This window comes from Stenotrophomonas sp. 22692, assembly GCF_052045015.1.
Classification (GTDB): Bacteria; Pseudomonadota; Gammaproteobacteria; order Xanthomonadales; family Xanthomonadaceae; genus Stenotrophomonas; species Stenotrophomonas geniculata.
The window spans coordinates 114,372-218,423 of the sequence record NZ_JBQEMR010000003.1 but is presented as its reverse complement, the minus strand read 5'-3'; the positions used below and the strand labels follow the sequence as shown (position 1 = coordinate 218,423).

The following is a 104,052-nucleotide window of genomic DNA, read 5'->3' as shown; positions in this document are numbered from 1 at the left end:
CTGAGGTCCTTCGGTGCACCGGCCTGCTGGGTGGTGCGGATCGACTTGTCGGCCAGGCGCACGGCCTCGTCGACGCTGACGCCCTGAGCCTGGGCCTGCTGATAGCGGCCCAGCCAGATGGCACGCTCGGCCAGCGGCACAGTCCAGCGGTGGACCTCCATGGCCATCTTCATGGCCGCCGCGCGGATGCCGCGCTTTCCCGACAGTTTGCCCAGCACGACCTGGTAGGACGAATCCAGCGAGTTGGCGCGCTCTTCCATAAAGGGCGACAGCGAGTGGATCATCTCCGTCATCTTGCCCGGGCTGCGGTAGTAGGCCGCATAGCCGGTGGCCAAGTATTTCGGGTCGACGCGCGCCGCCGCCTGGATCGGCGCCACCACGGTGTTGGCGAACACCAGCGGCAGGCGGAAGCCGAGGGCGGCCACGGCGGTGTTGGTCAGCACGGCGTCGCCGATCTTCTCGGCCATGCTGGATCCCGGCTCCGAAACCGACGCGCCGCGCACCGAGTTCTTCACGCTGCCGTAGAGCGAGTGGTACGCGCCTTCCGACAGCCGCTGCTGGATCAGGTTCTTCAGTTCCTGGTCCTCCAGCACCCGCAGAGCCTGCTTCACGTAGCCGCGGTGGGACACGTCGGTGATCACGTCGTTGAGGTGGCGGGACAGCACGCGGTGGTAGTCCAGCAGCATCGGCGCTGCGTACTCGGTGCGCTCTTTCGTGTGGCCCTTGCTGGTCATGGCGCGGCTGAAAGTGCCCCCCATGATCTGTTCCTCGGCCGCGCGCGCCTGCTTAACGCCGCCGGCACCCGCCCGGGGGTCGTACACCGCCGGGTAGTAGCCGCCGCGCAGGCTGACCATCGAGCCATCGGCCGCGGTGAAGATCAGCGGCATCGGCTCGACCTGCTCGGGTGCAACGCCTGACAGCCGGCGCTGCTGCTCCACGATATCCGGCCACAGGCTGTTCACCGCATCCCAGATGCCCTGCACCATCTGTGCGTCCGCCGGCGTGAGGTGGCTCAGCATTTCCGCGATGTTCTGCGGGGTGAACTGGACCACTTCGGCGTTGTTGCCAATGAAGCCGCCGCGCATCAGCTTGTCGCGGTTGCCGGCGTTGCCCATGTTCAGCGCCACCGCCACGATCGTGTTCTTCGACAGCGACCGGCCCAGGCTCGGCACGTACACCAGGCGGTTTAGGTCCGCCCGTTGCGCCGGCGTCAGCGCCATCATCGTCTGCTCCAGCATGCCGCCGACGCGGTTGCGCAACTCAATCCGCTGCTGCTGCGCTGCCTCGGCCTGGTTCCACAGGAAGTCGTGCCACGGGCCGGTCTCGCCACCGTCCAACCACTCGACCACCGTCTCCGGGCGCAGAACCCAGTCCATCAGGCCGGTGTAGGTCGCGCCCATCTTCTGCATCGCCGTCAGGTCCGCATCGGAGAGCGGCAGCGGCTTGCCTTCCGCGATCGCACCGCGGATTGCGCCGGCAAGCTCAGCCTGTGCGCTCTCCCAGTCCCGCTGGTCCTTGTTGCTTAGCAGCTTGTTCTTCAGCTTGGCCAGACGCGCGATGTTGGTCACCGCGTCGTGCAGGTCGCGGAACTCGGTAATCGGCAGGTCGGCGTAGTTCGTCACGCTTTCCGCTTCGACCCGGGCCAGCAGCGCATCGCTCACCGCGGTCAGGTCGTCGTCGGCCTGGCGGGCTTCCACCCACTGCCGCAGGCTCTGCCGACGCGCGACAGCCCGGCCGGACACGTCGCGGAACTCGTAGGTGTCGGCGATGGTGTCCATCGCTTCCAGGTAGTCGGCGCCGGCCTTGCCCAGGCGCTCGCGGGCCTGCGGGGTCATCTGTCGGCGGATGTAGCCGACCTTCGACTCGACCTCCTGCTGCACCGCGCGGGCCTCAGCGAACAGCACAGCGTTCAGGGCTTGCTGCCGCTTCGCCTGCAGTGCATCGGCGTACTTCCCTGCTGCCGCCGCCTGCGCCGCCGCGCGGGCTGCCTTGCGCTCTGCGACCAGGTACTCGTTCGGGCGAATCTGCCGCGCGGTCTTTTCGGCCAGCACGGCCTGCGCCACTGCCTTCAGCTCGCGTCGATTGGGGCGTGGCTCCTTGGCCAGGTCAGCCAGCACGCCCAGTTCGCGCTCCAGCAGCTGGATCTTCCGGCTGCCGTGGACCGCATCCAGTGCGCGCTGCGGCAGGGTGCCGTCGGTCAACGGCTCGCCGTGCCGGGCCTGCATGCGCGCATCGGCCTCCGCGCTCACGCCCGCCAGGGTATGCCGTACTGTCCACAGTCCCTGCACCAGCTCGTCGGCGGAACTGAAGCCCAGCAGGGTGGCCGCCTCTTCGGGATGGGTGCCACCCTTTCGGGCGTAGACCCGGCCCATCTTGTCGAGCAGGCCGTCGCCGTAGGTAGCCGCCAGCACGGCGCGGTCCAGCTTCAGGCCCTGCAGCTGCTCCGGCACGGGCTCGCCGGCGGCTTCCTTGCGCCCGGTCAGCACGCGGTAGGCGCGCACGATCGGCGTGGCCTCGACCTCCGCCTCTACCTCGCTGCGGATGTTGGCCAGCTCGTCCTTCCACCAGCGCTCCCGGGCGCGCGCATCGGCTTCCTGCAGCTGCGCCATCAGATCGGCCTCGGCCTGCTCCCGTGCCGCAGCAACCTGCGCCTGATATTCGGCGAACTGGCGCTCGGTCATGCCCAGCGCCTGCGCTTCAGCCAGGTCTCGCGCGATCGGCTCGAACCCCACCCGGGCCTGCGCAGCGTCGATTTCCTCCTGGCTGGTCAGCATGCGGTCGAACACACCGCGCACGTCGTCCGTCAGTTCCACATCCAGATTCCGCAGGCTGCGGTAGACGCCGAGGATCCACTGCTTGAACTGGCTGAACACCGACTGCAGCTCCGGCGTGGGCGCTTTGCCCTCGCCCAAGTAGGCCTCGAAACCGCGGGCGAACTGTTCGTGCTGATCGACGCCGATCTGGTCAGCAGACTCGACGCCGAACCACTTCAACAGCGCATCGAGGTCGGACCGCAACTGCGGCGCGGCATCCTCGGCGGTGGCCACGTCTCGGTACACCTCCAAGAAGAAGTGCCCGGATTCGTGCAGGAACGTGGACAGGTCGGCGCCCTTGAACAGGCTGATCTGCATGGCACGGTCGGGCCCGATCTGAATCTGACCACGCGGTGCGGCGCCGCCTTGGAACAGGATGTCGCCGGCCAGCACCTCGCGCGCAGCGGTATCCGGCAGCGCCACGCTCCAGGTCTGCCGCTGCCCCTCGATGGGATCGTCCCGCACGATCTCGCCGCCGGTGCGCTCTGCTTCCGTGCGCGCCTGGTCCAGGGTCAGGAAGTCGCGGGCCTGGCCCTGATCGTCGGCCAGCAGCCACTGGCCTCCGCGCTGCACATAGGCGCTGCCCTCACGCTCGATGGTCTGCTGCCCGCGGCCATCGGTGGTCACCTGCGGCCGGCCGAACAGGCTGCGCAGGGCATCAATTCCACGCTGCATCAGGGTGCGCGGCTGGGCCTCTGCGCCCTCTGGCGACGCCTCGGCTGCATCGATGCCGGCCGCGTAGCGCTCGTACAGCGCCACCGGATCCTGCCCGGTGACCTCGCCCAGCCGGCCGAACATGGCGCCCCACAGCTGCGCCTGGCTCTCGGCCTGCGCCGGCGTGTAGCGCTCGGTGCCAACCAGCTGCGCCATGACCGACTGCTGCACCTGCGCGCGCGCGTTCGCCGCGGCTTGGTCCGGTGCCGGCGCATCCAGCGGCACGCCCAGCTCGCGGGCCATCGCATCGATGTCGAGCGATTCCAGCTCCGCCGGCGACAGACCGTCAGCGGTCGTGCGGGCATTGCGCAGGATCTCGTCTCGGTTCGGCAGCCGCGGCACAGTGGCCATCCACTCGGCCATCGGAATCACGACCTGGCCGGTGGCCAGCTGCTCCGCCAGTGCCGACTCACCGCCGACCATGTCCTGCAGCACCTGCGGCGCGGACTGGAACAGCGTCTGCGCCTGATCAGCGTCCAGGTACACCCGCGCATCTTCGCCTGCAACCTGCGCCGTCAGCGCCTTCATGTCCTCCGGCGAGCGTTCGCCCAGCTTCAGCTCGCCGGCAAGCTCGGTCGCAGCGCGCAGCCGGTCGTTGCTCTGGCCCGACTGCATCACCTGGTCCAGGCGCTCGTTGATCCACCGCACCTGCCCGGACGCGCGCGCAGCACGGTAGTTGGCATGCACCTCGACCGCACCGGTGGGAACCTCGGCCAAGCCCTCCATGATGATGTCGCCCCACTTCAGGCGTTCCTCGGTCAGCAGCTGTGCCGTGGCCTCGCCGGCGGCGCCGCCACCCAACTGGACGCCGGCCTCGGCGCCGGTGCGCAGGATCGCCGAGGACGCGCTGCGTCGGGCGTTGTTGATGAAGTGGCCCGCGACGCCGGCAGTCAGCGCGTCGAACACGCCGATGGCCACCCCGCGCTTCGCTGCTTTCTCGCGTGCCGCTGCCATCTTCTGCGGGTCGCGCAGGAACTGACCCACTGCATAGGCGTCGGTGGGGTCGACCTTCGCGTCCTGCATGGCGTCGGCGATGCTGGCGCCGAACTCGGTCAGGCCCGACCCGGTACCGGCCGATGCGGCAGTCACCACGCGGCTACCACCACCGGTGGCTGCGGTCAGCGCCAGGCCAGGGGCGCCCATACCGATGGACTGGCCCAGGGTGACCGCGATGGCGCCCAGCGTGTCGGTGCCGCCGCCGGCCAGCTCCCGCACAGCACCGCTGAAGCTGCCCGCCTTGTTCGCCCGGTCGAAGGCCTGAAAACCGCGATCGGTGCTGGCGCTGGTCACATCCGCAGCCTGCGCACGGCGCTCCTGATCTGCGCGCAACGCGGCTTCTTCGGCCGAACGGTCGGTGGTCAGGCGCCCGGTCGCCGGATCCATCACCGCAGGGCCATCGGGCAGCAGCGACAGCGCATTGGCCTTGCCACGCTGCCAGCCGCTGACAATGCCGCCGATGACCTGCTCCAGGATGTTCGGCTCGGCAGTCGCACGGGCCTCGCCGGTCACCAGTGAGTTGGCATAAGTCGCCAGCTTCGGGGCTTCGTCGCTGGCCAGCGCCATGCGCCGCGGATCGCTCAGGAAATCGCCCACGTGCGGCGATGCGCGGCCCGCGTCGTCGATCTCCCGCCGCCGGGCGTCCTGCTCGTAGTCGCCCAGGTTCGCCGCCACCACGCCGAATGGCTGGCCAAGCTGGTCCGACAGCTGGTTCGCGCGCGCGGCTTCTTCCGGCTTCTGGCTGGTGCCGGTGTATGCGCTGCGCAGGGTCACCTGCCGGTTGCTTTCGATCTCGTCCGACAGTTCGTCGAAGCCTTCCAGCACGTTGTCGATCACTTCTTGGCTCCTTGGCTCTTGCGGGCGAGGTACTGGGTAACCCAGGCATCGGTAGGGGGACGGCCGTACTTCTCGGCGTATGCGCCCCGCACTGCGTCGCGGTCCGCCTGACTGACCTGCAGGTCAAACTGTGCGGCGCTGCTGTAGAGACCCACCTTCACCTTCGGGTTGTTCTTGAACTTGCCGTCCTTCTCTTGGATCGCGCTGAGACGGCCGGCCTGCAGGTTCTGGGCAAACTGCTTGGCCGTGGCCGACAGCAGCACGTCGGCCTGCTCAGGGGTCGGCTTCTTTCCGGTGGACTGGATGAACGCCGTTTGCGCGTTCTGATAGGCGATCGTGAACTCACCGCGCAGCGCCGCCCTCGGCTCGTTCTTCTTGCTGGCGCCGTCGCCCACAGCATCCCCTTCCGAACCGATGCCCAGCATCTGGAAGCCACGTTCGCGCCGGTCTTTCTCGTTCATCCAATCGGCCCGCTTGGCCGGGTCGGTCACCTTGGTCTGGTCTTCGGCGAAGGCCTTCAGCGTCTTGCCGCTGAGCTTGTCGGCGTACTGGCCCAGCGGCAGCTTGGCGAACTCGGTCGGACGCAGCGCCTGCATACGCTGCAGCTCGTCCACCGTGGCCGGGTCGTCCTGGATCACCGCCCCTTCTGCGGTCAGCTTGCGATAGCGGTTGATCGACTCGGCCAGGCTCGAATCCTGCCCCACCAGCGCCAGTTCGGCCGGAGCCAGCACCTGCGACAGCGGCACGCTCGCGCCGGCGGCGGCCACCTTGTCGTAGATCGACATGGCCGCGGCCTTCTTCGCCTGCTCTAGCCGGTCCTTACGCTGCGCGTAGATGTCGCGCAGGTACCCCTCGGCAGCAGCACGTTGATCCGGCGGCATCGTGCGCGGGATCGCCGCGATCGCATCGGCCAGCGTTGCTGGCGGCCCGCCATACATCCTGGCCTGATCGTTGTGCAGGGATTCGGCGTAGGCCGTAGCCTGCTCGGGGGTCTTGAAAACCCCCAGATGCTTGCCGGTCTTCTCGTACAACGCGATGGCGTCATCGTCAGAGAGCACGCGCCCGTCATCGCTGACCGTCGGGATCAGCACCTCCCCCTTGTCGGTGCCGAACGAGATGGATCGCACCGTGCTGATGCTTCCATCGGTATTGCGCACCACCGGTCGCTTAGCAAGATCGATGTTTCCCGCCTCAACCTGACCCGACGGCGCGGACGGACCATGCTCTGATGCCCACCGCGACGCCCGCCCCATGACCTGGCGCACGTACAGCGCCGTCTTCGGGTTCTGCGCCGAGCGGCCACGGTTCACCACGGCATCGGCGCCGCCCTCACCAGCGAAGTGCGCGGCGATGGCGAACGCTCGTCCGCCCTTGGCCAGGCGTTCCTTGTACTCGCGGGCAGCACGCCGGGCGGATGCCACAGCGTCCTTGCGGTCGATGCCGCCGGCACTGGTGACGCGGTACTGGAACAGGCCGGTGGCCTGGTCGCCATCGTCCAGAACCTCGCGATTCACTGCGTCGGCGCGGAACCCCGATTCCTGCTCGGCAAGCGCGTACAGGTCTGCGCGGCCGGCCGCATCCAGCCCCTCGGCCTTCGCTGCGTCATCGATCGCCTTGGCCACGGCGGCCGAAGGCACTCCCCGCGAGGCCGGCGCCGGAAGCGGCTCGATCGCACCACGGCCATCGGCCAGCGACTGGGCCAGCTCGTAGGCCGCGCGGTCCTTCACCACCGGGTACAGCGTGCGCTCAACGTGCGCGCGGTCCTCCGGCGTCATCTGGTCCGCGTAGCGGTGGTAGTAGTCCTCCGCCGCGAACGGGTCGCGGGTGGCCATCGCCGCAGCCGTCTGCTTGCGCACGGACGATACGATGCCGCGCTCGCTGGCCTTGATCGCCTCGGCACCCATGCCCTGCGTCTGGTAGGCGGCACTGGCGATGCCCACGGCTTCCTGCAGTCGCACGTCGGCCAAGCCGAAGTCGCCGGACATCCCGGCGCTGACCGCATCCTGGCCGATGTTGTCGATCGTGGCCTTGCGCTCAGTGGCCTCGTAGGCGCTGTACTCGCGGTCGGCGTAGCTGTTGAGCCGGCCCTGCACAGAGTCGCGGAACGAGAACGACACCTGATCGAACCGTTGCTGCTGTTCGGGCGACAGCCGGCTACGGATGGACGACACACGCTGGTCGAGATCACCCAGCAGCGCGTCGTGCGCCTGCAGCGCGTTCTTGCCTTGGTACTTGGCGATGCCGTCGGCGTTGGCCGGGTTGAAGGTGGCGCCCTCCCAGTCCGACAGCTCGCGCCGTGCCTCCATGACCGCCGTCAGGTCGGCGCGCTGCTTCTGCTGCTGGAACAGGTCGACGGCTGCCTGGCCGACGGCACCCGCGGTGCGGCTGAGCGGCGACAGGTCGACCTGGGCGGTATTGCGGACCTGGGGGCCAAGCTCGGCCTGCACCTGCGGCCCGCTGGTGCGTGGGATCAGGGTTGCCATGTCACAGCCCCCAGCCGCGCGAAATGCGCGCGTTGTTGCGCATGGTCATGCTGTTGGCCTGGGATGACAGGTTCCCACCGCCGCCAGCACCGCCCGCCCGGCTCATGCCTCCAATGCCCATGCTCGCGGCGCTGGCGAGCGAGCCCAGGATCGTGCCGGTCGCCTGAGCGTTACCGCTCCAGTGGGCCAGCTCGCCCTGCGTCCGCTGGTTCTGGGCCTGCGCGTTGAAGCCCCAGGCCTGCCGTGCGGCGTTCATGCGGATGGTCTGCTGATCGACCTCACCGAACATCGCGGTCTCGCCCAGGATCTCCGCAGGCGTGCCGAGCGTGGGGTCGATGTTGTTGGCGGCGATTGCGGCGCGCTGCTGGCCGAGCGCTATGCGCGTGCGCCAGGACTGCTGCTCCATCTCGCGGGTGGCCAGGGCGTTGCTGGCGTCGGCGTCCTGCTGCGCCAGCACCGCGTTGTTCTCGGCGATCTGCGCGTTGGCCTTGCCCTGCTTCTGCTGCTGGTCGGCCTGGTATGCACCAGTTACAACGGTGGCCGCCAGAAGGGCGATTGCGGGATTGCACACGTTATGCGCTCCAGTAGAACGGAAGAAAAGGGGCGCTGTCCGGTCCGACCGGCACCGGCGCGAGGAAGTGGAAGCCCAGCCAATGCAGCCAGCGCTGCGCGGCCTCGTTGCGCTGGTCGACGACGTTGAACAGCATCGAAGGGAATGCCTGCTGCATCCGGGCCAGGGCCGGGCGGGACAGGCGCAGCAGTTCCTTCTGGACCGACAGCGGGTTGAGCCCCGTCGAGCCGACCATCCAGGGCGTACCGATGCCGCCGAGGATCGAGTAAGGGGTCGCCCCGAACATGCACACCGGCACGCCGCGCACCATCGCCGTCCACGCCTCAGCGCTCCCGGCCAAGCCACGCTGCAGGGCCTCCGCCGGCGTGGTGCGGTCGCATGCCCACAGCTCGACCACGTCTGCGGGCCGTGCTGCGGCCGCGATCACTTCGATGTGTCCAGCCTCAGCCGGTACCAGTTCTGCGGTGATCTTCATTCGGACGCCACCACCTGGGGCATCAGAGACAGGATCTCCATCGGCAGCGGGTCGTCGCTGATGATGTGGAAATGACCGCTATCCATGCCCCACTGGCAGGACATGTTCTTGCGCAGGACGCCCGTGTATGGGGCCGTGGGCTCGTCGTAGTCCTCAAAATCGCGCTGTGCGATAGGGTCCAGCGTGTCCAGCGTGGTTCCAACGTAGACGCCGCGGGTGTTGCGCACCAGCAGCGCGACCTCGAAGGCGAGCTTCTTCATCGGGCGCAGCGGGTCGCCGCCGTTGGCATTGACCTCCAGCGTCTCAATGTGGGCGGTGTACGGCAGGCCGATGTGCACCACGCCGCCGGGACGCTGCAGCTGCACCTTGCCGTCGACCACCTGCAGGTCCTTCTGCACGTTACCGTCGACCAGGGCAACAACGGCCTTACCCTCCAGGTGGCCCATGCCGGCGATCGTCGAGCGCTGATAGGTCCAGTCCTGCACAGCGACGCCGCGCAGTGCCAGGGGCACCGACCCGATCGATTCCACCGTCGCCACCGTGGACGACACCACGGCCATGACCCGCGCGCGCACATGAATATCGCCAATGGCCAGCCGCAGGATGTTGCCCACGTCGCCTGCCCCGCTGAAGATCGCGGCACCGGTGGTAGCGGTGATAGCCGCGCCCTCGTTCCATCCATCGGTGCTGGTCAGCGTCATGGGCGAGCCGTTCGGGCGCCGGCCGTCGTAGGTCAGCAGGCTGTCGGCGTACTTCCAGTCGAGCGGATCGTCGTACAGGGTCGGGGCCATCTGCTCCACGTACTGGACCCATTGGCCGTTGATGAAGCGACGCACCAGCAGGTAGACCTCGGTCTCGATCTCGCCGGGCAGGCAACAGACGTCCAGCACCTCACCATCGGTTTCATGCGGGTGCCAGCCGGTGACCTCCTGCTCGGGCATGTACGTGCAGCCGATCAGCACACCGTCCGTGCGCGGCATCCACAGGATCGGCCAGGGCGCCGTGCTGTATTCGATGCCGCGGAACGTGTAGCCCTGCACCAGGTGGTCGGCCCAGATGCTGATCTCGTTGCCGCGGAAGCCGTCCTTCTCGAACTGGTAGGCCAGATCGCGCACGCGCTGGCCCTGCGCCTGCAGGAACACTGCCGACTCGCCCAGCACGCGGGCCTGCAGGTCGCCGGTGCCATAGGCGGACTGCGGCTTGATCCCGATCGTGCTGGGCGTCACCACAGCGTCCTGCCCGCCGGTGACCTTCCACTCGCCGCCAGTCGTCAGCACCAGCAGGCTGTCCAGCGGCACCAGGTCGCGGATCGCATTCACCTGGCGCGCATTGATCGTGAACGACACCGCGTCGCTGTCGACGATCGGCGAGCTGCGCCCGAAGTTGGGGTAATCGCCGATGTTCGACGCCCACACTGTCTGCGGATCGCCAGGGCTGCCAGCGAACCACAGCCGGTCGCCGAAGAACTCGACCTCACCGGGGTAGCCATAGCGATAGGACCAGGCGCCGACGGCCCAGACGTCGGTGCCGCCGACAGCGCCGGCCGCGTACTGGGTCACCACGATGTTGTTGGTGCCGGTCGGCGGCGCCTCGTAGAAATTGATCAGGTCCGCGCCGGGATCGATCGTCCAGCCCTGTGCCATCACTGCACCTCCTGCGCGACGTTGCCGCCGCGGCCGATGCCGCCACCGCTGGTGCCGCCAGTGCCGCTGCCGCCCGGGTAGTACGGATTGGATTGAACCGGCACGCCATCGATCTTGACCTGGTAGTCCAGGTAGCTGCTGCTGGTCGCGCCAGGGATGGAGAACTGTTTCGTGGTGCCGTCGCCGCTGAAGGTCCACGGACCTGCCACCGGCGGCGGTACGTTGCCCACGATGCTGTCGGGGATCCGCTCGATCACCGTCGCGGTGACCTCGAACGGGCTGGTAAAGGCGGTGATTTTCATGATCCCGAACCCGCCGTGCACGTATTCCCATTCGACCCCGACGGCGTAGTCGTTGACGTTGTCGAACTTCACGTCCTGCGGGCCGTCGAACGCTCGGCCGCTGTCGTGCACGGGGCGCACGCTGCCGCAGACGTAGTACGGCGTCCCGGCCAGGCCGGTCACCACAGGGACGCTCACGCAGCGGTAGACCTTCTGGTCGCTTCGGCGAAGTGCACCCAGCGGCACCTTCTTCTCCGCCGCCACCCAGGGCTTCACCGAGCGCAGTTCCTTTTCCTCGGCGTACAGCAGCGAGCCGACCATCTCCGCGGTAAAGGTCGGAACGTTGGTCGTCACCGTCACCACGCCCTGGGTGCCGGACACAGCCAGCAGCGCGGCCTCGTCGTTGTTGAACGGGCGGAATGGCCCGCGCCGGTACTCGAAGTCGCGCAACTCAAACTGGTCGACGGCCAAGCGGCGCAGCTCCTTCTGCGGGATCCACGGGTGCACCAGGAACAACACGTCAGCAGACTGCGTGTGCCGCACCTTGTAGATGTCCTCGCCGGTGTATGGCGTGGCCACCTCGACGATGTCCCCTGCCCCATTGCGCAGCAGCGCACCACCCACCCAGAAACGCATGTAGCCGTCGCCCAGCTCGATCGCGTACTTGACCGTTGTCGAGTAGATGAACGGGATGAAGCGGGTGGCGCGGTCGTTGTGCTTGGCACCGCCGCGGAACAGGTAGCCCGGCCGCTTCTCCCCGCCGCCGGTCGGCTTGGTGATGACGTTCAGACACCGCTTCAGGCTGATGGCGTACCGCACCATGTCGACGCGGCCCTGGAGCCCGGGCGAAAGCTCGCCGCCGGACATGCTCGGTTGCAGCAGACGTGCCATGGTCAGGCCCTCGCCATCTGGGCCATGGACGGCTGGCGCTCGTCCTCGTCGGCCTCGTTGAAGTCATGCGCCGCGGCCTGGCTGAGCGCGAGCTGGTAGAGCTGCTTCAGGCCGGATTTGTTGGAGAGCCCGTTGGCACCGATGATCGTCGGCGCTGCTTCCTCGGCCAGCTTGCTGGCCAGCGCATCGACGAAGTGCGCCGGGTAGCGCTGCGGGTCTTCCACGCGCGCGACGTAGATCAGATAGGCCTCGGCCCGATCGCACAGCAGCGACGTGCCGTCCGTGCCCATGGCCTGCTCGAACTGGATGCCGTGGCACTGGCGGAACTGCGGCTCACACCAGCGCGACAGGCGGCGGTCGGCGCGCATGCCCTGGTCGTCGGTGATGGCCAGCACGGTGATGCAGTCCGCCGGACGGGCGTAGCGGATCTCCCAACCTGGCATCGGTGCCTCAGCGGCGACGGCCAGGCGCTGGGCCTTCATCGCCCACGGCCACAGCCGGTCGGCCAGCACCAAGTCGCGCATCGGCTCCCACAGGCGCGAGAACACGCGCGCTTCCTTCGAGCGCTCGGTCAGTGAGGTAATCGTGATGTCCTGGGCCAGCTTGCCCAGGGCCAGGTTGCAGATTTGGACCTGGGACGTCATGGGTCAGCCCTCACCGTTCGGGTACAGCACTTCGCTGGGATTCGGGCCCTTCGCGGCTGCCAGCCCCATGTCGGTGATCTGCAGCTCCAACCGGCGATGCACCTTGCCATCGCGCGTTTCCTCTCCGAGCGAAACCACGGTCGCGATCGCCTCAATGGCGACCTGTGCACCAGACGCCGGCAGCTGCTTGATGCCCTGTGCTGCGATCTGGTCTTCGTCCAGGTTGATGCGCAGCCCCCACGGGTAATCAGGCTCGCTGCAACCTGACGGCGCCGTGGCGCAGCAGTCACAGCCGTGGTCGTGGCTGCCGTCTTTCTTCATGGATACGAGCTTCATGTGCCGCTCCGGTAGTGGGGGCGCCCGAAGGCGCCCCCGGTGGTTGCCGTCAGGCGTTCGCCGACTTCTCGGCCACGGCCGCGTCGATGGCCTCAATCACGCCCTTGCGCGGCTTCTCGGCGGCAGCTTCCTGCTCGCGGTATGCGACCAACTGCTCGACTTCCAGACCGGCCAGGTCTGCCTTGATCAGGTCAGCGTTGCGGGCCAGGAACGGGTCCGCCGGCGGCGCCGACTTCTCGGCCACGGCCTTGCCGCCGATCTGCTCCATCCAGGAGCCAAGCTGTTCCTTGCTGGCGATCTCGAACTCGTCGCCGACGGCACGTTCCTGCCCGAAGTAGCCGCGCCGGGTCGCGCGCACGCGCAGGCCGGTCACAGGTTGTTCTCCTGGTGGCCGGCGACGATGCCCGCGGTGACCTTGCCCGTGGTCGGCGCGGTGCCCACCAGGGTGTAGTTCAGGCGGACATAGCGCAGGTTGGTACCGCGCGGCACGTAGTACAGGCCACCGAACACAGAGCCAGCGGCCAGATCAGCCAGCAGCTTGGTCTGCGAGCCGACGACGACCGGTGCGGCGAAGTTCTCGGTGGCCGAGACCTGCAGCTCGACCTGCAGGCTGGTGGCGTTGTTGAAAGCCTCGACTACCTGCACACGCAGCGGGATCGGGGTGCCCGGGCCGATGTCGCGCTTGATCGGGGCGCCCTCGCCCTGCACGGTGCCGGTGGCGCCCAGGTCGACGACGTTGTTGGACACTGCGCTCGCCAGCACCGACTGTGCGTTCGAGAACAGGTTCTGCTGATCGAAGATCATGGTGGTTTGCTCCTTGGATTGCGGTAGGGAGCGGGGCCGGAGCCCGCGCGCCCGATTCAGTTGCGGCGGATCAGACGACCCGGGCTTCGGTGTTCAGCAGCGCATCCGACTCGCGCAGCGGGATGCCGCGATAGGTCAGCACTTCCTCGCCCTCGATCTCCTTGCGGGTGAGGCGCACGAAGTTGTCGGTGGTGCCGCCATTGGTGGCCAGCGCATCCAGCGCTTCCAGCATGTCGGTGTTGAGGTAGATGGCCGCACGGCCACCCATCACGCGGCGCTGCTTCAGCTTGTAATAGGCCTTGCGCATGAAGTCGTACAGCTTCACGTTGCCGGACTTCACGTCCGACACATCGATGTTGGCGATGCGGGAAACGTAGCGGTAGTCGCGAACCGACAGGCCAATGTCCCACTGGAACTTTTCGCGGACCACGTCGAGGATCGACCCATCCGCGTTGGTCTTGGTCTGCTTGCCCTTGTCCTCACGATCGATGCCGGCCTTGCTGCCCTTCGGGTACAGGCCGTGGACGGTGTTCTCACCCCAGACGATGAACCAGATCGAGGTGTTGTCGGAGCCGGTGCCGCCTGCATCGACGATCTGGGCACCCGATCCGCTGGTGGCGATCTTGTTGAAGCGGGGAGCAAAGCCAGTGAACTTCGCCGGCGAGGTAGCCTGGTCACCGTAGAACATCGAGGTGGCCACGCCCTGGTTCAGACCTTCGAGGAATGCCTGGGCTTCGGACAGGCGCAGACCGGCCGAGTCACCCGTCATGCGCACCAGCTTCTCGTCGATCTCGCTCCACGCTTCGATCATGCCGGTGGCATCGCGCACCTGGGCGGTGGTCGACTTGGTGGGCTGAACGCCCTGGTACAGCATGCGCCAGGTGCCTTCGGGGATGCCGGTACGCACAGTGGTCAGGTGCGTGGTGCCGTCATTGCACTCCTTGACGATCATGTCCTGCAGGATCGGGTTGTCCTGGGCCAGCAGCTCGATCACCGCAGCGATCTGCTTGTCAGCGTCGGTGCGCTTGAACACGTCCGCCAGGGTCAGGTAGGTGTTGCCGATGGTCGACATTGTTGGTCTCTCCAGATACGAAAAAACCGCCTTGCGGCGGCTGGTTGATGGGTTTTTGCGTGGCGGCTATCAGCCGCCGTAGAGGATCGACTTCGGGTCGCTGGAAGCGCTCGGACCAGATGCGGTGGTCCCGCCCAGGCCATCCACCTTGCTGTCGCGAAGGAACCCGCCGAAGAAGGCGAACGCCTTGATCATGGTCGGGTGGTTGCCCCAGCCCAGTTCGTTGAATGCCTTTGTCAGCTCGGGGTCGTTGATGGCCTTCACCGCAGTAGTGGCCAGGCCGACCGTTTCGTCGTACTTGGCACCCAGCTGCTGCTTGGCATCCACGCCCCACTGCTCGACCTGCTGCAGGCGCTTGGCTTCCATTGCCTGCTGCATCGCCGCCGCATCCTGCCCGGCCATCTGGGTATACAGGTCGACGGCCTCTTGGGCCTGCTCCTGCGTCCAGCCTTTGGCCTTGAAGAACTGCGTGGCCGCGCCCAGTCGATCGCCTTCCAGAGTGAACCCTTCCGGCAGGTTGAACTGGCCGTACTGCTCCGGTGCCGCGTTGGTATTGCCGCCCTCGGGCTTGTCGGCATCGCCGCCGCCTTCACCCTCGTTCGGCTTTCCATCGTTTCCCGTAGCTTTGCCACCGCTGCCGGCACCATCGGTCCCCGCCGGCGCACTGCTGCCGGGAACCTGCGGAGTTTCGGTCGTGGTGGTGGTATCGCCGGCGCCAGGATTGGGGTTGCTGGCAGTGTTGGCGTTGTCAGTCGACATCGTTGATTTCCTCGGGTTGCTGCAGCTGCGATTGCAGCCGCTTCATTGCACTGTTGGCCTCGGCGCGCATCTGTGCCTCGCGCTCCGGGCAGCTGTCACGGACGACGCGCAGCCACCACTGGCCGGCCTCCTGCCGTCCGATCTTTCGGGACTGCGCCATCGCGTTGGTGTTGAACGCGCTGTCATCCACATCCATGGCCTGAATGAACAGCCACACCAGCCGGCGCGCGGCTGGATCGGACAGCACTGCACGCGCGTCCTCGCGGAGCTGGCTGTCCTGCAGGTCCGCGATGCGCTCGGCCAAGCGGCGCTGCTCTTCCTCCCGCGGGTCCATGCCGGGGCGCTTCATGCGGCACCCTGCATGGCGTCAATCAGCGCCTGGGCCGCCGAGCCTTCCTCGGGCACAGTGTCGCTGGCCGTCTTCAGCGCCTGCGCCGCGTCCTTCATCGGCTGGGCCGACGCCGCCAGCTGCTGCTGGCGCTGCTGCTGCGCACGGTCTGCGCGGATCCTGGCCACTGCGTCGTCGCTGCGGATGATCGAGGCCGGGCCGCCCACGGCGGCGGTGTACTCGTCGACCACCTGGTCGCTGTCCAGCTTGTCCATCACGGACGGGTCGCCGGTGGCCTGCGCCACGTTGGCAACGAAGGTCATGGTGCGTTCGATCGACCCGACCGCTGCCGCCTTGGCGGCCTGCGCCAGGATGCTGGTGTACTCGATCTTCAGCGGCACATTGGCCAGCACCTGCGGCGGATCGGGGATGCGACCCGCGCGCTCCAGCAGACGGAACACCCGGACCACCACCGGATCCAGCACCTCGTCGGTGATGGACTCCAGCGTCGGCGCCAGCACTGCCGCCTTCTCTTCCTTGCGGGTGACGATCTCAGTGGCGGTGCGGTCGGTCTTGTCGCCGAGCGCCTCCAGCATCAGGAACAGCTGGTAGAAGAACGCCCGCTGGATCCGCTGCTCGACGACCGAGATTTCCTCACGGATCTGCGCCAGGCCACGCGAGTCGGGCATGTAGACCGGCGCAACCGTGGCGTTCGCGGCGTCCTGCGGTAGGTATACCTGGCCACCCTTGCGCAGCCGTGCCCCGCCGGTACGGCGCAGGCTCTCCGGCATAGCGAGCGTCGGATCCGACATCTGCTCCATAAGGCGCAGCTTCTCGCCTTCCAGATACTGCAGCTGCTTGATGTCGCCCAGGCAGTTGATCGCCGGGCAGGACGAGTAGATGTCCTCCGCGACGGGGTTCCAGCGGGCCACGACGAACGGGGCCTCGTAGTGGCCCCCGATGTCGATCACGCCGTTCTGGCCGTTGGCCGCTCCATCAATCCAAACCACCTCGCGGTAGGGACGGAAGCGCGGAGCCTGCAGCCCCAGCGGGCCGATGCCGGGCCGCTCATCGGGGTTTGGCTCGATCAGGGACTCCACCCAGAACCTCTGGTCACCGTTCTTCGGCAGTGCGTCGCGCACCACCGACGGCAGCGCGTCTGCGCCGTAGCGTTCCTCCAGCTGCCGCGCCGTCTTCGGGTAGCGGCGCCACAGCGAGTCGACCCGCCCCTGGTCGTCCAGCCCCACGGCGTAGTTGCCGGCGGTCAGCGCGTAGAAGCGGACCACCTCGCGCGAGTCTTCCAGCACCAGCAGCGGCGCAACACCGAAGATGCCGTCCTCGGCGTAGACCACCGGCATAGCCTTGTAGAAGTTGCTGCTGGCCAGGGTGTCGCGAATTCGCTGAGCGACATCGTCGAGCCACACGCGCACGCCGAACAGCTCAGCAATGGCCGGATCAGGCGTGGTCACCTTGAACCAAGGCTGCGCCTTGGGCGTCATGTGCGACATCATGCCCGCCGCCATCACTCCCAGCGCGTCGGTGGCCGTGCTGTTGATCACCTTGGCCCAGTTGCGCTTACGCGGCTTGTCGTCCTGGTCACCGTAGAAGCGGCCGCGGGTCGGGTCGATGTACTCCGACGTTTGGCGCCACAGCGGCGTCCAGTCGTTCTGCGCTTCCTTCAAGGCGGTCTTGCGGCGCCGGCAGTGCGCCTGCAGCTTTGCGATGTCCATCAGCCTCCCCCCAGCACGGTGTTGCGCGGAGCCGTTCCACCCAGCGCGGTTGTGGTCGGTGCCAGCGATCGATAGGCCACAGAGGACGCGCCGCTGCTCGCGTAGGTGCGGCGCTCGTCCTCGGCTTCCTTGCGAGCGCGGCGCACGCGGCCGGTCGGATCACCCACGGCGGTCTTGGTGATGCCGAGCGGGTCGGCGTACTTGCCGGTCTTGTCGCCGAACAGGAGACCACCCGGATCGATCATCTGGCGCGAGGTGCACATGGCGTCAGGCACCCAGCGCCGTCTTGACCGACGCGGTGGGCATCGCCGAGCTGGTATCTCCGGCCAGGATCGTCGACCTGGCGCCGAAGCGCAGGCGCTGCCGCTGGCGTTCGCGGTCACGCTCATTCACGGCGGCATCGTCGATCGACTCGGGCGCCACTTCGGGCGCTGCGGCCACCGGCTTCACCTTGGGGGCGGAGTTGCACATGGGAATTCCTTCAGGACAACGGGTTGTAGGGCTCGCCGGCCTGCTGGTCGGCGTGGTCGCGATGCTCCATTGGCGACCCATCGGGGAAGCGCGGCCGGGGCATCACGGGGTATGCGAACGACAGCACCAGGGCGTCGGCCCGGTTGGGGCTCGGCAGACCACGGCGCTTCATGTCCTTCTTCGATTCCATCTGCAGCTTGCCGTCGAGGCGCGGCATGGTTTCCGGTGCCTGCAGCTCGTCGCGCAGCTGCGGGTCTTCAGGGATGGCACCGCCTTCCTTCAGCCAGTCGCGGCAGGCTTTCCACATCTCGGCGCGCTTGTTGAGGCAGCCCTGGTCGCCCGACTCGCCCGAGAACCACACCAGGCGCCAGTCGCGGCCCATAGTTCGGCCTGCGGACACGATGCCGGTGCCGAACCCGCCGTCGACGAACACGGCGTCTGCCTGATGTTCGTCCTCCAGCTGCGCGAGGATCGCCGCCACGGCCATGTCGTTGTCGTTCTTGGCCAGCGTGCGCAGCTGCCGATAGGCCAGGCCCTGACGCAGGCCGATCACCAGCTCGTCGTCGCCTTCCCACGCCGGGTCCAGCGTGAGGATCTTCGGCGCCCAGCTGTACTGCTCGGGCCGCAGGTGTCGCCCGTAGGCTGCAGCCACGTCCGCCTCAGCGATGAATTGGCGGGCTGACATCGACGGGAACAGGCCTCGGATACGGACCTTCACCACGTCGCTGTCCTCGCCGTAGTCGCGCACCATGCGCTCGGCCTCGACCAGGTTCACACCCTCAACGGTGCGGCTATCGATCTGCTCGGTGTCCCAACTGGCCTTGAACCGGCGGAAGCACTCGCGGAACCGGCCAGTGTTGCGGGTGGTGTTCCCGAACGCTGTCCAGATGATCTCAGTGCCCTGGTCGGTCAGCGCGCCCTCGGCCACTTCCCAGACCTTGTCGGCGATGGCCGAAGCCTCGTCGAACACCAACAGGATGCGCCGGCCCTCGTTGTGCAGGCCCGCGAAGGCCTCGGTGTTGTTCTGCGACCACGGCACCGCGTCGATGCGCCAGGTCTTGTCGTGGCCCGGGGCGTTGCTGATCAGCGCCGTGGCGGTCAGCGTTGCCCAGTCCTTGGTGAGGCTGATTCCGTGCCACTTCGACAGCTCGGCCCAGGTCTTGGTGCGCAGCTGGTTGTCGGTGTTGGCCGTGACCACGCCGCGGGTGTCTTCGAACGTGTCGAAGGCCCACTTGATCAGCATTGCCACCAGCGCGGACTTGCCGATGCCGTGGCCAGAGCCGACAGCCTGGCGGATCACCTCGCCAGCATCAGCAGCCCCGGTCTGCAGCTTCCTGCCAACCTTCTCCAGCTGCCGGCGCTGCCAGGCGCGCAGCTTCTTGCCATCCAGCGGGCCGCCTTTGACGCCCCAAGGGAAGTTGAACAGCACATAGCCCAGCGGGTCGTGCTGGAACGAGCCGATCGCCTCGACCAGCTGCTGCTCAGGACTCCCGGCCAGCTGCGCGCTCACGGGCGGCCCTCAGTTGGTCGGCCAGGTTGTCCTGCACGCCGTGGTCCAGGGCAACACGCTCGCCGTACTTCTTGGGCTGCAGCTTGCCGGCGTACCACTTCCGGGCATCGATCATCAGCTTGGAGCGCTCGACCATGTCGCCTGTCTGTCGCTCCAGCACCTTGCCCTTGCCGTCCTTCTTCAGCCGCTCGCCCAGCACCGCCTTGTCGGCGATGTCGAGGATCTCTTCGGCCAGCGTGTCCGCCTGCAGCTCGCGTGCACGCGCGTACTGGTTGCGAAATGCCTCGTTCTCGGCCAGCCAACGAATGACCGTGGAACGGCTCGGCATCTTCGCCGTGGAACAGATCGTGCGCAGGCTCTTACCATCCACCAGCAGGTCGCAGATCCCGTCGGCCAGCTGCTGGCTGTACTTGCTGGGGCGTGCCATCAGTAGTCGCCCCTGATGATCCGGGCCTTGGACCACTCCAGCAGCCCGACCAGCTCTGCGGCACTGCACTGCCGCCCATAGACGCGGTGATCTACGCCACCTGCGCAATCCACCACCAGGGCCACCTTCTCCACGTCCCCGAACTGCCCGGCCTCGATGCGGTCAGCGAACTCCCGGATGCGCGCGGCAAGCTGGTGCTGGTCCACGGCCAGCGCGTTGTTCGGGATGAGCTGCAGGACGTTGCTCACGGTTGGCCCCTGTCCGCCCGGATCACGGCTTGGCAGGCGCGGACGTGGTCGTCGGCGTCGCGGCCGATTTGAACAAGAGCGCCCGCGACCTCTGCTCGTAGTTGGGCTGCCTGGTCACGTTCGATGGTGCCGGCGACGGCTTGGGACAGGCGAGCGGTATTGCAGGTGGCGAGGTCGTCGCGCAGCTGGAGGCTGCCATCACGCACGCCAGCAACAACAGCAGCAGGGACGGCCGCGGCCGCAGTGCGGTCTTCTTCATGCTTCGCTCCAATGGTGGCCAGTATCTCGGCCTGGGCATGCTCGGTGGCACGGGTCTGGTTCACCTGGGCTGCGGCTGCCTCGGCACCGGCGGCGCGCTGGGTGGCCTCCCTGCCGTCTGCCCGATCACTGCGCCAGGCCCAGCCAACGCCGACCATGGCGCCGGACCACAGGACGAACGCGGCGACTGTGATGGCAACGCGCTTCACGACCGGCCCTCGCACATCCGGCGCTCAGCGGCCCGGCGGTTCACCAGGCCCTGCACGCGCTTGCCACCGGCGTATACCCAGCGGTCCAGCTCCGGGCACCAGCTCGGGGCGGGCTGGCCGGCGTTGATCCGGCCCACCAGCGTCGAGCGGCAGGCAGCACCCACGCCCACGTTGTAGGTCCAGCTCAGGACCGCGGCCCACTCGCGTTCGCGCAGCGGCACCTTGATGCACTGGCTGATGCCGGTCAGGTAGCTGCCCAGGCGGCTGTTGAGCTTCTCGGCGCACTCCTGCTCGGTGTAAACCGCCTTGTCCGGGCGGCTGGTGTCGCCGTAGCAGTAGGTCGCCACACCCACCATGTCGATGTACGGCGTGGGTGAGTAGCCCTCCCATGGCTTCACCAGCGCCGCGGCGGCCAGTGCGATGACAGCTGCGGCGCTGCCGCCGATCACCTTGCCCTTCATCCGATCACCCCGCCTCGGCGCGCCTGGCGCCATTCGCGTATCCACTTCCACACCAGGTAGCCGATCTGGCCCACCAGGTAGATGGCCGTCAGCACCAGCACCGCCTTGTCCAGGGTGAACCCCGATGCGACGGCCGTGGCCACCGTTACCGGCGGCGTGACCTTCAGGGCTGCGGTCCCCACCGCGTCAATGATTTCTCCCCGCATGTCGGTTCCATGGTTGGTCCGGTTCGGCATGGCGCCCTCCCCGATTGGTCGATAGGTGCCCGTCACCGCAGCCCGGCAGGCTCGGCGAATTGGTCCGGTGAGGGTGGACGGGCGTGGATGGTTGCGGGGGCCGGATTCGAACCGGCGAATCTCCGGGTTATGAGCCCGGCAGCCTGGACCTCTGGCCTACGCCCGCAGGAAGCGCAGTCCCGGAAACGCAGAAGCCCCGACGCAGGGCCGGGGCTTCAGGGACAATTCTTGACAGTTGCAGAATTAGGGCACTTCCTTGTGCAACTTGTCAACTGCCGGCCGTCCGCGTAAGAAGTGCGGACCTCAACTAAACGGACTTTCCGATGTTTTTCCTTTTCGGCGGCTACAACATTCGAATCGAACACGTCTCTGCCGTTTCAGCTGTGTTCGACCAAGGCGACCATTTGAAAATGAATCGTTACATCGTCCGGGTCTATCTGTCCGGCGGTCAGCACATTGACGGTGGCTACGACGACGAGGGTGAAGCCATCAAGGCTCAGCTTGCGGTGAAGAAAGCCGTTGGTGCGCTGGTTCCCTAAGCCGCAGATGCCTGCGCGCCAGAGATCCAATCTACGGCGCGCTGCAACTCCCGGCGGTACTGCCAGACTGAAAGCGTGCCGCCGTACTTTTCCGCCACCATTCGAGCCTTGACTGCCTGGCTGGCTGACACCGTGTACTCGGTATGCAGCACCAGAGCGCGCAGTGGGTGCTGCCGCATCATCGACGCCAGCGCCTGCTCGACCCATCGCAGTTCATCGGGGATGCCGACGTCGACGGCGATCTCGGGGTTGTCGTGTGGCTTGTCGGCATCGTTCGTCGACCGCACCGGATCCACCGCCCACGCCGGCAGCATACCCATGCCCTCCACGCCGCTGCGGTCGGCCATGAACCGCCGGCGGCTGGATCCGTCTCGGCCCACCAGGTCGCGCAGGGCCCTTTCCCGGGTACCGGGCGCCATGTCGCGCGCCTTCTCCAGCACGTGGGTGCTGCGGTCGGCGTAGGTCAGCGCGAACCGGTTGGCCTGCGCATGGCCCCAGGCCCGGAGCTGTTGCACCAGGTAGTCGTCAGTCGCCATCGCGCATCCCCTTCAGCACGTTCTCGTCGAATCGAAACACCGGCAGCAGACCGTCGGTGTCGCAGCCGCCCTGCCGATCCGGCCGGCGCTGGCAGTGCGCCGGGCTGCTGCCGCGCTCGCGCATGGTGCAGACGGCGCACACGCCATGCCGGCGCAGATAGGCGTTGTAGCGCTTCCGCGTACGGGCCTCGGCGGTGGTCATGCGCCGCCCCTGATCAGGCTGTCGCCGTACAGGCCAATCAGCAGGGCGTCGGCGCGGCCGTTGTCCTTCTTCCGCTGCAGCTGGGTCGCGGCGGCGGGGAATCGCTGGATGGCCAGCAGGCGCGCCGCGTCCTTGCCCTGGTTGGTCAACCCGAACCAGCGCTTCCAGCTGGCCGGCTCAGCACGCAGGTAAGGCACGCCCAGCAACTCGAACACCGCCTTGGCTTTGCCATAGTGGTCGCCGAAGTTGAACGACGACTGCGGTCCCGCCTTGCGCTCTTCCTTGCCGTCAGGGCCGCGCTTCGGGGGCATGGCACGAACCCGCTCGATGACACCAGAAACGGCCGCACCGGGGTTCATCTCGCGCGAGGCACGGATGAACAGAGCAATCGCCCGGGCGTCCACTTCCTGGCTCTCACCGATGGCCTGCAACGGCATATCGATCAGCGGACCAGGCGCACCGTCCACTAGCGCCGCGATGGCGCCCGTGAGGCCTGGGTCGATGCTGATAATCAGGCGGCTTGCCATTGGCGGGGCTCCTTCTCGTGTTTCTCGATCAAGGTGTTCTGTAGGTCCAGCAGGTAGTCGTCGCTGCCGACCTCTTGGCGGAACTTGCGGGGTTGGCGGGCGTAGGACGGGCCGAACAGTTCCTCGCACCGCGCAGCGGACATGCCGCCGAATGGCTCACCGCGGTGGGACCAGGGGTTCAGCCCGATGGTGAAATCGTGGCCACGGCGCTTGGCGCCGTGCTTGCCGCCGACCGTCAGGTGGTGCACTTCAGCCGGGATAGGTCTGTCGCCCAGGTCAATGCCCAAGCTATGGGCTACGATGCAGCCGATTTCGGCGATGGCGTCCATCCGCTGCTGCTGGGCTACGGTCGGCTTGCCGGTAGAGCGGCCGCGCTTCATGCTTGCCTCTCCATCAAGGAAGGGGAAATTCCGTGGCCGATCTCGCCTACTGTCCGTATGTCATTGGCGCTCCATGCTTGGCACCCGAGGTCTGGGCGGCATGGGCGCAAGCCTTTCTTTCGGCAGCAGCGATCTACTTTGCTGCGCTCGCCGCAACGGCCCCTGACAAGCTTGCGAAGCGTCGGAAAGCAGGCAGCTATTTGGCTCTCCTCGACATTGCCGAAACGATGCTCGACAGTTCCATCAAGGGCGCCCCTTCTGTGATCACAACCGCGCGCCTCAGGCAGGTTGCCGGCCAGTTTGCCGAGGTGAACGTCGAGAACGTGCCGGACTACAGGCTGCTGAAGCCGATGCAGGAAACCCACAGCGCGCTGGTCGTCATGCAGGACGTGGTCGAAAAAGAGATGGGAATGATCGACATGCAAGAGCGCGCGCGGCTGAGCTTCATTCGATCGGAAATGGCCACTACCTATCGCGACCTTCTGAGGGCCCGCCGACCTGATGTTGCGTCCATAGTTGACGAGATCGCGCCGGATAACTGGTTCATCCGCCTGGCACGAAAGGTGCGCAAGAAGTAGGTACTGGCTCACGCCACCCTCCTGTTCTGCCCAGCCATGTTCCAGAACTCGGCGCGCACGTCGTCGAGCATCACGTGGATGTAGTTGTTGCCGATGTACTCGGTCAGGCCGTCGAAAAGCTCCTGGAACCGAGCCTGTTCCATCTCGTCGAATGACAGGCTCTCGGCGCGCTTGACCGGGATGGTGCGGATCTCCGGCAGCACGCCGGCCAGCACCTTGCGAGCGCCTGCACCCAGCAGCGCCTCGCAGGCGTCCAGCACCGCGGCGATGACCGGCGTGGCGTCCATTTCCACCGTCTCGCAGCACACGTTGGCGTCCAGTTGCAGGCGCTTCACCGCGTCGTGCGCGTCCAGCTGCTCCCAGCCTTCGACGTTGTCGACCATCAGGTGCCCGATCTTGTGGATCAGGCGGTGCTGCCATTCCTCGCGCGGCTGCTTCAGCTCGCTGCGGATCTCCCGGCCCACGCGGAACTTGCGATCGCGCAGCAGGCGCTGGTCGACGGCATTGGCCGGCACCAGGGCGCCCACCAGCTCGCCGGTGTTCGGGTCGATCAGCTTGGCCACCACCAGGTAGATCGGCCGGCGGGCGCGCTTGGCGCGGATCTTCTTCGCTGCAGCAGTCAGGGTCATGCGACTTCCCCCAGCTCGTCGGCCGCGCTGCGGTTGACGTAGGACGTCGACCCACCGTGCCAGGTCACCGGCACCACACCGATGTTGCCGTGGCGGTTCTTCACCACGTTGATCTCGGCGGCGGTGCGCTCGGCTTGCGGGTTGGACAGGTCGCGCCACAGCATCATGATCTGGTCGGCTTCCTTCTCGATCTCCGAGCTGTCGGCCAGGTGCTTCATCTGCGGCCGCTCTCCGTCGGCCTCGCGGTTCACCTGGGCCAAGGCCACCACCGGGATCCGCAGGTCGCGGGCCAGGTTCTTCAGGCTGCGGGTGATGCTGCCCACCTGCTGGTGCTTCGGTGCGCGCGACATCGATGCGATCTCGATGCGCTGCAGGTAATCGACGTAGAGCGCGCGGATGCCCAGCTGGTGTTTCCACCGGCGGGCCTCGCGCACCACCTCGGTGATGTCCGGCGATGGCCGATCGTGGATGCGCACCGGAAGCGCGCCGTACTGCTCGGCGGCGTGCAGCAGCGAGCCGACGTCGTCGTGACGGAACTTGCCAGCACGCAGGCGGCCGACGTTGACGCCGGAGCCAGCTGCCAGCCAGCGCAGGCCAACTTGGTCGGCGGGTTGCTCGCCAGAGATCAGGCCCACCGCCCCACCCTTCGCGCCGGCTGCAGTGGCACCCAGTAGGAAGCCCGTCTTTCCCATCGCCGGCCGCGCACCCACGATGATCAGGTCGCTGTCGTGGAAGCCCCCCAGCGCCTCGTCCAAGTCGAAGATGCCGGTGGAGACGCCGATCAGCTTCCCGCCGTTGCGCTGCGCTTCCATGGCCTGAGCCACAGCAGCATCGAGCGCCGACTGCGAGGTGTGTTCGTAACTGCGGTCGGCCGTGTGCAGGGTCATCAGCCGCTGGATCGCAGCGTCCACCGCGTCCTCCTGCCGAGCCTGCGCGCCTTCCTGAAGCTCTCGCGCGATCGCCAAGGCCTCACGGTCACGCCACGCGGCCAGCAGGATCGACGCTTGATAGGCCGGCTGGCTGCTGGGGTACAGATCGCGGTCGACGCCAATCAGCATCGCCAGCTCGCTCAGTCGCGGGCTGCCCATGCGGTCGGCCACGTCCGAGATCGTCACCGCGTCCACCGGCTTTCCACCGGCGTCCATGCTGCGGATCAGCTCCCACAGCTGGCCGTGTGCCTCGTTGCCGAAGTGAGCTGGCTGCAGCGGCATGTCGGCGATGCTGGACGGCCGGCACATCGCCGTGTGCAGCACCTGGCGCTCGACCTGATGGATCGCCGCGCGGTGGTTGGCTTCGAGGGTCGTCATGCGCTGAGCCTCGGCAGTGCGCCCTTCTGCGGCGCTGGCGCTGTACCCGGCCGGGTCGGCGCCTGGTTCTGCGCGCGGCTCAGCCAGGAATTCACGAACCGCATGGCACCGCTGCGGGTTTTCCGGTTCTTCGGATTGGAGATCGTCCAGGCCTTGATCGCCCGCAGGGTCTGCATCACGTCAATGGCCGGGTACAGCTCGGCGAACTCACGGACCTGGGCCTCGGTGATTTCGAAGTCCTTGCCGTCGTTCAGCAGGAAGCTGACGGCCACTGGCGAAGCAGGCTCCGGTGGCAGCAGGTCATCAGCCGGAGCCGGCTCGGCCGGCGCAGCGCAAGTGGTTTGGTTTGGGTTCTCTCTGGGTTGGGTTGGGTTGGGTTCTGTTTGGGTAACCGTTGGGGGAACCGTTTCGGAAACGGTTTCTGCAACCGTTTGGAGAACGGTTCGGTAGTCGTTACCCAAGTGCTTGACGTACTTCAGGATTGCGCCGGCCACGCGGGCCTTTGCCTCCCCCTTCGGAAGCGCCTCGAACTCCGCCATGCGCGCCGCCGCCACGTTGCCGTTGGCGACCTTGTTCCAACGCAGGAATCCGGGCAGAAAAACAACCCCTTCGAAACGGTATGCGAAACCGTTTCGAGACAGTTCGGCAAACCCTTCCGAAACCCTTTCCAGAGACCACCCGAGGTCGGCCATCACGTAGCCATCCGGGCAGCGGTAGCAGCCCAGCCCGTTCGAGTGGGGGCCGGTCATCAGGTAAGCGGCCAGCAGCTTGCCGGCATCGGTCCACTCTTGCGCATCCTGGCTCTGCCAGAACGCGCACTGGATCTGTCCATACTCACGCATGGGATACTCCCCCCTGCACCACCCCATCCACTGAAGGAGCAGCCATGGATTTGAGGAACATTTCGCAGGTCGGCCACACTGACCGACAGGAAGACGTCAACAGGATGCTGCGCGAGGGCTGGGTCCTTCTGGCTACCCAAGGCGGCGTCGATGACGAAGGGCAGCCGGTGTTCTGGCACGCGCTGGGCTTGCCAGAGGACCCCGTCGCGCTTGCGATCGAGCTGCTACGGAACAAAGAGCGCGCGGCAGACTGATTCATCGGGCACCGCCTAGCAGCTGCAGGCAGCCAGCTATGAACCAAAGAGATCGAACGGCCAGCATGGCCTTCTCGGTAGCGTTCATGGCCACTTAATCCCCAGCTTGGCGAGCGTCCCGCTCAGGGCAGAAAGGTGCTGGTGCAGTTCGGCCAGCGCCTCTGCCGTCGCTGCTTCGGGAGTGACCAAGTAGCGCTCGATCAGGTAGTGGACCGGCGAGACGTCCTTGGTTGCCTGGATGTAGCGTTCCAGGTCATCGATGGACAGCCCCCTCGGCTTGCCACCGCTGTCGCAGCCGGCAAGCTTCTCGCTCAACTTCGAAGGGGCCATGTCCAGCTGCCCGGCCACAGCCGTCAGGCCTGCGCCGCGGTGGACCATCGCCGCCATGTGGTCTCGGAGTGTCGGGTTGCGGGTCAACCCGTCTTCATAGGTAATTTGCTGACTTTTCATGCAGTTATCCCGTGGGTGGGAATGCGGGGGAAGACGTTTTCCCCTGCGTTCCCCTGACTGGTTCTGAAAATGGCCGCATCCCAAAATCGGAGTGCAGCCCTGTGGCGAAAACGAATCAGCTGGCCGGAGCCAACGTCCTGACGCTCATGCGAATGGGTGGGAAGTGGTTCGTGTTGAAGCGGGTCGGCGAGCGGGTCGACGTGCGGGCGGTAGGCCAGGTGGCGCGGCCGCGGCGGCGCCGGAAGGTGCCCGGGGTAGTGATCCCCTTCCCCGCCCGGGCCGGCATGTGACCGGCTGGATAGGCGCCCGTCTGCCGGTAGAGTTGGCGGTGCGACCCAACCCAACTACCACCGGAGACGGACATGGATTTCAGTTCAATCGCCACTGCGATTGCCTCGCTCAAGAGCGCCCAGGAGTTGGCCACCGCCACCCTGTCGGTTCGCGACTTCAATCAGTCGGCCGCGGCTATCGCGCAGATCAACGAGAAGTTGCTCGCAGCCCAGCAGGGTCTGCTCGCTCACAACACCATGCTGCTGCAGTTGCAGAGCGAGTACTTCCAAGCCACAGAGGAACTGCGAAAACTCAAAGAAGCCATCGCGAAGAAGGACCGCTACCCGCTTGTCGACATCGGAAACGGTGCGCTCGCATACCGCTGCGACATCGAGACTGGCGGGCAAGGCGATCCAGAAGTCGCGCAGCCGCAACACCACCTCTGTCAGGTCTGTTGGGATCGTGATGGCACTCGAAGCGTCCTCCAGCCCGCTCCTCGTTTCGGCGGAGATCTCTACCGCGTATGCAACAGTTGCGGAAAAGAGCTTCTTGTCGGGCGAAACGTTGCGGCTGATCGTGCAGCGGCGCCCGCCGGGGCCATCTACAACCCGCTGGCCTGATGCGAGGATCTGGTGGGTTCGAGCAGGCGCGTCCATTTCAGGCGGCGGCCCCGGTTTCCGGGGTCTGCTGCTCGATGTCGGTCGGCGCCGGACCGAACACATCGGTTCGGGTGACCCGCGTGTAAGGGGGGATGCCCCGGTACTTCCAGTTCTGTACTCGCTGGGTGCCCTTGGGCATCGCGAAGCCCAGTCGTCGGGCCACTTCGGCGGGGCCACCGAGCTGGTCGATCAGCTCGGAATCCTTGTGCATGGTCGTGGTTGGCTGGTTCATGCCAAGGATTAAACGCCATGTTTATTCCACAGTCAACATGGCGTGTAACAACGCCATGTTTAGCCACAGGACAATGCCCCTATGGCTGAAATGCACCCTTCGATGAAACGGCTCTACGCCGCCGCCGCTCACCTCGATTCGCCGATCCGAGGCCAGTCGGCTGTGGCGCGAGCCTTGGGCCAGTCGCCGCAAACGCTAAAGAACTGGGAGAGCCGGGCGACCGGAGTGTCTGCCGCTGGCGCGAACAAGGCGCAGCAGATGCTCGGCATCAGCTCCACTTGGATCCTTGAAGCCCAACCGCCGATGCTGATTGGTGGCCCCTCGCCGGTCTCCAGTTCTGCGACAAACTGTGACTATGTTCGCGTTCAGCAACTGGACGCGGAGGCAGGCATGGGCGAGGCAGTGGAAAACGTCGACTACCCGGAGGTGATCCGGGCTATCGATTTCGAACCCGGCTACATCCGGAGCATCGTGGGCTTCGTGCCAGCACCAGGTCGGTTGAGGCTCATCACGGGTAACGGAGACTCCATGCAACCCGTGATCCAACCCGGAGATGCGGTGGTGGTGGATACGGGAATCACCTCTTTCGACGGTGATGGCATCTACCTGATCAACATGGGCAACGGCCAGCAGATCAAACGACTGCTGGACAGGGGTGTAATCCATGTCGCCAGCGACAACAAGAGCTACGGCGATCCCTTCCCGATGCCAGATGGCACGTTGATTGGGGGGAAGGTGTATCTGCGAAATAGGATCGAGCGGTTCAACTAGGGGTTTTGCGACACAAAGGGGGAGTTGTGAAGGAAAAGCTATGGATGGTTTTGGGAACGCTGCTGTTCGTGGGCGTGGGAATCGCAGCACTCTTCTTTACCGGCGCCCTTCTCAATCTGTTGCTATGGCTGAGTAGCCGCGGTGCTAGCTGGTTGCTGCTCGCGTCGATCGCCTATGTGGTTTTCAGCCTGATCGTGCTGCTGCCACTCGCTGCATTCCGCGGAACCAGGCGCTTCGCAGGTGGTGGGATGACCGTGGGCAAAGGCCTGTTCGGCTTCACGCTCTGGGTTCTCTGCATTGCACTGACCTTCGCCAAATGGGGGAAGACCGTTACGATCGTCGGGCTTCTATTCTTCGGCGTGGGCATCCTCCCCATGGGCGTCGTTGCCGGTTTCCTGACCGAACCCTGGTATGGGGGATTTGTCCCAGTGCTGTTGATAGCGGCCTACGTTGGAGCGTCCGCTGCCGCGAACCACTTCCTCGAGGATTGACCGGCTCATCGGTAGACCAAGACCCCGCCCCGGCGGGGTTTTTTGTTGGCGGCCCCGAAATTTTACACACCAACATTAAACGTCGTGTTGACTTTCAAATAAACGCGGTGTTTAAATGATCCTCGTCGGCCCACCCGGGCCATATGACGGGGTTCACCATGGCACTGCAGCCATACAGCGACCGGGCACGTAGCGCCCAGCGCAACTGGGACAACCAGGAAGATCCGCGTTTCGGTCAGGAATACCGCGCCGAGCAGGCCGCGGAACTGGCCAAGGCCTACCGCACCGCCCCGGCGAAGCTGCGCGAGGCCGAGGAACTGACGGCCGGCACCTTCAGCGGTACCCACTACACCGAGGTGTCGCTGGCGCTGCACCGGCTGCACCACACGGACCCGGCCGACCTGATGGGCTCGGGCGTGCTGCTGGACCTGTACCGGCTGGCCCGCGACGAGGCCGCCGCGATCGACGCGCAGCTGCTGGAAATGGCGCTGCAGCAGGTGGCCGCATGACCGCCGCCGAACGCGAGCAGCGCCACCACGTGGTGGCCACTGTCGTCACGAATGCCCTGTCGTTCTGCCTCGGCGTGCTGGCCGCGCTGCTGGCGCAGGCGGTGCTGTCGTGAGCGCCGGGCTGCTGGCAATCGGCGTGGATGCCGCGCTCGACAACTGCGCGCACTACCTGCGCGAGGAACAGGGCCTGGTTGACGCCGCTGCACAGATCGACGCCGTGCGCATGGCCTTCGCCGACGTCCGCTCCGCAGCACGCGCCTACCGAGACTCCAGCGATCTGGTCGACGTGATCACCACCGGCGATCGCTTGGACGCCGCTCTGGCGGCCTGCGAACCCACCGACACCGATCACAACCGCGAGGCCGTGGACGGCCTGTGTGTGGAGGAATCCGACGATGCGCGCTGACCGCTACGGCGTCTTCTCCGTCTGCCCTGTTACCCGCACCGAGCAGCTGGTGACCGTTCACCGCTGGGCTTGGATGGCCACGCTGTGGGCTGCACAGCTCGACCACGTGGGCGTGCTGTTCGTGCACCTGGTGCGGCCGGTGCGCGTCCCTGTCCGCCGTCGCCCTCTGATGGCCCGCCTTGGCTGCCGCAACGGCGCCGACTTCCTCGCATTCCTGGGCTGCATCGCCATCGTCCTCGGCCTTGGCTGGGCGATGTGCTGGCCGCTGGCCTGGTCCTGACTTCCCGCCGGCGCGGCCGGCTCCTACGAGAGGCACCACCGATGTTCCAACTCGATCAACACGATGCGGTGTTCTCGCATCTGAACCTGCGGAAGGAAAAGCACGGCGACGAAGACGCGGCCGCTGCTGACCTGAAGTTCTCGCTGAACGCCCCGAACACGATCCTCAACACCATCGACCCGGCCATCCTGCCGGCGTTCTGGAAGAAGGCCGACAAGGGCCAGCAGCAGAACCTGCCGATGGAAGGCAGCACCGACCTGGTGGCGCTGAACCTGCCGCTGCTGGGCGAGCAGGACATCACCGGGAAGTTCGAAGGCTACGAGCTGTCGATCGGCTCGCTGATGGACCACATCGAGGCGGTGTTCTTCGCCGACGCCAAGGTGAAAAAGATCACCTGGAAGCCGCTCGAAGGCGGCAGCGTGGCCATGGGCTTCACCGTCTCGGTGCTGCTGGACGAGGACGAAGACGCCGAGCTGATCTCCGCCTGGCGCCGCAGCGAGGTGCGTCTGACCCTTACGCCGCCGAGCGCTGCCGCGCAGCAGGAAGACCTCGCCGCGTAACGCATTCCCCCGCCCGCCCCCTGCGGGTGCCTGCGCCGGCCAGGCCTTCCACAAAGCCGGCACCTATTCCCACATCACCGGCCCCGCCGGATGGAGCACTCATGAGCACCGCCGCCAAAGGCATCACCGAGCTGCACAACAACGATCTCCAGTTCGTCGTTACCCGCATCCCGAAGGACATCCGCTCGCTGCTGAAGGACGCCAACGTCTGCATAGGCGGTGGCTTCATCCGCGAGACCATCGCTGGCCAGAAGGCAAACGACGTCGACTTGTTCGGCAGCAGCGTCGAAACGCTGAAGCTGGCAGCGAAGCTGCTGAACGAGAAGCGCGAAGGCCGGCTGATCGAAACCGACAACGCCCTGACCCTGGTCACGGCCAATCGCATGCCAGTCCAGTTCATCACCCGATGGCTCTTCGCGGAACCGCGCGAGGTCATCGCGTCTTTTGACTTCACCGTCTGCCAAGCCGTTGTGTGGTTCGACCAGGCGACTGAGAAGTGGAAGTCGGCGATCGGCGAGGACTTCTATCGCGACTTGGCAGCGCGCCGGCTGAGCTACACGCATCCACAGCGCAACGAGGATGCCGGCGGCTCCCTCCTTCGCGTCCGCAAGTTCCTCGCGCGCGGCTACTCGATCCAGGCCCTGAGCCTTGCCGGCGTGGTGGCACGTCTCGCCAGCGCTGTGGAATGGGACAAGGTCCGGGGCAACGAAACCCAGGCCACGCTGGTGATGACCGGGCTGCTGAGGGAAGTCGATCCGCTGCTGGTCGTCGATGGCATCGACGTCGTTGACGAGCATGAGGTGGTCGAATGAACGCCCTCCCAGCAGTTCAATCGCAGCCGCGCCAGCAGTTCGACCTCAGCCCGCAGACGTTTGAGCAGGCCCTGACCTTCTGCGACTACCTGGCCAACAGCGACTTGGTCCCGAAGGACTTCAAGGGCAAGCCGGCCAACTGCCTGATCGCCATCCAATGGGGTGCCGAGCTGGGCCTGAAGCCACTGCAGGCCGTCCAGAACATTGCCGTCATCAACGGCCGCGCCGCGCTGTGGGGGGACGCCGTGCTCGCCCTGGTGCGCAGCTCGCCCGTGTGCGAGTTCGTCGAGGAATGGGACGAGCACGACACGGCCTACTGCAAGGTGAAGCGCAAGGGCGAGAAGGAAGCGCTGGTGACCTTCAGCATGGAAGACGCCAAGAAAGCTGGACTGATCGGCAAGCAGGGGCCGTGGTCGCAGTACCCGAAGCGCATGCGCCAGATGCGTGCACGCGCGTTCGCCCTGCGCGACATGTTCACCGATGTCCTGAAGGGCATGGCGATCGCCGAGGAAATCATGGATGTCCCGGCCGCGGGCACCGAGGTGCATCGCGCGACGGCGACGGTTGTTGCCTCCGAGCCGGCCATCTACGCGGCCGAAGAGTTCACCAAGAACCTGGCGAACTGGAAGACGGTGATCGAATCCGGCCGCAAGAGCGCTGGTGACCTGATCGCAATGGTTGAGGCCAAGGCCAAGGCGCGCATGACCGACGAGCAGCGGAGGCAGCTGCGCAAGTTCGAACCCATCACGGAGGCCGAGGAAGTCACCGATCCGGAAACGAATGCCGCGGACCCCATCACCGCTGCCGCCACTGCCACCGACGCTGCGGATCCCATCGACTGGGATTCCGAAGGAGACCGCGCATGAAGATCGTGAACCTGATCCAGGGCACCCCGGAATGGCATGCCCATCGCGCTGCCCACTTCAACGCCAGCGACGCGCCGGCAATGATGGGTTGCAGCCCCTACAAGACCCGCAGCCAGCTGGTGCGCGAGTTCGCTACCGGCGCGGCCGTTGAGCACGACGCCGCCACGCTGCGGCGCTTCGCCGATGGCCACAGTTTCGAAGACCTCGCACGGCCTCTGGCCGAACAAATCCTCGGGGAAGAGCTGTTCCCGGTCACCGGCACGCACGGCAAGTTCTCTGCCAGCTTCGACGGCCTGACGCTGCTGGAGGACACGGCGTTCGAGCACAAGTCGCTCAACGACGACTTGCGTCTGGCCATGCACGACGGGAACGATGCCCTGCCGCTGCACTACCAGGTGCAGATGGAACATCAGGCGATGGTCAGCGGCGCCGAGCGCGTGCTGTTCATGGCCTCGAAGTGGGCTGGCGACGAACTGGTCGAGGAACGCCACTGCTGGTATGTCCCGAACCCGGAGCTGCGCGCCAAGATCGTTGCGGGCTGGGCCCAGTTCGAGGCTGACGTTGCCGCGTATGAGCCCGCGGCGGTTGCCGCGCCGATTGCCTCCGGCCGCGCACCGGACCAGCTGCCGGCCCTGCGCATCGAGGTGACCGGCATGGTCACCGCTTCGAATCTGGCCGAGTGGAAGGAGCAGGCCATCGCCGTGTTCCACGGCATCAGCACTGAGCTGGTGAGCGACCAGGATTTTGCCGATGCCGAGACCACCGTGAAGTGGTGCGGCAACATCGAGGAACAGCTGAAGGCGGCCAAGCAGCACGCCCTGAGCCAGACCGAGAGCATCGATCTGCTGTTCCGCACGATCGATGACATCGCGGCCGAGGCTCGGGCCAAGCGTCTGGATCTGGAGAAGCTGGTGAAGCGCCGCAAGGACGAGCGCCGCACTGAAATCGGCAACGCCGCCCGCCGCGCCGTGCAGCAGCACGTGCTGGCAATCAACGAGAGCCTGGGCGAGCACGCCATTCCGATGCCGACGACGCTGGTTGCCGACATCGCCGAGGCGATGAAGGGCAAGCGCTCCTTCAGCAGCATGCAGGAAGCCGTGGACGCGGTGGCGGCCAATGCCAAGATCGACGCCAGCCAGTACGCCGACCGGATCCGCGCAAACGTGGCCATCCTCGCCGGGCATGCCGAGCACGCAACGCTGTTCGCCGACCGGGTCCAGCTGTGCGCGACGAAGGCGCCGGAGGATCTGCGTAACCTGATCGCGGCACGCATTGCGGAGCACCAGCAGGCCGAGCAGGCACGGCTGGACGCTGAGCGCGAGAAGATCCGCGAGCAGGAGCAGGCCAAGGCTCAGGAGGCGGCGGCTGCAGCCCAGGCCGCACAGGTCCAGCAGGTGCTGGTTGCAGAGGCAGCACCGGCGCGGACCGAGGCCGCTACCACCGCCAGCGCACCGTCGCCGAGCGCCACCCAGCGGCAGGTTGTCCGGATCAAGCTCGGCCAGATCGTGGATCTGATCGCACCGCTGAAGATCGACGCCGAAGGCCTGCGCCAGCTCGGTTTCGAGCCGGTGGCGACCGAGCGTGGATCGAAGCTGTACGAAGCCGACCAAGTCGACGCGATGCGCGCCGCGATGATCCGCAGCTTGCAGCGTCCACTGTCGGGCATCACCGCGCAGGCAGCCTGATGGACGTCGCCCTCTACCCCTGCCACGCCAAGAGCCTGCGCCGTGCCGGCCAGGCCCGCGCCCAGCTGTTCGCCCATGTGATCGAGGGCAAGCGCTACACCACCGCGCAGGTGGCCGAGATCCTGGACATATCCCATAGCGCCGCATACGAGCGGATCAAGCGGCGCCCTCACCCGCTCACCTGGGCGGACCTGCAGAAGGCACGCATGGCATGAAGACCTGCACGAAGTGCGCGGCCCGGCTGCCGCTGCGGTTCTTCCCCCTGATCAACGGCAAGGCCACCGCCGCGTGTGCGCCCTGCCGGAACACCGAGCGCCGCCTGCACGACCCGCTGCGCCCCCTGCGCCGCGATCCGCTGCAGGTGCGCCTCAACAACACCTTCAACCTGTGGCACGGGCCGGTGCGCCGCGTGCTGCTGCGGAGCCACGCATGAGCGATGTTCGACGTCCCTGTCCGGTCTGCAACAGCGAGGCCAAGTTGGTCACCGGCCGCGAGGTGTACCCGCACCGGCCGGACCTCTACGGAAAGAAGTTTTGGGCTTGCCTGCCGCATGGCGCTTGGGTTGGTTGTCACCCGGACAGCGAGCGGCGCATGGGGCGCCTTGCAACCGCAGAAACCAGGCGCCTGAAGATGGCCGCGCATGCCGCGTTCGATCCCCTCTGGAAGACCGGGCGCATGAAGCGCGCCAAGGCCTACGCCTGGCTTCGGGAACAGACCGGCCTGTCCGAGCGGGATTGCCACATGGGTTGGATGAGCGACGACAACCTGCGCCGCGTGATCGAAATCTGCGAAGGAGCCATGGCATGACCCACCACCGCTACGACCGCCGGCTGCCGAAGCGCACCGAGGGCTTCGCCTGGGGCCGGTCCATCGACAAGGTGCTGGGCGGCCACGTCCTCACCTACCGCCTGTTCCGCCGCGACCTGGCCGGAAAGCTGCACATCGAGACGCGGACGTTCCAGCTCAACGACCACCGCCGGTTCATCGCAATGGAGCTGCTGAAAGCGCGCCGCGTGCTGCGCGAACGCGTCGACCGCATCGGCTATGCCCTGATCGAGGCCGAACAGGCCTCCCAACTGCAGGAGGTTGCATGAATACCAACGACAAGACCCTGGCAGACGTGCAGCCCGGTGGGATGGTGAGGCTGGGGGATCAGGCAGAGCTGGATAGGCTTGAATTTCAGGCGTGGGCACGCGAGCTGCTTCCCTGTCCGTTCTGCGGAAGCAGTGCCGAGTTCGTGCCGTACAAGGACAACGGACTGACCCTGAAGTGCAAGAGCGTGGGATGCATCCAGCGGAACCAGCGCACCCTCCGCTACGGAATCGATTGGCTGCGGACCTCGATGGCAGAACACTGGAATACGCGCGCCCTCTCCGCCCAGCCCTCCCCGGGTAGTCAGGATGCGCTGGCATCGCTTCCGCTGTACCGACTGGCCGACGATGCGAACGGCAACCGTGGTCTGCACCGTGACGACACCGGCAGCTGGGTGAAGCTGCAAGACGTGGAGCGCGCCCTCGCCGCCCGCCAGCCGGTAAGCGATCAGCACCCGGACGACCTGGCCGTGGATGCGTTTGCCGCCGCCATGAAGGCCAAGATGGCCGCAGCCCGTGCCAAGGGCCGAGGTGGCTGGGAAGACCCCGCGCAGTGCAGCGCCGATGACCTCAGCAGCATGCTGCGCGACCACGTGGAGAAGGGCGACCCTCGCGACGTCGCCAACTTCTGCATGATGCTGCACCAGCGCGGTGAGGCTATCGCCGCTCGCCAGCCGGTGGGGGAGCCGGCCATGTATCAGGTGCGCCCGCGCCTTCTTCGAGAGGGTAAAGGCTGGCGCAAGGTGACAAAGCGCGAGTATGACGACCGTGGTCCGTTCCCCGGATACGACGAAGCCGAGTGGGAACGCCGCACACTCTACGCCGCCCCAGCCGCGCAGGCGGTGGACCTGGGACAGTTCCGTCGCCCCATCGAGGAGTGGCGCTCCGATATGCAGCAGTGGGTGGAGGGGCATGGCGACTACGATGGAGTGTTCGCCAAGGACATTGCCGAGGCAAACCGACTGCTGGCCCTGATCGACAGCCAGGCGGTGGGCAATGGCTAAGCCAGTCATCCGCACGTCCACATCCGCCCTGGTGCAGGTCACCGTGGAGGTCCGCGCCGGTTCCTGGGGCGAGGGCTGCCAGTTGGCCCAGGTGTATCGGCAGGCAGCCGCAAGCGCACTCGCCGAGCTGCATGGCGCCCTAGACAAGCGCGAGATCCGCGTCGTGGGCGTGGCGTCCATCAAGGCGATCACCACAGACACGACGGTGCTCAATGGCTGACCAGCTGCTCACCGCTGCAATGGTCCACGTGTTCGCCCTGGCCGGATTTGCGGCCGGCATCGCCACCCTGTGGGCGATCAGCCGCGCATGCCGCGCCGCGCGCAATGGGCTGCGCTGGTGCTGGCGGAGGTGCGCTCATGGCTGACCAGCTTTTCCCCCGCGAACCGCGCCGCATGAAGCAGCCGGCCAAGGATGTGCTGCGCGAGCAGCTGGTGGTCGAGGCCGATGAAGTGATCCGCCTGCGCGCTGAGGTCCTGCGCCTGCGCGACGCCGCAAACCATGCCACCGAGCAGCTGCGCGCTGCGCTGGCCACGAACTGAAGGAGGACCCGATGGGAGCTGCTGAAAAGCTGGACATCGTCGGAAAGGACTGGCTGACCGTGGACGAGGCCGCGCATTACTGCGGCGTTTCCCGAAGCCAGTTCGATTCGAACATCGCCGACTACGGCGTCGAACCCCGAAATTTCATGGGCAAGAAACTCTACGAGAAGGCCGCCCTCTACTCTGCAATCTACGGCTCCAGACAATGGTCAAGGTCACAATCTTCTGGCGGGACGGCGCCGCGTACCTCAACTGGCGGGAAGGCGGCAAGCGAAGCCGTGTCACCATTGGTCGCGTCAGCCCACGCGAAGCTGAGGGCATACGAGCAGCGAAAGAAGCGGAACTGACCCATGGGGTGCGCATCCTCCCCCGGCTGCCAACTGTCAGGGAGTTCCTGGAGGCGTACCTTGACTGGTACAAGGCGGAGCATCCGACCACACACGGCAAAGCAAAGAGCGAGGTCCGGCTGTTCATTGCCCGCTTCGGCCACCGACCGATCGACACCCTGCGACCGATGGAAATGGAGTCCTACAAGACGGACCGCCTGACCAAGGACAAGGTGGCCCCGGAAACCGTAGGCAAGGAAGTGCGCAGGCTGCAGGCCGCATTCCGGCGTGGCGTGAAGTGGAAGGAACTGGACTTCAACCCGCTGGAGGAAACTCAGGCGCCGCGCGGGGTCCGTAGCGTGGCCGTCCGATTCTACGACCGGGCCGCGATGCGCAAGCTGTACCGTGCAAACCCCGGTCGGGCGCCCCTGTGGCTGTTCATGGCACACACGGGGCTTCGCCGCGGCGAGTTGGTTGGGCTGGGCAAGGATTCGGTGACCGAGCGCAAACTCAGGGTCGAGAGCGAGCCAGACGAAGATGGCCAGGGGCGCACCAAGTCGGGCAAGTGGCGCGAGGTGCCGCTGAACCGGTATGCGCGCTGGGCGCTGCGCCACCTACCCGATCCGCTGGTGGCCGTGCACAAGGACACGGTGTCCGACTGGTTCGCATCGGATGCCAAGCGAGCGGGAATCGGCGGTAGCCTGCATCGGCTACGGCACACGTTCTGCGCCCACATGGTCATGGCGGGGGTTCCGTTGCGGCGGGTGCAGATCCTGGCCGGCCATGCCGATTACGCCACGACCGAGAAGTACTATGCCCACCTGACGCCAGAGGGCGACGACGGCGCAGTGGCGAAGCTGCGGTACTGATCCGCGCCGCTGGGACCACTGGGACCAAATCCTGTGGATATGCGGGAAACAGTGGGAAATGTCCACCACTGAGTCTGCCTAAGTTGTTGATTATGGTGACCCCGGCCCGATTCGAACGGGCGACCTTCCCCTTAGGAGGGGGGCGATCCGGCCATATCCGCCAATGCTCTTAGTGCGATCTGTGCCAATGCTGTGCCAGATTACGCGCGTCCGGGGGTCCGCAAGCGCCGTAAAACGCAGTATCCGCAGCAGTTGCGGAGCGCGGTCGGACCTTTCAGACGCCCCGCCGCATCTGCTCCAGCCCAGCCCTCACCCACGCCTTGCTGCGGACGTCCCTCGCTCGGGGCTTGGTCTCTGCCGGCGGCTTGCGCGGCTCAAGCGCCGCCTTGATCCGCTCGACCTCCTTCGCTCCGGCCTCGGCCAGGCGCCGTGCCTGTTGCTGCTGCTCGCGGGTCGGCGGCAGACCGGGCAGTGGCGGGGGCAGCTGGATCGGCGTGCTGTCGGTCAGCCGGGCAACGGCCTCACGCAGCGGCAGCTCGGGATAGAGCCTGGCCGCGCACCAGCGCTCGGCATAGCGCTTCGCCTGCCGGACGTTGGCCGCACGCACTTCCTTCACCTGCCACATCTTCTGGCCTTCCATCCATAGCCGGACCCCGGGACCGCCATCAGGCGTGACGCTGGCCGTCTCGCGGCCGTTGTACCAGAGCGCCCAGCGTTCACCGGTCTGGACCCAGCCAGAGGGAATGGGCGCGGTGCGGAAGCCTTGGTAGCCGTGCGAGGGAAGCATGGCCGGAAGGATACGGCCGGCCGTCGCAGATCCTGCGAACGCCACGGCGGCTTGGCTGAATCGTTTGGGAGAACCCCCAAGTCGAATTGTTAAATCTTGCTTCGGCAATTTGACAAAAACGTCAATTTGTCCGAATCTCCGATCTATGGAACCACGTACTCCCGGACAGCTCGTTACCGCCCTCCTTAAAGAGAAGGGCTGGACCAAACGAACCTTGGCGATCGTTCTGGCGGTCGACGAGTCAGTCATCACACGAATTGCTGCAGATAAGAAGCCGATTACCGCCGATCTCGCACTTGGGCTGGAAGAGCTTTTCCACGTCCCGGCAGAGCGCTTTTTGGCACTTCAGAAGGACTATGACTTGGCCCTTGCTCGAATCGCCTTTCAGCCCAGTCCCGAACGAGCGATGCGAGCCGAGATCTTCGGGTCCCTACCGATCTCCGAGATGATCAAACGGGGGTGGCTGAATGTGGAGAATCCGCGAGATGTGGCCGCTGTTGAAGCTGAGGTCGCGCGATTCTTCGATGTCAAAGCTATTCCCGACATTGAGTTCATGCCTCATGCCGCAAAGCGGACTCAGGTAGCAGCGACCGCTACACCTGCACAGCTCGCATGGATTCACCGAGTGAAGTCAATCGCGGCTGAAATGTTGGTGCCGAAGTACACACCTACGACAGGAAAGGCCGCGATCGAGAGACTAAAGCCTCTCCTACGTTCCGCCGAAGAAGCTCGAAAGGTTCCTCGCATCCTTGCGGAAGCCGGTATCCGCTTCGTGGTCGTCGAGACGTTGCCATCAGCAAAAATCGATGGCGTGTGCACCTGGCTGGCTGATGATGCGCCCGTCGTAGGCATGTCCATGCGCTTCGATCGAATCGATAACTTCTGGTTCGTACTGCGTCACGAGTTGGAGCATGTTCTTAGGGGCGACGGGAAGCACACGCCTGCCCTTGATGTTGAGATGGACGGTCGAACGGACGCCACAGTCGCCGAAGAGGAGCGGGCGGCGAATTTGGCGGCATCTGCATTTATGGTGCCGCCCGAGAAGCTGGCCGGTTTCATCGCGCGCAAGTCGCCTCTGTTCTCGGAACGCGACATCGTAGGGTTCTCTGCGCTCTTGGGCGTTCATCCTGGTCTCGTCGCTGGACAGCTTCAGCACGCCACTGGGAAATACGATCGCTTCCGGAGCCACTTGGTCAAAATTCGTTCGATCGTCGTTCCGGGCGCATCGACCGACGGGTGGGGCGACGTCGCGCCCTTGGGTCAGTAGGAGGTAGCTCTATGTCTACAAAGAGTCAGCGCTTACAGAACATCATCAAGCTCTACAAGCAGCGAACCGGTAACTCGTCGGTCATCATGCAGGACGTAGCTAAGTTCGCTGCAGAGATGGGCTGGCAGCTTCCCAAGCCTAAAGATCCCATCGATCTCCTGGCCGAGGAGCTGTCCAAAGCCGCTCGAGAAGAAATCCGAAAGGATGAGGTCACTGGCCGTCCTTATCGTGCGAATCTTGCAGTCACGACGAACAAGCCCGACGGCACTCAGTTCACCTTCTGGACTGACATCGACGAAGCTCCGCGGCATGTGGCGCATCGTTCGTTCACCCAGCGCCGCGATCAGATGATCGGTGACGCTCTTCAGCTGACCTTTGATGCGACCCATTGGAACCGCGTCCATGCAGATGAAGAGCCGATCAACATGGTTCTGGACTTCACCGATGACGTCGCCGAAAAGATGACCGCTATGGATATTGAGGACGAGGCGGCTTAACGCCTCTCCTCAACAATCCTACATGCCGGGGCGGCGCTGCTCACGCGCTCCCGGCCTGATGCAACATGGCCCTTCAATTCTCTTCGGTCGTAGCGCGCGACTCTTCCTTAACCTGCTCTCTCAAGGCCGCGTCGCTGGCCTGAGCCCGTTCCAGCGCCTGTCTTACCTGAAACGCCGGATCTTGGGTCACGCCTTCTAGGGCCTCAATCGCTTGGCGATTCGCTTGCAACCGATACTCGCGGTCAATCCGTGCCATTTCGGCTACGGCAAGGACAACGCTGACGATCACCACCACGGCGATGAGGCTCTTCCAAGGGAAGCCGTCTTTGCGGCGGGGCTTCTTACTTCGCTTTGGCAACTCTTCCATGATCCAGTCCGGCCATCTCGGTCAGGGGCTCCAAGGCCATGCTAGCGCCATGGAGGCCACTTGGCACAGCTACGCGGCACAGCATATGACTCTTGCAACTAGCCCAGGTGCCGGCGCGGCGCTGCTCACGCGCCCCCGGGTTGAGCTGCCTGCGGCCCCGGATCCGGCGAAGTCAGGATGCCCGCCCTGCCCCGCCGACACCATCGGGCAACCTCGCCCTGTCGGGTCGGGGTGTCCCTACACGCCCCGGGCACGGCCGGCCGGGCTACCCTCCGGCCATGTGCGGCCGTTTCGTCCAGCTCCCCGTGATCGACTTCGGCCAGCCGGGGCTGGCTGACCTTGCCCCCGGCCTGGCCGAGATCCAGCTCAGTTACAACTTGGCGCCCACACAGCGCGCGTCGGTGATCCTGGACCGGGGCGAAGGCCGGCAGGTCACCCGCCTGGCTTGGGGCCTGCTGCCCTTCTGGGCCAAGGCCAAGGGCCTGCAGGGTTCGACCATCAACGCCCGGATCGAGACGGTGGCCACCAAGCCGGCATTCCGGTCGGCGTTCAAGAATCGCCGCTGCGTGATCCCCATGGCCGGCTACTACGAGTGGTCCGTGAGCCTCGAGGACGGGAAGAAAGACCCCTGGTTCATCCACGCCACCGGGCCGCTGCTGGCTGCTGGCCTGTGGGAGGACACCAGCCCCCTGCTGCCCGACGGCAACCTGGGCACCTTCACCATCATCACCGGCGACAGCAGCGGCGTCTCGGCCGACATCCACGACCGCATGCCGGTGTGGCTGCAGGCCGGCCAGATCGATGAGTGGATGGCCGCAAGCCCCGACGACGCCATGGCGATGCTGCTGGCCAGCGAGCCGCCGGCGATGGAGGCGTACCGCGTCAGCCGCGCGGTGAACACGCCGCGGAACAATCGCGAGGATCTCTTGCAGCCAACGACTTGAGGGCTATGCCTCGCGATGGAAATGTCGAGTCAAGGCGCTAGGCTTGCGGGCGGGGTGAACGAGTCGCCGAAGTACAGGCCGCCGTCGGTCACAATTTCTGCATTCATCCTTGCAACGTCACTGGCTCGGACCTGATTGTATGTCCGCCCAGAAGCAGTCAAATCCTCCATGTATGTGCCGTACCAGATGTAGGAAGGAAGCCGCAGCTGGTCGGCGGCATTGGTGTTCAACGGTGACAGGCGCCCCCAACGAGCAGCCGCACGGAAACCATCTCCACCGCCCACATTGGTTATTCCGTTGTTACCCGCCGCTTCGTTCAACATCTGCATGCCCAACGCATTGCCAGTCATGTAGCCTGCAATATTCGAGCCTAGGGCGCCGGTATTGGTGATTGCCAGAAGGTGGTCAAACGCGCCTCCCGCCGGTTTCACCACGGTGTAACCGAGCGAGTTGCCAGTGCCCACTACCTGGCGGGTCAGCCATTGCCACATGGACACGTAGTAGATGTGGGTCGGGTTGTTCAGGACGTATTGAATCAACCAGCTGGGCAGGACCAAAGACGCACCCGATCCGGACGGCAACGCCGAGGACTGTGAGACCGCGACGTGCAGTCCCTTCTTCGGCGTACGCTCAACGTGCGGAGCCACCTCGGGAGAGACGGACAGCACAAGGCCGAGACTGGAATCGACCCCCGTAAGGTCCTCGGCGTAGGCAGCTGCCACGTTCGTGACTGTCGAACCGTGCGTGACGCCCTCCAAATCAACCGCGCGGGCAAGGAGCAGTGACCCGGGCACCACGATCGGGTCCGGTGATGAGATAGGAAGACTGGCATCCGTGAAGGGGCCCGGCACCACCATGGAAATTCCGTTGCTCACAGTACATACCCCTTGCTGATGATGTTGGCTGCGTGGAGATGCTGGTCGACCTGAATGCCCGCCGCGTTGCGATGGGTGTTGTCGCTCATCAGCGAGGGCGGCGGCCGATCATCGGCCACGGCTGCAGCATCTGCGGAGGTAACTTCGGTGATCCAACCATTTTCCATGGCCATATCGAGCCCCTGCACGATGAACTGGCGACGAAGGTCGAAGTAGCGTGCACCGTAGATGGTGGACAGCTGCTGATTCACCGAAAGAATCTGATCGTACTTTGCGTTCCCGGGACCCTCGGTCTGCATGTTGGTCACCGATGCCACGACGAACTGCTTAACCCGCGGCGAGAGGTTGTCGACCATGCGGGCGATGCTGTCGAGCAGCGGAGGAATGAAGTCAGCCAGGTAGACGTCATTGCGGCCAACACCGATTACCGCTACGTGGTCCAGATACTGCTCATCTTCAACGGCATGGAAAATGCTACCTGGCGGGCAGCTGACTGCAGAGCCTGAAGCGGCACGGGTGAAGGTCCAGGTGTTGGTGGAAAAATCGCGCGCCAGAGTTCCCCTGACGCCAACCAGATCGCCCACCCAAGAGGTGTTTACGTACGGGGTCAGTCCGGTGCTTGGGCTGGCCACGGTCACGCCCACGGATCCTGATGCAGGGATCTGCCCGCCGACGGCTCCCAGAGTAACGTTCTGGGCACCTTGGCGAATCGCAACGTCCCTTGAAGCCCAACCCGCAGCGCCCCTGTTGATAACGGGTACGCCGATCAGTGAAGACATTCCAGTCCCCTGAGCAGCCGTGATCGAATCACCCCACATGATCACGCGGCGCTGCGGAGTTAGCGGTTCCTGCGCACCCGAGGGAAGATCGCGACCCCACCGGCGGCCGGATCCATCAGTCCACGTCGCATAGTTGGAGCTGAGCAGCAGCGGATCAGTTCCAGAGCCGACCAGGTAGCGCATACCGGTACGAACGTTGTCTGCGTAGACCTTGCCCGCACCTTCGGTCAGCAGCCAAACTGGCTCCGACCCGGAAAGCCTATCGATGAGCGGCGTCGCGGGATCATCTGCCAATGTAGTGCTGAGCGGAAGCTCGGCCTTCACTGGCGCGAAGGTGCCATCCCAACGCCAGCCTCCAACATGGCGATGATTCGATCCCTCAAGCTTCCATGCGTAATCCCGATCGAACATCACGCGCAGCTGTACGCCATCCGCCACTCTTCGATCCACTACGGATTTATCCGCCTTCTGGCTCAGCACGTCGCCATCTCGGAACTGCAAGCCACCTGCCACCATCACGAACCGACCGCTGTTCGGAACAGTCTGACCTGTGATCGGATCGACATGCGTACCCGTATCGCCCACTACCGCCACCTGCCGGTTCTGCGGGATCTGCCCAGCCCCAGCCGCAGTATTCGCCGCCGCCCACGTCGGGAACTCGATGGTGCTGCCATCGGCAAGGAACTGCTGAAAATCCGTCTCAATACCGTTCCAGCTCTTCCGCGTAACCCCGCGGCGATCCTGCCACGTAAACGCGGTTCCGTTGATACCGTTGTCCAGGTTCTCGGCGTTGTCGTACAAATCCAGGGGCGAGCTGGAGCCGACCGGGTTGCCGGTGTTGTATTTGGTCATCTGGGTGCGTCTCCAGTGTCGCTACGGCGCGTTGGCGTCGTCGTATTGGTAGAAGGCGGGGTCGTACTGCAGGGCGGTCAGCTCAACTGAGCCGTCTTCACCTGGCGTGAGGTCGGTCAGCACGGCGTCATAGCCAGCGCGCGTGCTGTCGCAGAAGATCAGCTCGGGCGGGTCAATCGTCGGGTCGTCCAAGATCCAGGTGTTGAACGCGTGCTCGCCCGGTAACGCCGAGGCGGCGATGGTCAACCGCTGGTCGTCGACCCGGGTGGGCACCATCACGTTCGATAGGGTCCCGTCCTGGAAACGGACCAGACACCGCGGCGCCGGCAGGCTCCAGTCCAGGTACTCACCCACCTCGATCAGCAGCCGAGTACCGTCCAACCTGGCCGACTCAATCATGGTGCTGGTGGTGCTCGACCCCGGAATGTCATCGAACAGCTTCACCCGGTCGCCGTACTGGTAGACCAGGCCCATCATCTCGGTCTTGGTCTTGTAGGTCAGGCGCTGGCCTTGGTGCTTCATCAGGCGGCGCATGCCGATCCGGTATGCGCGATCGCGCGTCCCTACACCCTGAAGCTCGTAGGACTCGACCTTCCATGGCTCGGTGACGCCAGGCAGCCGGCACTCCACCGTCTCCGCCGCCCAGCTCACCTCGTCGATGTAGGTCACGTCCACGCCGTCATAGTCGTCCGGGCCCGGCGAAATGAACGACGTGCTGAGCGGCTCAAGCTGGCGTTGCGGCGAGATCCCGCCTCGCCACCCCTTCACCCCTTCGCGGCCGGCCGAACACATCGAATCGATCAGCAGGAAGTAGCCCATGCCAGCCTGCGCCGCCATCTGCAGCATGTCCAGTGCGCTGGTTCCGGACTTCTCCGCGCTGAAGTCGAAGAACTCCCCTCGCGGCGTCCAGTAGGTGTCCTCCAGATGCTGCAGCGTGTCCGTATCGATTTGGTCCGCCGGCAGACCAAGGGAGCGCATGACGTGGATCATGGCGCCGCTGATGCTGCGTGCAGTGCCCTGGTCATAGAGCCGTGTAGCTTCCACGTTGAACCGGCGGTCGGTCTGCGCCGCCAACTTCGTCCCGGTGGTCACCGTCAGGCCGATGGTCGTCAGGTCGTCGTAGCGTGTCGGCCGCTGCGATAGGCGCGCGCGCAGGCCCTGCCAGTAGCACGCATCCCGTGCCGAGTTGCCTCCGCGCTCGGTCACCCGCCTGACCCGCACCTCGACCTGCCCAGGGGCGCCGAGGGTGATGCGCTCAGTGAAGCCCACCGCATCCTCGGAGTATCCGGTGTACGTGTGGGTCCGAACCGTCCAGGGCGCGCCCGAGCCATACACCCGATACCCAACGCGGATGCTGACCGTGAACGTGCGCTTGTTGCCCTTGCTGGTGTACCAGATCAGGCCGCTGGGGAAGTTGAAGTCGTATTCAAACGCATCGGTGGTTTCGCCGTTCGGGCACACCAGGAATGGTCCCAGCCACTCCTCGCCCTCCTGGAACCCGGTGGCGCTGTAGTCAGTGGCCGTCCGGTTGGTCCAGCCCGGCCAGCTCGTGTCGACCACGCCAGCCTCTGTAAGCCGCTCCACGGCCAAGGTAAGCCCGGACACGGCCGCAATTCGATAGTCACTTTGGCCACGCGACATTGCCAGCGACACCACACCAGGCGGCAGGCCTCCGAAAGCAGTGCCGGTCGGACCGTCATAGGCCAGCGTTATACGAGGCTGCGTTGCCGGCGTTCCACCGGTCGTGGCAACACCTGCTGTAGACGTTGGGCTGCTGCCGAAGACAGAAGCCGGCAGTCCGCTGTAGGTGATGCTCCCGCCAGCAAACGGGCTGGCCGCCTCAGCAATCGTCACCACACCGCCGGACTGGGTCGCCACCAAGCCACTGTCCACCAACTGGTCGTTGATGGCAGTCAGCAGCACGCCCAAGGTGATGTAGTTGGCCACCAGCGCCACGCTGTAGGTGGTTCCCCGCCAGCTGATCCCGAAGGTGACCGGAGAACCGCTGAAGTCGAAGTTGCTCGCAGCGGCCGATCCCGTCACACGGGCAGCGCTGCCACCAACACCGGGCACTGCGGGCGAGCCAGGAACGTAGCTGGCCACGAACAACGCGTAATCGGCTCCGTTGTAGGTCAGCAGAACCGGCATGCCCACGTAGGGTGCCAATTCCGCCACAGCACTGCCGGCGATGATCGAGTAAAGGCCGCTGGTGGTCGCTGTGAAGGACGCCGCAACCTTGAGCGTGAGCACGGCGCCGACAACCCAGCTGCTGGGCACGGAGCTGGTCGGCCGCTCGTTACCGTTCGCGTCTGTGACTGTCGCGTTGTTCAGGGTGATCACATTCCCCGATACCGTCACCGAGTCTGCGTTGATCCCCGTTGACACGTCTGCCGTGTCACTCAGATCAAGGCCGGCGGTGCCGGAGGCGGTAGCCCCCACCTCGGTAGAATTCACCCAGTTCTCGGAGCGCACGTCGCCGCTCACATCTGCACCCGGTGGGTAGATGGTCATCTGCACGTCACTGCCGAACGAGCTGATGGGCGTGTTGCCCAGCCGGGCCGAACCCACGGGGATGATGTGTCGGCCCTTCCCCACGCACACGAACATATGGGTTCGATAGGACTTCTCCCCCACGAAGCGAGACACCGGCTGCACCAGGTAGTCGGCCCAAACGCGGCACCGCCCCAGAACCTCGCGCACGGGGCTACCCAAGCGCGCCGTGTTCGCCCGCGCCGTGTCGAGACTGAGGCTGTCGCCCTGCCCGTTCCGACTGCCAGGCAGGTTGTTGGCCATGTAGATGGCGTACGCGGCCACCACCGCGACCACAACCCAATAGATCACCGCGGCAATGCCCTCGTAATGAGGGACCGGGTAGATGCGCACGTCGCTGCCGTCATCGATCCAGGTGGTTGCCCACGCACCTGGCGCAACCGGCGCGCCGTTCAACTCCAGCTCAATCGGCTGCTCACCCTCTCCGGTGTAGCCACGCACGTTCGCCCGCAGCCAGCCATCCACCGTCATCCGGCCATGCTGGTGGGTTTCCAGCGCTTCACCGGGCATGCGGGAAGGAAACACCCGGATCACGCGTAATACTCCACGCGGTTGAAGCGGCGCTCGAAGCGCGCCACAGGCAGAACCGTCACGTTGCGGCCGTCGTTACATTCCAACGTGCACATTCGTCCGTCTACCTCCACCAGCACGGCAACGTGAGTCACCATGCTGCCCTCGTAGCAGAACGCCACGGCACCCTCTACCAGGTCGCTGCCGGCGTGCTGCAGAACCGCCTGCTGTGCCAGCTCGGGCAGATCGTCACGGGTAGCCCCAGGATGCTCATCCCACGCCGGCAGCCCAAGATCCCGCCGCACCTCATTGACCACGCCATAGCAGTCCAGTTCGGGGAACATGCGGCCGCCACTGACCCAGACAACGTCCAGGTACTTTTCAAGGTCAATCGTCATGAGATGTAGCGCAGTCCGGGGTGTTTGGAGAGGTTGAAGCGATCGCGCGGCCAGGCCGTGTCGAGGATGTTCATGAAGCCGGCCGTGATCTGGACCTCTGTGGCCGACCACTGGCCGCCCTTGATGACCATCGAGAGCGGACGCTTGATGGGTGCCAGCAGATCACTGCTCAGGTAGACCCGCAGGGTTACCGTCATCTCCTGCCGCGCAGCGAGCGCGGCACGGATCTTGGTGCTCACCACGCCATCAATGTTGGTCAGCGCGAAGCGCAGATCCTGTACGCCGTCGGCATTGCGCGCCGGCTTGGCCACGTCCATGCCGCAGGCCTTGAAGGTCACCGTCTGGCCCGTCTCCAGAACCGCAGTCAGGTCCTCCCAACCCTTGGTCAGGTAGTGGGTTTCACCACCGACGGTGATGGCCAACGTCTCGTGCTCAATCTCGCTACCACCGGAGGCATACAGCCGCTCAAGGATGCTCATGGCTGGGGCCACTCCCTGTTTGCGGCAAGGTCCACCACATTGGCCTGCAGGAAGCCTTCCGGGTACTCAGACCAACCATCAGCCAGCAGCGGCCGGAGATACAGTTCCAGCTGCGCGGTGAACATCCACAGATTGCTGTTGGTCAACGTCGGACCGTCGTAAATGTCGGTGAACCGCGCCTTGTAGTAGTCCATGCCCAGCGGGCTGCGAAGGCGGCAGGCAAACCAGGACACGCCATCGAATAGCTGCTCTTGGAACCACTTCTCGAACAGAGCAGCCTGCTGATCATTCAGCAGCCATCGCACCTCGGTCTGGCTCGGGGTCGCGGTGTAGGCCCGCCGCGGCAGGGATCGTCCGCTTACGAAGGTGGACCGTGTCTGCGGTGATACGTGGCGCAGCCCATAGCCCTCGCGCAGCGGTTCGGGCAACCACTTCGGCTGCATGATCAGCGCCATTACCCGACCTTCCTTCTGACATTCCAGTTCGATCGCATCGCGCGTGATTGCGGGCCAGTGCCGGACGTGGTGTCCGCCACACGGTCCTGCCGCGCCAGGGTCACCGCACGCGTGACGGTCTGCTCCAGCATCAGCCGTTCCCGCTCGCTGATGGTTCCGTTGACGTTGAAATTGAACTCGTTGGTGTCCCCCCGGCCACCGCCGGCGGAATCGCGTGCCACGCGGTCGAGGGTTGCGTCCAGCTTGGCGCTGGTGGCCGCGGTGGTGACCCTCTCGCCCTTCTGCAGGAGCCAGGTGCCGGTCTCGGGAACGCTGTCGATACCGTCGTGGGCCATGCCAACCGCCGACACCTCACCTACCAGGTTGGCAACTGCTGCAGCTGCGGCGGCCATCGCCGCCAAGTTGGCAGGAAACGGCAGTCCGCTCGAAAGCGCCGAGCTGACCGCGTCCTTGGCTGCCAGCGCGGCCTTTGCGACCGAGAACGCCTTGCTGATTGCGAATGCGGCCCGGTAGATCCCGGACTGCTCGCCGAAGCCCGCACGCATGACGCCCGCAACACCGGCCAGTCCCTGCTCTGCGGCAGTCAGGCCAACCTGCCACCTAGCCTTGTCCAGCTCGTCAAGCCGGGACTGATGGGTAGCCGCCAGCACCGCCTCCTGGGCATCCCAATCCTCATTCAGGTCGGCGCGGGCTTTTCTGTACTCTTCCAACGCCTGAAGCTGCGTCGCGTACTTCTTGTTCTCTTCCTCGACCGCCTTGTTGATCTTGGAAAACTCACCGCTGGCGCCGCCGTACAGTGCATCCGGCCCTCGGTACTCGCTGCCGCCAGCGCCGCCAACCTGCTCAATTACCTTTCCAGCAACCTTGGCAAATTCAGGGTCGTTCGCGGCACCAGCCGCTGCTGCCGCCTGCAAGGTTTTCAGCCGCTCTCGGGCCAGATCCAAGCCGAGAGAATCTTTCTTGTTCAGCTCGTCCTTCAACTTGACGAAAGCCTCGGTGGCCTTGGCCGCTTCCTCGTTCGCGGTCTTCTGCTCCTGCAGAACGTCCAGCCTCCGAGCATCGATGCGCAGGGACTCCTGCTTCGAGGCATTAAGCCCCTTCAGCGCGCCATGCTCCAGATCGAAGTTGAGTCGCTGCAGCTCAGTGGCCTTGCCAGATCGGTCCGCGCTGGTGTCAAACAGCTCGATCTGTCGCTTCAGCTGCAGCGAAGCAGCCTCATAGGCGTGCTCCAACTGCCGCTGCCCTGCCAGCCGCTTCTTGGCATTTTCAGCATCAGCTGCGGCGGCTGCAGCAGAAGCTGCAGCAGCCCGGGCAGCCGGATCACCTGTTACACCGGAAGGAGGCAGGCTGGCCTCAATCAGCCTGACTGTAGGTGTGGGCCGCGGCTGCATGGCCGCCCAGCCGCGGTCGGCGAATTGCGTCCCGTTCTGATAATCCTTGAGGAACTGGCTCCAGCCGCCACCCTGCGAGCCAAACAGCCCGCTGTACTGGCCGGTCGCCAGCTTCATCACCGCGTTGCCCTGCTTTTCGATTGCAACCAGACCGCCACGAACACGGTCCAGGCCTTCAATCGCCCCGCTAAAGATGCCACCGAGGTCACTAATCTGCCGGAAGCTCTCCGCGATCGACTCGGTGAGATTGCGAACCTCGGCGCCGTCTTTCAGATACGTGGCGAAATCGGTGAGGATCGATCCGAGGCCTGCAATCATCGCGTCGAAGCCCTCCCTGACCAGAGGGTCGTTGAGGGTATCGATGAACGAATTGATGGCAGCAGTGGCTCCGGCCAAGCTTCCATCGCGACCGGTGGTCAGATCGTCAATGGTGTGCCGCAGGGCCGTCAGCGAACCGCCGAAGGTGTCACGCGCCGCCTGCGCTGCGCCTGCGTACGACTCTTCGAGGATCTCCAGGATCATCACCTGGGCCTCGCCTTCCTTGCCGGCCTTCACCAGTTCGTCGATCGTGCCGCGCACTTCCTTGGTGAACGCTGCCCCGAAGCCCTGCTGCGCTAGCGCGGCGGCGGCCTTGCTGGGCGATTCCAGGGCCCGGCCAATGGTCTCGGCAGATTGACTGACGCTGATCCCGAGGCGCGCCGATTGGTCGATGACAGCCTGCATGGCGCGGGGGATGTTGGAAGCCAGGATGCCCGAGTAGGACAGCAGGCGTGTCTGTGCCTCGACGATCTCCCCACCACTGAAGGTGGACTTGCTGGCCAGCGTATCGGCCATGTCCAGCAGCTGCTGCCGGGTGTACCCGGCGGCACCGCCCGTTGACCGGATGATTGCATCGAGCTGAGCAACCTCTCGCTCGGCACTCATGGTGTTGCGAGCGATCAACAGGCCCACCGTCGAAAGCCCGGCAAGAGCAGCGGTCATGCCAGCGGCGAGCGCCAGACCGGCCAGCTTCGCCTCGGCCTCGACCTTCTTGCGCCACTTCTCCGCCCGGCGCTCAGATTTGTCCAGGCCGGATGCGAAGCCGCCGACCTCGGCGATTACGTCGATGGTCAGCGTACCAAGGTTCCTGGACATAGCTCTCTCTGCTGCAAGGGCTGACCGGTGGCCGGCCAGGTGATGCGCGCCCTACGCGCCAGCTACCACTGCTTCATCGCCTCCTCGAGGCTGATGGGCTCGGCGTCCGCGTAGGGAATGAAGTCGGCAGGCTTGAACGGGGTCGAGCCAGGCTTCTTGTTGGCGTTGACGAACAAAGCGGCCAGCATCCCTGCAGCTGCATCCATCCGCCCACCCAAGTTCAGGCTGCCGCGCTTGGCGCGGTACACGCTCCAGAGCTGGAACTCCCGGATGGAGAGGCGTTCCTTCGCCTCCCCGATGCTGCGGCCGCCAATCCCGTTCAGGACCAGCTCGCACCACAGCTCATCCTCCGGGGTCAGCTCGTAGCTTTTCCCAGGTTGTTCACCTCGCCGATGGCCATCAGCAGTGCCACCGACAGGTTGCCGTCCAGGGCGCCGCGCTCCGGATCGGCCTCGCCGGTGATATCGGCAACGGTGAACACTGCCTTGCCATCCTGGTCGCAGATGCTGGCCGCGATGCGGCCGGCCACGCCGTCGTGCTTGTTCGTGGCCGACAGCACATCCGACACCGCCGCCTGGAAGCCCAGCGGCCGCACATAGACAGTGGCGGTCAGCTCTTCGTCGCCCTGCTTCCAGCGGATCTCCTTCTCCACTGGCCGGCCAGTGAACGCTCCAGCCTGCAGCAGGCCAGCCACGCTCAGGCTCACCGCACGCGCGGTGGCGGACTTCTTCGGGGCCCGGCTCACGGCGTCTCAGCCTTGCGCAGCCAGACGCCCGACCCGCTGCGCTGCATGGTCGCGGCAGTGGTCACCACTGCATTACCCTGGAAGTCGAACGGGAAGTCGCTCACGTAGGCCTGGAAGGTGTACCAGGTGCGGGTATTCGGCAGGACCAGCTCGTCTACCGTGGAGCGCTCGGCCGTGGCCGACGCGCCGGTGCCAGCGCCGCCGGTGAAAGCGACAGTCGGCGTACCGGTGTAGCCGGTGCCAGGATTGGTGATGTTGACGCCGATCACCGAGCCAGAGTCGACGATGGCCGTGGCCGTTGCACCACTGCCACCGCCGCCGGTGATGGCCACGGTCGGCGCACTGGTGTAGCCGGTGCCGCCGTTGGTCACTTCGATGTTCGAGATGCTGCCGACCTGCTGCACAGTGGGTTCGATGTCCACGCCGTCGGACCAGCCGATGGCCCACTGGATCGGGTCGCCGCCGTCCACCTGCTCGGCCAGCTGCCAGAACAGGTAGTGGCTCTCGTTCTTGGGGTCGGCGTTGATGGTCACCGACGCCTGGCCGGGCGTGCGCAGGCCCTTCTTGTAGGTGCGCGTGTTGGTCTCGGACAGGCAGGTGTCGTCGATCTGGTCCGCCGGCGCGGTGCCGGGGTTGAAGGCGGTGATGCACTCGATCTCGCGGACAACGCCGTTGATCAGGCCGTACAGCTGGGTTCCTTGGGTCAGGATGCTCATCGTTTCTCCTGCGGGCAATAAAAACCCCGCAGTGCGGGGCGTGGGTGGGGATGTAGCGGGCGTTACCGAGGGACCAGCCAGTCCACATCGAATGACAGCCGCAACAACTTCGTTTCGGGATCAAGCATCTGGCCGCCCCAGCGGGTGATGTACCCGCGGGGCTCGAAAGCATCACGCAGGGCCTTCGCGCCCTGGATCAGCGATGCCTCGTCCTTCGCATAGACGTCGATCTGCGTGGTCAGCGCGTCTACGTCCGGCCGCTGGGCCAGGAAGTTTTCAGGGCTTCCGCTTACCGTCTGCCAGACCGCATAGGGCAGCGCAGGCGGCTTCTCGATCAGTCCGAACGGATATACACGGGTCGGCGCGTCGCCAAAGGCCAGCAGCACCTCCGGTGATGCGATGCAAAGCGGGAAGATGGGCGGGATCATGCCGCCCCCTGCCTCGCCAGCACGCGGTCGAGCGCCTGGTTGAAGCTTCGCGCGAACACGTCGACGGCCTTCTGGCCGGCTTGGTCCGGCACCGGCCGGAAGATCGGCTGCGCAGCCATCTTCGAAGTGCCGAATTCCAGCAGGCGCCAGTACCAAGTGATGCCGCCGGGGTTGCTGGTCCCCTGCTGAGCGGCGCGGCCGGCCTGGGCACCGCCCAGAACGCCAACACGGAACGCAAGCACGCCATCCTGCTTGAACGCGCGGCCATTCCAGCGCACCGCGACGTTCTTCCAGATGGCGGTCTCGGTTTCGTGGTCGTCCACCCGGCGGGCGTTGCTCTGCGCCTGGTCGCGCAGCACGTTGGCTGCACGACGCAGGGCGGCGCGTCCTCCTTTGTAGTTCACCTCCCGCTTCACCTGCGCCATCTTGTTGCGGATGCCGTCCAGGCCGCTCACATCGAATCGGATGCCATCAGCCATCATTGACGCCCTCGCTACACGGAAGCGTGAGGTATTCCAGGCCGCTCACCGGGTCGGGCAGCACACCATGGATGTTCAGGATCTTGCCGCGGAATAGCACCCGGCACTTGTCGGTCACGTCGTCGCGGTGACGGATGGTCACCCGCAACGTGACCTCGCTGTCCACCGCCTTGGCTGCCACGAATTCGCGGGCCGACAGCGGCGCCACTTCGGCCCACACATCGGCCAGCGGCTCCCAGCTGACGGTCTGCGCGCCGGTCGCAGGCGACTGCCCGTAGACCTGACGCTGCAGCTGCACCCGATGGCGCAGACGGCCGGCGGCGATCATCGCGGCTTCCCGCTCAGGTAGTTGCCGGAGTCGGCCGCCTCCGCCTCGCCGCCTTCGCTGTCGCAGAGGTAGTCCACCAGCCGGTTAACTGCCTTGGCGTTCTCCTGGTCGGCCGTGGTCTTTTCCCGCAGCGCCGCCACCAGCTGGTGCGCCGCCTCGGTCTGGGCTCGCAGGGCAGCCAGCAATTCGCTTTGCTCGTTCATTCGCTTCTCGCATCCATTTCATGAGCCAGGCGCGCCGGCGCGCGCAGCCTGAGCAGGCCACTACGCCACCGTGGAACGCCGTAGCGGCGCCAGCAGGGCCGTTGCAGCGCGAGAAAGGACGTAGCCATGACCGGCATCGGCGGGCACGGTGTTATCGCCCTCGCCCTCCCGGAACCTGTAGTGGCTTGCCAGCTCTACCAGCGTGGCCAGGACCACCTGCGAAGCGAGCACCGGTTCCCCTTCATCGTCCAGAACCGGTAGGGGAATCCCGTCAGCGCCGATGATCGGCGCGCCGGCGGCATCCCGCTGAAGCTCGTAGCGGCGCCAGGGTGACTTCAACCAGCTATCCACCGCCGCACTGGCGGCCGGTATGGCAAATGCCAGCCAGAGGTCATCGGCGCCGGGATCAAGCCGGAGCTGCTCCTGGGCTTGTGCCTTGCTCACGAACTCAACCATCGCCGTCTCCCAGGCTCACAGGCCCAGCTGGAACCCGCACGCTCCGGCCGTCCTTGCCGTCGCGCCCCTTCCGGGCGGCCAGGATCCAGTCGTCGGTGTTCTCCAGGCATGGCCGGGAAGCGTTCGCGCGCTTTGCGATCCAGAGTGCGCCATCATGGGTCACCGACTCGCCCGCCTTCATGCCAAGCCCGTCCCGGTGGAAGCCTCGGTGCACCAAGTACGGCAAAACCAGCTCGGTCCTCCGTTCGCCTGAGCCGAGGGTGATGACGAACCCGCGCTCGCTGTCGTACTCACCGGAAGCAGTTTCGAAGCTGACGCCATGCTTGCCGTCCTCTCCATCCCGACCAACCACTACACCCAGACGAATCGCTTCGCCCTTCGTGGTAGTGATGACGAGCTCGCCGGCACGGTCGATCATGGCGCCAGCCAAACCGACACCGTCTGCACCAGCTTTCGGCGGATTCTCGGCCAGATACTTGGCGACTGCCGCAGACAGCTGCTGTTCCGTGACCGGCTCCGCGTCTTGGCCATCCTTCGGCACCGGCAGCGCCTCGACAGCAGCCTTCACCGTCGCCTGAATCACCGCGGGGTCTGCGTCGCGTCCATGCTGCACCGGATTGGCTTCGAAGTGCTTAGAGACAGCATCGGCCGCAGCAAGGTCGACAAGCGTTAGCAGCCGCGGCGATTCCAGCAGCTTCGCCACCACCAGGCCGGCCACCGCATCAAGGTCCACCGGCTCCGCATCCTGACCGGGCTCGCCCTTCTCCGGTCCACGCTCGCGCAGTTCCTGAAGCTCCAGCTTCACCGGTGCGATCGCCTCGCGGATCAAGCTGCCGATCTCCTTGCCGAAGTCGATGGGATCAGTCATTGCGGAATACCTCAGCTCGAGCGGCGTGGAGAGCCTTCATCATGAAATTTTCCTGCTGCAGCGCGCGGAGTTCGTCGCTGTCGTCAGGCAGCGTATCGTCGTCGTTCGTTTGGGGTGGCTCGCTCTTGGCCGGCTCCGCGGTGATCTTGTTCTGGCGAACCTGGTCCAGCGGGAAGTCCTGCTGCTGCATGTAGACGGTGTCCCCACCCTCCAGCGGCGGAAGGTTGAACGCGAGTCGGGCCTCGTTCGGAGTCTCGATGCCGCCACCGGTCAGCTTGGTGTGCACTTCCGCCTGCTTGCCCGCGTCCATCCGCAGCAGCGGCTCCAGATCGAGTTCCACACCCATCGGTCGGGAGATGCCAAGGCCCTCGTCCACAAGCTCTTCGATCCCCTCGATGTGCGCCTGCAGCGCATCCGAGTGGTACAGCTGGTTAATGTCGTCGACCTTCATACCCGCGGGGATCGACCCGATGCCGATCTTGAAGGGCGGGATGCCAAACGGCTGACAGATCTGCTCGTCCGAGTAGCGCATCTGTTCGACCAACTGGTTGTCGGCCGACTTGAACGCAAACGGCGTGAACTTCATGTCCGCACCGACTACCGCTACCTTGCCTGCGTTGGCCCCCTGGAAGTTACTGTTCCAGTATTCCTTCACAGCCTGCGCGTCGTCTTCGGACATGCCGGCCGGAGCTGTAAGGATGCCGCCAGGGTTTGCACCGTTGGAGAAGAAAGTGGTCGAGTCCTTAAGAATCTTCAGGTTCTTCACGGCCGGCCAGTGGGCCGCGCACAGCGGCGGCACGCCGATCAGCTGGTGATGGAAGCAGTTCATCCGGTCGTGGATGATCTCGCTGGCAGGCACGATCAACTGGCTTCCCGGGTAGGCATCCGGTAGCAGATTGGAACCTGTGCTGTAGTTAAGCCGGTAGAAGACCTCGCCGCTGTCGGAAACCATGGGCTGCACGCTGCAGGGATCGAGCACCCATAGCCTGTTGACCACACGGCGCTCGTCTCGGCCTTTCAGGACGTACGTGTTGCCCTGAATGAGCTTGGACAGCATCCAAGCCGCCCTGAACTGCTGCGCCGTCTGGTAGCTGTTGGGCTTGCGCAGCACCGGCCAGTAAGCGGTGTTGCTCTTCTCCAGACGCCAGATGCCGTTCTCGTCCTCCGTCTTCAGGACAAAAGGCAGTTTGCCGATGTCGGAGGCGATGCGGCTGAGACAGGCATATAACGTCGGATAGGTCAGGACCGTAGTCGCGCGCTCTTCCATGTTGCGCTGCCAGGCACCCGTGAAGGGTTCTTGCACCGTCAAGGTATGCCAGCTCTCTCGCCCCGGCGCAGCAACTACCGGCGACAGCGATTTGAGGTAGTCGACGCCATGCCGGCGCACGCCAGCGGCGACGGCCAACTCCCGGGGCGAGAAACCAGTCATTCGGATACACCCTTGTTCGGCTGTGCGGCCTTGTCTGCGGTCTTCTTGGCCTTCTTCTTCGCCTTTCCAGACGCAAGCACCTTCGCGCCCGGATTCGGCGAGACGGGCGATTGCGCCACCATGTCACGCCGGAGGTAACCGCCGCGCTGCTCCAGCGCCTCAGCAACACGATGATGCACGCTGATCACTCGGCCGCCGCGTCCGACGATATCGACCTTGCTCATGGGAACCTCGCATTTCGGGGGATCTGACGGGGCCCGAAGGCCCCGCCACGTGTCGGTTACGAGCCGGACGCAACCGAACCGCTGCCCCAGTTCACGCGGGCCCAGGCGACGGCCTGCGCGCGGCGACGCTGCCAGTTGATGAAGCGCTCGACCAGGAAGGCCACGCTGTTGGTCTGCCACAGCGAGACAACCTGCTGCGCGGTCGGCGTGGTGCTGCTCATCGTCGGGGCGTCGTCCATCACCAGCGATGCCTGGTCCGACATCGAAACCTGCAGGCCACCTTCGTCGCCGAGGAAGATCTCGTCGCCCTTGATCAGCGCGATCACGGCACCGTTCTCATCGTCCGGCACATACGCCGACACGAACGCAGGCAGGCCCAAGAAGGTGCCGCCGGTGAAGTTGATGCCCGGGAACTCGGAAGCGCCCAGCGGGTTGACCATCAGCGACAGAGCGATCGCGGTGCGCTCCGACATCGCCCAGAACGATCCCGCCAGCGACAGGTTCGAACCTGCGATGGCATTCATGAGCGCCGCGGCGCCAGCGCGGATCGAGTCCGGATCGCTGCCGGCCGGCACCGTGGTGGCCGGCACGCCATTGAGGATCGAGGCGGGTGCCTCGTCTGCGACGGCCGCTGCATCCGGATCGATGAACTGCGTGTCGATGGTCTGGTTGACCGCCCGGCCCAGCTCGTCCCGCAGCAGCGCATCGGCCGCAGGCGTGGCGCGCATCATGGTTTCCTTGGTCGCGGCAGCGATCGCGGCCACCTTCAGCGGCGTCAGCTTAGCGCGGGTGTACGACCACTTGGTCAGCGGCTTTGCAGCGCCTTCCTTGACCCACTTGGCCGTTCCAGCCGATCCCTGCACCAGCACCGGGGTATCGAACGGCAGGTTGCGCAGGCGTTCCGAGACCTGGCCAAGAAGCGAGCGCGGGCGCAACCACTCGACGAAGTCGGCGAAGGCTACTCCACCATCGGTGATCAGGTTTCCGGCCCAGGTCGCGTTGCCGGTACTGGCAGCCTGCACCGCGGCCTTCTCCTGGATGATGCCGTGCAGGCGCTCATCATTCGGGTAGATGGCGCGAGCCACGTCCAGCGGGTTCTGGTGGTGGACATGCGACACGGCCAGGCAGCGGGCCATACGGGCGAAGCCGATGCCTGCATCGGTCTTGTCGACCGTCTTCAGCTGCGCCGGTTCCAGCGTGCGGCCTTCGGCGCCGACGGTGGCCGAACCCTGCGCCTTGACGATGGTCGAAACGGTGGTGGCCGACTTTGCCTGGATCGCCTGCAGGTGCTCGTAGCGCTCGATATCGCCATCCAGCGAGGTGATCTGGCTCTTCAGCGAGTCGAACTCCTCCTGCTCGCCGGTGTTCAGCGAGCGCTGCTCGTCAGCCGGCTTCTTCATGACGGAGGAGAGCTGCTTTTCCAGCTCAGCACGGGTGGCGCGGAGCTTTTCCAGCTGTTCTGCGATGTTCATTGTCGGGATCTCTTTCGTGTGCGCAGCCGTTCGGCCCGGTTTCCACGCCGGGCAGTGCCTGCAGATGATGGGAAGCGGGTTCCACCCCGCAGGGCCGTCAGGCCCGGTGCTTCAGTGCAGCAACTTCACCGCGCCGTCGGCCGGTCGTTCGACCTTTGCCGCCTGGCGCTGGATGAGTGGGACGCCGTAGTTCGCCGAGCGGCGGCCGCCGGCGGTGTCCATAGCCTTGATCGTCTGGATGGTCGCCGCGGCGTTGGCCGGAATGGTGACCAAGGAAAGCTCATAGATCTCGGTCTCGGTGAACCGGATACCGCCGCCTTCCATGTAGCTGTACTCCAGCGCTCGGAAGCCGATCGACACGCCGCGCACCAGCTTCTCCTTCACCGATTGCCAGGCCAGATCACACAGATCCTTCAGCGCGCCGGGTGTGGCGATCTTCGCCACGCTCGCCGTGAACGGGATGCCCTTGGAGGTCGGCTTGCCGAACTTCACGATGCCCACCGGACTGTCGTGGCGATGCTGCCACAGCAGCGGCAGTTCGGCCGCGAACTTTGCGCCCAGCGGCTCGACCACATCGCCGTAGCGGTCAGGCTCGGGTGTTGTCGCCCAGCCGGTGATCACCTGCTCGTCGTCGTCGTAGTTCTTGACCTCCAGCAGGCTGTAGGCGCGGTTCTCGTTCTTCATGGGCTATCCCAGGGTCATGAGGACAAGCTTCTTGTCACTCTTTTCTTCAGCAACGGGGATGCTGATACCAACAGCCATCAGCAGCGCAGTCATGTCGTCGATCTTCTCGCTTGATCGCTTCTTGTCGGGCGCCATGTTCAGGTTCTGGTCTCGCCGGGCCACCAGGTTTGAAGCGCACCAGGTCAGCACCGGATCGCCGTCATGGACGAAGCGCTTGCCTACGTAGGCGCGCTCCAGATCCTGCATAGCAGGGTGATACGACTTCGGTCCTTGGATGAACTGCACCATCGGCACGCCAGCGGCAAGAAGTCGGCCCACAACCTCGGTGGCATTCCAGCTATCGAACGCGATGGACTGAACATTGAACCGAGAGACGACGTCCAGGATCGACCTCTCGATATGGGCGTAGTCGGTGACCTCGCCCTCGGTGGTTTCGAGGTGCCCAGACGCGACCCAGCCCGCATACGGCACCGTGCCGCGCTCCGTACGCTGCTTTACTGCCTCTTCTGGAACCCAGCGGCGGCCCCAGGTGATGATCTTCCCGTCCACTCGCCAGACAAGCCGGAACGATGTCAGGTCGCTGGTACTGGCCAGATCCAGTCCACCCCAGCAGGGAACGTCCTTCAGCGCCTCCAGGTCGATCACTCCGGAGCAGGCAGCCCACTTTCGTAGTGCAACCCAGCCGTTTGCCGCCGAGGCCGGCCGGTTCAGCCGCTTGATCTGGAACTCAGCCAGCTTGGACGGCATGGCCTTGGCCTCGACCGCCTCCTTTCGGATAGCTCCCAGGAGATGCGGGTTTACCTCCATCAGAGGGTTGGCTTTTCGCCAACTCGACTCGTCAAAGTCCTCGTCGTCTTCGTCGACCGCGTAGAACACTGCCAGGTAGTGGTCGGCCGTGTTCTTGAACACGCCGGCCAGCAACTGCTTCACGAACTGCCGGATCTCAGCCCAGGGGCCGGGGTTGGTATATCCCTCGGTCGTGGTGAACAGCCAGAGCGGGTTGCGTCGGGCACCTGCAGCAGACTGCAAGACGTTCAGCAGGTCAGGGGTCTTGTGCGCGTGGATCTCATCAAGCCCCACGTGGGACGGGTTCAAGCCGTCCTGAGTGCTTGCCTTCGCGTGGATGGGCTTGAAGCTGGCGCCGATCTCCATGCGGCTGATCGACTTGGCCCAGGTCTCAAGCCCATACGCCTCCCGAAGGTCCGGCGTCTTCTCCACCATCCGCTTTGCGACGTTGAAGATGATCGAAGCCTGCGGGAAGGTGGTAGCCGCTGAAATGACCTGGGCGCCTTCCTCGTTCTCGCAGCATTGGCAATACAAAAGGATCGCCGAAGCCAACGTCGACTTGGCGTTCTTGCGTGCGACCGCAAACAGCGCCGATGTGAAACGGCGGGTGCCATCGAGCTTCCGAAATCCGAACAGCTGGACCACGAAGAAGACGTGGGACCGGTGCAGGCGGATCTCGGGAGTCTGCCAAGAGCCTTCAACGTGCGGCAGCAGCTCAATGAAACCGCAGGCGTGGGCTGCATGCGCGGGTGAAAACGTGAACGCTGCCCCTCTCTTCTTCGCGCGAGCTAGGTCGTCCAGGAAGCGTCTGGCCGCTTGGCGGATCAGCAACCCGAATGCCTTGCCCTTCCGATCCTCCACTGCTTCCTGCGCGTAGTCGATGGCCACCGCCACGTAGTCGGCGGGATCCGGGCGGGGTCGACGCCGCGGGCGATCCGCGGTCGTCGGCTTCGCAGGCTTCTTTTTACTTGGCGAGCGCCGGGAGGGCGCCGAACTTGTTGCCGGGCTTTTTCTCGGCGCCACCAGAACTCACCTTGCGTCTGCTCGCCGGCGTCATACCGAACTCGGACATCAGCGCTTTCAGCGCGGTCTGTTCAGCGGCTGTGATATCCACCCCTGCCATCTGCTTTGCCACCTGGACCTGCCAGGCGTAGCAGAGCTGCTGCAGTGCATACAGGTCCACCGTCTGGAGAACCTTGGCTGCCACCAGCTGGGGACCCAGGTCATTCCACATTGCAGCCCCGTTGACGTTCAGGTGCTGAGGTGGGTCGGGGAACACGTCGATCAGGTCGAACTCGGGAGCGTCCGGCGCCTCACGGTCCGGCCGGGTAGTTCCGGCAATCACCTTGAGGGCCGGAGCGGTCGGCTTCCGTCCTCTCATTTTTCAAATCTCAATTTTGACGGTGCGATAAAACGTCTGGGCGCACGGTCAGGGAGGTGAACCGCCCCAACTTTTGACCCTCCCCCCGCCCTATCTGCAGTTGCTGCGATTCATTCGCGTCCACGCGCGCATTTCGGGGTTGCCCTGACACCTCGATGCCAGTTCCCGAACCCGCCGTCCTCGGTCGCGGTCTTCCGGTCGTGGCAGGGCTTGCAGAGGGGCTGCCAGTTGTCGGTGTCCCAGAACAGCGCCTGGCTTCCCTTGTGCGGGGTGATGTGGTCGACCACCGTCGCGACCGTGACGTGGCCAGTCCGCTGGCACTCTGCGCAGAGCGGATTCCTCAGCAGGAAGGTCGCGCGGGCGCGCTGCCATCTGCTGCCATACCCGCGCTCAGCCGTGGTCTGCCTCACTGCTGCGGCCGGCACGTGCACGACCGCCTGCCTCGGCATGGCGTTGTGCTTCGGTGCCCGCCGCGGCATCAGCTGCCGTCCGAAGGGATGGGCTTCCCCTGCACCTGCTCGATAGCATCGAACTGCGCCTCGTACAGATCGAGGCAGCGCTTGCGGCCGTTGCTCACCTCGAACACAGCAGACGGCTTGCCGGCACGCGCCCAGGTGCAGCGCTTCGTCAGCGACGCATCGATGGGGACGAACGTGGCAACAGGCACACGGATGACAGCGGGTGCTGGCGGGTTGGGCTTGGGCGCCGACGACTGGCAGGATGCGAGGCAGAAGGCCGTAACCAGGACGATCAGTCGCACGTCAGTACCCCTTCAAGGCTGGGCAGGCAGAGTCGAGTAGCTCCAGGGCGGCCTGGCATGTATCAGGCCGCTGCTCGTAGCGGCCGCGCCAGGTGGCTGCGTCCTTCTCGGATGATTCGATGCGGCGGGCCAGCGCCTGCAGAGCGGCCGCGCTTTCAGCCTTCAACGCGTCCAGCTTCACGGCCTCGGCGCGGAGAGCGGCAGCGACCTCGGCCAGTCGCTGGTCGCGGCTGTCCACATCGGCCTGCAGGCGCTCGGCATCTGCCTTCCAGTCAGCCTTGACCTTGACTACCTGCGCGCTGAGATCGCGGATTCGCTGCTCCTTCTCATAGGCCGAGAGACCAGAGACCAGGCAGCCGAAGGCCAGCACCGCGCAGACGAGCTTGATCTTGCTGCCCGGCTTTCGCAGCCACTGGAACGCATCAGCTGCACCGCCGATGACCAGCTCCCACACCGAACGGAGAAACCTCAGCAGCACGCTCATGGCTTGTCGCCTCCGATTGCGCCAGTGGCCTTCTCGACCAGACGCACGTAGCCGGGCAGCAGCCGGCGGATCAGGACACCGGACAGGCCAGCCAGGGGCAGCTGCGGTGCGCCAGCGAGGGTCGGCCAGATCGAGGCGGCCACAGCGATGACCCAAGCCGCGACGATGGCGTACGCCAGGACCGCCACTGCCAAGGCCGCCCAGCGGGCGGCGGTCTGCAGAAACCGATGGCCACGACGGCGGTTCGCATCCGCCGCTACCCGTTCCGCATCCTTTTCCGGCAGCAGAAGCACGCCGATCAGTGCGCCTGCCATGGCCACCAGAAGCACCGACTGGGGAACTCCCAGGATGATGCGCTCTGCTGCCCGCAATGCGTCGGCGGTAGCCGGCGCCACGACCGCCGCAGTGAACGTGCCGACGATGGTCTTGAGGGTGCTCACGGGCTCGGTCACGCGGCCAGCACCTTCAGCGCGCGCGCATATCGCGCCCTGCGATCAGCGGCACCGGTCTGGCCGCCATTCACTCGATCGGTGATCTCGTCGAATCGGCTGGCGTCAGCCAGCTTGTTCAGGGATCGGGCATCCCAGAAGGCACCGGCCGCCAGCGCGCCCCACTTGGGCTGCTCCAGCGCTTCGGGCGTGGCCTCGAAATCCGGTACGCCTTTGATGCCCTTGGCACGCAGAGCGTCCCGGATCGCCGCATAGTTGGCCCGGCCAGTGTTCTGGATCGGGCCACGGCCACGGAATCGGTAGCCATCGCCGCTTGCCTCGGAGCCGTTGCCCAGGCGGTTGGCGTAGGCATTGTTGCCGATCGCCACCGGCTTCCGCTCCAGCGCGCGCGCCAGGTCGTTCGGCTTCCTCGGCTTCACCTTGGGATCGACGGCGTAGCGGCTGGGCCAGGTGTCGGCCATGCCCTGCGCACCGTAGTTCAGGTTCTCGACGGTCCGGGTCAGGCTCGCCGACTCGTGCCCGACCTGCGCCAGGAACGCTGCCACCCGCTTCGGAGTGCTGATGCCGAACGCCGTGCAGGCTTCGGACAGGGGCTGCGCCCACTGGGCGGCGACGGCGGCACTGCAGCCAACCGCCTGCTGGATTGTCGAGGCGGTCAGGATCATGGTCGGTCCGGAAATGAAAAACCCCGGCTGGGTGGCCGGGGTCGGGTCGTGCGCGATGGTAGTGAATCTACAGCCAAAAGTGCGGGGGCATCAACCCCGCACCTCTACCTCTGAGGAACCAGAATCCCCACAGGGTTTTGATCAATGATCTCATCGACCCGCTTTATCTCCTCACAGATCATGAGCCCAGAGTTTGCTCGTACGTAAGCATCAATTCGATCCTGCCCAACATACACGTCCTCTGGCTGGATCCTGTACCCGCTGACCACGCCGCATATCTTCTGCTCTCCAGTGAAGTGGTCGTTGAACACTAAGGGGCCTCCGGAGAAGCCGGGATTGTTGTGTCCATCAACAAACTGGACGTTGTCCAGCCCAGGGGACGGCGGGCAAATCGCAGAGATAAATCCCCTCTTGAAGAAGGGCATCGGGCAATCTCGGTTCAGGTTCGCCGGCATCTCTGCCGCCCACCCGAAGGGGAATCCCAAGAAGAAGACTTCCTGCGGCAGGCCCAGATTCTGCAGCGTGGCAGGCACAGGATGCACTTCAACATGGAAGGCGCAAGTTAGAACCGAAACGTCTGCGGTTGGATGATGTCCGACCAAGGACAAAGGTATGCCTTTCCAGCCGTCGAGCTGACGAATCTCCAGCCTCTGCCCATCAACCCATCCTTCGAGAACGTGCTTCGCAGTCACCCAATACTGACGATCATCCTTCTCCATGAGGAAAATCGTTCCGGTTCCCTGGCCGACCCTGAGCTGGAAAACCCGCGTCCAAACGTTGTTGCTAATCACATCGTGTCCCTACGAGCATGGTTCCGCGGAGGATAGCGCCTTTCCCATCTGCCATGCCGCGTCCTGCTCAGCCTCTCCAAACTTGACCATAAGCCACTCATAGACCCCGCGCCACCTCTCTCGATAGGTCGACTCATCACGCCCCAGCGCGGCGGCTCGACGTCGATCGCTGACCGGGCCAATCCCTGACCCGCCGCACACCTTGCACGGCACCAGCAGCTCCCCGACCATCGCTTGGCCCCTGCCCTCGCAGGCCGCGCAGTGCGGCCGCTTGGCGATCTCGCTGATCACCGCCGCCGCCAGCGTCGGCAGCGACTCCAGGGTACTGATCGGCCAGCACTGAGCCTTCACCCGGCCCAGCCGCTGCTGGGCGGCGTCACGGTTCGCCCGCTGCTCCGCCGTCGCCGCACCGCCCCAGCCGATGCACACCTCGGCCAGGCCGAGGTCCGTCCGAGCCTCAGCCAACCGGCGCTGCTGCCGCTGCAGCTCAGGCGTCACCAGCGCAATCACCGCGTCGCGCAACTTGTGCCGGCGCAGCGCGGCGCCGTCCGGCCACCAGCACGCCTCCAGCAGCTCCCGGCCCAGCCCTGCCGGCACCATCCCCAGCGCCGCGGCAATGTCCTGGTTCGTCAGGTCGGGCTTCCCGCCTCCCCGGCCAATGTCGAACTTCACCGTGCTCGGCCCCAGCCGCGCCATCGTCTCTCGTGGATTCATGCCCGTTCCCCTGTCGTTGAGTGGCCGGCTGCCGCCGGCCCGCCCGTAATCCGCACCACCACCTGACCGCCCTTACGGCGCTCGTCGTGCACATATGGATGGATGACGAATCGCCTGTCGTCGATGCCCAGAACCTGGGCGATACCGTCGCGATACGGCTTGAACCTGCGAATCATGTTGTCGTCGTCTGGAAGCGCCTTCCCCGGCGCCTGGTAAAAGTCGAGCCAGAGATGCAGGCGGCCCGGCGGTAGCTTCGAACCCTTCCACCCCGCCTCGTAGGCACGCACAGCGGCAAGCTGCCGTCCCAGCGCCGTGGCCTCAGCCTTCCTCCGCCAGTGCACTCTGGCGTTCGGCGACAGATCCTTGCTCGGCCATGGCAGCACCAGCTCCAGCGCGCGGTCAGCCTGCATTGGCGGCCTCGTGCTGTTCGATCGCATCGCGGAAGGCGGCACGCCAGCGGAACGCAGTAGCTCGGCTGACCCCGAAGTCCGCCCGAAGCTGGGCAACCGACGGGATGCGGTCACCGTACATGCGGACCATCCGCAGCGCGGCCGTAAGCGTCAGGTTTTGCCGGCCCCACTCCGGCCAGCCGGGCTCGCGGTTGCGGTGGTGATCGGCCGGTTGCTGGCTCATGGTTTCACCTCGGCCCAAGCGGCCATGGATGACGCGTTTGAACGCGGCTCGACGACGGGCCGCATCAGCCGCTCGTGCAGCATCGAATGGAAATCGCTGGCGCCGACCCTGACCTTGATCCGCTGCATGGCCGACAGGAGCATCTGCGTCTCGCCTTGGGCATACCGCTCGGTGAACGCCCATGGATCTTCCAGACCGCCCCACGTCTTCGGGCGCTTGCCCGTTGCCACGGAAACCCGGCCGCCGTTGACCTCCAGCAGGCCCCAGCGCGCGGGCAGCTCGTCCACCTTGATCAGGCCCTTGGGTGCCATGAAGTAGCGGTAGAGGCCAAGCCCCTGCTCAGGGTTGGCGCGAAAACGCTTCTTCCGATCAGCCAGGAAGTCGGAGCGGCTGACCTTGCACTCGATAAGGGTCGTTCGGCCCGTGTGCCAGCCAATGGCGTCCGGGTTCTCGCCGTTGCCGGTGGCGGCACACAGCTCCTCCAACACCACCGAGCAACCGGCGGTGTTCCGCAGCCACCGGCCGGCGATCTTCACCAGGTCGGCATGGGTGAGGGCCTGCCCGTCCATTACGGCACCTCCGGGCCAGCCGGCTCGGCTGCAAAGTGGGTGATCTTGGGGTTGTCACCCCGCCAACTGCCGAACACCGGCCGATTGCTCACCGAGTCCCACAGCATCAGCCGCGTGCCGTCCTGCGGCGCAGCCGAGATTGGTAGCCATACGACCATTGAGGCAAGTGACGCACCAAACGCGGCAAGCGCGGCGGATGCGGGTACAACGGCCTGCATCATCTGCTCGAAGCTCAAGCGTGACGACTCAGTCATATCTCGGACAAGCCGCTCAAGGTCCATGGCTCCTGCGCCCGTCATGCTGCCTTCTCCCAGCTGGCCGTCAGGCGCTGCACCTGCCCGCCGCGTGCCTCGAACTGCTCCACCGTCTCGGCCGGCCGCTGACCGTCCTTTTCCTTGCCCCACGCCTTCGCCGGGGCAAGGCCCGACAGCCGCTCCACTCGCGAACGGTTGATGGTCATCTTGTCCACGCGCGGGGCCTGCGGCTGTGCACCGTTGCGCGCACGGTAGGCTCGGCCGCGCTCGATGCGCCGCTCGCGAAGTTCCTCCGCTGTCGCCTTGTGGAAGCGCATGCCCTTTCCGCTGTAGCGGTACGCGGCGGTAGCCCGGGCGCCCGTCTTCACCAGGTAGCCGCAGCTGACCAGCCACGTCAGCACATCGCGGACGCCGTTGCGCTCCTTCGTTTTGTCGACGCCGGTCACATCCATCAATTCGAACACCTGCTGGTGGCCTAGCGATTGGCCCTTCCGCGCTTCGAAAATGGTCCTGACCTCGTCGGACAGGCCTGTCGGCTTAGCCATTGGCGGTTCTCCTGAGATGGTTCACATAGGTCTGCTGCGCGATCAGTTCGTCATCGGAGCAGTACAGTTCGTGGAAGGTTCTGGAGCCGTCTTTCAGGCTCCAGCCGTAAACCTTGGACATCCATGCGAACGACCTCCCCTCTTGCGGAATGCGCTCGTGGTGCCACTGGCACATGGCGAAGCCGAAGGCATGGCCGCGCCGGACGTTTCCTGACTTGCAGTGGTGGTAGTCGCAGCCGTAGACCACGCGGTGCTGGGGAAGCAGGTTCCGCGTGTGGAGCAGAAGGCAAACCATGCACGGTCCTGCCTTCGCCTTCCGGATCCGGCGTGCCTCTTCCTCCGTCGGCGGCGGTGCCTTCGACCACATCAGCGCGCGCCCAGGTCGGCCAGCCACCAGCCGTGCTGCCAAGCCTCGGCCTTCTCGCTCAGCGGGCCGGCGCGACGGTTGGCACCGTCCTCGGTCTCGCATTCAATCCAGACCAGGTGCGGGTTGTCGCTCAGGCGCAGGCCGTTGAGCCGCGCCGAGTAACCGGCGTTGATCTCCTTGGCGAACTTGCTGCGCGTGCTGTAGTTGGAGAAGTCCATCAGCGTTTGTTCCTCGTCGTGCTGCGGCGTGCCGCGCTCAGTTCCTGGTCCCGCTTGTCCCACCCGGTCTGCCAGCGGCGCCGCCGCGTCACACCGTCCTGCCCCATCTCGTACCGCGGTGCCGATTCCCGGCTGCGGCAGGCATCCCGCGCCCAGCGCCCGGCCTGCTCCGCCTGGGCCAGCTCCGCTTCAGTCACCATCGAAGTTCAGCTCGATCGCCGCCCTCTCCATCGCAGCGCGCGCCGATTCCCGGTCACGCACCGGCCGCACGCCGTGCTTCTCCTGCTCGATCGCCAGCACCGGCTGCGGCAACGGGTTGCCGTCGACCACGTGCTGAACAGCGCGCGTGTAGGCTTCCTCCAGCATCCGGCGCTGCTGCGATCCGTGGTCGGCCGAGGCGTAGACGTGCAGATCCAGCAGCGAGCGCACCAGCACGGTGAAGCCGCTCTGCGGACGGCCCGGCGCCATCTCCCGCTCCACCGCCGCCATGACCGGAATGTCCAGGCACATCGTCAGGAACCTCGGCGGGTTCGGTGGCCACTCCCGGCCCTCGGTCAGACAGCAGGCCATGCCGCGCGCGTGCTGTGCCCTGCTGCGGCCCTTCAGCACCTGGAACCACGTGCCGGCCGCGATGGTCAGGCTGCCGTCCTTCTTGAACGGCGCCGCGCCGTTCTCGCGCTCCCACTTCCCCGGGAACATGGCCGTCATCTGCTTCCAGAATTCCCACAGGTATCCCGACTGCGCCTCGCTCAGCGGCTCAGCCGACGACGGCAAACTCGGCGTCGACGACATCGCCTGGCCCGAACCCAGCGCCGCCACCGTGGCCACCGCCTCGGCGTTGGGCGTAGAACTGCTGTTCGAGCTGCTCGGTGCGGTCGGCAGAACCGTGTTGAGGGCTTGCATGGGTTGCTCCTGCGGAATGCTGGGCGACAGGGATCACGGGCAGCGACAGGCCGGCGGCCATCGTCTGCTTCAGGGATTCGTTGGGGTCGTGGCCGGCGGCGATCAGGTCCAGCAGCTGCTGGCGCACCTGCAGCCAGCCCTGGACCGATAGCGGGCGGCGGATCGCGGCGCGGTGCCGGACGAACCGGGCCAGCTGCTCGCGGTCGACGCTTGGTGGCGTGCTGCCGAACCCGGCCAGTTCGCGGTCGACCTGCTCGGCGGTCAGCGCCAGCGGATCGGCCTCGCGCTCACACTCGCGGTGTGAGGGTTGCTCTTGGTTGCTTTTGGTTGCTCTTGGTTCGGGTGCAATAGCTGTTGCACCCTTTTCGACGCCGTTTTGCACCCTTTCCTGCGTCGTTTTGCACCCTTCGGAGGCCTTTTTTGCACCCTTTGCAAAGGGTGCAATTTCTGCACCCTTCATCCATTCGGGGTTGATCCGGTACTGGCGGGTACGGCCGCCCTCACCGAACCCGCTGCGACGGCCACCGATGCCGGCGTTCACCAGCAGCAGCCAGCCGGATTGCTCCATGCGGCGCAGCTGGTACTGCACCGAACGCTCCGACTGCCGGGTCTTCTCGGCCAGCCGTGCGATCGACGGGAAGATGTGCGTGCCGTCGTCGTGCGCGTGATCGGCCAGGGCCAGCGCCAGCAGCATCTCGCCGCCGCCGCTCGGGTAACGATCGAACACCATGCCTGTAACTCGTGCGCTCATTTCAGACCGCCAGCTGCAGGTTTTCGCCCGGGGCTACAGGCCACCAAGTGCACGCGGTGCGGCCGCTGACCGCGCACGGCTTGTTCGGCCCGCGCCACACGCGGCCGGCCTTGATCAGCTCAGGCAGACGGCGGGCCAGCATGTAGCGATCCAGGCCAGTGGCCTGCGCCAGCTCGTTGCTGGTCATGCCCGGATAGTCGGTCACCGCCTTGGCACTCTGGTCGTGCTGGTGCGCCTGCAGGCCACTGGCAACCACGTAGTGCGCCGCGTCGTGGCTCGTGCTGAGGTCGTTGGAGCGAGCGGGATGGTTGATCACTTGCGGGCCCTCCCCTTCGCCGCTGCGCGCGCCACGTTGCGCTCCAGGCGGTGCGCCATCGTGCGCAGCGCACGGACCTCGCTCACCATCAGCTCTGCTTCGTCGCTATCGATACGGCGGTCCAGCATCGCCTCAACGGCGGTGCCCGACAGCCGGCCCACGCGAGAAGTGATCTCCAGCAGCTTCGTCTGGATGGCGCCGATCTCGTCCGACCAGCCACCCTCCGGCGGAGGCGGAACCGCGTCGACGGCCATGCCAAACTGGCCGGCCAGCGCCTGCATCCACTCCAGCGCGTACTCGCACCCGCCCGCCTTCTCCTGCATCCACTCGGTCAGAAGTTCGGCGTGTTCGATCGTCAGCGACTCACCTTCCAGACCACGCAGCTTCGCGCGCAGCGTCTCCGGGTGCATCGACTTGCCGCGGCGGTCGGCCAGGTAAGCAGCTGCATCGGCCACGCCGCCGGGCGTCTTGCGCACGGAGTTGTAGAGCACGTCCAGCCAGTTCAAAGAGGAGGTTCGGCAAGTCATGGGTCACCTTGGGGAGGCAGGTGTTTCAAGGTTTTTCGGCGCATTGCGGCGGCGCATCATGTGCGCCATGGAAATCAACAACTCAGGGACGACGGGTGCCGCCCTCCTTGCGCTACGCTGGCGTTTCCACACGAACAGCCCGCAAGGAGGGCGACATGAACTCGTTGAAGGAAGTAATCACGGAACTCAGGGCAACCCAGGCCGTCGTCAAAGCGCTGATCAAGCACAAGGTCGTGGACCAAGCGACGTTCGAGAACGTGGTGATCGACCAGCTGCGCGAGGACTCTCGCGACCTCTCGCCGCTCGAAGCCGAACAGGTGCGCGACGCGGCAAAGGAGATCACCATCTACTGATCCCACCTCGGGCCTCGCGCTCAGCAAGCAGAGCTGAAACCCTCTGCTTGCTGGCTTGGCGCCGCGCTGCCTGCTGTTCCAGCTCCTTCCTCGAAGGGGCTGTCAGCCAGTTACGGATCCACAGCCGTGGATTCCACCTATCGGACAACGCGCGCATATCAGGCCACCTCCAGGGGGGCGTAACGGTTCTCGTCGGGGTCGTGTGGCGCCGGCTGCGCCTGCGGTTGTTCCTGGACGCCCAGCAGCCGCTGGATCTCCGGCAGCGCCGGCAAGGCGCCCTCTTCCGGCCAGCCCTCAACCTGCTCGGTCGGCAGCTTCAGAATCTTGGCCAGAAGCTTGTCGTTCGCCACGCCCAGCTTCGCGCGCAGCGCGCGCTTGCTCATTCGGCTGTCCACCTCCGCCCGGATCTGCTCGGCCACCGTGGACGGCTGCTCTCGGGACTCGTCAGCTGCGCCAGGGCCAAACACGTCAGGCCGGAGTTCGTGCCGAGATACGCCGGTCGCCTTTTCAATGGCGAGCACGTGCCGCGAAGGAACAGGTCTATTGCCGTTGACCCACTGATTGACTGCTTGGGGCGATACGCCGAGCAGGCGTGCCAACCCGGCTTGGCCGGCCCCCGTCTTCTCTACGGCAGCAGCGATATGATTCATGCGCCCAGCTTAAGCGTCGCTTTAGTTCGCAGTCAAGCATTGCTTTCTTACATTGACTCGGCACCCCATGGACAATCAAGCGATGCTTGACAATTCCGCCATGGCGGCCGCCATCCGTTCGGCCATTGAAGAGTCCAAATTGACCCAGAAAGGGATCGCAGATTCCTTTGGCGTCACTGAGCAGGCCGTGTCGGGCTGGTTGCGCACGGGCAAAGTCGACAAGCGGAAGCTGCCAAAGCTGGCCCAGCTGACTGGCAAACCGTTATCCCACTTCGGGATGGGAGAGGCCGCAGCAATCGTCTCCACTCCTGCGACCACGCAGAGCTATGTTCGCGTCCAGCAGCTGGATGGAGATGCCGACATGGGGGATGGAGCAATCAACGAGGATTTTCCGGACGTCGTGCGTGCGATGGACTTTGCGCCAACTTACATACGGTCGGTCGTTGGATTCGTCCCTCCTCCTGGGCGCCTTGTACTGGTTACCGGTCGCGGGGACTCGATGATCCCAGTAATCAATCCCGGGGAATCCCTGATGGTCGACACCGGCGTCACTGCATTCGATGGTGATGGGATTTATTTGCTCAACACCGGCAATGGCCAGCAGGTAAAGGCCCTGCAGGATCGAGGCGATGCCGTGTATGTAGTCAGCGCAAACGCAGGGCTGTATCCAGCATTCCCCATGCCTCCTAACACCGTAATCGGAGGCAAGGTGTACCTACGTAATCGCATTGATAGATTCAACTGACGGATCAGAACAGGGGGATGCGGTGGCGCTTATCGCATGTGAAGAGTGTGGACGGCAGATCAGTGACCAAGCCGAAGCTTGCCCAAATTGCGGTCACCCTAATAGACGTAGGCATGGGGCCCTTCCAGCTCCACCGAGTGCTGAGGCCGATCGCGTAAGGAAAACCGGGTGCGCTGTAGTTGTCTTGATGGCGGCGATAGTGCTTCTGGTAGCTATGTGTTCGCCGCGGCCCGATCACACCGCAAGTAGTCCCGGAGAGAGCGTCGGTACTGCTTCGAGTGAGTCTCCTGAGCAAAAGAAATCTCGCCTGTTCGCAGAAATGAACGACGCTAGCCGTTATGCGGAAGCTCGCCTTCTTACAGCAAAAGACCTAGCAGGCTCCTTCCCCGCCACAACTGAGGGTACTGCAGCATCCAAGCTTATCCCCGAGCTAGAAGAAGAAGTGAGGAAGGCCAACCTAGGGAAGCAATGGGTCTATCGCTCCTACGACGACCCAATGACCAGTGAAGCTTCGGTAACAGCTGAAGTGTCGAGCAGCAATACTCATGAGTTCGATCGTCCTTATTCAAGGCCGCAGCACGCTACGCTAACCATTCGCAAGCACCCACAGCATGGAAGTGATGTCATCATGAGCATAGAGCGCGGACAGCTGCTCTGCAGGAGCTACTCCGGCTGCAGGGTGCTAGTGCGGTTCGGCGATGAAAAGCCAAGAACATACGAAGCCGCTGGTCCAAGCGACAATTCCACGACGATCCTGTTCATCCGAGGCTACGCAGACTTCGTGCGGCGAATGGCATCCGCTGATGTCGTCAGGATTCAAGCTGAGGTCTATCAAGAAGGGTCGCCTGCCTGGGAATTCGACACATCTGGCTTCGACCCCTCGAAGCTCAAGCAGTAGCGCAATACAGCCCTTCACTCATGAAGGGCTTTTCTTTGGAGAGAGCCTAAAGCACCGCTTGACTTTGAACTAAAGCAGCGCTTTACTGTCTCCGAGCCGCCCATGAAGCCCCACCCCGGGGCCGGCGGCAGGAGATCCCAGCATGGCCCCGATCACCCTGGAGCACGCAGCACTCGCCATCGCCGGCATCGGCGCGGCCCTCAACGCGTACGTGGTGTTGCGGATCAATCAGCTGCGCACCCGTATCCGGGTGATCCCGCTCAAGCCCGGCGAGGCCCTGCAGGCTTCAGCGCTTCTTCCTCTTGATCTTCGCGAAGACCTGAGTCTCGCAAGCCGTCGAAGTGCTGCACCAGGTGAATCGGCCACTGTCGATGTTGCCGAGGATGTCGGGATGAGCAGCAACACTGACGACCGTCCTCGGCTCAAGCCGGTACGGGAGCTGGGTTCGTTGCAGGAAGTCTGTAATCACTGCGGCGCGCGTCTTGGAACGCCGGCCGGAATGGAAGGCCACTTCGTTGATGGTCACCGGCAGGTAGCCGGTGTTGATCACCTCGACAGCGCCAGTCCACACGTCGGCGCCGGGCACGTAAAGCGTCACGAATCGCACCTTCAGTCGGACCGTGTCCTTGCGGATCAGCCACACGGCGTTGAACACGCCGAGCGTAGCGCCCAGCACCGCAATCCCTAGCGTCAGCCAGTTCGTCCATTCCATGGCCGAAGCATAGCTGCGGCCGACCGAAACGCGAATACCTCCCGGAGACCTCCATGCAGCGCCGCAAACGGCCCCTGTGGCCACTCATAGCCGCTATCTACGCCATCTTCGTCTTCGCCATCGGTGCAGGCATCGGCTTCGGCCAGCGCCTGTTCGGCCAGGAGTGCTAAGCCATGGCCGCGATCACCACCACCAGCCGTGGCGCAGCCAGCGCCGAAACCCGGCCTCACGCCGGAACCATCGTCGTCAAGGTCGGTGGCACCGCGCTGCTCAGCCTGACCTCGGCTGAGGCCCGCGAACTTGCCGAGCACCTGGCCGTCTGCGCCGACGCGATCGACGAAGGCGCGACCGAAGTCGCCACCATCGCCCGCTCCCAGCCGCTGGCTCTCCAGCAGGCGGACGCCGCATGAGCGCCGCCCTCGCCCACTACTCCAACGCTCAGCGCGCCGCAGCCGCCGCAGGCATCGTCGCCCGCGCCGGCAACCGCTGGGGCCTCCTCCCCTACCAGGTCGTCGTCGCCTCCAGCGTCGCCGCCAATGCCGTCCTGCGGCACGGCCAGAGCGCAGCAGGTGCGGTCGCTGCCGTCAGGAGCGCAGCGCGCGCCCAAGGCGGTGCTGCATGACCGTTCGGACGCAAGGGCCCTGGGCATACCAGGAGCAGAGCGATGCCTACACGCACATCGTGCGCGGGCCCAACAACCGCTTCATTTGCCAGCTTTCCCAGGACAGTTCGGGCGAGAGCGAGAGAACAGCCCGCCTGATCTCAGCCGCGCCGGAAATGCGCGATGAGTTGCAGATGCTCTGCGACGTACTGGAAGCGGGAACAGATCCCTTGCCAGTGGAGGTTGAGGCCCGAATTGCCTTCGCGCGAGCGGCCGTCGCCAAGGCAAACGGTGCGCAGCTATGACCGACCACGACTTCTTCGCCGCCATGGCCGTCGGCATCCCGCCCATCACCCCGCCAATCCGTATCGGCCTCGACCTGGCCGCCGGCACCGACACAACCGTCGTGGCCGAGGTCGCAGCCGACGGAACGATCACCCGCATGGCAACCATCCCGCAGGAGCAGAGCAATGGATAAGCCCACCTACAGCTGGTCCAGCAACACCGAGACCTACATCGGCGACTTCGGCTCGATCGAGGAGGCTGTGCAGGACGCCTTCGACAGCGGGATCGACGCAGAGGGCGTGAACGTCGGTGAGAACAACTACATCGATGCGGCGCGCCTGGTCAACGCCGACACCCTGATCGATGAGATACAGGACGCCATGTACCAGTTCGTCGGTGAAGCCGCCGACTCATTCCTGACCAGCGTCTCCCGGGAGCAGCGGGCCGAGCTGGAACAGCTGATCGCCGCATGGGTTCGAACCGTCGACACGGGCAGGTACTGGGAAGTCGAGAACGCGACGTTCCAACGCTTCGCCGACTACGGCCTGCGCCGGGACGCCGAGTAATGCGCCACCTGGCCCTGCCATTCTTCTGCGCCGTCGTCGTCGGCCTGCTCCTCGCCCTGCTGCATTGGGCGCTGCGCAACAACGTCGACCAGGTCGCTCTGGCCTGCGCCATCGGCGCCGTGTTCTTCGCATGGCGCTGCTGGGAAGACCTGCACACCACCTGGCCGGCGTTCAAGGCAGAGATGCAGCGCCGCAGCGATGAACGACAGCGCGCGCCTCTCGCCGCCGACGACACCCACTGATCCCCTGCCCTGCGCTCTCCTCCTGTAGCGCAGGGAACCCGCGCCGGCCGGGTTCCACCAGCCGGCAACCCATTCCAGGAGTCCAGCGTGCGTAACCAGCTCGACATCTTCGATCACGACCCAGCCCGCATGGCAGCGGCCAACCGCGCCGCCGCCGAGCGTGCACTGCACGACGTGCAGTTCACCGCCACCGTCCGGCAGGAACGCCACGAGTTCTACCTGGGCGAAGCCGAACGCTGGGAACACCTCGCCGCGCACAGCGCGCGCTCCACCAACAGCAAGGACATGCAGGCATGAGCAACGACAACAAGACCCTGGCGGACGTGCAGCCCGGTGGGAGGGTGAGGCTGGGTAACGTCCGTGACCGTGTAATGGGCGAGTGCGAACAGTGGTTCGACACCACCGACGTGGACATGGAAGCGGCCACCGACAGCATCATTGCCGCCGCCCAGCCCTCCCCGGGTGGTCATGGATCTATCACCGTGGACGACCTGTCGCAGGTCATTCGACAGGTTGATGGAAATCACACGCTCGGCGCTGGTTCACTGGCTGAAGCAATCCTCGCAAAGCTCCCACATCTCGCCGCCCGCCAGCCGGTGGGGGAGCCGGTGGCGTGGATGACGCACCACGACGAGCCGATGCTGTTCCCGACCGCCGCTGAGGCTTCCGCTTACTGCGAGGATGACGAACAGCCGGTGCCCCTGTTCCGCTCGCCCGCGCAGGCCGTGGACTTGGGGCAGTTGCCGCGTGCTGTTGAACTGCTGTCGAACGTGTCTCGCACCCTTGTGGACTGGGCCGCAGAAGAGCAGCGAGAAGCTATCGGCATCGTCAAGGCCCTGATCGACATCCAGGCGGTGGGCAATGGCTGACAAGACCACCACCAGCGCTCTGACGGAAGCTGAGCTGCAGATCCTTCGCCACGCCCTGGGCGTTGGCGAGGGAGGATTGGAGCGCAGCTACCGCAGTCACTTCGTCACCGGCCCAGGCGGCACCGACCACCAGCACTGCATGGCGCTGGTCGCGCGCGGGTTCATGGTCCAGCGCGCGGGGAACGCGATCACCGGCGGTAGCGACCTGTTCAACGTCACCCAGGCCGGCCGCGCCGCGGTGCAGGAGCACACTCCGCCGCCGCCGAAACTGACCAGGTCCCAGCAGCGCTACCAGCAGTTCCTGCGCTACGACGGTGGCGTGACGTTCGGCGAATATCTGCGGGGCTGGCGATGAGGGCGATCACCACCAACACGTCGGCGCCTATGGCTGACCAGCTGCTGCTGTTTCCGATCATGACGTTCGATGTTGAGGACGCCATCCAGAAGGTCCTGACACTGCGCCGGAAGTACTGCTGCAGCGGTCATGCCGGCGAAGACATTGAGCTTATCCGGGCCGCACTGATGAAGGAGCACGCCCATGGCTGACCAGCTGCTCACGGCTGCAATGGAGGAGGCCGAGCCGATCCGGTCCGCCTACTCCGATGGCCCCGTGTGGAATGCCTTCGGCCTGACCCGTGCCGCATACCTGGTCGTTCCTCGGCGAACGCTTCAGTCCATGCCCCTGGAATGGCAGGAGCGCTTCGTCGCCCTGATGGCCGAGGCGTACGACCACCTTCCCGACAGCGCTTTCCCCGAGTACAGCGTGCTGCGCAAAGAACACGGCCGATTCATCGAAGACCCGCTCCGTGACTACCGCCACACCGGGCCGATCCCGCCCAAGGAACGCCGCGATGAGCCCTGATCAGCTGCGCGCCTTCGCCCGCTCGATCCTCGACCGCAAGCTGCGCGCTGGCTGGCGCCGAGAGCAGATCCTGCGCATCGAGTACGAAGGGTTCACGGGGCCGGCGCACGCCGGCTACCTGATCTCGGCGGGGAAGATCTCGGTGTGCCAGGAGAACCAATACCTGATCCGACATACCGACGCGTGGGCCGTGACATTCCGCATGGCCGAACTGCTGCGTGATGAACCCGCACCACCGCCGGCTGCGCCGGCCCAACTGGACCTGTTCGCATGACCGCTCTAGCGCTTCCGCTCCGCCTCAAGCTCGCCCAGCACGGCCGCCAGGCCGCGATTGCTGGCAATAGCTCGATCATGCCGGGTCTCCCCGGACTTTCCCGCATTGAGCCACTCCTTCGCTCGCGTCCGAAGCACCAGGTTTGCCGCTTCCAGAACTACATGGTGGCGAGCATTCCTCTGCCCAATCGCGAGCCGCGGGCCGAACACAGTCAGCAGCGTCGCGCCCGGCTCCAGAAGCTGTTGCGCCGCATCGCCCTCCAGGTGCTCACCGTGGTGAACCTGCCTGGCCAGTGCATCCAACAGATCGGCCAGCGACCGGTCAGCGCCCGGAGCCATGGCGGCTCGGATCTGCTGCCGCTGCCAATGCGTCGTCGGCCTCTTGGCCAATACCAAGTCCTGAACGTCAGCGCTCTGTCGAAGAGCGCCCGCCTCAGCCTTGGCGCGGAGCCACAACTCCGCATGCGTCGAATTCGCATATTGACTCATGCACCCCAGTGTAGCGCCAGCCATTCCCCGCATTTCCATCGGAGCTGACACATGACCCAGGAACATATCAGCCACCCGGAAGGGTTGCCGAACTGCGCCGCCGGCCACCGCGCGCGCCACATCCACGACAAGCGCTGCGCGTCCGCCGGCGGTGGCCACCTGGTCGAGTGCGCCTGCAGGTCGACCAGCAAGCATGCCGATCCCGAAAAGGCCATAGAGGCGTGGCGCCGACTCAACCGCCCCACGCGCAGCGCGCGGGCGCCCGTCCTGCCGGCTGCCGCTGACAACGTCGTGCAGTTCAACCTCAGCCTCGCCGAGCAAACGCCGGCCAGGAGGAAGGCCGCGGGAGGCGCCAATGGGCGCTGCTGAAGGGCTCGACCTGTCAGGGAAAGACTGGCTCACCGTCGAGGAAGCCGCCCACTACTGCGGCGTCTCAAACAGCCAGTTCAGGAAGAACGCCATGGGCTACGGGCTCACGCCCCGCCGCTTCATGGGAAAGCAGTTGTACGAAAAGGCGGCGCTCTATGCCGCGATCGAAGGTGCAGAGGAATGGCAAAGGTTCGACTCTACTGGCGCGGCAGCAAGGCCTACCTCGACTGGGCGGAAGGCGGCGAGCGCTTTCGCAGGTCCATTGGGGAACCTGACGCCCGTGAGGCGGAGAGAATACGTGCCGCGAAAGAAGCAGAACTGACCCATGGCGTCCGGATCTTGGCGCGTCTGCCGAAGGTCCGCGACTACTTGGAGTGGTATCTGGACTGGTACGAGGCCGAGCACCCCACCACGATCTCGAAGGCTAGGAGCGAGGTGAAGCGCTTCATTGAGCGCTTCGGCCACCGGCCGATCGACAGCATTCGAGCGGTCGAGGTGGAGCAGTACAAGCGCGCCAGGCTGCTGGACGACAAGGCAGCTAAGGAAACTGTGGGGAAGGAGATTCGACGGCTGAAGGCGGCGTTCAACCGCGGCGTCGAATGGAAAGAACTGGACGTGAACCCGCTGGCCTCAGTGAAGGCGCCTCGCGGCGTGCGGAGCGTGGCCGTCAAGTTCTATGACCGGGCGGCAATGCGCCGGCTGTATCGGGCGAACCCTGAGCGGGCGCCGCTGTGGCTCTTTATGGCCCACACCGGGCTGCGGCGGAGCGAGATCATCGGCTTGGAGAAAAGCTCTGTCGTGGCCGGCCGCCTTCTCGTAGAAAGCGACCCGGACGAGAGCGGTGAAGGCCGGACAAAGTCTGGAAAGTGGCGGGAGGTTCCCCTCAACCGCTATGCCAGGTGGGCGTTGCGGCACCTGCCAGACCCGCTCGTAACAGTTCACAAGGACACGCTATCTGACTGGTTTAGGAAGGACGTGGAAAGAGCAGAGATCGGCGGGCACCTTCACCGTCTGCGTCACACATTTTGCGCTCATATGGTGATGGGCGGGGTTCCGCTTCGCCGGGTGCAGCTACTTGCCGGTCACGCAGACTACTCAACAACAGAAAAATACTACGCTCACCTGTCACCAGATGGAGATGATGAAGCCGTCGCTCTGCTTCATTTTTGAGCATCGCCATCCGAAACGGAATGATATCTCGCCATCAGCCTTGCATTCCCTTGCTTAGCATCGATCTTTGGAGTCCAGTCATTCCAAGGCATCTCCTCAACTCGATCTCGCGTCAAATAATCTGCTGCAGGCCTTAGCCGTCCAGCGATTCGCTCAAAATGCATAGCGACATTCTGACGCCTACGCTCGGTCGAACCATTTTCCAACGACTTAGCAGATCTCTTGAGGATGGCCAGCAATGACATTGCCGAGAGCAAGCTGGACAGCACCGCCGGGGGAAGCCCACCTATAGACCCGTCATCTTTTGGAATGGCGTGCAAGTACAGATCTTCCGCGAACTTGACCAGGGTCTCATCTTTCAGTGCTTGCCAGTGCCTTGACACCCTCACGGCAATCTCCATGTCTGCAACAACGGGGGCCTGAATAAGCGCAACTGCCATCTGCAGAGAGACTCGCCTACGGTTTGCCACAGCCTTTTGACCAATTACGGCGATAGCAATGGTAGAAACTGCCGCAACCAGCGCGCCAAGCGCAGCGACCCAGTCAGCCCAAGAACCCCAGTTCGTCTCGTGTCCAACTGGTCTGCTAGCCAGCGCTGCCGAAAGCCCAACTGCCACCCCGACGCAAAACGCAAAAGCGGCATAGAGAACCAAATCAGCCCAAATTGATCCATCTACGCGCTCAACGCTCCGCATCATCCCGGGTCTCATCTGGCTCAGAGCTGTGCCAACTGTGCCAACTTGCACGCTAAACAGACCGCTTCAGAGCAGTTCGCAGTTGGGTGAAGTCGCCTAAGTTGTTGATTTTGGTGACCCCGGCCCGATTCGAACGGGCGACCTTCCCCTTAGGAGGGGGACGCTCTATCCAGCTGAGCTACGGGGCCATTGGCAGCGGGAAAGGATACCTCGTCTGGCTGAATGGACCAAGCGTGGAGCGTCCTGCACGGCTCTCGAAGTAGATATGCTGGCCCGCCGCGACCCGTTGTGAATTGGATGTCCGACGTCTGGCGAACCCTCTCCGCCCTCGGCGACAGCCGCTGGCTGCTGCCGATGGCCCTGGTGCTGCTGATCACCCTGCCCCGCGCAGACGCACGTCTGAAATGGCGATGGTTGCTGGCCATCGCCGTCACCGCCGGCGTCACGCTTGCTTCGAAGCTGGCCTTCATGGGCTGGGGGATTGGCATCAAGAGCGTGCACTTCACCGGTTTCTCCGGGCACGCCGCGATGTCCAGCGTCATCTATCCGGTCGTTGGCGCGCTGCTCGCGAGGACCGGCAAGCTCCCCCGGGGAATCGGCCTGGTCATCGGCGTGCTGCTGGCCAGCGCCATTGCCTGGTCACGAATCCCGCTGCATGCGCACAGCCTTTCGGAGGTCGTTGCCGGGCTGTTGCTTGGACTGGGCTGCAGCACGTGGGCAATGCACACCGCGGGCCCCTCGTCTCGTCCTAACGCAGTGGCAGCCGCTGCTGCCGTACTCGCGGGAATGGTCCTGCCCCTCGCCTTGCCCGATGTCCACACGCACCGCCTCGTCATCGCGCTGGCAAAGCTCATCTCTGGCAGGGCCGAGATCTTCCAGCATTTCTGAGAACCGCCAACGCGACTGCACAATTTCTTCACGTTCCTTGACAGAGCAAATGAATAGCAGCCAACATAGCGGTGGAAAAATTTCCCTCACGGAGTAGGAGACCCCGTAGATGAAGAAGATGATTGCCGCCCTGGCCCTGCTGGGCCTGTCCTCGCCGGTGTTCGCCCAGGAAGCTCCTGTCGCCGCCGAAACCAGCGCCGAAGTTGCTGGTGCTGAAGCTGCTGGCGCTGCCGCCACCGGCACCCTGACCACCGTCGCTACCGTGGGCCTGGGCATTGCCGCTGCTGGCGTGCTGTACAGCGTTGCTGCGGACAGCAGCAAGGACGACGCGGGCAACAACGGCGGTACCGGCACCACCAACCCGCCGACCGGCACCACCGGTACGACCGGCACCACCGGCACCACCGGCACCAACTGATCGGTCCGCCGAAGCAGTAACCCCGCCCTCGCCGGGCGACGTTCGGCGAGGGCTTTTTCATGCCCGATCGGGCCAGGAACAGATTTCGATGGACTGCAAGCGTTTCGTAGCCACAATGACGGTGGCACTCACCCTGACCGGCTGCATGTGGGCGCCAGGCCAGCATCTTCGCTCGAGCACCTTCGCTCGCGATGATCAGCCCATTGGCAACGACCAGATCGAACTGATTCCGATCACGCCCAAGTTGATCGCCATGGAGCGCGCCACCCGCGATGTCGCGGCACTGCCCGCTGCCCTGACCCAGTATCAGCCGGGCCCCTACCGCATCGGTGCCGGCGACATTCTCTATATCACGGTCTGGGATCACCCCGAACTGACCGTGCCAGCGGGCCCGCAGCAGCAGCTGAACGCCGCAGGCCGCCTCGTGCAGTCCGACGGAACGCTGTTCTATCCCTACATCGGCAAGATCACCGCAACGGGCAAGACGCCCGGCGAACTGCGCGAAGAGATCTCCACCAAGCTGGCACGCTACATCGAAGCGCCGCAGGTGGACGTCTCCATGTTGACCTATGCCAGCCAGCGCGTCTGGGTCACCGGCGCCTCGCGCCAGGCCGCCACCGTTCCGCTGACGGTAACGCCGCTGACGATGGGCGATGCCATCAGCCAGGCGGGCCTTGACCCGGCACAGGCCGACCTCTCCGGCATTCGCCTGACACGTGATGGCACCACCTACACCATCGATCTCGATCGGCTGGGTCGCAGCGGCGGTGGTGACACCAATGTGTTCCTCAAGTCCGGCGATCACATCTACGTGCCCTATCTCGACCACAAGGAAGTATTCGTGGTTGGCGAGGTCAATCAGCCGGGTGCAATGAACTTCAAGACCGGCGAAATCTCTCTGAGCCAGGCCCTTGGACGTGCGCGCGGCCTGCTGCAGACCACGTCGAATGGCAACGCTGTCTACGTGATCCGCGGCTCGAACGACCTGCAGAGCACTCCGTCGCAGGTGTTCCATCTGGAAGCCAAGTCACCGACCGCATTTGCCGTGGCCAGCCAGTTCGACCTGCAGCCCGGCGATGTCGTGTTCGTCGGCGCCGCTGGCGTGACCCGCTGGAGCCGGTTCGTGAACCAGCTGCTGCCGTTCACCTCCATCATCAGCAACGCCGCCAGCGCGCGCAGCGACCTGGACAAGTAAGGTGGCCCGCACCATGAGCAGGATCGCTCAGGCCGCCACCCGACACGCAAACCGCCAGCGCCCCGTGGCGCTGGCCTTGCTTGTACTCATCACCGCAACCAGTTGCGGCGTTGTGGGCAAGACCAGCGTCAAGTCGGTCCAGATGGCGCTGCAGGGCAAGCCCGACGTGGAGCCCACGGCCGCCGAGGTGGCCGCCAATCGATTCCCGCAGATCAAGGTCACCGGTCCGGCAGGCGGCGCCGTCTTGGTGCTTGGCAACATCGACTCCGGGCGCCAGGCCTGGTACAGCTCCGAGCGAAGCATCGTCTTCCTCCGTGATGGTGTCGTCGTCGGAACCCACGGCAGCAGCCCGGAGCTTCAGGACATGACGCTCGAAGGGGACTCCCCCTTCCACGCGCTGCACCGGATAGCAGACGGCACGACCGTGCAACGCCGATACGACGTGATGCCTGATTATCGTTATGGAATGAAGGTCATCGGCACCCTGACCACCCTGGGCAAAGAGAAGGTCCATATCCTGGAGAGCGAACGCGAGCTGCTGCACGTGCGGGAGCAGCTTCAGGGCGAAGGCTGGAAGCGCGACAACCACTACTGGGTCGATCCTGCCAACGGGTTCATCTGGAAGAGCATCCAGGCCATCGCACCCGACACCAGCCTTGAAGTTGTCCAGCTCAAGCCCTACTCGCAGGACCTGCAGAACCGATGACACTGCGACCGATCATCCTTGGGCTGGCACTGGCGCTGGCCACCCATGCGCACGCCTCATCGCCGATTGGCGTCGAAGCGGTCGGCCATGTCCGTAACCCTGGCGCACACACCCTGCCTGCCCGGGCCCGCCTCAGCGCGGCAGCACTCGCAGCAGCACCGGATACAGAAGCCTACATGCCGGGAGCGGCGCTTCTGCGACAACGCTCACTGCTGCCTCAGACCCGCCTCAAGGCCGGCCTGCTCTTCGACCTTGAAACGCTCGCTTCTCAGCAGGACGCCCCGGAGCTTGCCGAGGCAGCCGCTCTACTGGCGCGCGAACTCGGGGATCTACCCGTAACGGGGCGTGAGCCACAGCTGCTTGATCCGCGCCGCCTTGAAGCAAGCGCCACGGAAAATCGGCCCGCACTTGAGGGCGACCGCGTTGTCTATCCCGGTCGACCCGATACCGTGCAGGTGACTGGTGCCGTAGCACAACCGTGCAAGCTCGAACATCAGTTCTCGCTTGACGCACGACACTATCGCAGCGCCTGCCCCATCCTGCCAGCGGCGAGCCGGGATGATCTCTACGTCATCCAGCCCGACGGCAAAGTGCAGCAACTCGGCGTGGCCCTGTGGAACCGCAGCACACCCGTGCACCTTGCTCCTGGAGCGGTGATCTATGTGCCGCTGGACGCCGCGAAGATCCGCACGATTGCCCCCGATGTCAACGAGGATGCCGTGCGCTTCCTTGCCACCCAGGTGCTGGATGCACCCGGAGTTTCATACTGATGCGCCATCGTTCCATCCCATTGGCACGCGCCGGTGTTGCCCTTCTCAGCCTGAGCGTCAGTGCTGTATTGCACGCACAAACTGCCCCTGCTCCCACCGCCAGCGATTGGGGCGGCGTTGGCCTGCTGCAGACCCCCACCGCACGCATGGCCGACGACGGCGAGGTGAGCTTCACCGCAAGCCATACCTCGCCCTACAGTCGCTACAACGTGGTGATGCAGCCCCTGCCCTGGGTCGAAGGCGCGTTCCGCTATGTATCGGTAGCGAACCGACGCTATGGCCCGGAATGGCTGAGCGGCAAGCAGAACTACAAGGACAAGTCGATCGACCTGAAGGTCCGGCTGTGGCAGGAAAGCCGATGGGCGCCCGAGCTGTCCGCAGGCTTCCGCGATATCGGCGGTACTGGCCTGTTCTCCAGTGAGTATCTGGTTGCAAGCAAGCGATTCGGGCCCATCGATGCAAGCCTCGGCCTCGCCACCGGCTACATCGGCAATCGAGGCGATTTCTCGAACCCACTTCGGGTGATCAGCGATCGCTTTGAAGAGCGCCCGCGCGCGCAGGGCACTGGCAACTTCAACAGCAAGGGTATGTTCCGCGGTCCCGTCGGCATCTTCGGCGGCATCGCGTACCAGACCCCCTGGGAGCCCCTGCAGCTGAAGCTTGAGTACGACGGCAACGACTACAAGCGCGAACCACAGAACAACAATCAAACGCAGAAGAGCCCGATCAACCTGGGCGCAAGCTATGCCGTGAATCCCAACGTGCAACTGCATCTTGGCTGGGAGCGCGGCGACACAGCCATGTTCGGCATTACCCTGCGCGGCAATGTGGCACGAGCGAAATCCACGCCCAAGCTGCTGGATCCACCCCCAGTTGCGCGAGCATCCGCGGCACCCTCTGCGCAGTCAATCGATGACATCGACTGGCCCGCCTTGAGCCGGACCCTGGAAGAGAACGCCGGCCTTCGTGTCACGGGCATCAGCCGACGTGGATCGGAAGTCATTGTCAGCGGCGAACAGCGTCGGTTCTACTACCCGGCGCAGGGAGTTGGCCGCGCGGCGCGCATCCTTGATTCCGAACTGCCATCCGATACCACCTGGTTCACGATCGAGAATACCCGCCTGGGCGTACCCGTCGTGGAAAGCAGCATCGAGCGCAGCACCTTCAACAGTTACCTCGACAATCGTACCCCGCTGAGCGAACTGGCCGGCCACATCGAGCAGGCAGCGCCTGCGCAGCAGCGCCGCGAGAGCCTTTATGCGGCGCCACTTCGACGCTACGACGGCGCGTTCAATATTGGATACCAGCAGCAGCTCGGTGGTCCCGATGGCTTCTTCCTGTTCCAGGTCGCAGGCACCTACTCGGCCAATTTCCACTTCACGCGGAATACCTGGCTGAGCGGAACGCTCAGCTACAACGCGTACAACAACTACGACCGCTTCCGCTACGACGCCCCAAGCAACCTGCCTCGGGTCCGCACGAACATCCGTAAGTACTTGACTACGGAAGACCTGACCCTGACCAACCTGCAGTTCACCAGCAATCATCAGCTGGGCAAAGACCTGTATGGCTCGGCCTACGCCGGGCTGTTCGAGGCCATGTACGGCGGTGTGGGTGGTGAGATCCTCTACCGCCCCCTCAATGAGCGCTGGGCCGTGGGTGCCGAGCTGAACTGGGTGAAGCAGCGCGATTTCGATCAACGCTTCAGCTTCCGCGACTACAGCACCACCACCGGCCACGCCAGCTTCTATTATCAGTGGGGCGATGAGCACAAGATCACCAGCATGATCAGCGCCGGTCGCTACCTGGCAAAGGACTGGGGCGCCACGGTCTCGGTCGCGCGCGCCTTCGACAATGGCGTCAACATGGGCGCATACGCCACCAAGACCGATGTTTCATCCAAGGACTTTGGCGAAGGCAGTTTCGATAAGGGCATCTTCATTTCGATCCCCTTCGACTTCCTGCTGCCACGCTCAACCCGCGCGCGTGCAACGTTCGCTTGGAATCCGCTGTATCGGGATGGTGGCGCGCGCCTGAGCCGAAGCTATGCGCTGTACCAGCTGACTTCAGAGCGGGATCCGGACTTCTTCTTCAACAATCTCGACAGAATCGACGACTGACGACGGGCATCCACCCCACTCGACAGAGACCAAGGAAGGGCCGGCTGCCAGCGCAGCCGGCCCTTCTCGTTTGCATGCGCTGACCTGGTGTCCTGCAGCCAAAAGAAAGGGCCGGTTGCACATGCAACCGACCCTTCCTCTCTCCCGGAGGTGAAAGCCCTTCAGCTCACCCCTTGGAGCAATCACTTCTCGCTTGAAGCGTACTCGTAGTAGCCATAGCTGTAATAGCCCGTGGCACGCTTCTCCACCGCATTGAAGATCGCGCCCTTCACCTTCACGCCATTCTGCTCGAAGCGCTTCATCGACAGCTCGATCTCCTTCGGCTGGTTCACGCCGAATCGCGTCACCATCAGGGTAGAGCCGGCGTGGTTGGCCACAATTGCGGCGTCGGTGACCGCAAGAATCGGCGGCGTATCGACGATCACCAGGTCGTATTCCTTGGCCAGGCCCTCCAGCAGCTGCAGGAAGCGCGGGTGCATCAGCAGCTCGGACGGGTTCGGCGGAATATCACCGCGGGTGATGTAATGCATGTTCTCCAGGCCCGGGACGGCATGAATCGCATCCTGCAGCGTCACCTTGCCGGCCAGCACGTCAGACAAGCCCCCGGAATGCGACACGCCCAGCACCTTGTGCAGAGTGCCCTTTCGCATATCAACGTCGACGACAAGGACCTTCTGGCCCGCCTGAGCGACGACAGCCGCCAGGTTCGCCGAAATGAAGGTCTTGCCGACACCGGGCCGCGGGCCCGAGATGGCCAGAATGTTGTTCTTGGCCTCAAGCATTGCAAAGTGCAGGCTTGTGCGGAGGCTGCGCAATGCCTCCACCGCCAGGTCGGCGGGCTCGGCAGCGGCCAGAAGGTGGGACCGGCCATCTGCCACCACGCGCTTCTTGCCACCCTTGCCCTTCTGAACCTTCAGAAGATTCCGCGAGTTGCTGAGCGGAATGGCGGCATACACGGGCAACCCCAGTTCCTCGATCTGCGCCGGATCCTCCACGCCAGGATTGAGCATGCGGAGCAGGAAAACTGCGGCCGTGGACAGGAATGCGCCCAACAGGAACGACACAAGAACAATCAGCGGCTTGCGAGGCTTCACCGGCTTGCTGATATCAACGATCGCATCATCAACGATCCGGACATTGCCAACCGTACCGGCCCGCGCAACATCCAACTGCTGCGCCTGGTTCAACAGCGCGGTGTACAGCTCGTTGCTGACCTGCAGATCACGGGTATGTCGCAGCAGTTCCTGCTGCGTATCAGGCAGCGCGCTCACTTCACGACGGAAGCCACTCTTGCGTGCCTCAAGCTCGCCGATCTGGTTCAGCATCGCGCGGTAGGCCGGATGCTCGCGCGTGAAGCTGCGATCCATCTCCGCCTGCTTCAGGCGCAGCTGCTGGATGCTGGCCTCAACGGCGACCTCCTGCTCGAGCAGACCCTTGGTCTGCATCGTAATGTCGACGGAATTCGAACGGGACTGATAAGCCGCCATTGCCGCCTGCGCGTCCTCCACCTGCTTGCGCACGGTTGGGAGCTGATCCTTCACGAAGGCAAGCTGCGTCGCGGCCTCGGCAGAGCCGCGGTCGACGTTCTGCCGGACGTAGGCTTCAGCAATGTTCTGCACCAGCGCCTGCGCACGATCCGCATCGGTGTCTTCATAGCTGACGCGAAGGATGCCCGAGTCCTTGCCCTGTTCGGACGCGCGGATGTCTTCCTGCAGCCCGGCGATGACATCGAGGCGACGCTGCTTGGTCAGCGTGAAGCGCATGCCCGGATTGGCATTCAAGCTCGCGACTTCAATCTTGATCCCGCGCGCCTCGGCGGGCATGCCGACCTTGCCGGCAAGAATGGTTTCGCCCTCGTCATCAAGCAGCGAGTACTCCCCAGCCTTGTCACCTGCAACAAGCATCATCGGCTCGTCGAGCAGCCGTGCCGGAACATCCAGGCGATGGATCTTCAGCTCATCGCCGCCCCAGCCATAGCTGGAAAGCCCCAGAACCGGAGCCGCCACTTCACCCTCGGTCTCACCCGAGAAACGACGTGCAATCAGCCCGCCCACCAATGGGAAACGCCTGGGCTCGATGACCGTCTCAAGCTGCATCTTGTCAACCGCGGTACCGACGATCGTGCGCGAGGTCAGCAGCGCAACCTCAGTGGTGGACGCGGTACTGCCGCCGCCGCCAAGAGAGGTCAGATCTGCAAGACCCGGAATGGTCGGCATCTTCGACTCAACCTGCACCGTGGCCTCTGCCCGATACACCGGCGGCGTCAGGATCGCGTAGGCGGCGCCAACCATCGCGAACAGGAAGGTTGTTCCCAGGATCCACCACTTGCGGTCAATCAGAACGCCCAGCAGATCCCGCAGATCAATCTCGTCGTCTTCGCGGGTGGACCGCGCACTGGTTTCCTTGGTCATAGCTTCCGTTTCGTGAAAACACCGCACCAGTGCGGCAATTACTTGATGTGGCTGGCCCAGCGGGCAACGCCCTGCTCGATCAAACCGTAGACGTGTTCGAACGCGATCCTCTGCTGGCGGTAGGGATCAGGGATCTCCGCCCTTCCATCCCAATGCCCCAGCAGGAATGTCTTGCCGCTTACCTGAGGAACCTCGCGGGCGATTCGCACCACGTGGGACTGCTCCATCACCAGCACCAGGTCAGCCGCCGCCAGCACGGATGGCGTCGCCAGACGCCCTCGATGGGCGCTGGGGTCATGCCCCTTCTCCCGAAGCAGCTCTCCCGCGGTCTCATCTATCGGCCGACCGACCAATGCCTGAAGCCCTGCGGAAGAGACATCTACCCCTGTGCGATCCCTGAGCTGGTGCCGCATGAGCACTTCTGCGGTTGGGCTTCGACAGATGTTTCCGATGCAGACCAACAGCACCTTGTTGAACATGGGCCAATCCTCTGGCGGGGCGACGTGAGGTGCATAACGTCAGCCACCAACGCTTCGCATACGAAAGTTAGCCAAGCAGCATACCTGACATGAGGGTGTAACTGAACCCAGCCCTACCAGGCCGATGAGGCGGCGCCCCTGGCCCTAACCCCGGAAATCCGGACGCAGGTCACGCCTTGGTGAAGGTTCTGTTATCATCCTGTGATCGATTGTAACAGCTAACGGGTTGGACTGACGGCCGGATCGGCGCTGCCAGCCTGCCGGGCAGCGAGGCGATTGCTGGATGCACGGATTCTCTACAAGGAAGAAATCGACATGTCTTACATGCCTGCACGGCACCACGCTGGGCTCTGGAACGCTTCAGGAAACAGGTTTGCCCCTGCGCTCAGCCTAGCTCTGCGGGTCGGAGACCCAATTGTTCTGGTGGTAGCCGCGCTGGCCGCCTACGCGATGAGATTCGGCGATCTGCACATGCCGATGAACTATGCCCGCTTGGTCTCCATCACCGTTCTCTTCGCACTTCTCGTCCTTGGGTCCTCGTCATTGTACGAGAGCTGGCGCGGGCGCGGGCTGCTCGCCGAGTTCGGCAAAGTCCTGATGAAGCTGGCCGTGATTTTCGGCGGCCTTCTCGCCTACTCGACCGCGATCCAGGTAACCGATGAGCTTTCACGCATATGGCTTGCCTCGTGGTTTGGCATGAGCCTGGCGGGCGTAATCGCACTCCGCATTGGCGTTCGCGGCATCGCCGGCTGGATCCGGGCCCGGGGCGCAGACTTGCGGAGCGCCGTCATCGTGGGCGCCACGACCGATTCGCAGCACATCGTCAGCTCCCTGAGGTCGGCATCCTGGGCAGGAATTGAGGTGCGCGGCTGGTTCGGAACCCCCTCTGACCGCGGCAGCGTGCAGCATGCAAGCAAGCTGGGGGAACTGGATGGGCTCGGCGCGTACGTGGAGGCCAATCATATCGACCAGGTGTGGATTGCCCTGCCGATGCGCGACGAAGACAACATCGCAATTGCCCTGAATCAGTTGCAGCATTCCACTGCCGATATCAAGTTCGTGCCTGACATGTTCGGGCTGCACCTGCTGAACCACTCCGTCGAGCAGGTCGCGGGCCTTCCTGTCATCAATCTTCAGCAGACCCCCCTTCAGGGCGGCGCCCGCCTGATCAAGGCCCTGGAAGACCGCATCCTTGCCGGCCTCATCCTGCTCATGATCTCCCCGATCATGCTCGCGATTGCAGTGGCGGTGAAGCTGAGCTCCCCAGGCCCGATCTTCTATCGGCAGGAGCGGATGAGCTGGAACAACAAGACGTTCTGGATGCTGAAGTTCCGCTCGATGCCGGTCGACGCTGAAGGCGCGTCTGGCGCAGTGTGGGCGAAAGCGGGCGAGAATCGCGCTACCCGCGTGGGCAGTTTCCTTCGCAAGACCAGCCTGGACGAACTACCACAGTTCATCAACGTCCTGCTGGGCGACATGTCGATCGTTGGACCGCGGCCGGAGCGGCCGGTGTTCGTGCACAAATTCAAGCACGAGATTCCGTCCTACATGAAAAAACACATGGTGAAGGCGGGCATCACCGGCTGGGCACAGGTCAACGGTTGGCGAGGCTCTACCGATCTTCACAAGCGCATCGAATGTGACCTTTTCTACATTGAGAACTGGTCGCTTGCGTTTGATCTGAAGATTGTCGTGATGACCCTGTTCAAGGGATTTGTCAACAAGAACGCATACTAAATCTCGAACGCCAGCCAGTGCAGAGTACAGCCGAGCACGAGGCAATGTCGCAACCGACATCCCAGCTTGCGACCGTTCGCAAGACGCAAGAAGAACACTGTGAGCAGCCCACCCCGCACCCCCAAGTCCCCTCGACTTACAGCCGCAATTCAGATCTGCCTCCTGTGGGGCGGCTCACTGGCGGGAGCAGGACTTGCCTTCCTTACCCAGGTCGTGCTCGGCAGACATATGGGGCCAGGCGACTATGGCATCTTCAGCAATGCGCTTGCGCAATGCATGTTGCTTTCTCAGGTAGCTGGGCTTGGCCTCCAAACTTTCTGGCTCAGTGCTTATGGCCGAGAAGGGCGTCATGGCGCAAGATGGATTCCCGGCTGCCTGAAACTCCTTGCGGCATCCTCGACACTGGCGCTGCTCACACTGCTCCTCATCGCAGCTCTTGGCCCAGGCTCCCATCGCACAGCCGAAACACTCGCTTTAATGGCGCCAAGCATTTTGGGCTTCGCAGCAGTCGAGCTTGTGGCGGCCAAGCTTCAGCTTGAGGAACGATTCGCATCAGTCGCAGCATGGCAGGCTATTCATCACGGGCTGAGATTCGCGCTCATCCTTCCCATCGTGATGACTGCCACTGGCGAAATCCTGCTTGAGACCAGCGCAGCGTACTCGCTAGTAGCAGTGATCATTGTTGCTATCGCAATCCAGCAGCTGCGCCGGATGCTGCGCAATGATTTTGAACCTCTCGGGCACCACGGCCACCGGGCACGCGAGGACACAGACGAAGCCCCAGGAATGCTGAGGACCCTCGCACACGTATGGCCCTATGGCGCCGACACTCTTCTCTACCTTGCCTACTTCCAATGCAGCAATATTCTGCTGCTGTATCTCGCCGGCGATCGCGACGCAGGCATATACTTTGCCGCCTTCACGATAATGAATGCAACGTACCTCTTGCCGACGACGCTTTACACCAAGTTTCTTCTGTCAAAGCTTCATCGATGGGCCCATCATGATCAGACCAAGCTGCTCCGCGCGCTCAAAACCGGAAGCGCCTCGATGCTCGCGGCCGGTACAGCATGCGGACTTGCCATTTGGCTCGCCAGCGACTTCATCATCAACGTCCTGTACGGCTCGAGATTCCAGGACGCCAAGCCCGTCCTCGTGACCTTGGCGATCTGCGCCCCGATTCGATTCGTCAGCACCAGTATCGGTGCGATTCTGACTACTGGCTCCCAAATGCGAATGCGCGTGACAATCAAAGCACTCTGCGCCGCCCTCTGCGTGGCCCTCAACATGCTACTTATTCCGGAGCACGGAGCTACGGGAGCGGCGGTTGCCACCCTCGGAACCGAAGTAGGATTACTACTGCTTTTTTCGACTGCCATCTACGTTCGACGCACCGCTATTTTCAGAAGCGCGCACAATCAGTATGCGCACTAATCTAAATAGAATAACATCCTGACAGGAACTACAGTGGAAACAAGGAATCCAGCCATCTCAGTCATCATGGCTGAATTTAATACGGATCCAGGACATCTTGAGGCATCGGTACGGAGTATCACGACTCAAACGTTTGATGATTTCGAGCTCGTCATTGTGGACGATGGCGGAAGAAATGACCTCGAAGAATTGAAGTCACGAATTGGCGACAGCAGGATCAGGATTATCCGCAACGGGGAAAATAGAGGCTTCGTCTATTCGCTAAATCTAGCAATCCAAGCCGCGAGGGCGCCGCTTATCGTGAGGATGGATACTGATGACATAGCAATGAATGATCGCATTGAAAAGCTTTATAAATTCATGTGCGACCACCCAGAATTCACTGTAGCAGCCTCTCTTGCAATAGAGTTCTCCAATGAAACCGGCAATGGCCATATTCTCGGGAAGCCTGGAGAGAAGGGACCAAAGCAGCTCATGCACGGCGACGCCCCAATTCATCCGGCGGTAATTTATCGTCGTAGCGACATCATTTCGGAAGGGATGTACGACAATTATCACCGCGCGGAAGATTTGGCACTTTGGTGCAAGCTCATCGTAGCTGGGAAGCGAATCTTCGTTATGGACGAAATCCTACTCAACTATCGCGTCAATCCGGGCGACTTCAGGAAGCGAACATTGAAGAATCGCGGCGGCGAAATCAAGGCGCGCCTGCACTACTACCCCGCGCTGGGCGCCTCTCCATTTGATTACTTCCATATCTGCAGATCAATTGTCGCCGGAATTCTCCCAACCAAGCTGGTGATCAGCCTACGCAATCTGTTTGTACTCGGCCCCAAGAAGGAACCCGGCGCATGACGCATGATCAGGCCCTCAATACTTACATGGACGTCAAGTGGAAGATAAAGCGCATCGTGTCCGACGCAAAAATTCCGCTGCGCAGTAAGTTCAACCAAACAAGATATGCATTGAAGTCGCTTCGCGAAGTCGGGAAGCCGGATCAGAGTAAGCTCGGCATCAAGGGCCGAATTTATGTATTTCTTCTTGGGAACGAACTGGCCGCTGCGCTGATTTTTCTTGAACTCGCAATGCTGAAGGACGCCAAACGGCTAATCCCTTCTCAAATCGTCAATCTGTTTAAGTATCACTTCCTCCCGGCAAAGATCGCCTCTAGCCACCAGCGGAAGGGCCGTACAGCGTATATTTTCATGGTGCCTGATCTAGGCAATATTGGCGACCTAGCAATTGGCCTTGCACAGAAATCCTTCCTGGAAAAAAATCTCCACGGCTACGATGTGGTTGAAATTGCTCACAGCAACACTTACGAATCGGCCCGAGTGGTCAAGAAGCACTCCACCGCGGATGACATCATATTTCTGACAGGCGGCGGAAATATGGGGACTATCTATAAAGATGCGGAACAGCAACGCCGATTCTTGATACGTCTATTTAAACGAAACCGCATCTATCAGTTTCCGCAATCAGTATTCTTCGAGCACTCCTCGGCCGGCGCCAAATTTCTTGCAAAATCCAAACGCATCTACTCCCAGCACAACAGACTGACGTTAATTGCCAGAGATCAGGCCAGCTACAACAAGATGAAGTCCAGCTTCCCACAAAATGAGATTGCGCTTCACCCAGACACCGTCATCAGCTTGGCGCCAGTTTCCTCCACAGAACCCAGAAGAAACCAGGTAGTCCTTTCGATTCGCAGAGATATCGAATCGGGACTTGACGGAAAAATGGTTAATTCGCTGGAGCAGGAGCTGGTGAAGACCGGAATTCGAGTCATACACCGTGACACCAACGTTGACAACATGCATCATCAGCTGGACGAGCGCGAAGGCTCGATATCAGCAATTTGGGGCGCCTATCTTTCGTCCCGACTGGTAATCACTGATCGACTGCATGGCGTCATATTCTGCGCAATTACGGGCACACCCTGCGTTGCAATGGATAACCTCAACGGGAAAGTCCGGAATCTCATTCAGACATGGCTGCAACAGGCCAGTTACATCACGGCGGTCGACCACCCCAGTACGGAAGATATTCTGGAGAAAGCGTCCGCGATGCTGTCGAAATTCCCCCAAGGTGCATCACCGATCACTCTGGATGCCGACTTCGAGCGCATGGCCGATCTTTTCAAGCGCGCAGGAAGGCATTGACCATGAGCAGAGTTGTTCACGTCGTCGAAGCGACCGCTACTGGCACTCTCACCATGGTATGTGCCGCAGCGAATCTTTCGGCAGCTAGAGGCTTAAATGTTCATGTTATCTACTCCAGACGACCTGAAACTCCGCACAATGTCGCCACTCTGTTTCATCAAGATATCAGACTCCACGAGCTTCCGATGGGGGGCCCGAATGCACTCAGAGCGATATGGTCATTGCGCGAGAAGATAGTTCGGCTAGGACCGGATATCGTTCACCTGCACTCCTCTTTTGCGGGCTTCATCGGACGCCTCGCCACATTTGGAATTTTGCCGAAAGCAAAGATTTTTTATAGCCCTCACTGCATCTCTGTCATGCGCCAGGATATCGGCGGCAAGCGATTCATATTCGCAGCGCTGGAACGCCTAGCCAACATTAGGCGATGCACATACCTCGCGTGCTCAATGAGTGAGAAGAATGAAATTCTTCGCTGGACCGGCGCCAACGCCAAGCTTCTGGAGAATGCCGTAGAGTCCGTTTCGACAGTTGAATCAATTGACGCCACGCCACGCAACGGCCCGATAAAGATCGTGACAGCAGGGGGCGTGCGCTTACAAAAGGGACCCGAGGAATTTGCGACCATTGCAAGAGCGTGCCTGGAAGAAGGCATCGACGCAGAATTCAAATGGATCGGCGACGGGGAGCTGAAAGCAGTTGATAAGCTAGCCGACAGCGGCGTTTCAATTACTGGATGGTTACCCAAGACTGACGTGTACGCAGAGCTGAAAGCCGCAGACATTTACCTTTCAACCGCACGATGGGAGGGCCTTCCTGTATCCATAATCGAGGCAATGACCAGCAATACTTTGGTAATTGCCAGCAGATGTGCAGGGAATGTCGATGTCATCGATCATGAAAGAACTGGACTACTCTACTCCAATCCGCGCGAAGCGAAGGAGTTTATTCAGAGCATCATCAATGACAGCTTTGATTTCAATCGAATCAAGCGCGCGGCAAATATTGAAGCAAAGACCCGCTTTTCGCTGACCGCCTTTGACAAACGCCTACACGAACTTTACGGCATCCCGCTGAAATCCGACAAGACAGCCGATCACAATGAGCACTGAAGTCTTGCTCTCACTATTCCTTCCGATTTTCTTTGGCGCTGCAATTATTTGCCTCACCATTCGGAACACGCCAGCGTATGCAGCGACCACAAGCGCCAGCGCGAGGGCACTGAAACTGATGCTTCTGGCCGCACCGGTATTTGTGTACGGGTTCTATTTAGTCGCACTAAGACCCCTTGACGCTGGCAATGACACATTTCGCTACGTCCTCACCTACTCCAATCTGAATGGGCCAACTAGCGCAATCGCGATCGGAACCCTTTACTACGGCAATACGGAATTCCTCTGGTGGCCGCTTCAGAGCATTCTGGCAACCTTTCTTAATTCCTCGAACTGGCTGATCGCCAATTTCGTATTGGTGTTCGTCGCAACATGGTTCTTTTATCGTAGCGCGGCGCGATCGTTAGGGCTGTCAAGCGCGATATTCGCCTTGGTTTTTCTTACCTTCTTCCTCGTCTACTCAGGGAACATCATGCGACAGGCGCTTGCGGCTCCGCTGGGCGCGCTTGGGTTCTTCCTGTTCTTCCAGAGGCGCCGCATCTCTGCGTCCCTCCTCATTGCCGTAGCGATTGGCTTGCACTGGTCCAGTGTGGCGTTCCTCGCAGCTCCATTGTTTAACCTACGCCTTCTTGATCGAGACAGGGCCTACCTGATCGTTGCTCTCAGTGCACTTATCTTCTCCACGCTGGCCTCCAAGATCATAGGAGACCTAGTCGCCACTATTGGCATATCCAGCTTGACTGACAAGTTCAATCTGTATTTCTCAGGGGCACATGAATCGCATGTAGGAGCGGTATGGAAGACGGCAAACTTCTGGATATGCACCCTATTGTCAGCAACATTCCTTTCCTTCATTAACCCAAGATCTCTAAGCAACAGCTTTCTACACAAGTACACCTGCCTTTTTCTATCGCTAATTCTATTTGGCGTAAACACAGCGGACTTTGCCGAACGGTACATGCCCTTCTTGTTGCTGGCGGCCCCCCTCCAGGCAGCGCTATTGGTGGACAGGATAAGAGCACCCGCCCCTCTTAAGAGCGCCATGTACCTCTACTCGTTCATCGTCCTTTCTGCGCTCGTATTACTCGCTGAAAGTTCCCAGCACACGCTTGGCTACACATTGTAGAGGAATTGAAATGACCTATAGAGTCATGAGGCTGCTGGAACTGATACTAGCCGCCTTGAAGATCATATTAATGAGGATGTGCTACGGCCCGAACACACTGGCAGCACATCCCATAGGATTTGGACCTCGCCTGAACATAAAAATAAGATCAGGAGGAAGCGTATCCATTGGGAAAATAATTTCCAGAAACGATCTTTCGATATTCTGCGACGGAGGAAAAGTCACCATTTCGTCCGGCGTATTTTTTAATAATGGATGCTCTCTCAATTGCATGAGCAGGATAGAAATTGGAGAGAACACGCTCTTTGGTGAAGGAGTTCGCATTTACGATCACGATCACGCCATTTCAGAAACGGGCATACCGCTGAAAGATAGCTTCCTGGCCGACCCCATAGTAATCGGCAGCAACTGCTGGATTGGATCCAACGCATTGATTCTCAAGGGCGTGCGAATTTGCGATGGCGTAACCATCGGAGCGGGAGCAGTTGTCCGCAAGTCGATCTCCGAGCCTGGCGTCTACGTCGCAAAGCAGCTCACGAACCTTTCAAAGGTGGGCTAGATCCCTCGCCTGAAGTAGACCGACAGCCTCTAGTGCATTAATAACATCAAGGACGGAAACCTCATGACGCATATCCTCATCTGCGGCGGCGCCGGCTACATCGGCAGCCACATGGCCCAGTACCTGACCGAAGCCGGCCACTCCGTAACCGTGCTCGACAACCTGTCCACCGGTCACCGCGACGCCGTCCGCTGGGGCGAACTGCTGGAAGCCGATCTACTGGCCCCCGAAACACTCGAGCGCGCCCTCCAAGGCCGTCACTTTGACGCCGTGATGCACTTCGCCGCACGTTCGCTGGTGGGCGAATCGGTTTCCGCTCCTTATACCTACTACGCCAACAACGTCACTGGCACACTGAACCTGCTGGAGGCCATGCGCCGCCACGACATCGATCGCATCGTGTTCTCTTCAACCGCTGCGGTATTCGGCAATCCACAGTCGAATGTGATCGATGAGGACCACCCCAGGGCGCCCATCAACCCCTATGGCGCCAGCAAGCTGATGGCAGAGCGGATCCTCGCTGACGCAGCCACGGCCTACGGCCTGCGTTCGACCTGCCTGCGCTACTTCAATGCCGCAGGCGCTCTGCCCGACCACGGCATCGGCGAGGCCCATGCCTGCGAAACCCACCTGATCCCCAATGTCCTGCGTGCCGCCTTGGGTATAGGCACGGCCATGAAGGTGTTCGGCGATGACTACGCAACGCCCGACGGCACCTGCGTGCGCGACTATGTACACGTGCAGGACCTGGCCCAGGCACACGCACTGGCTCTTGAGTACATGGAGCACACGCCCGGCGCGCACGCCTTCAACCTGGGCAATGGTCAGGGCTTCTCTGTCCGCGAAGTCATCGCCGCTGCCGCAGAGGTAAGCGGGCGAAGCATTCCATTTGAGTTGGCGGAACGCCGGCCGGGCGATCCAGCCAGCCTGGTCGCCTCCTCCACCCGCGCTCAGCAACTGCTGGGTTGGCGACCCATATGGACCGAGCTGGCACCGATCATCGACAGCGCCTGGCAGTGGCATCGCAACCCGCCCACATGGTCGCCGCAGCCGGCGATTCCTGACACCGCGCGCAGCCCGGGCGAAGCCCTGCCTGCCTGAATAGGCATCCCTCACTGGGATGGCGTCTCGGCGTGGCCTCACCCCGCACCGCACCAAAGCCCAACCACCACCCTCTGCTACCATCCGCGGTTCTGTTCATCGCGTCCCCCACCTGCCCGCGATGGCGCCAAACAACGTAACGAAACACAGGAGTCTGCATGTCTTCCGAGCTGCTCAAGTCCCTTGGCCTGGACGCGATCAACGCTGGCACGTACCTGGGCAACGGGGAGTGGTCGAGCGCGACCAGCGGTGAGCTGATCACCCCGGTCAACCCGACCACCGGCGAGCCGATCGCACAGGTCCGCGCGACCACCGAGGCCGAGTACGAGACCGTCGTCGCCCGCGCCCAGGAAGCCTTCAAGATCTGGCGCACCACGCCGGCCCCGCGCCGGGGTGAAGCCGTGCGCCTGTGCGGCGAAGCGCTGCGCAAGCACAAGGACGCGCTGGGTTCGCTGGTCGCCCTGGAAATGGGCAAGAGCAAGCCGGAAGGCGACGGCGAAGTGCAGGAGATGATCGACATCGCCGATTTCGCCGTGGGCCAGAGCCGCATGCTGTACGGCTACACCATGCATTCCGAGCGCCCCGGCCACCGCATGTACGAGCAGTACCACCCGCTGGGCCTGGTCGGCATCATCTCGGCCTTCAACTTCCCGGTGGCGGTGTGGAGCTGGAACTCGTTCCTGGCGGCCATCTGTGGCGACGTGTGCATCTGGAAGCCGTCCAACAAGACGCCGCTGACCGCCATCGCCTCGCTGAAGATCTGCAACGACGCCCTGCGCGAAGCCGGTTTCCCGGACATCTTCTTCCTGATCAACGATGCCGGCACCGCGCTGTCGGAGAAGATGGTCGATGACCGCCGCGTGCCGCTGATCAGCTTCACCGGCTCGACCCAGGTCGGCCGCACCGTCAACGAAAAGGTCGCGCGCCGCCTGGGCCGCTGCCTGCTGGAGCTGGGCGGCAACAACGCCATCATCCTGGACGAAACCGCCGACCTGAAGCTGGCCGTGCCGGGCATCGTGTTCGGCGCCGTCGGTACCGCCGGCCAGCGCTGCACCACCACCCGCCGCCTGATCGTGCACCGCTCGATCTACGCCGACGTGCTGGCCACCCTGGTCAAGGCCTACAAGCAGGTGGAAGGCAAGATCGGCGACCCGACCGATGCCGCCAACCTGATGGGCCCGCTGAACAGCGACGGCGCCGTGCAGCAGTTCCTCAATGCCATCGCCCAGGCCAAGGCGGCCGGCGGCACCATCGAGACCGGTGGCACCCGCATCGACCGCGCCGGCAACTTCGTGCTGCCGGCGATCGTCTCCGGCCTGAAGAACAGCGACGCCGTAGTCCAGCACGAGACCTTCGCGCCGATCCTGTACGTGATGCCGTACGACAGCATCGACGAAGCCATCGACATGCAGAACGGCGTGCCGCAGGGCCTGTCGTCCTCGATCTTCACCCAGAACCTGAAGACCGCCGAGAAGTTCCTGTCGGCCGCCGGCAGCGACTGCGGCATCGCCAACATCAACATCGGCACGTCCGGTGCGGAGATCGGCGGCGCCTTCGGTGGCGAGAAGGACACCGGCGGTGGCCGCGAATCCGGTTCGGATGCGTGGAAGGTCTACATGCGCCGCCAGACCAACACCATCAACTATTCGGATTCGCTGCCGCTGGCACAGGGCATCAAGTTCGACCTGTAACGCTTTCTGTAGTGCCGGGCCATGCTCGGCAGGATGTGCAATGAACACCGCAGGAAATGCAGCCGAGCATGGCTCGGCGCTACAGGGTGGCAAGCCGGTGATTGATTTCACCGGCCGCCGCGTGCTCATCGCCGGTGGCAGCAAGGGCATTGGCCGTGAGATGGCGCTGGCATTTGCCGGCGCCGGTGCGCGGGTCTCGGTCTGCGCCCGCGGCCAGGCCGGCCTGGATGCCCTGCGTGCCGACGCGCAGGCGCAAGGCGTCGGGCTGCACGCCTTCGCTGCCGATCTGGGCGAGGCCAACCAGATCCAGGCCTGGCTGCAGGCTGCCGCCGATACACTCGGCGGCATCGATGTGCTGGTCAACAACGCCACCGGCTATGGCATGGCCGATGACGAGGACGGCTGGGCCGCCAGCCTGCAGATCGACCTGATGGCGGCGGTACGGGCCTCGCGCCTGGCACTGCCGTGGCTGCGCGCATCCTGCGATGCCTGCATCCTCAACCTGTCCTCGATCGCCGCCCAGCAGCCGCGTCCCGGTGGCGCGCCCTACGCTGCCGCCAAGGCCGCGCTGTCGCACTACACCACCTCACAGGCACTGGCGCTGGCCAAGGACCGGATCCGGGTCAATGCCATCGCCCCGGGCTCGATCGAGTTCGATGACGGCCTGTGGGATCGCCGCCGCACCGAAGATCCCGCGCTGTACCACGGCACCCTGGCGAAGATCCCGTTCGGCCGCTTCGGCCACCCGCGCGAGATCGCCGACGCTGCCCTGTTCCTGTGCTCGCCGCTGGCGCGCTGGATCACCGGTCATGTGCTCAACGTGGATGGTGGCCAGGTGTTGATGGGCTGAATTTGTAGAGCCGAGCCCATGCTCGGCTTGCGCGCAAAGCGCGGTCCATACCGCATCGGCCCAGAGTTCAGCCGAGCATGGGCTCGGCTCTACAGGGCACTGCCCATGGGATTGCCCGGGCAGAGGCACTATCATGTGCATACTGCCAAGGAGGACCCCGATGAGCGTGGCACCCCGACAGACAAGCGCCCTGGCCGTGGTCAGCCTGGTCATGGGCATCGCCAGCTGGACCGTCCTGCCCTTCGTGGCCAGCATCGTGGCCATCATCACCGGCCACATGGCCCGCGCCGAGATCCGCCGCCGCCCGCATGAACTGGAAGGCGATGGCCTGGCCGTCACCGGCCTGGTGCTGGGCTGGGTGATGGTCGGCGCCGTGATCGCCGCCATCCTGGTCTTCATCCTGTTCTTCGGCGGCCTGGCCTGGCTCGCCACGATGTCGAACTGATCATCATGACCACTTCCGACAGCACTGAACGCTTCAGCAGCCGCGTCGCCGACTATGTCCGCTACCGGCCCGATTACCCGCCCGCCCTGTTGGAGTGGCTGCATGGCCCGATGGGCGTCAGCCACGAGGCCGTGGTCGCCGACATCGGCGCCGGCACCGGTATTTCCAGTCGCCTGTTCCTGGCCAGCGGCCATCCAGTAGTCGCGGTTGAACCCAACGCCGCCATGCGGGGCGCGGCCGAGGAATGGCTGGCACCGCAGTACCCGCAGTTCCGTGCGGTGGACGGCCGCGCCGAGGCCACCACACTGGACGATGCCAGCATCGATCTGGTCAGCGTCGCGCAGGCCTTCCACTGGTTCGACACCGTGGCGGTGCGCGCCGAGTGGCAGCGCATCCTGCGCCCGGGTGGCCTGGCACTGATCTACTGGAACTCGCGCCTGCTCGACGCCAGCCCGTTCCTGATCGGCTACGAGCAGCTGCTGCTGGACTACGGCACCGACTACACCGCCGTTGCCGAGCGCTACCAGGACGACGCCACCATGCAGGCGTGGTTCGGCCCCGGCCTGCGCGGCATGGTGGAGCTGCCGAACGTGCAATATCTGGATTTCGACGCCCTGCGCGGGCGCCTGCTGTCCTCCTCCTACGCACCCCAAGCCGGTCATCCGCGCCATGCGCCGATGATCGCGGCCCTGCAGGACCTGTTCGCCGCCCACGCGGTCGACGGCCAGGTTGCTTTTGAATATCGAACCCGAGCCTTCCTCGGCACGCTGGACTGAACCGACGCATGTATTCGCTTGCCCGCCCCTTCCTGTTCTCGCTCGACGCCGAGCGCGCCCACGGCCTCGGCCTGTCCGCACTGGACCTGGCCTATCGCACCGGCACCACGCCGCTGCTGGCTGCACGCATCGCGCCGATGCCGAGCACCGTGTTCGGGCTGACCTTCCCCAATCCGGTCGGCCTGGCCGCCGGCCTGGACAAGAATGGCGAGCACATCGATGCATTGTTCGCGCTGGGTTTCGGCTTCGTCGAGATCGGCACCATCACGCCGCGTCCGCAGGCCGGCAACCCGCAGCCGCGCCTGTTCCGGCTGCCGGCGCACAATGCGATCATCAACCGCATGGGCTTCAACAATGCGGGCGTGGACGCGCTGGTGCGCAACGTCGAACGCGCGCGCAACCGTCGCGGCCTGCTCGGCATCAACATCGGCAAAAACAAGGACACCCCCAACGAACAGGCGGTGGACGATTACATCGCCTGCCTGGACAAGGTGTATCCGCTGGCCGACTACATCACGGTCAACATCTCCTCGCCCAACACCGCCGGCCTGCGTGAACTACAGGAAGAAACCGCGCTGCGACAGCTGGTCAGCCAGCTGCGTGACCGCCAGGAAGCCCTGGCTGCGCAGCATGGTCGCCGCGTGCCGATGCTGGTGAAGGTGGCGCCGGACCTGAGCGAGCGCGACATCGATGCCGCCGCCCGCGTGCTCGGCGAGCTGCAGGTGGACGGCGTGATCGCCACCAACACCACCATCGACCACAGCAAGGTGGCCGGCGACCCGCTGGCCAACGAGGCCGGCGGCCTGTCCGGTGCGCCGGTGCTGGAGCAGTCCACGCTGGTGCTGCGCCGCCTGCGTTCGCGCCTGCCCGAATCGGTACCGCTGATCGGTGTCGGCGGCATCCTGTCCGGTGCCGATGCGGTGGCCAAGATGGCCGCCGGCGCGGCGCTGGTGCAGTGCTACAGCGGCCTGATCTTCCGTGGCCCGGCGCTGGTCTCCGAATGCGTGGAGGCGATCCGTCGCCGTCGCGAAGCACCGAGCCGCGGCGCGGT

Annotated in this window: 141 protein-coding genes and 3 tRNA genes (2 of these 144 running past the window's edge); 62 read left to right on the top strand and 82 right to left on the bottom strand. The window is 64.2% G+C overall.

The features are described from left to right. The 23 genes from ACTJJM_RS05790 to ACTJJM_RS05680 form a co-directional block, all read right to left on the bottom strand. Positions 1-5,360, bottom strand: partial view of a hypothetical protein gene (locus ACTJJM_RS05790; protein WP_440865296.1) — the 5' portion only. 634 nt of this gene lie to the left of the window's left edge; only the first 5,360 of its 5,994 coding nucleotides appear in the window; it begins with the start codon at positions 5,358-5,360; its stop codon lies off the left edge, out of view. Then, a complete protein-coding gene (locus ACTJJM_RS05785) occupies positions 5,357-7,843 on the bottom strand; it encodes a hypothetical protein (protein WP_440865295.1) in 2,487 nt (828 codons plus the stop codon). The genes ACTJJM_RS05790 and ACTJJM_RS05785 overlap by 4 nt, the downstream gene beginning before the upstream one ends. 1 nt (position 7,844) lies before the next feature. Then, positions 7,845-8,414, bottom strand: a complete 570-nt coding sequence (locus ACTJJM_RS05780; RefSeq protein WP_440865294.1) for a hypothetical protein — start codon at positions 8,412-8,414, stop codon at positions 7,845-7,847. 1 nt (position 8,415) lies between these two features. Next, a complete protein-coding gene (locus ACTJJM_RS05775) occupies positions 8,416-8,889 on the bottom strand; it encodes a hypothetical protein (RefSeq protein WP_440865293.1) in 474 nt (157 codons plus the stop codon). Further along, complete coding sequence (locus tag ACTJJM_RS05770) at positions 8,886-10,532, bottom strand: hypothetical protein (RefSeq protein WP_440865292.1); 1,647 nt, start codon at positions 10,530-10,532, stop codon at positions 8,886-8,888. The genes ACTJJM_RS05775 and ACTJJM_RS05770 overlap by 4 nt, the downstream gene beginning before the upstream one ends. Continuing rightward, complete coding sequence (locus ACTJJM_RS05765) at positions 10,532-11,704, bottom strand: hypothetical protein (RefSeq protein ID WP_054172941.1); 1,173 nt, start codon at positions 11,702-11,704, stop codon at positions 10,532-10,534. The genes ACTJJM_RS05770 and ACTJJM_RS05765 overlap by 1 nt, the downstream gene beginning before the upstream one ends. Before the next feature lie 2 nt (positions 11,705-11,706). Beyond that, positions 11,707-12,348, bottom strand: a complete 642-nt coding sequence (locus tag ACTJJM_RS05760; RefSeq protein WP_440865291.1) for a hypothetical protein — start codon at positions 12,346-12,348, stop codon at positions 11,707-11,709. 3 nt (positions 12,349-12,351) lie between these two features. Further along, positions 12,352-12,684, bottom strand: a complete 333-nt coding sequence (gene gp10, locus ACTJJM_RS05755) for a capsid staple protein (protein WP_054172939.1) — start codon at positions 12,682-12,684, stop codon at positions 12,352-12,354. 49 nt (positions 12,685-12,733) lie between these two features. Further along, entirely contained in the window at positions 12,734-13,057 is a 324-nt protein-coding gene (locus ACTJJM_RS05750) for a hypothetical protein (protein ID WP_088611211.1), read from the bottom strand. After that, positions 13,054-13,488 (bottom strand): Bbp16 family capsid cement protein, encoded by a 435-nt coding sequence (locus ACTJJM_RS05745; protein WP_440865290.1) that lies wholly within the window; start codon positions 13,486-13,488, stop codon positions 13,054-13,056. The genes ACTJJM_RS05750 and ACTJJM_RS05745 overlap by 4 nt, the downstream gene beginning before the upstream one ends. A gap of 70 nt (positions 13,489-13,558) precedes the next feature. Then, a complete protein-coding gene (locus tag ACTJJM_RS05740) occupies positions 13,559-14,560 on the bottom strand; it encodes a major capsid protein (protein ID WP_171968329.1) in 1,002 nt (333 codons plus the stop codon). A gap of 69 nt (positions 14,561-14,629) precedes the next feature. Next, positions 14,630-15,319, bottom strand: coding sequence for a hypothetical protein (locus ACTJJM_RS05735; RefSeq protein WP_440865289.1), 690 nt, complete (start codon positions 15,317-15,319; stop codon positions 14,630-14,632). Beyond that, on the bottom strand, positions 15,309-15,668 hold the full coding sequence (locus ACTJJM_RS05730; RefSeq protein ID WP_440865288.1) for a hypothetical protein: 360 nt from the start codon (positions 15,666-15,668) through the stop codon (positions 15,309-15,311). The genes ACTJJM_RS05735 and ACTJJM_RS05730 overlap by 11 nt, the downstream gene beginning before the upstream one ends. After that, positions 15,665-17,377: a portal protein gene (locus ACTJJM_RS05725; protein ID WP_440865287.1), complete on the bottom strand. Its 1,713-nt coding sequence runs from the start codon at positions 17,375-17,377 to the stop codon at positions 15,665-15,667. The genes ACTJJM_RS05730 and ACTJJM_RS05725 overlap by 4 nt, the downstream gene beginning before the upstream one ends. Beyond that, positions 17,377-17,640 (bottom strand): hypothetical protein, encoded by a 264-nt coding sequence (locus ACTJJM_RS05720; protein ID WP_440865286.1) that lies wholly within the window; start codon positions 17,638-17,640, stop codon positions 17,377-17,379. The genes ACTJJM_RS05725 and ACTJJM_RS05720 overlap by 1 nt, the downstream gene beginning before the upstream one ends. A gap of 4 nt (positions 17,641-17,644) precedes the next feature. Further along, entirely contained in the window at positions 17,645-17,848 is a 204-nt protein-coding gene (locus tag ACTJJM_RS05715; protein ID WP_049438775.1) for a hypothetical protein, read from the bottom strand. 10 nt (positions 17,849-17,858) lie between these two features. Then, entirely contained in the window at positions 17,859-19,358 is a 1,500-nt protein-coding gene (locus ACTJJM_RS05710; RefSeq protein WP_440865285.1) for a hypothetical protein, read from the bottom strand. Further along, on the bottom strand, positions 19,330-19,785 hold the full coding sequence (locus tag ACTJJM_RS05705; RefSeq protein WP_440865284.1) for a terminase small subunit protein: 456 nt from the start codon (positions 19,783-19,785) through the stop codon (positions 19,330-19,332). The genes ACTJJM_RS05710 and ACTJJM_RS05705 overlap by 29 nt, the downstream gene beginning before the upstream one ends. Next, on the bottom strand, positions 19,785-20,033 hold the full coding sequence (locus tag ACTJJM_RS05700; RefSeq protein WP_057495456.1) for a hypothetical protein: 249 nt from the start codon (positions 20,031-20,033) through the stop codon (positions 19,785-19,787). Before ACTJJM_RS05700 ends, ACTJJM_RS05705 begins: the two co-directional genes overlap by 1 nt. Next, positions 20,030-20,500, bottom strand: coding sequence for a lysis system i-spanin subunit Rz (locus ACTJJM_RS05695; RefSeq protein WP_440865283.1), 471 nt, complete (start codon positions 20,498-20,500; stop codon positions 20,030-20,032). The genes ACTJJM_RS05700 and ACTJJM_RS05695 overlap by 4 nt, the downstream gene beginning before the upstream one ends. After that, positions 20,497-20,961 (bottom strand): lysozyme, encoded by a 465-nt coding sequence (locus ACTJJM_RS05690; RefSeq protein ID WP_440865282.1) that lies wholly within the window; start codon positions 20,959-20,961, stop codon positions 20,497-20,499. The genes ACTJJM_RS05695 and ACTJJM_RS05690 overlap by 4 nt, the downstream gene beginning before the upstream one ends. Beyond that, positions 20,958-21,167 carry a hypothetical protein gene (locus ACTJJM_RS05685; protein ID WP_049438770.1) on the bottom strand — a complete coding sequence of 70 codons (210 nt, stop codon included), beginning with the start codon at positions 21,165-21,167 and terminating at the stop codon, positions 20,958-20,960. Before ACTJJM_RS05685 ends, ACTJJM_RS05690 begins: the two co-directional genes overlap by 4 nt. A 118-nt stretch (positions 21,168-21,285) precedes the next feature. Beyond that, positions 21,286-21,364, bottom strand: a tRNA-Met gene (locus ACTJJM_RS05680). A 156-nt stretch (positions 21,365-21,520) separates the two neighbouring features. Between ACTJJM_RS05680 and ACTJJM_RS05675 the strand changes: the two genes are divergently transcribed. Next, positions 21,521-21,736 carry a hypothetical protein gene (locus ACTJJM_RS05675; RefSeq protein ID WP_057495454.1) on the top strand — a complete coding sequence of 72 codons (216 nt, stop codon included), beginning with the start codon at positions 21,521-21,523 and terminating at the stop codon, positions 21,734-21,736. Here ACTJJM_RS05675 and ACTJJM_RS05670 read toward each other — a convergent pair. Genes ACTJJM_RS05670 through ACTJJM_RS05655 form a run of 4 tightly spaced genes read right to left on the bottom strand, consistent with a single transcriptional unit; the run spans position 21,733 to position 23,381 of the window. Beyond that, positions 21,733-22,272, bottom strand: a complete 540-nt coding sequence (locus ACTJJM_RS05670) for a hypothetical protein (RefSeq protein ID WP_440865281.1) — start codon at positions 22,270-22,272, stop codon at positions 21,733-21,735. The genes ACTJJM_RS05675 and ACTJJM_RS05670 overlap by 4 nt on opposite strands. Then, positions 22,262-22,474 carry a hypothetical protein gene (locus ACTJJM_RS05665; RefSeq protein WP_088611200.1) on the bottom strand — a complete coding sequence of 71 codons (213 nt, stop codon included), beginning with the start codon at positions 22,472-22,474 and terminating at the stop codon, positions 22,262-22,264. Before ACTJJM_RS05665 ends, ACTJJM_RS05670 begins: the two co-directional genes overlap by 11 nt. Then, the gene (locus ACTJJM_RS05660; protein WP_088497122.1) at positions 22,471-23,001 is read right to left on the bottom strand and encodes a hypothetical protein; all 531 of its coding nucleotides are present in this window, start codon (positions 22,999-23,001) and stop codon (positions 22,471-22,473) included. Before ACTJJM_RS05660 ends, ACTJJM_RS05665 begins: the two co-directional genes overlap by 4 nt. Beyond that, positions 22,986-23,381 (bottom strand): Ref family recombination enhancement nuclease, encoded by a 396-nt coding sequence (locus tag ACTJJM_RS05655; protein ID WP_440865280.1) that lies wholly within the window; start codon positions 23,379-23,381, stop codon positions 22,986-22,988. Before ACTJJM_RS05655 ends, ACTJJM_RS05660 begins: the two co-directional genes overlap by 16 nt. 32 nt (positions 23,382-23,413) lie before the next feature. Here ACTJJM_RS05655 and ACTJJM_RS05650 point away from each other — a divergent pair, with 32 nt between their 5' ends. Further along, on the top strand, positions 23,414-23,959 hold the full coding sequence (locus tag ACTJJM_RS05650) for a hypothetical protein (protein WP_440865279.1): 546 nt from the start codon (positions 23,414-23,416) through the stop codon (positions 23,957-23,959). An 8-nt stretch (positions 23,960-23,967) separates the two neighbouring features. Here the strand turns inward: ACTJJM_RS05650 and ACTJJM_RS05645 are convergent, their stop codons facing one another. Genes ACTJJM_RS05645 through ACTJJM_RS05635 form a run of 3 tightly spaced genes read right to left on the bottom strand, consistent with a single transcriptional unit; the run spans position 23,968 to position 26,737 of the window. Then, positions 23,968-24,588, bottom strand: a complete 621-nt coding sequence (locus ACTJJM_RS05645; RefSeq protein WP_440865278.1) for a hypothetical protein — start codon at positions 24,586-24,588, stop codon at positions 23,968-23,970. Further along, positions 24,585-25,895: a replicative DNA helicase gene (locus ACTJJM_RS05640; protein WP_440865277.1), complete on the bottom strand. Its 1,311-nt coding sequence runs from the start codon at positions 25,893-25,895 to the stop codon at positions 24,585-24,587. Before ACTJJM_RS05640 ends, ACTJJM_RS05645 begins: the two co-directional genes overlap by 4 nt. Further along, on the bottom strand, positions 25,892-26,737 hold the full coding sequence (locus ACTJJM_RS05635; RefSeq protein WP_440865276.1) for a hypothetical protein: 846 nt from the start codon (positions 26,735-26,737) through the stop codon (positions 25,892-25,894). The genes ACTJJM_RS05640 and ACTJJM_RS05635 overlap by 4 nt, the downstream gene beginning before the upstream one ends. Before the next feature lie 44 nt (positions 26,738-26,781). Between ACTJJM_RS05635 and ACTJJM_RS05630 the strand changes: the two genes are divergently transcribed. Next, entirely contained in the window at positions 26,782-26,991 is a 210-nt protein-coding gene (locus ACTJJM_RS05630) for a hypothetical protein (protein ID WP_164078655.1), read from the top strand. An 84-nt stretch (positions 26,992-27,075) separates the two neighbouring features. On the opposite strand, the gene ACTJJM_RS05625 is transcribed toward ACTJJM_RS05630, so the two are convergent. Then, positions 27,076-27,441, bottom strand: a complete 366-nt coding sequence (locus tag ACTJJM_RS05625) for a hypothetical protein (protein ID WP_164078656.1) — start codon at positions 27,439-27,441, stop codon at positions 27,076-27,078. A gap of 362 nt (positions 27,442-27,803) precedes the next feature. Here ACTJJM_RS05625 and ACTJJM_RS05620 point away from each other — a divergent pair, with 362 nt between their 5' ends. After that, entirely contained in the window at positions 27,804-28,331 is a 528-nt protein-coding gene (locus ACTJJM_RS05620) for a hypothetical protein (RefSeq protein ID WP_440865275.1), read from the top strand. Between the two features lie 37 nt (positions 28,332-28,368). Here ACTJJM_RS05620 and ACTJJM_RS05615 read toward each other — a convergent pair whose 3' ends face one another. Then, complete coding sequence (locus ACTJJM_RS05615) at positions 28,369-28,602, bottom strand: hypothetical protein (RefSeq protein ID WP_065197426.1); 234 nt, start codon at positions 28,600-28,602, stop codon at positions 28,369-28,371. A gap of 102 nt (positions 28,603-28,704) precedes the next feature. Here ACTJJM_RS05615 and ACTJJM_RS05610 point away from each other — a divergent pair, with 102 nt between their 5' ends. The 19 genes from ACTJJM_RS05610 to ACTJJM_RS05520 all read left to right on the top strand — a co-directional run bounded on the left by ACTJJM_RS05610 (position 28,705) and on the right by ACTJJM_RS05520 (position 38,812). After that, entirely contained in the window at positions 28,705-29,373 is a 669-nt protein-coding gene (locus tag ACTJJM_RS05610) for a LexA family transcriptional regulator (protein ID WP_281055844.1), read from the top strand. 44 nt (positions 29,374-29,417) lie between these two features. After that, positions 29,418-29,864: a hypothetical protein gene (locus ACTJJM_RS05605; protein WP_440865274.1), complete on the top strand. Its 447-nt coding sequence runs from the start codon at positions 29,418-29,420 to the stop codon at positions 29,862-29,864. Positions 29,865-30,022: 158 nt separating this feature from the next. Continuing rightward, positions 30,023-30,373: a hypothetical protein gene (locus ACTJJM_RS05600; RefSeq protein WP_440865273.1), complete on the top strand. Its 351-nt coding sequence runs from the start codon at positions 30,023-30,025 to the stop codon at positions 30,371-30,373. 109 nt (positions 30,374-30,482) lie between these two features. Beyond that, positions 30,483-30,779, top strand: coding sequence for a hypothetical protein (locus ACTJJM_RS05595; RefSeq protein ID WP_440865272.1), 297 nt, complete (start codon positions 30,483-30,485; stop codon positions 30,777-30,779). Beyond that, a complete protein-coding gene (locus ACTJJM_RS05590; protein ID WP_440865271.1) occupies positions 30,769-31,059 on the top strand; it encodes a hypothetical protein in 291 nt (96 codons plus the stop codon). Before ACTJJM_RS05595 ends, ACTJJM_RS05590 begins: the two co-directional genes overlap by 11 nt. A 41-nt stretch (positions 31,060-31,100) precedes the next feature. After that, positions 31,101-31,619 (top strand): hypothetical protein, encoded by a 519-nt coding sequence (locus tag ACTJJM_RS05585; RefSeq protein WP_440865270.1) that lies wholly within the window; start codon positions 31,101-31,103, stop codon positions 31,617-31,619. 101 nt (positions 31,620-31,720) lie between these two features. Then, positions 31,721-32,431, top strand: a complete 711-nt coding sequence (locus ACTJJM_RS05580; RefSeq protein ID WP_049446523.1) for a hypothetical protein — start codon at positions 31,721-31,723, stop codon at positions 32,429-32,431. After that, positions 32,428-33,297, top strand: a complete 870-nt coding sequence (locus ACTJJM_RS05575; protein WP_440865269.1) for a recombinase RecT — start codon at positions 32,428-32,430, stop codon at positions 33,295-33,297. Before ACTJJM_RS05580 ends, ACTJJM_RS05575 begins: the two co-directional genes overlap by 4 nt. After that, the gene (locus tag ACTJJM_RS05570) at positions 33,294-34,982 is read left to right on the top strand and encodes a lambda-exonuclease family protein (RefSeq protein WP_440865268.1); all 1,689 of its coding nucleotides are present in this window, start codon (positions 33,294-33,296) and stop codon (positions 34,980-34,982) included. Before ACTJJM_RS05575 ends, ACTJJM_RS05570 begins: the two co-directional genes overlap by 4 nt. Further along, positions 34,982-35,197: a hypothetical protein gene (locus tag ACTJJM_RS05565; RefSeq protein ID WP_440865267.1), complete on the top strand. Its 216-nt coding sequence runs from the start codon at positions 34,982-34,984 to the stop codon at positions 35,195-35,197. Before ACTJJM_RS05570 ends, ACTJJM_RS05565 begins: the two co-directional genes overlap by 1 nt. Beyond that, positions 35,194-35,415, top strand: coding sequence for a hypothetical protein (locus ACTJJM_RS05560; RefSeq protein ID WP_440865266.1), 222 nt, complete (start codon positions 35,194-35,196; stop codon positions 35,413-35,415). Before ACTJJM_RS05565 ends, ACTJJM_RS05560 begins: the two co-directional genes overlap by 4 nt. After that, positions 35,412-35,789 carry a zinc-finger-containing protein gene (locus ACTJJM_RS05555; RefSeq protein ID WP_440865265.1) on the top strand — a complete coding sequence of 126 codons (378 nt, stop codon included), beginning with the start codon at positions 35,412-35,414 and terminating at the stop codon, positions 35,787-35,789. The genes ACTJJM_RS05560 and ACTJJM_RS05555 overlap by 4 nt, the downstream gene beginning before the upstream one ends. After that, positions 35,786-36,076, top strand: a complete 291-nt coding sequence (locus ACTJJM_RS05550) for a hypothetical protein (RefSeq protein WP_414614823.1) — start codon at positions 35,786-35,788, stop codon at positions 36,074-36,076. Before ACTJJM_RS05555 ends, ACTJJM_RS05550 begins: the two co-directional genes overlap by 4 nt. Next, positions 36,073-37,077: a hypothetical protein gene (locus ACTJJM_RS05545; RefSeq protein WP_440865264.1), complete on the top strand. Its 1,005-nt coding sequence runs from the start codon at positions 36,073-36,075 to the stop codon at positions 37,075-37,077. The genes ACTJJM_RS05550 and ACTJJM_RS05545 overlap by 4 nt, the downstream gene beginning before the upstream one ends. Continuing rightward, positions 37,070-37,297: a hypothetical protein gene (locus tag ACTJJM_RS05540; protein WP_440865263.1), complete on the top strand. Its 228-nt coding sequence runs from the start codon at positions 37,070-37,072 to the stop codon at positions 37,295-37,297. The genes ACTJJM_RS05545 and ACTJJM_RS05540 overlap by 8 nt, the downstream gene beginning before the upstream one ends. Beyond that, positions 37,290-37,442, top strand: coding sequence for a hypothetical protein (locus ACTJJM_RS05535; RefSeq protein ID WP_181451821.1), 153 nt, complete (start codon positions 37,290-37,292; stop codon positions 37,440-37,442). The genes ACTJJM_RS05540 and ACTJJM_RS05535 overlap by 8 nt, the downstream gene beginning before the upstream one ends. Next, positions 37,435-37,617, top strand: a complete 183-nt coding sequence (locus tag ACTJJM_RS05530; RefSeq protein WP_440865262.1) for a hypothetical protein — start codon at positions 37,435-37,437, stop codon at positions 37,615-37,617. The genes ACTJJM_RS05535 and ACTJJM_RS05530 overlap by 8 nt, the downstream gene beginning before the upstream one ends. An 11-nt stretch (positions 37,618-37,628) precedes the next feature. Next, positions 37,629-37,964, top strand: a complete 336-nt coding sequence (locus tag ACTJJM_RS05525; protein WP_230080651.1) for a hypothetical protein — start codon at positions 37,629-37,631, stop codon at positions 37,962-37,964. An 8-nt stretch (positions 37,965-37,972) separates the two neighbouring features. Further along, entirely contained in the window at positions 37,973-38,812 is an 840-nt protein-coding gene (locus ACTJJM_RS05520; protein ID WP_440865261.1) for a tyrosine-type recombinase/integrase, read from the top strand. Between the two features lie 93 nt (positions 38,813-38,905). Here ACTJJM_RS05520 and ACTJJM_RS05515 read toward each other — a convergent pair. Together ACTJJM_RS05515 and ACTJJM_RS05510 are read right to left on the bottom strand one after the other, a co-directional pair. Further along, positions 38,906-38,974 (bottom strand) — tRNA-Arg (locus ACTJJM_RS05515). 112 nt (positions 38,975-39,086) lie between these two features. Next, the gene (locus ACTJJM_RS05510) at positions 39,087-39,599 is read right to left on the bottom strand and encodes a hypothetical protein (protein WP_440865260.1); all 513 of its coding nucleotides are present in this window, start codon (positions 39,597-39,599) and stop codon (positions 39,087-39,089) included. A gap of 145 nt (positions 39,600-39,744) precedes the next feature. Between ACTJJM_RS05510 and ACTJJM_RS05505 the strand changes: the two genes are divergently transcribed. Next, complete coding sequence (locus ACTJJM_RS05505; RefSeq protein ID WP_180849037.1) at positions 39,745-40,866, top strand: XRE family transcriptional regulator; 1,122 nt, start codon at positions 39,745-39,747, stop codon at positions 40,864-40,866. A gap of 11 nt (positions 40,867-40,877) precedes the next feature. Further along, positions 40,878-41,363, top strand: a complete 486-nt coding sequence (locus tag ACTJJM_RS05500; RefSeq protein ID WP_111187881.1) for a hypothetical protein — start codon at positions 40,878-40,880, stop codon at positions 41,361-41,363. Positions 41,364-41,436: 73 nt separating this feature from the next. On the opposite strand, the gene ACTJJM_RS05495 is transcribed toward ACTJJM_RS05500, so the two are convergent. Then, positions 41,437-41,730: a hypothetical protein gene (locus ACTJJM_RS05495; RefSeq protein ID WP_440865259.1), complete on the bottom strand. Its 294-nt coding sequence runs from the start codon at positions 41,728-41,730 to the stop codon at positions 41,437-41,439. A gap of 278 nt (positions 41,731-42,008) precedes the next feature. Between ACTJJM_RS05495 and ACTJJM_RS05490 the strand changes: the two genes are divergently transcribed. Continuing rightward, the gene (locus ACTJJM_RS05490) at positions 42,009-42,674 is read left to right on the top strand and encodes an SOS response-associated peptidase (RefSeq protein ID WP_440865258.1); all 666 of its coding nucleotides are present in this window, start codon (positions 42,009-42,011) and stop codon (positions 42,672-42,674) included. A gap of 29 nt (positions 42,675-42,703) precedes the next feature. Here ACTJJM_RS05490 and ACTJJM_RS05485 read toward each other — a convergent pair whose 3' ends face one another. The 40 genes from ACTJJM_RS05485 to ACTJJM_RS05290 form a co-directional block, all read right to left on the bottom strand. Continuing rightward, positions 42,704-43,549 carry a hypothetical protein gene (locus ACTJJM_RS05485; protein ID WP_440865257.1) on the bottom strand — a complete coding sequence of 282 codons (846 nt, stop codon included), beginning with the start codon at positions 43,547-43,549 and terminating at the stop codon, positions 42,704-42,706. After that, positions 43,546-45,180, bottom strand: a complete 1,635-nt coding sequence (locus ACTJJM_RS05480; protein ID WP_440865256.1) for a hypothetical protein — start codon at positions 45,178-45,180, stop codon at positions 43,546-43,548. Before ACTJJM_RS05480 ends, ACTJJM_RS05485 begins: the two co-directional genes overlap by 4 nt. Positions 45,181-45,201: 21 nt before the next feature. Then, positions 45,202-48,264 (bottom strand): host specificity factor TipJ family phage tail protein, encoded by a 3,063-nt coding sequence (locus tag ACTJJM_RS05475; protein WP_440865255.1) that lies wholly within the window; start codon positions 48,262-48,264, stop codon positions 45,202-45,204. Next, positions 48,261-48,638, bottom strand: a complete 378-nt coding sequence (locus tag ACTJJM_RS05470) for a hypothetical protein (protein ID WP_440865254.1) — start codon at positions 48,636-48,638, stop codon at positions 48,261-48,263. Before ACTJJM_RS05470 ends, ACTJJM_RS05475 begins: the two co-directional genes overlap by 4 nt. Next, positions 48,635-49,117 (bottom strand): DUF1833 family protein, encoded by a 483-nt coding sequence (locus ACTJJM_RS05465; RefSeq protein ID WP_329810718.1) that lies wholly within the window; start codon positions 49,115-49,117, stop codon positions 48,635-48,637. The genes ACTJJM_RS05470 and ACTJJM_RS05465 overlap by 4 nt, the downstream gene beginning before the upstream one ends. Continuing rightward, on the bottom strand, positions 49,114-49,572 hold the full coding sequence (locus ACTJJM_RS05460; RefSeq protein ID WP_227852785.1) for a hypothetical protein: 459 nt from the start codon (positions 49,570-49,572) through the stop codon (positions 49,114-49,116). The genes ACTJJM_RS05465 and ACTJJM_RS05460 overlap by 4 nt, the downstream gene beginning before the upstream one ends. Beyond that, positions 49,572-52,097 carry a phage tail length tape measure family protein gene (locus tag ACTJJM_RS05455; protein ID WP_440865253.1) on the bottom strand — a complete coding sequence of 842 codons (2,526 nt, stop codon included), beginning with the start codon at positions 52,095-52,097 and terminating at the stop codon, positions 49,572-49,574. Before ACTJJM_RS05455 ends, ACTJJM_RS05460 begins: the two co-directional genes overlap by 1 nt. A gap of 62 nt (positions 52,098-52,159) precedes the next feature. Next, a complete protein-coding gene (locus ACTJJM_RS05450) occupies positions 52,160-52,369 on the bottom strand; it encodes a phage tail assembly protein T (protein ID WP_440865316.1) in 210 nt (69 codons plus the stop codon). Between the two features lie 83 nt (positions 52,370-52,452). Continuing rightward, entirely contained in the window at positions 52,453-52,842 is a 390-nt protein-coding gene (locus ACTJJM_RS05445) for a phage tail assembly chaperone family protein, TAC (RefSeq protein ID WP_440865252.1), read from the bottom strand. Then, on the bottom strand, positions 52,839-53,558 hold the full coding sequence (locus ACTJJM_RS05440; protein ID WP_440865251.1) for a phage tail tube protein: 720 nt from the start codon (positions 53,556-53,558) through the stop codon (positions 52,839-52,841). Before ACTJJM_RS05440 ends, ACTJJM_RS05445 begins: the two co-directional genes overlap by 4 nt. Positions 53,559-53,620: 62 nt before the next feature. Continuing rightward, positions 53,621-53,986: a tail completion protein gp17 gene (gene gp17, locus ACTJJM_RS05435; RefSeq protein ID WP_440865250.1), complete on the bottom strand. Its 366-nt coding sequence runs from the start codon at positions 53,984-53,986 to the stop codon at positions 53,621-53,623. Beyond that, the gene (locus tag ACTJJM_RS05430) at positions 53,983-54,465 is read right to left on the bottom strand and encodes an HK97-gp10 family putative phage morphogenesis protein (protein WP_440865249.1); all 483 of its coding nucleotides are present in this window, start codon (positions 54,463-54,465) and stop codon (positions 53,983-53,985) included. The genes gp17 and ACTJJM_RS05430 overlap by 4 nt, the downstream gene beginning before the upstream one ends. Further along, positions 54,458-54,793, bottom strand: a complete 336-nt coding sequence (locus ACTJJM_RS05425; RefSeq protein ID WP_329894349.1) for a phage head closure protein — start codon at positions 54,791-54,793, stop codon at positions 54,458-54,460. The genes ACTJJM_RS05430 and ACTJJM_RS05425 overlap by 8 nt, the downstream gene beginning before the upstream one ends. After that, a complete protein-coding gene (locus tag ACTJJM_RS05420; protein WP_440865248.1) occupies positions 54,790-54,996 on the bottom strand; it encodes a hypothetical protein in 207 nt (68 codons plus the stop codon). Before ACTJJM_RS05420 ends, ACTJJM_RS05425 begins: the two co-directional genes overlap by 4 nt. Before the next feature lie 60 nt (positions 54,997-55,056). Further along, complete coding sequence (locus ACTJJM_RS05415) at positions 55,057-55,452, bottom strand: hypothetical protein (protein WP_440865247.1); 396 nt, start codon at positions 55,450-55,452, stop codon at positions 55,057-55,059. Next, on the bottom strand, positions 55,445-56,320 hold the full coding sequence (locus tag ACTJJM_RS05410; RefSeq protein ID WP_440865246.1) for a hypothetical protein: 876 nt from the start codon (positions 56,318-56,320) through the stop codon (positions 55,445-55,447). The genes ACTJJM_RS05415 and ACTJJM_RS05410 overlap by 8 nt, the downstream gene beginning before the upstream one ends. Then, the gene (locus tag ACTJJM_RS05405; protein ID WP_440865245.1) at positions 56,313-57,749 is read right to left on the bottom strand and encodes a phage portal protein; all 1,437 of its coding nucleotides are present in this window, start codon (positions 57,747-57,749) and stop codon (positions 56,313-56,315) included. The genes ACTJJM_RS05410 and ACTJJM_RS05405 overlap by 8 nt, the downstream gene beginning before the upstream one ends. Then, positions 57,746-57,973, bottom strand: a complete 228-nt coding sequence (locus ACTJJM_RS05400; RefSeq protein ID WP_440865244.1) for a hypothetical protein — start codon at positions 57,971-57,973, stop codon at positions 57,746-57,748. Before ACTJJM_RS05400 ends, ACTJJM_RS05405 begins: the two co-directional genes overlap by 4 nt. Positions 57,974-58,029: 56 nt before the next feature. Then, entirely contained in the window at positions 58,030-59,445 is a 1,416-nt protein-coding gene (locus ACTJJM_RS05395; RefSeq protein WP_440865243.1) for a phage major capsid protein, read from the bottom strand. Between the two features lie 111 nt (positions 59,446-59,556). Continuing rightward, complete coding sequence (locus tag ACTJJM_RS05390; protein WP_099559411.1) at positions 59,557-60,129, bottom strand: HK97 family phage prohead protease; 573 nt, start codon at positions 60,127-60,129, stop codon at positions 59,557-59,559. 3 nt (positions 60,130-60,132) lie between these two features. Next, complete coding sequence (locus tag ACTJJM_RS05385) at positions 60,133-61,809, bottom strand: terminase large subunit (protein ID WP_440865242.1); 1,677 nt, start codon at positions 61,807-61,809, stop codon at positions 60,133-60,135. 70 nt (positions 61,810-61,879) lie between these two features. Then, positions 61,880-62,296 (bottom strand): hypothetical protein, encoded by a 417-nt coding sequence (locus tag ACTJJM_RS05380; RefSeq protein ID WP_440865241.1) that lies wholly within the window; start codon positions 62,294-62,296, stop codon positions 61,880-61,882. Between the two features lie 110 nt (positions 62,297-62,406). Beyond that, positions 62,407-62,745, bottom strand: coding sequence for an HNH endonuclease (locus ACTJJM_RS05375; protein ID WP_440865240.1), 339 nt, complete (start codon positions 62,743-62,745; stop codon positions 62,407-62,409). A gap of 29 nt (positions 62,746-62,774) precedes the next feature. After that, positions 62,775-63,056, bottom strand: coding sequence for a hypothetical protein (locus tag ACTJJM_RS05370; protein WP_440865239.1), 282 nt, complete (start codon positions 63,054-63,056; stop codon positions 62,775-62,777). A 1-nt stretch (position 63,057) separates the two neighbouring features. Continuing rightward, complete coding sequence (locus ACTJJM_RS05365; protein ID WP_440865238.1) at positions 63,058-63,540, bottom strand: hypothetical protein; 483 nt, start codon at positions 63,538-63,540, stop codon at positions 63,058-63,060. Further along, the gene (locus tag ACTJJM_RS05360) at positions 63,537-63,992 is read right to left on the bottom strand and encodes a hypothetical protein (RefSeq protein ID WP_440865237.1); all 456 of its coding nucleotides are present in this window, start codon (positions 63,990-63,992) and stop codon (positions 63,537-63,539) included. Before ACTJJM_RS05360 ends, ACTJJM_RS05365 begins: the two co-directional genes overlap by 4 nt. Beyond that, positions 63,989-64,654 (bottom strand): glycoside hydrolase family 19 protein, encoded by a 666-nt coding sequence (locus tag ACTJJM_RS05355; RefSeq protein ID WP_440865236.1) that lies wholly within the window; start codon positions 64,652-64,654, stop codon positions 63,989-63,991. Before ACTJJM_RS05355 ends, ACTJJM_RS05360 begins: the two co-directional genes overlap by 4 nt. A 104-nt stretch (positions 64,655-64,758) precedes the next feature. Beyond that, positions 64,759-65,445 (bottom strand): S1 family peptidase, encoded by a 687-nt coding sequence (locus ACTJJM_RS05350; protein WP_440865235.1) that lies wholly within the window; start codon positions 65,443-65,445, stop codon positions 64,759-64,761. A gap of 9 nt (positions 65,446-65,454) precedes the next feature. Beyond that, entirely contained in the window at positions 65,455-66,159 is a 705-nt protein-coding gene (locus ACTJJM_RS05345) for a hypothetical protein (protein ID WP_440865234.1), read from the bottom strand. Then, on the bottom strand, positions 66,156-66,569 hold the full coding sequence (locus ACTJJM_RS05340; RefSeq protein WP_100438661.1) for a hypothetical protein: 414 nt from the start codon (positions 66,567-66,569) through the stop codon (positions 66,156-66,158). The genes ACTJJM_RS05345 and ACTJJM_RS05340 overlap by 4 nt, the downstream gene beginning before the upstream one ends. Further along, complete coding sequence (locus ACTJJM_RS05335) at positions 66,559-66,792, bottom strand: hypothetical protein (protein WP_440865233.1); 234 nt, start codon at positions 66,790-66,792, stop codon at positions 66,559-66,561. Before ACTJJM_RS05335 ends, ACTJJM_RS05340 begins: the two co-directional genes overlap by 11 nt. Further along, entirely contained in the window at positions 66,789-67,361 is a 573-nt protein-coding gene (locus ACTJJM_RS05330; protein WP_440865232.1) for a hypothetical protein, read from the bottom strand. Before ACTJJM_RS05330 ends, ACTJJM_RS05335 begins: the two co-directional genes overlap by 4 nt. Beyond that, positions 67,361-67,597 (bottom strand): hypothetical protein, encoded by a 237-nt coding sequence (locus ACTJJM_RS05325; RefSeq protein ID WP_440865231.1) that lies wholly within the window; start codon positions 67,595-67,597, stop codon positions 67,361-67,363. The genes ACTJJM_RS05330 and ACTJJM_RS05325 overlap by 1 nt, the downstream gene beginning before the upstream one ends. 59 nt (positions 67,598-67,656) lie before the next feature. Next, on the bottom strand, positions 67,657-68,160 hold the full coding sequence (locus tag ACTJJM_RS05320; protein ID WP_440865230.1) for a hypothetical protein: 504 nt from the start codon (positions 68,158-68,160) through the stop codon (positions 67,657-67,659). After that, positions 68,153-68,527: a Ref family recombination enhancement nuclease gene (locus ACTJJM_RS05315; RefSeq protein ID WP_440865315.1), complete on the bottom strand. Its 375-nt coding sequence runs from the start codon at positions 68,525-68,527 to the stop codon at positions 68,153-68,155. Before ACTJJM_RS05315 ends, ACTJJM_RS05320 begins: the two co-directional genes overlap by 8 nt. Then, positions 68,527-68,745 carry a hypothetical protein gene (locus ACTJJM_RS05310; RefSeq protein WP_440865229.1) on the bottom strand — a complete coding sequence of 73 codons (219 nt, stop codon included), beginning with the start codon at positions 68,743-68,745 and terminating at the stop codon, positions 68,527-68,529. The genes ACTJJM_RS05315 and ACTJJM_RS05310 overlap by 1 nt, the downstream gene beginning before the upstream one ends. A gap of 189 nt (positions 68,746-68,934) precedes the next feature. Then, positions 68,935-69,537 (bottom strand): hypothetical protein, encoded by a 603-nt coding sequence (locus ACTJJM_RS05305; protein ID WP_440865228.1) that lies wholly within the window; start codon positions 69,535-69,537, stop codon positions 68,935-68,937. After that, positions 69,503-70,378, bottom strand: a complete 876-nt coding sequence (locus ACTJJM_RS05300; RefSeq protein ID WP_440865227.1) for a helix-turn-helix domain-containing protein — start codon at positions 70,376-70,378, stop codon at positions 69,503-69,505. The genes ACTJJM_RS05305 and ACTJJM_RS05300 overlap by 35 nt, the downstream gene beginning before the upstream one ends. 22 nt (positions 70,379-70,400) lie before the next feature. Beyond that, positions 70,401-70,715, bottom strand: coding sequence for a winged helix-turn-helix domain-containing protein (locus ACTJJM_RS05295; RefSeq protein ID WP_440865226.1), 315 nt, complete (start codon positions 70,713-70,715; stop codon positions 70,401-70,403). Continuing rightward, complete coding sequence (locus ACTJJM_RS05290) at positions 70,712-71,221, bottom strand: phage regulatory CII family protein (protein ID WP_440865225.1); 510 nt, start codon at positions 71,219-71,221, stop codon at positions 70,712-70,714. Before ACTJJM_RS05290 ends, ACTJJM_RS05295 begins: the two co-directional genes overlap by 4 nt. A gap of 176 nt (positions 71,222-71,397) precedes the next feature. Between ACTJJM_RS05290 and ACTJJM_RS05285 the strand changes: the two genes are divergently transcribed. Beyond that, positions 71,398-71,595 carry a hypothetical protein gene (locus ACTJJM_RS05285; protein ID WP_440865224.1) on the top strand — a complete coding sequence of 66 codons (198 nt, stop codon included), beginning with the start codon at positions 71,398-71,400 and terminating at the stop codon, positions 71,593-71,595. A gap of 158 nt (positions 71,596-71,753) precedes the next feature. On the opposite strand, the gene ACTJJM_RS05280 is transcribed toward ACTJJM_RS05285, so the two are convergent. Next, positions 71,754-72,245: a transcriptional regulator gene (locus ACTJJM_RS05280; protein ID WP_440865223.1), complete on the bottom strand. Its 492-nt coding sequence runs from the start codon at positions 72,243-72,245 to the stop codon at positions 71,754-71,756. Positions 72,246-72,327: 82 nt separating this feature from the next. Between ACTJJM_RS05280 and ACTJJM_RS05275 the strand changes: the two genes are divergently transcribed. Next, complete coding sequence (locus ACTJJM_RS05275; RefSeq protein ID WP_329810748.1) at positions 72,328-72,990, top strand: LexA family transcriptional regulator; 663 nt, start codon at positions 72,328-72,330, stop codon at positions 72,988-72,990. Between the two features lie 319 nt (positions 72,991-73,309). Then, the gene (locus ACTJJM_RS05270) at positions 73,310-73,888 is read left to right on the top strand and encodes a hypothetical protein (RefSeq protein WP_440865222.1); all 579 of its coding nucleotides are present in this window, start codon (positions 73,310-73,312) and stop codon (positions 73,886-73,888) included. A gap of 286 nt (positions 73,889-74,174) precedes the next feature. Here ACTJJM_RS05270 and ACTJJM_RS05265 read toward each other — a convergent pair whose 3' ends face one another. Further along, a complete protein-coding gene (locus ACTJJM_RS05265; protein WP_440865221.1) occupies positions 74,175-74,600 on the bottom strand; it encodes a hypothetical protein in 426 nt (141 codons plus the stop codon). A 173-nt stretch (positions 74,601-74,773) separates the two neighbouring features. Between ACTJJM_RS05265 and ACTJJM_RS05260 the strand changes: the two genes are divergently transcribed. The 12 genes from ACTJJM_RS05260 (at position 74,774) to ACTJJM_RS05205 (ending at position 78,299) form a co-directional block, all read left to right on the top strand. Continuing rightward, positions 74,774-75,010, top strand: coding sequence for a hypothetical protein (locus tag ACTJJM_RS05260; protein WP_440865220.1), 237 nt, complete (start codon positions 74,774-74,776; stop codon positions 75,008-75,010). After that, positions 75,007-75,222: a hypothetical protein gene (locus ACTJJM_RS05255; protein WP_440865219.1), complete on the top strand. Its 216-nt coding sequence runs from the start codon at positions 75,007-75,009 to the stop codon at positions 75,220-75,222. The genes ACTJJM_RS05260 and ACTJJM_RS05255 overlap by 4 nt, the downstream gene beginning before the upstream one ends. Next, complete coding sequence (locus tag ACTJJM_RS05250; RefSeq protein WP_099559433.1) at positions 75,219-75,506, top strand: hypothetical protein; 288 nt, start codon at positions 75,219-75,221, stop codon at positions 75,504-75,506. The genes ACTJJM_RS05255 and ACTJJM_RS05250 overlap by 4 nt, the downstream gene beginning before the upstream one ends. Next, entirely contained in the window at positions 75,503-75,679 is a 177-nt protein-coding gene (locus ACTJJM_RS05245) for a hypothetical protein (protein WP_227852724.1), read from the top strand. The genes ACTJJM_RS05250 and ACTJJM_RS05245 overlap by 4 nt, the downstream gene beginning before the upstream one ends. Beyond that, a complete protein-coding gene (locus ACTJJM_RS05240) occupies positions 75,672-76,052 on the top strand; it encodes a hypothetical protein (protein WP_440865218.1) in 381 nt (126 codons plus the stop codon). The genes ACTJJM_RS05245 and ACTJJM_RS05240 overlap by 8 nt, the downstream gene beginning before the upstream one ends. Beyond that, positions 76,052-76,294, top strand: coding sequence for a hypothetical protein (locus ACTJJM_RS05235; protein ID WP_440865217.1), 243 nt, complete (start codon positions 76,052-76,054; stop codon positions 76,292-76,294). The genes ACTJJM_RS05240 and ACTJJM_RS05235 overlap by 1 nt, the downstream gene beginning before the upstream one ends. Positions 76,295-76,381: 87 nt before the next feature. Next, the gene (locus tag ACTJJM_RS05230; protein WP_312660867.1) at positions 76,382-76,591 is read left to right on the top strand and encodes a hypothetical protein; all 210 of its coding nucleotides are present in this window, start codon (positions 76,382-76,384) and stop codon (positions 76,589-76,591) included. Next, complete coding sequence (locus ACTJJM_RS05225) at positions 76,588-77,163, top strand: hypothetical protein (RefSeq protein ID WP_440865216.1); 576 nt, start codon at positions 76,588-76,590, stop codon at positions 77,161-77,163. The genes ACTJJM_RS05230 and ACTJJM_RS05225 overlap by 4 nt, the downstream gene beginning before the upstream one ends. Further along, positions 77,156-77,518 (top strand): hypothetical protein, encoded by a 363-nt coding sequence (locus ACTJJM_RS05220; RefSeq protein ID WP_440865215.1) that lies wholly within the window; start codon positions 77,156-77,158, stop codon positions 77,516-77,518. Before ACTJJM_RS05225 ends, ACTJJM_RS05220 begins: the two co-directional genes overlap by 8 nt. Continuing rightward, positions 77,515-77,709, top strand: a complete 195-nt coding sequence (locus ACTJJM_RS05215) for a hypothetical protein (RefSeq protein ID WP_440865214.1) — start codon at positions 77,515-77,517, stop codon at positions 77,707-77,709. Before ACTJJM_RS05220 ends, ACTJJM_RS05215 begins: the two co-directional genes overlap by 4 nt. Continuing rightward, the gene (locus ACTJJM_RS05210) at positions 77,702-78,025 is read left to right on the top strand and encodes a hypothetical protein (RefSeq protein ID WP_440865213.1); all 324 of its coding nucleotides are present in this window, start codon (positions 77,702-77,704) and stop codon (positions 78,023-78,025) included. Before ACTJJM_RS05215 ends, ACTJJM_RS05210 begins: the two co-directional genes overlap by 8 nt. Then, a complete protein-coding gene (locus ACTJJM_RS05205) occupies positions 78,015-78,299 on the top strand; it encodes a hypothetical protein (protein WP_440865212.1) in 285 nt (94 codons plus the stop codon). The genes ACTJJM_RS05210 and ACTJJM_RS05205 overlap by 11 nt, the downstream gene beginning before the upstream one ends. A 5-nt stretch (positions 78,300-78,304) precedes the next feature. Here the strand turns inward: ACTJJM_RS05205 and ACTJJM_RS05200 are convergent, their stop codons facing one another. After that, complete coding sequence (locus tag ACTJJM_RS05200; protein ID WP_279914506.1) at positions 78,305-78,787, bottom strand: hypothetical protein; 483 nt, start codon at positions 78,785-78,787, stop codon at positions 78,305-78,307. Positions 78,788-78,838: 51 nt separating this feature from the next. Here ACTJJM_RS05200 and ACTJJM_RS05195 point away from each other — a divergent pair, with 51 nt between their 5' ends. Next, positions 78,839-79,156: a hypothetical protein gene (locus tag ACTJJM_RS05195; protein WP_440865211.1), complete on the top strand. Its 318-nt coding sequence runs from the start codon at positions 78,839-78,841 to the stop codon at positions 79,154-79,156. 180 nt (positions 79,157-79,336) lie between these two features. Continuing rightward, positions 79,337-80,326: a tyrosine-type recombinase/integrase gene (locus ACTJJM_RS05190; protein ID WP_440865210.1), complete on the top strand. Its 990-nt coding sequence runs from the start codon at positions 79,337-79,339 to the stop codon at positions 80,324-80,326. On the opposite strand, the gene ACTJJM_RS05185 is transcribed toward ACTJJM_RS05190, so the two are convergent. Both ACTJJM_RS05185 and ACTJJM_RS05180 read right to left on the bottom strand, forming a co-directional pair. Then, the gene (locus ACTJJM_RS05185) at positions 80,317-81,024 is read right to left on the bottom strand and encodes a hypothetical protein (RefSeq protein WP_440865209.1); all 708 of its coding nucleotides are present in this window, start codon (positions 81,022-81,024) and stop codon (positions 80,317-80,319) included. The genes ACTJJM_RS05190 and ACTJJM_RS05185 overlap by 10 nt on opposite strands. A gap of 108 nt (positions 81,025-81,132) precedes the next feature. Further along, a tRNA-Arg gene (locus tag ACTJJM_RS05180) sits at positions 81,133-81,209 on the bottom strand. Positions 81,210-81,318: 109 nt separating this feature from the next. Here ACTJJM_RS05180 and ACTJJM_RS05175 point away from each other — a divergent pair. The 6 genes from ACTJJM_RS05175 to ACTJJM_RS05150 all read left to right on the top strand — a co-directional run bounded on the left by ACTJJM_RS05175 (position 81,319) and on the right by ACTJJM_RS05150 (position 87,118). After that, a complete protein-coding gene (locus ACTJJM_RS05175; RefSeq protein ID WP_126560407.1) occupies positions 81,319-81,909 on the top strand; it encodes a phosphatase PAP2 family protein in 591 nt (196 codons plus the stop codon). Between the two features lie 109 nt (positions 81,910-82,018). Continuing rightward, the gene (locus ACTJJM_RS05170) at positions 82,019-82,327 is read left to right on the top strand and encodes a hypothetical protein (protein ID WP_010484749.1); all 309 of its coding nucleotides are present in this window, start codon (positions 82,019-82,021) and stop codon (positions 82,325-82,327) included. An 88-nt stretch (positions 82,328-82,415) separates the two neighbouring features. Next, on the top strand, positions 82,416-83,522 hold the full coding sequence (locus ACTJJM_RS05165; protein ID WP_010484747.1) for a polysaccharide biosynthesis/export family protein: 1,107 nt from the start codon (positions 82,416-82,418) through the stop codon (positions 83,520-83,522). 13 nt (positions 83,523-83,535) lie between these two features. Next, positions 83,536-84,228: a YjbF family lipoprotein gene (locus ACTJJM_RS05160; RefSeq protein WP_126560405.1), complete on the top strand. Its 693-nt coding sequence runs from the start codon at positions 83,536-83,538 to the stop codon at positions 84,226-84,228. Then, on the top strand, positions 84,225-84,998 hold the full coding sequence (locus ACTJJM_RS05155; protein WP_100053203.1) for a capsule biosynthesis GfcC family protein: 774 nt from the start codon (positions 84,225-84,227) through the stop codon (positions 84,996-84,998). Before ACTJJM_RS05160 ends, ACTJJM_RS05155 begins: the two co-directional genes overlap by 4 nt. After that, positions 84,998-87,118: a YjbH domain-containing protein gene (locus ACTJJM_RS05150; RefSeq protein ID WP_071305742.1), complete on the top strand. Its 2,121-nt coding sequence runs from the start codon at positions 84,998-85,000 to the stop codon at positions 87,116-87,118. Before ACTJJM_RS05155 ends, ACTJJM_RS05150 begins: the two co-directional genes overlap by 1 nt. 182 nt (positions 87,119-87,300) lie before the next feature. Here the strand turns inward: ACTJJM_RS05150 and ACTJJM_RS05145 are convergent, their stop codons facing one another. Further along, positions 87,301-89,529 (bottom strand): polysaccharide biosynthesis tyrosine autokinase, encoded by a 2,229-nt coding sequence (locus tag ACTJJM_RS05145; RefSeq protein WP_071305743.1) that lies wholly within the window; start codon positions 89,527-89,529, stop codon positions 87,301-87,303. Positions 89,530-89,567: 38 nt separating this feature from the next. Next, entirely contained in the window at positions 89,568-90,008 is a 441-nt protein-coding gene (locus tag ACTJJM_RS05140; RefSeq protein ID WP_071305744.1) for a low molecular weight protein-tyrosine-phosphatase, read from the bottom strand. Between the two features lie 315 nt (positions 90,009-90,323). On the opposite strand from ACTJJM_RS05140, the gene ACTJJM_RS05135 reads away from it, so the two are divergent. The 13 genes from ACTJJM_RS05135 to ACTJJM_RS05075 all read left to right on the top strand — a co-directional run. Then, positions 90,324-91,745, top strand: coding sequence for an undecaprenyl-phosphate glucose phosphotransferase (locus tag ACTJJM_RS05135; protein WP_126559715.1), 1,422 nt, complete (start codon positions 90,324-90,326; stop codon positions 91,743-91,745). 99 nt (positions 91,746-91,844) lie between these two features. Then, positions 91,845-93,179, top strand: coding sequence for an oligosaccharide flippase family protein (locus ACTJJM_RS05130; RefSeq protein WP_157806013.1), 1,335 nt, complete (start codon positions 91,845-91,847; stop codon positions 93,177-93,179). Positions 93,180-93,212: 33 nt separating this feature from the next. Then, positions 93,213-94,034: a glycosyltransferase gene (locus ACTJJM_RS05125; protein WP_224329258.1), complete on the top strand. Its 822-nt coding sequence runs from the start codon at positions 93,213-93,215 to the stop codon at positions 94,032-94,034. After that, positions 94,031-95,341, top strand: a complete 1,311-nt coding sequence (locus tag ACTJJM_RS05120; RefSeq protein WP_071305747.1) for a polysaccharide pyruvyl transferase family protein — start codon at positions 94,031-94,033, stop codon at positions 95,339-95,341. Before ACTJJM_RS05125 ends, ACTJJM_RS05120 begins: the two co-directional genes overlap by 4 nt. A 2-nt stretch (positions 95,342-95,343) precedes the next feature. Next, the gene (locus tag ACTJJM_RS05115; RefSeq protein WP_224329257.1) at positions 95,344-96,453 is read left to right on the top strand and encodes a glycosyltransferase; all 1,110 of its coding nucleotides are present in this window, start codon (positions 95,344-95,346) and stop codon (positions 96,451-96,453) included. Further along, a complete protein-coding gene (locus ACTJJM_RS05110) occupies positions 96,443-97,579 on the top strand; it encodes an EpsG family protein (RefSeq protein ID WP_100053207.1) in 1,137 nt (378 codons plus the stop codon). The genes ACTJJM_RS05115 and ACTJJM_RS05110 overlap by 11 nt, the downstream gene beginning before the upstream one ends. Before the next feature lie 10 nt (positions 97,580-97,589). Further along, positions 97,590-98,138 carry an acyltransferase gene (locus ACTJJM_RS05105; RefSeq protein ID WP_100053208.1) on the top strand — a complete coding sequence of 183 codons (549 nt, stop codon included), beginning with the start codon at positions 97,590-97,592 and terminating at the stop codon, positions 98,136-98,138. 63 nt (positions 98,139-98,201) lie between these two features. Next, on the top strand, positions 98,202-99,239 hold the full coding sequence (galE, locus tag ACTJJM_RS05100) for a UDP-glucose 4-epimerase GalE (RefSeq protein WP_235650429.1): 1,038 nt from the start codon (positions 98,202-98,204) through the stop codon (positions 99,237-99,239). A 158-nt stretch (positions 99,240-99,397) separates the two neighbouring features. Continuing rightward, positions 99,398-100,930 (top strand): L-piperidine-6-carboxylate dehydrogenase, encoded by a 1,533-nt coding sequence (gene amaB / locus ACTJJM_RS05095; protein ID WP_241877735.1) that lies wholly within the window; start codon positions 99,398-99,400, stop codon positions 100,928-100,930. 40 nt (positions 100,931-100,970) lie between these two features. Then, positions 100,971-101,780 carry an SDR family NAD(P)-dependent oxidoreductase gene (locus tag ACTJJM_RS05090; protein ID WP_053442899.1) on the top strand — a complete coding sequence of 270 codons (810 nt, stop codon included), beginning with the start codon at positions 100,971-100,973 and terminating at the stop codon, positions 101,778-101,780. A 160-nt stretch (positions 101,781-101,940) separates the two neighbouring features. Further along, positions 101,941-102,225, top strand: coding sequence for a DUF4190 domain-containing protein (locus tag ACTJJM_RS05085; RefSeq protein ID WP_049410816.1), 285 nt, complete (start codon positions 101,941-101,943; stop codon positions 102,223-102,225). A gap of 5 nt (positions 102,226-102,230) precedes the next feature. Next, positions 102,231-103,001, top strand: coding sequence for a class I SAM-dependent methyltransferase (locus ACTJJM_RS05080; RefSeq protein WP_099589761.1), 771 nt, complete (start codon positions 102,231-102,233; stop codon positions 102,999-103,001). Positions 103,002-103,009: 8 nt separating this feature from the next. Next, positions 103,010-104,052, top strand: the 5' portion of a protein-coding gene (locus ACTJJM_RS05075; RefSeq protein ID WP_019338469.1) for a quinone-dependent dihydroorotate dehydrogenase. 13 nt of this gene lie beyond the right edge of the window; 1,043 of the gene's 1,056 nt are visible here — the first part of the coding sequence; its start codon is at positions 103,010-103,012; its stop codon lies off the right edge, out of view.

What these genes read in the sequence shown, in the direction of transcription:
- ACTJJM_RS05785 (WP_440865295.1), bottom strand. Translation starts at nt 7,843, where the DNA reads ATGGCAACCCTGATCCCACGCACCAGCGGGCCGCAGGTGCAGGCCGAG.
- ACTJJM_RS05775 (WP_440865293.1), bottom strand. Translation starts at nt 8,889, where the DNA reads ATGAAGATCACCGCAGAACTGGTACCGGCTGAGGCTGGACACATCGAA.
- ACTJJM_RS05770 (WP_440865292.1), bottom strand. Translation starts at nt 10,532, where the DNA reads ATGGCACAGGGCTGGACGATCGATCCCGGCGCGGACCTGATCAATTTC.
- ACTJJM_RS05765 (WP_054172941.1), bottom strand. Translation starts at nt 11,704, where the DNA reads ATGGCACGTCTGCTGCAACCGAGCATGTCCGGCGGCGAGCTTTCGCCC.
- ACTJJM_RS05760 (WP_440865291.1), bottom strand. Translation starts at nt 12,348, where the DNA reads ATGACGTCCCAGGTCCAAATCTGCAACCTGGCCCTGGGCAAGCTGGCC.
- gp10 (WP_054172939.1), bottom strand. Translation starts at nt 12,684, where the DNA reads ATGAAGCTCGTATCCATGAAGAAAGACGGCAGCCACGACCACGGCTGT.
- ACTJJM_RS05745 (WP_440865290.1), bottom strand. Translation starts at nt 13,488, where the DNA reads ATGATCTTCGATCAGCAGAACCTGTTCTCGAACGCACAGTCGGTGCTG.
- ACTJJM_RS05740 (WP_171968329.1), bottom strand. Translation starts at nt 14,560, where the DNA reads ATGTCGACCATCGGCAACACCTACCTGACCCTGGCGGACGTGTTCAAG.
- ACTJJM_RS05735 (WP_440865289.1), bottom strand. Translation starts at nt 15,319, where the DNA reads ATGTCGACTGACAACGCCAACACTGCCAGCAACCCCAATCCTGGCGCC.
- ACTJJM_RS05730 (WP_440865288.1), bottom strand. Translation starts at nt 15,668, where the DNA reads ATGAAGCGCCCCGGCATGGACCCGCGGGAGGAAGAGCAGCGCCGCTTG.
- ACTJJM_RS05725 (WP_440865287.1), bottom strand. Translation starts at nt 17,377, where the DNA reads ATGGACATCGCAAAGCTGCAGGCGCACTGCCGGCGCCGCAAGACCGCC.
- ACTJJM_RS05720 (WP_440865286.1), bottom strand. Translation starts at nt 17,640, where the DNA reads ATGTGCACCTCGCGCCAGATGATCGATCCGGGTGGTCTCCTGTTCGGC.
- ACTJJM_RS05715 (WP_049438775.1), bottom strand. Translation starts at nt 17,848, where the DNA reads ATGTGCAACTCCGCCCCCAAGGTGAAGCCGGTGGCCGCAGCGCCCGAA.
- ACTJJM_RS05705 (WP_440865284.1), bottom strand. Translation starts at nt 19,785, where the DNA reads ATGGCACGCCCCAGCAAGTACAGCCAGCAGCTGGCCGACGGGATCTGC.
- ACTJJM_RS05690 (WP_440865282.1), bottom strand. Translation starts at nt 20,961, where the DNA reads ATGAAGGGCAAGGTGATCGGCGGCAGCGCCGCAGCTGTCATCGCACTG.
- ACTJJM_RS05685 (WP_049438770.1), bottom strand. Translation starts at nt 21,167, where the DNA reads ATGCGGGGAGAAATCATTGACGCGGTGGGGACCGCAGCCCTGAAGGTC.
- ACTJJM_RS05675 (WP_057495454.1), top strand. Translation starts at nt 21,521, where the DNA reads ATGTTTTTCCTTTTCGGCGGCTACAACATTCGAATCGAACACGTCTCT.
- ACTJJM_RS05670 (WP_440865281.1), bottom strand. Translation starts at nt 22,272, where the DNA reads ATGGCGACTGACGACTACCTGGTGCAACAGCTCCGGGCCTGGGGCCAT.
- ACTJJM_RS05665 (WP_088611200.1), bottom strand. Translation starts at nt 22,474, where the DNA reads ATGACCACCGCCGAGGCCCGTACGCGGAAGCGCTACAACGCCTATCTG.
- ACTJJM_RS05660 (WP_088497122.1), bottom strand. Translation starts at nt 23,001, where the DNA reads ATGGCAAGCCGCCTGATTATCAGCATCGACCCAGGCCTCACGGGCGCC.
- ACTJJM_RS05655 (WP_440865280.1), bottom strand. Translation starts at nt 23,381, where the DNA reads ATGAAGCGCGGCCGCTCTACCGGCAAGCCGACCGTAGCCCAGCAGCAG.
- ACTJJM_RS05645 (WP_440865278.1), bottom strand. Translation starts at nt 24,588, where the DNA reads ATGACCCTGACTGCTGCAGCGAAGAAGATCCGCGCCAAGCGCGCCCGC.
- ACTJJM_RS05640 (WP_440865277.1), bottom strand. Translation starts at nt 25,895, where the DNA reads ATGACGACCCTCGAAGCCAACCACCGCGCGGCGATCCATCAGGTCGAG.
- ACTJJM_RS05635 (WP_440865276.1), bottom strand. Translation starts at nt 26,737, where the DNA reads ATGCGTGAGTATGGACAGATCCAGTGCGCGTTCTGGCAGAGCCAGGAT.
- ACTJJM_RS05630 (WP_164078655.1), top strand. Translation starts at nt 26,782, where the DNA reads ATGGATTTGAGGAACATTTCGCAGGTCGGCCACACTGACCGACAGGAA.
- ACTJJM_RS05625 (WP_164078656.1), bottom strand. Translation starts at nt 27,441, where the DNA reads ATGAAAAGTCAGCAAATTACCTATGAAGACGGGTTGACCCGCAACCCG.
- ACTJJM_RS05620 (WP_440865275.1), top strand. Translation starts at nt 27,804, where the DNA reads ATGGATTTCAGTTCAATCGCCACTGCGATTGCCTCGCTCAAGAGCGCC.
- ACTJJM_RS05615 (WP_065197426.1), bottom strand. Translation starts at nt 28,602, where the DNA reads ATGAACCAGCCAACCACGACCATGCACAAGGATTCCGAGCTGATCGAC.
- ACTJJM_RS05610 (WP_281055844.1), top strand. Translation starts at nt 28,705, where the DNA reads ATGAAACGGCTCTACGCCGCCGCCGCTCACCTCGATTCGCCGATCCGA.
- ACTJJM_RS05605 (WP_440865274.1), top strand. Translation starts at nt 29,418, where the DNA reads ATGGTTTTGGGAACGCTGCTGTTCGTGGGCGTGGGAATCGCAGCACTC.
- ACTJJM_RS05600 (WP_440865273.1), top strand. Translation starts at nt 30,023, where the DNA reads ATGGCACTGCAGCCATACAGCGACCGGGCACGTAGCGCCCAGCGCAAC.
- ACTJJM_RS05590 (WP_440865271.1), top strand. Translation starts at nt 30,769, where the DNA reads ATGCGCGCTGACCGCTACGGCGTCTTCTCCGTCTGCCCTGTTACCCGC.
- ACTJJM_RS05585 (WP_440865270.1), top strand. Translation starts at nt 31,101, where the DNA reads ATGTTCCAACTCGATCAACACGATGCGGTGTTCTCGCATCTGAACCTG.
- ACTJJM_RS05580 (WP_049446523.1), top strand. Translation starts at nt 31,721, where the DNA reads ATGAGCACCGCCGCCAAAGGCATCACCGAGCTGCACAACAACGATCTC.
- ACTJJM_RS05575 (WP_440865269.1), top strand. Translation starts at nt 32,428, where the DNA reads ATGAACGCCCTCCCAGCAGTTCAATCGCAGCCGCGCCAGCAGTTCGAC.
- ACTJJM_RS05570 (WP_440865268.1), top strand. Translation starts at nt 33,294, where the DNA reads ATGAAGATCGTGAACCTGATCCAGGGCACCCCGGAATGGCATGCCCAT.
- ACTJJM_RS05565 (WP_440865267.1), top strand. Translation starts at nt 34,982, where the DNA reads ATGGACGTCGCCCTCTACCCCTGCCACGCCAAGAGCCTGCGCCGTGCC.
- ACTJJM_RS05560 (WP_440865266.1), top strand. Translation starts at nt 35,194, where the DNA reads ATGAAGACCTGCACGAAGTGCGCGGCCCGGCTGCCGCTGCGGTTCTTC.
- ACTJJM_RS05555 (WP_440865265.1), top strand. Translation starts at nt 35,412, where the DNA reads ATGAGCGATGTTCGACGTCCCTGTCCGGTCTGCAACAGCGAGGCCAAG.
- ACTJJM_RS05550 (WP_414614823.1), top strand. Translation starts at nt 35,786, where the DNA reads ATGACCCACCACCGCTACGACCGCCGGCTGCCGAAGCGCACCGAGGGC.
- ACTJJM_RS05545 (WP_440865264.1), top strand. Translation starts at nt 36,073, where the DNA reads ATGAATACCAACGACAAGACCCTGGCAGACGTGCAGCCCGGTGGGATG.
- ACTJJM_RS05540 (WP_440865263.1), top strand. Translation starts at nt 37,070, where the DNA reads ATGGCTAAGCCAGTCATCCGCACGTCCACATCCGCCCTGGTGCAGGTC.
- ACTJJM_RS05535 (WP_181451821.1), top strand. Translation starts at nt 37,290, where the DNA reads ATGGCTGACCAGCTGCTCACCGCTGCAATGGTCCACGTGTTCGCCCTG.
- ACTJJM_RS05530 (WP_440865262.1), top strand. Translation starts at nt 37,435, where the DNA reads ATGGCTGACCAGCTTTTCCCCCGCGAACCGCGCCGCATGAAGCAGCCG.
- ACTJJM_RS05525 (WP_230080651.1), top strand. Translation starts at nt 37,629, where the DNA reads ATGGGAGCTGCTGAAAAGCTGGACATCGTCGGAAAGGACTGGCTGACC.
- ACTJJM_RS05510 (WP_440865260.1), bottom strand. Translation starts at nt 39,599, where the DNA reads ATGCTTCCCTCGCACGGCTACCAAGGCTTCCGCACCGCGCCCATTCCC.
- ACTJJM_RS05505 (WP_180849037.1), top strand. Translation starts at nt 39,745, where the DNA reads ATGGAACCACGTACTCCCGGACAGCTCGTTACCGCCCTCCTTAAAGAG.
- ACTJJM_RS05500 (WP_111187881.1), top strand. Translation starts at nt 40,878, where the DNA reads ATGTCTACAAAGAGTCAGCGCTTACAGAACATCATCAAGCTCTACAAG.
- ACTJJM_RS05495 (WP_440865259.1), bottom strand. Translation starts at nt 41,730, where the DNA reads ATGGAAGAGTTGCCAAAGCGAAGTAAGAAGCCCCGCCGCAAAGACGGC.
- ACTJJM_RS05490 (WP_440865258.1), top strand. Translation starts at nt 42,009, where the DNA reads ATGTGCGGCCGTTTCGTCCAGCTCCCCGTGATCGACTTCGGCCAGCCG.
- ACTJJM_RS05480 (WP_440865256.1), bottom strand. Translation starts at nt 45,180, where the DNA reads ATGACCAAATACAACACCGGCAACCCGGTCGGCTCCAGCTCGCCCCTG.
- ACTJJM_RS05470 (WP_440865254.1), bottom strand. Translation starts at nt 48,638, where the DNA reads ATGACGATTGACCTTGAAAAGTACCTGGACGTTGTCTGGGTCAGTGGC.
- ACTJJM_RS05465 (WP_329810718.1), bottom strand. Translation starts at nt 49,117, where the DNA reads ATGAGCATCCTTGAGCGGCTGTATGCCTCCGGTGGTAGCGAGATTGAG.
- ACTJJM_RS05460 (WP_227852785.1), bottom strand. Translation starts at nt 49,572, where the DNA reads ATGGCGCTGATCATGCAGCCGAAGTGGTTGCCCGAACCGCTGCGCGAG.
- ACTJJM_RS05455 (WP_440865253.1), bottom strand. Translation starts at nt 52,097, where the DNA reads ATGTCCAGGAACCTTGGTACGCTGACCATCGACGTAATCGCCGAGGTC.
- ACTJJM_RS05440 (WP_440865251.1), bottom strand. Translation starts at nt 53,558, where the DNA reads ATGAGCATCCTGACCCAAGGAACCCAGCTGTACGGCCTGATCAACGGC.
- gp17 (WP_440865250.1), bottom strand. Translation starts at nt 53,986, where the DNA reads ATGATCCCGCCCATCTTCCCGCTTTGCATCGCATCACCGGAGGTGCTG.
- ACTJJM_RS05430 (WP_440865249.1), bottom strand. Translation starts at nt 54,465, where the DNA reads ATGGCTGATGGCATCCGATTCGATGTGAGCGGCCTGGACGGCATCCGC.
- ACTJJM_RS05425 (WP_329894349.1), bottom strand. Translation starts at nt 54,793, where the DNA reads ATGATCGCCGCCGGCCGTCTGCGCCATCGGGTGCAGCTGCAGCGTCAG.
- ACTJJM_RS05420 (WP_440865248.1), bottom strand. Translation starts at nt 54,996, where the DNA reads ATGAACGAGCAAAGCGAATTGCTGGCTGCCCTGCGAGCCCAGACCGAG.
- ACTJJM_RS05415 (WP_440865247.1), bottom strand. Translation starts at nt 55,452, where the DNA reads ATGGTTGAGTTCGTGAGCAAGGCACAAGCCCAGGAGCAGCTCCGGCTT.
- ACTJJM_RS05410 (WP_440865246.1), bottom strand. Translation starts at nt 56,320, where the DNA reads ATGACTGATCCCATCGACTTCGGCAAGGAGATCGGCAGCTTGATCCGC.
- ACTJJM_RS05405 (WP_440865245.1), bottom strand. Translation starts at nt 57,749, where the DNA reads ATGACTGGTTTCTCGCCCCGGGAGTTGGCCGTCGCCGCTGGCGTGCGC.
- ACTJJM_RS05400 (WP_440865244.1), bottom strand. Translation starts at nt 57,973, where the DNA reads ATGAGCAAGGTCGATATCGTCGGACGCGGCGGCCGAGTGATCAGCGTG.
- ACTJJM_RS05395 (WP_440865243.1), bottom strand. Translation starts at nt 59,445, where the DNA reads ATGAACATCGCAGAACAGCTGGAAAAGCTCCGCGCCACCCGTGCTGAG.
- ACTJJM_RS05390 (WP_099559411.1), bottom strand. Translation starts at nt 60,129, where the DNA reads ATGAAGAACGAGAACCGCGCCTACAGCCTGCTGGAGGTCAAGAACTAC.
- ACTJJM_RS05380 (WP_440865241.1), bottom strand. Translation starts at nt 62,296, where the DNA reads ATGAGAGGACGGAAGCCGACCGCTCCGGCCCTCAAGGTGATTGCCGGA.
- ACTJJM_RS05375 (WP_440865240.1), bottom strand. Translation starts at nt 62,745, where the DNA reads ATGCCGAGGCAGGCGGTCGTGCACGTGCCGGCCGCAGCAGTGAGGCAG.
- ACTJJM_RS05365 (WP_440865238.1), bottom strand. Translation starts at nt 63,540, where the DNA reads ATGAGCGTGCTGCTGAGGTTTCTCCGTTCGGTGTGGGAGCTGGTCATC.
- ACTJJM_RS05355 (WP_440865236.1), bottom strand. Translation starts at nt 64,654, where the DNA reads ATGATCCTGACCGCCTCGACAATCCAGCAGGCGGTTGGCTGCAGTGCC.
- ACTJJM_RS05345 (WP_440865234.1), bottom strand. Translation starts at nt 66,159, where the DNA reads ATGAATCCACGAGAGACGATGGCGCGGCTGGGGCCGAGCACGGTGAAG.
- ACTJJM_RS05340 (WP_100438661.1), bottom strand. Translation starts at nt 66,569, where the DNA reads ATGCAGGCTGACCGCGCGCTGGAGCTGGTGCTGCCATGGCCGAGCAAG.
- ACTJJM_RS05335 (WP_440865233.1), bottom strand. Translation starts at nt 66,792, where the DNA reads ATGAGCCAGCAACCGGCCGATCACCACCGCAACCGCGAGCCCGGCTGG.
- ACTJJM_RS05330 (WP_440865232.1), bottom strand. Translation starts at nt 67,361, where the DNA reads ATGGACGGGCAGGCCCTCACCCATGCCGACCTGGTGAAGATCGCCGGC.
- ACTJJM_RS05320 (WP_440865230.1), bottom strand. Translation starts at nt 68,160, where the DNA reads ATGGCTAAGCCGACAGGCCTGTCCGACGAGGTCAGGACCATTTTCGAA.
- ACTJJM_RS05315 (WP_440865315.1), bottom strand. Translation starts at nt 68,527, where the DNA reads ATGTGGTCGAAGGCACCGCCGCCGACGGAGGAAGAGGCACGCCGGATC.
- ACTJJM_RS05310 (WP_440865229.1), bottom strand. Translation starts at nt 68,745, where the DNA reads ATGGACTTCTCCAACTACAGCACGCGCAGCAAGTTCGCCAAGGAGATC.
- ACTJJM_RS05305 (WP_440865228.1), bottom strand. Translation starts at nt 69,537, where the DNA reads ATGTCGTCGACGCCGAGTTTGCCGTCGTCGGCTGAGCCGCTGAGCGAG.
- ACTJJM_RS05300 (WP_440865227.1), bottom strand. Translation starts at nt 70,378, where the DNA reads ATGGTGTTCGATCGTTACCCGAGCGGCGGCGGCGAGATGCTGCTGGCG.
- ACTJJM_RS05285 (WP_440865224.1), top strand. Translation starts at nt 71,398, where the DNA reads ATGAACTCGTTGAAGGAAGTAATCACGGAACTCAGGGCAACCCAGGCC.
- ACTJJM_RS05280 (WP_440865223.1), bottom strand. Translation starts at nt 72,245, where the DNA reads ATGAATCATATCGCTGCTGCCGTAGAGAAGACGGGGGCCGGCCAAGCC.
- ACTJJM_RS05275 (WP_329810748.1), top strand. Translation starts at nt 72,328, where the DNA reads ATGCTTGACAATTCCGCCATGGCGGCCGCCATCCGTTCGGCCATTGAA.
- ACTJJM_RS05270 (WP_440865222.1), top strand. Translation starts at nt 73,310, where the DNA reads ATGAACGACGCTAGCCGTTATGCGGAAGCTCGCCTTCTTACAGCAAAA.
- ACTJJM_RS05265 (WP_440865221.1), bottom strand. Translation starts at nt 74,600, where the DNA reads ATGGAATGGACGAACTGGCTGACGCTAGGGATTGCGGTGCTGGGCGCT.
- ACTJJM_RS05260 (WP_440865220.1), top strand. Translation starts at nt 74,774, where the DNA reads ATGGCCGCGATCACCACCACCAGCCGTGGCGCAGCCAGCGCCGAAACC.
- ACTJJM_RS05255 (WP_440865219.1), top strand. Translation starts at nt 75,007, where the DNA reads ATGAGCGCCGCCCTCGCCCACTACTCCAACGCTCAGCGCGCCGCAGCC.
- ACTJJM_RS05250 (WP_099559433.1), top strand. Translation starts at nt 75,219, where the DNA reads ATGACCGTTCGGACGCAAGGGCCCTGGGCATACCAGGAGCAGAGCGAT.
- ACTJJM_RS05245 (WP_227852724.1), top strand. Translation starts at nt 75,503, where the DNA reads ATGACCGACCACGACTTCTTCGCCGCCATGGCCGTCGGCATCCCGCCC.
- ACTJJM_RS05240 (WP_440865218.1), top strand. Translation starts at nt 75,672, where the DNA reads ATGGATAAGCCCACCTACAGCTGGTCCAGCAACACCGAGACCTACATC.
- ACTJJM_RS05235 (WP_440865217.1), top strand. Translation starts at nt 76,052, where the DNA reads ATGCGCCACCTGGCCCTGCCATTCTTCTGCGCCGTCGTCGTCGGCCTG.
- ACTJJM_RS05225 (WP_440865216.1), top strand. Translation starts at nt 76,588, where the DNA reads ATGAGCAACGACAACAAGACCCTGGCGGACGTGCAGCCCGGTGGGAGG.
- ACTJJM_RS05220 (WP_440865215.1), top strand. Translation starts at nt 77,156, where the DNA reads ATGGCTGACAAGACCACCACCAGCGCTCTGACGGAAGCTGAGCTGCAG.
- ACTJJM_RS05215 (WP_440865214.1), top strand. Translation starts at nt 77,515, where the DNA reads ATGAGGGCGATCACCACCAACACGTCGGCGCCTATGGCTGACCAGCTG.
- ACTJJM_RS05210 (WP_440865213.1), top strand. Translation starts at nt 77,702, where the DNA reads ATGGCTGACCAGCTGCTCACGGCTGCAATGGAGGAGGCCGAGCCGATC.
- ACTJJM_RS05205 (WP_440865212.1), top strand. Translation starts at nt 78,015, where the DNA reads ATGAGCCCTGATCAGCTGCGCGCCTTCGCCCGCTCGATCCTCGACCGC.
- ACTJJM_RS05200 (WP_279914506.1), bottom strand. Translation starts at nt 78,787, where the DNA reads ATGAGTCAATATGCGAATTCGACGCATGCGGAGTTGTGGCTCCGCGCC.
- ACTJJM_RS05195 (WP_440865211.1), top strand. Translation starts at nt 78,839, where the DNA reads ATGACCCAGGAACATATCAGCCACCCGGAAGGGTTGCCGAACTGCGCC.
- ACTJJM_RS05190 (WP_440865210.1), top strand. Translation starts at nt 79,337, where the DNA reads ATGGCAAAGGTTCGACTCTACTGGCGCGGCAGCAAGGCCTACCTCGAC.
- ACTJJM_RS05185 (WP_440865209.1), bottom strand. Translation starts at nt 81,024, where the DNA reads ATGATGCGGAGCGTTGAGCGCGTAGATGGATCAATTTGGGCTGATTTG.
- ACTJJM_RS05175 (WP_126560407.1), top strand. Translation starts at nt 81,319, where the DNA reads ATGTCCGACGTCTGGCGAACCCTCTCCGCCCTCGGCGACAGCCGCTGG.
- ACTJJM_RS05170 (WP_010484749.1), top strand. Translation starts at nt 82,019, where the DNA reads ATGAAGAAGATGATTGCCGCCCTGGCCCTGCTGGGCCTGTCCTCGCCG.
- ACTJJM_RS05165 (WP_010484747.1), top strand. Translation starts at nt 82,416, where the DNA reads ATGGACTGCAAGCGTTTCGTAGCCACAATGACGGTGGCACTCACCCTG.
- ACTJJM_RS05160 (WP_126560405.1), top strand. Translation starts at nt 83,536, where the DNA reads ATGAGCAGGATCGCTCAGGCCGCCACCCGACACGCAAACCGCCAGCGC.
- ACTJJM_RS05155 (WP_100053203.1), top strand. Translation starts at nt 84,225, where the DNA reads ATGACACTGCGACCGATCATCCTTGGGCTGGCACTGGCGCTGGCCACC.
- ACTJJM_RS05150 (WP_071305742.1), top strand. Translation starts at nt 84,998, where the DNA reads ATGCGCCATCGTTCCATCCCATTGGCACGCGCCGGTGTTGCCCTTCTC.
- ACTJJM_RS05145 (WP_071305743.1), bottom strand. Translation starts at nt 89,529, where the DNA reads ATGACCAAGGAAACCAGTGCGCGGTCCACCCGCGAAGACGACGAGATT.
- ACTJJM_RS05140 (WP_071305744.1), bottom strand. Translation starts at nt 90,008, where the DNA reads ATGTTCAACAAGGTGCTGTTGGTCTGCATCGGAAACATCTGTCGAAGC.
- ACTJJM_RS05135 (WP_126559715.1), top strand. Translation starts at nt 90,324, where the DNA reads ATGTCTTACATGCCTGCACGGCACCACGCTGGGCTCTGGAACGCTTCA.
- ACTJJM_RS05120 (WP_071305747.1), top strand. Translation starts at nt 94,031, where the DNA reads ATGACGCATGATCAGGCCCTCAATACTTACATGGACGTCAAGTGGAAG.
- ACTJJM_RS05115 (WP_224329257.1), top strand. Translation starts at nt 95,344, where the DNA reads ATGAGCAGAGTTGTTCACGTCGTCGAAGCGACCGCTACTGGCACTCTC.
- ACTJJM_RS05110 (WP_100053207.1), top strand. Translation starts at nt 96,443, where the DNA reads ATGAGCACTGAAGTCTTGCTCTCACTATTCCTTCCGATTTTCTTTGGC.
- ACTJJM_RS05105 (WP_100053208.1), top strand. Translation starts at nt 97,590, where the DNA reads ATGACCTATAGAGTCATGAGGCTGCTGGAACTGATACTAGCCGCCTTG.
- galE (WP_235650429.1), top strand. Translation starts at nt 98,202, where the DNA reads ATGACGCATATCCTCATCTGCGGCGGCGCCGGCTACATCGGCAGCCAC.
- amaB (WP_241877735.1), top strand. Translation starts at nt 99,398, where the DNA reads ATGTCTTCCGAGCTGCTCAAGTCCCTTGGCCTGGACGCGATCAACGCT.
- ACTJJM_RS05090 (WP_053442899.1), top strand. Translation starts at nt 100,971, where the DNA reads ATGAACACCGCAGGAAATGCAGCCGAGCATGGCTCGGCGCTACAGGGT.
- ACTJJM_RS05085 (WP_049410816.1), top strand. Translation starts at nt 101,941, where the DNA reads ATGAGCGTGGCACCCCGACAGACAAGCGCCCTGGCCGTGGTCAGCCTG.
- ACTJJM_RS05080 (WP_099589761.1), top strand. Translation starts at nt 102,231, where the DNA reads ATGACCACTTCCGACAGCACTGAACGCTTCAGCAGCCGCGTCGCCGAC.